91 protein-coding genes and 2 tRNA genes (1 of these 93 running past the window's edge) are annotated in these 115,343 nt (G+C 55.4%); 49 read left to right on the top strand and 44 right to left on the bottom strand.

The window, feature by feature from the left end:
• The 15 genes from FHS27_RS23645 to FHS27_RS23575 form a co-directional block, all read left to right on the top strand.
• Positions 1-130: the 3' portion of a hypothetical protein gene (locus tag FHS27_RS23645; RefSeq protein WP_184307648.1), read on the top strand. Its footprint begins 8 nt before the window's first position; only the last 130 of its 138 coding nucleotides appear in the window; its start codon lies beyond the left edge, outside the window; its stop codon occupies positions 128-130.
• Positions 131-134: 4 nt separating this feature from the next.
• Positions 135-641, top strand: coding sequence for a phage holin family protein (locus FHS27_RS23640; protein WP_184307646.1), 507 nt, complete (start codon positions 135-137; stop codon positions 639-641).
• A gap of 6 nt (positions 642-647) precedes the next feature.
• Entirely contained in the window at positions 648-917 is a 270-nt protein-coding gene (locus FHS27_RS23635; protein WP_184307644.1) for a hypothetical protein, read from the top strand.
• Positions 918-1,165: 248 nt separating this feature from the next.
• Positions 1,166-2,230, top strand: a complete 1,065-nt coding sequence (locus FHS27_RS23630) for an endonuclease/exonuclease/phosphatase family protein (protein ID WP_184307642.1) — start codon at positions 1,166-1,168, stop codon at positions 2,228-2,230.
• Between the two features lie 8 nt (positions 2,231-2,238).
• Positions 2,239-2,955, top strand: a complete 717-nt coding sequence (locus tag FHS27_RS23625) for a hypothetical protein (RefSeq protein ID WP_184307640.1) — start codon at positions 2,239-2,241, stop codon at positions 2,953-2,955.
• A 610-nt stretch (positions 2,956-3,565) separates the two neighbouring features.
• A complete protein-coding gene (locus tag FHS27_RS23620; RefSeq protein WP_184307638.1) occupies positions 3,566-4,600 on the top strand; it encodes a transposase in 1,035 nt (344 codons plus the stop codon).
• A gap of 187 nt (positions 4,601-4,787) precedes the next feature.
• The gene (locus FHS27_RS23615; protein ID WP_184307636.1) at positions 4,788-6,035 is read left to right on the top strand and encodes a DUF1559 domain-containing protein; all 1,248 of its coding nucleotides are present in this window, start codon (positions 4,788-4,790) and stop codon (positions 6,033-6,035) included.
• Positions 6,036-6,269: 234 nt separating this feature from the next.
• The gene (locus FHS27_RS23610) at positions 6,270-6,452 is read left to right on the top strand and encodes a hypothetical protein (protein WP_184307634.1); all 183 of its coding nucleotides are present in this window, start codon (positions 6,270-6,272) and stop codon (positions 6,450-6,452) included.
• Between the two features lie 94 nt (positions 6,453-6,546).
• Positions 6,547-8,184 (top strand): 4-alpha-glucanotransferase, encoded by a 1,638-nt coding sequence (gene malQ, locus FHS27_RS23605; RefSeq protein ID WP_184307631.1) that lies wholly within the window; start codon positions 6,547-6,549, stop codon positions 8,182-8,184.
• Complete coding sequence (locus FHS27_RS23600; protein WP_184307629.1) at positions 8,184-12,905, top strand: alpha-amylase family glycosyl hydrolase; 4,722 nt, start codon at positions 8,184-8,186, stop codon at positions 12,903-12,905. The genes malQ and FHS27_RS23600 overlap by 1 nt, the downstream gene beginning before the upstream one ends.
• Positions 12,906-12,991: 86 nt before the next feature.
• Positions 12,992-14,305, top strand: a complete 1,314-nt coding sequence (locus FHS27_RS23595; RefSeq protein ID WP_184307627.1) for an MFS transporter — start codon at positions 12,992-12,994, stop codon at positions 14,303-14,305.
• A 21-nt stretch (positions 14,306-14,326) separates the two neighbouring features.
• Positions 14,327-15,481 carry a XylR family transcriptional regulator gene (locus tag FHS27_RS23590; RefSeq protein ID WP_221225337.1) on the top strand — a complete coding sequence of 385 codons (1,155 nt, stop codon included), beginning with the start codon at positions 14,327-14,329 and terminating at the stop codon, positions 15,479-15,481.
• Positions 15,482-15,492: 11 nt separating this feature from the next.
• Positions 15,493-18,588: an FG-GAP-like repeat-containing protein gene (locus FHS27_RS23585; protein WP_184307625.1), complete on the top strand. Its 3,096-nt coding sequence runs from the start codon at positions 15,493-15,495 to the stop codon at positions 18,586-18,588.
• A gap of 278 nt (positions 18,589-18,866) precedes the next feature.
• Positions 18,867-19,208 (top strand): DUF1552 domain-containing protein, encoded by a 342-nt coding sequence (locus tag FHS27_RS23580; protein WP_184307623.1) that lies wholly within the window; start codon positions 18,867-18,869, stop codon positions 19,206-19,208.
• A complete protein-coding gene (locus tag FHS27_RS23575) occupies positions 19,103-19,984 on the top strand; it encodes a hypothetical protein (RefSeq protein WP_184307621.1) in 882 nt (293 codons plus the stop codon). The genes FHS27_RS23580 and FHS27_RS23575 overlap by 106 nt, the downstream gene beginning before the upstream one ends.
• Before the next feature lie 124 nt (positions 19,985-20,108).
• On the opposite strand, the gene FHS27_RS23570 is transcribed toward FHS27_RS23575, so the two are convergent.
• The 6 genes from FHS27_RS23570 to FHS27_RS31565 form a co-directional block, all read right to left on the bottom strand.
• A complete protein-coding gene (locus FHS27_RS23570; protein ID WP_246420721.1) occupies positions 20,109-21,542 on the bottom strand; it encodes a right-handed parallel beta-helix repeat-containing protein in 1,434 nt (477 codons plus the stop codon).
• Between the two features lie 253 nt (positions 21,543-21,795).
• On the bottom strand, positions 21,796-23,184 hold the full coding sequence (locus FHS27_RS23565; protein ID WP_184307619.1) for a hypothetical protein: 1,389 nt from the start codon (positions 23,182-23,184) through the stop codon (positions 21,796-21,798).
• Between the two features lie 334 nt (positions 23,185-23,518).
• Positions 23,519-24,022 carry a hypothetical protein gene (locus FHS27_RS31205; protein ID WP_246420719.1) on the bottom strand — a complete coding sequence of 168 codons (504 nt, stop codon included), beginning with the start codon at positions 24,020-24,022 and terminating at the stop codon, positions 23,519-23,521.
• A 6-nt stretch (positions 24,023-24,028) separates the two neighbouring features.
• Positions 24,029-24,583: a transposase gene (locus tag FHS27_RS31200; protein ID WP_246420718.1), complete on the bottom strand. Its 555-nt coding sequence runs from the start codon at positions 24,581-24,583 to the stop codon at positions 24,029-24,031.
• A gap of 137 nt (positions 24,584-24,720) precedes the next feature.
• Positions 24,721-26,193, bottom strand: a complete 1,473-nt coding sequence (locus FHS27_RS23555; RefSeq protein WP_184307617.1) for a deoxyribodipyrimidine photo-lyase — start codon at positions 26,191-26,193, stop codon at positions 24,721-24,723.
• Entirely contained in the window at positions 26,190-27,716 is a 1,527-nt protein-coding gene (locus tag FHS27_RS31565) for an FAD-binding domain-containing protein (protein ID WP_184307615.1), read from the bottom strand. The genes FHS27_RS23555 and FHS27_RS31565 overlap by 4 nt, the downstream gene beginning before the upstream one ends.
• Positions 27,717-28,019: 303 nt before the next feature.
• Here FHS27_RS31565 and FHS27_RS31440 point away from each other — a divergent pair, with 303 nt between their 5' ends.
• Complete coding sequence (locus FHS27_RS31440) at positions 28,020-28,145, top strand: hypothetical protein (protein WP_261363954.1); 126 nt, start codon at positions 28,020-28,022, stop codon at positions 28,143-28,145.
• Positions 28,146-28,152: 7 nt separating this feature from the next.
• Here the strand turns inward: FHS27_RS31440 and FHS27_RS23545 are convergent, their stop codons facing one another.
• A complete protein-coding gene (locus FHS27_RS23545) occupies positions 28,153-28,320 on the bottom strand; it encodes a DUF1328 domain-containing protein (protein ID WP_184307613.1) in 168 nt (55 codons plus the stop codon).
• Positions 28,321-29,297: 977 nt separating this feature from the next.
• Between FHS27_RS23545 and FHS27_RS23540 the strand changes: the two genes are divergently transcribed.
• The 4 genes from FHS27_RS23540 (at position 29,298) to FHS27_RS23525 (ending at position 33,224) form a co-directional block, all read left to right on the top strand.
• Positions 29,298-29,828, top strand: a complete 531-nt coding sequence (locus FHS27_RS23540) for a PRC-barrel domain-containing protein (protein ID WP_184307611.1) — start codon at positions 29,298-29,300, stop codon at positions 29,826-29,828.
• Positions 29,829-29,969: 141 nt separating this feature from the next.
• Entirely contained in the window at positions 29,970-31,445 is a 1,476-nt protein-coding gene (locus tag FHS27_RS23535; protein WP_184307609.1) for a RecQ family ATP-dependent DNA helicase, read from the top strand.
• A gap of 30 nt (positions 31,446-31,475) precedes the next feature.
• Positions 31,476-32,465 carry a zinc-binding metallopeptidase family protein gene (locus FHS27_RS23530; RefSeq protein WP_184307607.1) on the top strand — a complete coding sequence of 330 codons (990 nt, stop codon included), beginning with the start codon at positions 31,476-31,478 and terminating at the stop codon, positions 32,463-32,465.
• Positions 32,466-32,519: 54 nt separating this feature from the next.
• A complete protein-coding gene (locus FHS27_RS23525) occupies positions 32,520-33,224 on the top strand; it encodes a hypothetical protein (RefSeq protein ID WP_184307605.1) in 705 nt (234 codons plus the stop codon).
• A gap of 160 nt (positions 33,225-33,384) precedes the next feature.
• Here the strand turns inward: FHS27_RS23525 and FHS27_RS23520 are convergent, their stop codons facing one another.
• Positions 33,385-34,509: an App1 family protein gene (locus FHS27_RS23520; RefSeq protein WP_184307603.1), complete on the bottom strand. Its 1,125-nt coding sequence runs from the start codon at positions 34,507-34,509 to the stop codon at positions 33,385-33,387.
• A 120-nt stretch (positions 34,510-34,629) separates the two neighbouring features.
• Positions 34,630-34,980, bottom strand: coding sequence for a hypothetical protein (locus tag FHS27_RS23515; protein WP_246420709.1), 351 nt, complete (start codon positions 34,978-34,980; stop codon positions 34,630-34,632).
• A gap of 261 nt (positions 34,981-35,241) precedes the next feature.
• Here FHS27_RS23515 and FHS27_RS23510 point away from each other — a divergent pair, with 261 nt between their 5' ends.
• Both FHS27_RS23510 and FHS27_RS23505 read left to right on the top strand, forming a co-directional pair.
• Entirely contained in the window at positions 35,242-35,721 is a 480-nt protein-coding gene (locus FHS27_RS23510; protein WP_184307599.1) for a pyridoxamine 5'-phosphate oxidase family protein, read from the top strand.
• Between the two features lie 8 nt (positions 35,722-35,729).
• On the top strand, positions 35,730-36,245 hold the full coding sequence (locus FHS27_RS23505) for a response regulator (RefSeq protein WP_184307597.1): 516 nt from the start codon (positions 35,730-35,732) through the stop codon (positions 36,243-36,245).
• Here the strand turns inward: FHS27_RS23505 and FHS27_RS23500 are convergent.
• The 4 genes from FHS27_RS23500 to FHS27_RS23485 form a co-directional block, all read right to left on the bottom strand.
• Positions 36,242-37,339, bottom strand: a complete 1,098-nt coding sequence (locus tag FHS27_RS23500) for an AI-2E family transporter (RefSeq protein WP_315854670.1) — start codon at positions 37,337-37,339, stop codon at positions 36,242-36,244. The two genes, FHS27_RS23505 and FHS27_RS23500, sit on opposite strands and share 4 nt — an antisense overlap.
• Positions 37,336-37,692 (bottom strand): Hpt domain-containing protein, encoded by a 357-nt coding sequence (locus FHS27_RS23495; protein ID WP_184307593.1) that lies wholly within the window; start codon positions 37,690-37,692, stop codon positions 37,336-37,338. The genes FHS27_RS23500 and FHS27_RS23495 overlap by 4 nt, the downstream gene beginning before the upstream one ends.
• A gap of 101 nt (positions 37,693-37,793) precedes the next feature.
• Complete coding sequence (locus tag FHS27_RS23490) at positions 37,794-39,254, bottom strand: sigma-54-dependent transcriptional regulator (protein WP_184307591.1); 1,461 nt, start codon at positions 39,252-39,254, stop codon at positions 37,794-37,796.
• Positions 39,255-39,354: 100 nt separating this feature from the next.
• Positions 39,355-40,638 (bottom strand): mechanosensitive ion channel family protein, encoded by a 1,284-nt coding sequence (locus FHS27_RS23485; protein WP_246420707.1) that lies wholly within the window; start codon positions 40,636-40,638, stop codon positions 39,355-39,357.
• 272 nt (positions 40,639-40,910) lie between these two features.
• On the opposite strand from FHS27_RS23485, the gene FHS27_RS23480 reads away from it, so the two are divergent.
• The gene (locus FHS27_RS23480; protein ID WP_184307588.1) at positions 40,911-43,190 is read left to right on the top strand and encodes a CHASE3 domain-containing protein; all 2,280 of its coding nucleotides are present in this window, start codon (positions 40,911-40,913) and stop codon (positions 43,188-43,190) included.
• 291 nt (positions 43,191-43,481) lie between these two features.
• Here the strand turns inward: FHS27_RS23480 and FHS27_RS23475 are convergent, their stop codons facing one another.
• On the bottom strand, positions 43,482-44,381 hold the full coding sequence (locus tag FHS27_RS23475; protein ID WP_221225336.1) for a PDZ domain-containing protein: 900 nt from the start codon (positions 44,379-44,381) through the stop codon (positions 43,482-43,484).
• 602 nt (positions 44,382-44,983) lie between these two features.
• Between FHS27_RS23475 and FHS27_RS23470 the strand changes: the two genes are divergently transcribed.
• Positions 44,984-45,316 carry a hypothetical protein gene (locus FHS27_RS23470; protein WP_184307584.1) on the top strand — a complete coding sequence of 111 codons (333 nt, stop codon included), beginning with the start codon at positions 44,984-44,986 and terminating at the stop codon, positions 45,314-45,316.
• Positions 45,317-45,394: 78 nt separating this feature from the next.
• Here FHS27_RS23470 and FHS27_RS23465 read toward each other — a convergent pair whose 3' ends face one another.
• The 3 genes from FHS27_RS23465 to FHS27_RS31435 form a co-directional block, all read right to left on the bottom strand.
• A complete protein-coding gene (locus tag FHS27_RS23465) occupies positions 45,395-46,639 on the bottom strand; it encodes a DUF2254 domain-containing protein (protein WP_246420705.1) in 1,245 nt (414 codons plus the stop codon).
• An 82-nt stretch (positions 46,640-46,721) separates the two neighbouring features.
• On the bottom strand, positions 46,722-48,557 hold the full coding sequence (locus tag FHS27_RS23460; protein WP_246420703.1) for an alpha-amylase family glycosyl hydrolase: 1,836 nt from the start codon (positions 48,555-48,557) through the stop codon (positions 46,722-46,724).
• Positions 48,550-48,675, bottom strand: a complete 126-nt coding sequence (locus tag FHS27_RS31435) for a hypothetical protein (protein WP_261363953.1) — start codon at positions 48,673-48,675, stop codon at positions 48,550-48,552. Before FHS27_RS31435 ends, FHS27_RS23460 begins: the two co-directional genes overlap by 8 nt.
• 1,506 nt (positions 48,676-50,181) lie before the next feature.
• Between FHS27_RS31435 and FHS27_RS23455 the strand changes: the two genes are divergently transcribed.
• From FHS27_RS23455 to FHS27_RS23410, 10 genes are all read left to right on the top strand, one after another.
• Positions 50,182-50,400, top strand: coding sequence for a hypothetical protein (locus FHS27_RS23455; protein ID WP_184307580.1), 219 nt, complete (start codon positions 50,182-50,184; stop codon positions 50,398-50,400).
• 14 nt (positions 50,401-50,414) lie between these two features.
• Entirely contained in the window at positions 50,415-52,391 is a 1,977-nt protein-coding gene (locus FHS27_RS23450) for an AAA family ATPase (RefSeq protein ID WP_184307578.1), read from the top strand.
• Between the two features lie 329 nt (positions 52,392-52,720).
• A complete protein-coding gene (locus FHS27_RS23445) occupies positions 52,721-53,143 on the top strand; it encodes a hypothetical protein (protein WP_184307576.1) in 423 nt (140 codons plus the stop codon).
• Between the two features lie 99 nt (positions 53,144-53,242).
• Positions 53,243-53,482: a hypothetical protein gene (locus FHS27_RS23440; protein ID WP_184307574.1), complete on the top strand. Its 240-nt coding sequence runs from the start codon at positions 53,243-53,245 to the stop codon at positions 53,480-53,482.
• A complete protein-coding gene (locus FHS27_RS23435) occupies positions 53,479-53,973 on the top strand; it encodes a DUF2924 domain-containing protein (RefSeq protein ID WP_184307572.1) in 495 nt (164 codons plus the stop codon). Before FHS27_RS23440 ends, FHS27_RS23435 begins: the two co-directional genes overlap by 4 nt.
• On the top strand, positions 53,970-55,508 hold the full coding sequence (locus FHS27_RS23430; RefSeq protein ID WP_184307570.1) for a recombinase family protein: 1,539 nt from the start codon (positions 53,970-53,972) through the stop codon (positions 55,506-55,508). The genes FHS27_RS23435 and FHS27_RS23430 overlap by 4 nt, the downstream gene beginning before the upstream one ends.
• Positions 55,505-55,930, top strand: coding sequence for a hypothetical protein (locus tag FHS27_RS23425; RefSeq protein WP_184307568.1), 426 nt, complete (start codon positions 55,505-55,507; stop codon positions 55,928-55,930). Before FHS27_RS23430 ends, FHS27_RS23425 begins: the two co-directional genes overlap by 4 nt.
• Positions 55,931-56,003: 73 nt before the next feature.
• Positions 56,004-56,165: a hypothetical protein gene (locus FHS27_RS23420; protein WP_184307566.1), complete on the top strand. Its 162-nt coding sequence runs from the start codon at positions 56,004-56,006 to the stop codon at positions 56,163-56,165.
• A gap of 309 nt (positions 56,166-56,474) precedes the next feature.
• On the top strand, positions 56,475-56,726 hold the full coding sequence (locus tag FHS27_RS23415) for a hypothetical protein (protein ID WP_184307563.1): 252 nt from the start codon (positions 56,475-56,477) through the stop codon (positions 56,724-56,726).
• A gap of 212 nt (positions 56,727-56,938) precedes the next feature.
• The gene (locus FHS27_RS23410; RefSeq protein WP_184307561.1) at positions 56,939-57,163 is read left to right on the top strand and encodes a DUF4314 domain-containing protein; all 225 of its coding nucleotides are present in this window, start codon (positions 56,939-56,941) and stop codon (positions 57,161-57,163) included.
• 280 nt (positions 57,164-57,443) lie between these two features.
• Here FHS27_RS23410 and FHS27_RS23405 read toward each other — a convergent pair.
• Positions 57,444-57,517: transfer RNA gene (locus FHS27_RS23405), tRNA-Arg, on the bottom strand.
• Positions 57,518-57,733: 216 nt separating this feature from the next.
• Between FHS27_RS23405 and lysS the strand changes: the two genes are divergently transcribed.
• A complete protein-coding gene (gene lysS, locus FHS27_RS23400) occupies positions 57,734-59,314 on the top strand; it encodes a lysine--tRNA ligase (RefSeq protein WP_184307559.1) in 1,581 nt (526 codons plus the stop codon).
• Between the two features lie 234 nt (positions 59,315-59,548).
• On the opposite strand, the gene FHS27_RS23395 is transcribed toward lysS, so the two are convergent.
• Both FHS27_RS23395 and FHS27_RS23390 read right to left on the bottom strand, forming a co-directional pair.
• Positions 59,549-60,292 (bottom strand): hypothetical protein, encoded by a 744-nt coding sequence (locus FHS27_RS23395; protein WP_009101691.1) that lies wholly within the window; start codon positions 60,290-60,292, stop codon positions 59,549-59,551.
• Between the two features lie 147 nt (positions 60,293-60,439).
• Positions 60,440-62,251 carry a sensor histidine kinase gene (locus tag FHS27_RS23390; protein WP_009101692.1) on the bottom strand — a complete coding sequence of 604 codons (1,812 nt, stop codon included), beginning with the start codon at positions 62,249-62,251 and terminating at the stop codon, positions 60,440-60,442.
• A gap of 300 nt (positions 62,252-62,551) precedes the next feature.
• Here FHS27_RS23390 and FHS27_RS23385 point away from each other — a divergent pair, with 300 nt between their 5' ends.
• A complete protein-coding gene (locus FHS27_RS23385; protein WP_246420694.1) occupies positions 62,552-64,114 on the top strand; it encodes an SHD1 domain-containing protein in 1,563 nt (520 codons plus the stop codon).
• A gap of 472 nt (positions 64,115-64,586) precedes the next feature.
• Here the strand turns inward: FHS27_RS23385 and FHS27_RS23380 are convergent, their stop codons facing one another.
• From FHS27_RS23380 to infC, 3 genes are all read right to left on the bottom strand, one after another.
• Positions 64,587-65,828 carry an NAD(P)-binding domain-containing protein gene (locus FHS27_RS23380; RefSeq protein ID WP_184307557.1) on the bottom strand — a complete coding sequence of 414 codons (1,242 nt, stop codon included), beginning with the start codon at positions 65,826-65,828 and terminating at the stop codon, positions 64,587-64,589.
• A gap of 105 nt (positions 65,829-65,933) precedes the next feature.
• Complete coding sequence (locus tag FHS27_RS23375) at positions 65,934-66,299, bottom strand: hypothetical protein (RefSeq protein ID WP_184307555.1); 366 nt, start codon at positions 66,297-66,299, stop codon at positions 65,934-65,936.
• A 601-nt stretch (positions 66,300-66,900) separates the two neighbouring features.
• Positions 66,901-67,431, bottom strand: a complete 531-nt coding sequence (infC, locus tag FHS27_RS23370) for a translation initiation factor IF-3 (RefSeq protein WP_009101700.1) — start codon at positions 67,429-67,431, stop codon at positions 66,901-66,903.
• A gap of 402 nt (positions 67,432-67,833) precedes the next feature.
• Between infC and FHS27_RS23365 the strand changes: the two genes are divergently transcribed.
• Positions 67,834-67,907 (top strand) — tRNA-Val (locus FHS27_RS23365).
• A gap of 542 nt (positions 67,908-68,449) precedes the next feature.
• Positions 68,450-69,196 (top strand): DJ-1/PfpI family protein, encoded by a 747-nt coding sequence (locus tag FHS27_RS23360; protein ID WP_184307553.1) that lies wholly within the window; start codon positions 68,450-68,452, stop codon positions 69,194-69,196.
• Positions 69,197-69,252: 56 nt separating this feature from the next.
• Here the strand turns inward: FHS27_RS23360 and pdxR are convergent, their stop codons facing one another.
• A complete protein-coding gene (gene pdxR / locus FHS27_RS23355; RefSeq protein WP_184307551.1) occupies positions 69,253-70,728 on the bottom strand; it encodes a MocR-like pyridoxine biosynthesis transcription factor PdxR in 1,476 nt (491 codons plus the stop codon).
• 114 nt (positions 70,729-70,842) lie between these two features.
• Between pdxR and FHS27_RS23350 the strand changes: the two genes are divergently transcribed.
• From FHS27_RS23350 to FHS27_RS23340, 3 genes are all read left to right on the top strand, one after another.
• A complete protein-coding gene (locus FHS27_RS23350) occupies positions 70,843-71,319 on the top strand; it encodes a carboxymuconolactone decarboxylase family protein (RefSeq protein WP_184307549.1) in 477 nt (158 codons plus the stop codon).
• A 42-nt stretch (positions 71,320-71,361) separates the two neighbouring features.
• The gene (locus FHS27_RS23345; RefSeq protein ID WP_246420692.1) at positions 71,362-72,261 is read left to right on the top strand and encodes a hypothetical protein; all 900 of its coding nucleotides are present in this window, start codon (positions 71,362-71,364) and stop codon (positions 72,259-72,261) included.
• Between the two features lie 212 nt (positions 72,262-72,473).
• The gene (locus FHS27_RS23340; RefSeq protein ID WP_184307547.1) at positions 72,474-73,487 is read left to right on the top strand and encodes a serine/threonine protein kinase; all 1,014 of its coding nucleotides are present in this window, start codon (positions 72,474-72,476) and stop codon (positions 73,485-73,487) included.
• Positions 73,488-74,398: 911 nt separating this feature from the next.
• Here the strand turns inward: FHS27_RS23340 and FHS27_RS23335 are convergent.
• On the bottom strand, positions 74,399-74,773 hold the full coding sequence (locus tag FHS27_RS23335; RefSeq protein ID WP_246420690.1) for a hypothetical protein: 375 nt from the start codon (positions 74,771-74,773) through the stop codon (positions 74,399-74,401).
• A gap of 1,153 nt (positions 74,774-75,926) precedes the next feature.
• On the opposite strand from FHS27_RS23335, the gene FHS27_RS23330 reads away from it, so the two are divergent.
• Together FHS27_RS23330 and FHS27_RS23325 are read left to right on the top strand one after the other, a co-directional pair.
• Entirely contained in the window at positions 75,927-78,824 is a 2,898-nt protein-coding gene (locus tag FHS27_RS23330) for a DUF1592 domain-containing protein (RefSeq protein ID WP_184307690.1), read from the top strand.
• Positions 78,825-79,002: 178 nt separating this feature from the next.
• Positions 79,003-80,460 (top strand): DUF1552 domain-containing protein, encoded by a 1,458-nt coding sequence (locus tag FHS27_RS23325; RefSeq protein WP_184307545.1) that lies wholly within the window; start codon positions 79,003-79,005, stop codon positions 80,458-80,460.
• A gap of 294 nt (positions 80,461-80,754) precedes the next feature.
• Here FHS27_RS23325 and FHS27_RS23320 read toward each other — a convergent pair whose 3' ends face one another.
• From FHS27_RS23320 to FHS27_RS23300, 5 genes are all read right to left on the bottom strand, one after another.
• Positions 80,755-81,771: a TlpA family protein disulfide reductase gene (locus tag FHS27_RS23320; protein WP_184307543.1), complete on the bottom strand. Its 1,017-nt coding sequence runs from the start codon at positions 81,769-81,771 to the stop codon at positions 80,755-80,757.
• Positions 81,772-82,037: 266 nt separating this feature from the next.
• Positions 82,038-83,726 carry an alpha-L-fucosidase gene (locus tag FHS27_RS23315; protein ID WP_184307541.1) on the bottom strand — a complete coding sequence of 563 codons (1,689 nt, stop codon included), beginning with the start codon at positions 83,724-83,726 and terminating at the stop codon, positions 82,038-82,040.
• 1,009 nt (positions 83,727-84,735) lie between these two features.
• Positions 84,736-85,590, bottom strand: coding sequence for an alpha/beta hydrolase (locus tag FHS27_RS23310; RefSeq protein ID WP_184307539.1), 855 nt, complete (start codon positions 85,588-85,590; stop codon positions 84,736-84,738).
• 103 nt (positions 85,591-85,693) lie between these two features.
• Positions 85,694-89,089: an AAA domain-containing protein gene (locus FHS27_RS23305; protein ID WP_184307537.1), complete on the bottom strand. Its 3,396-nt coding sequence runs from the start codon at positions 89,087-89,089 to the stop codon at positions 85,694-85,696.
• Positions 89,090-89,287: 198 nt separating this feature from the next.
• On the bottom strand, positions 89,288-89,593 hold the full coding sequence (locus FHS27_RS23300) for a hypothetical protein (protein WP_221225335.1): 306 nt from the start codon (positions 89,591-89,593) through the stop codon (positions 89,288-89,290).
• A 458-nt stretch (positions 89,594-90,051) separates the two neighbouring features.
• Here FHS27_RS23300 and FHS27_RS23295 point away from each other — a divergent pair, with 458 nt between their 5' ends.
• Positions 90,052-91,185: a twin-arginine translocation signal domain-containing protein gene (locus FHS27_RS23295; RefSeq protein ID WP_184307533.1), complete on the top strand. Its 1,134-nt coding sequence runs from the start codon at positions 90,052-90,054 to the stop codon at positions 91,183-91,185.
• Between the two features lie 97 nt (positions 91,186-91,282).
• Here the strand turns inward: FHS27_RS23295 and FHS27_RS23290 are convergent, their stop codons facing one another.
• Positions 91,283-92,368 (bottom strand): glycoside hydrolase family protein, encoded by a 1,086-nt coding sequence (locus FHS27_RS23290; RefSeq protein ID WP_184307531.1) that lies wholly within the window; start codon positions 92,366-92,368, stop codon positions 91,283-91,285.
• Between the two features lie 243 nt (positions 92,369-92,611).
• Complete coding sequence (locus FHS27_RS23285; protein ID WP_184307529.1) at positions 92,612-92,944, bottom strand: four-helix bundle copper-binding protein; 333 nt, start codon at positions 92,942-92,944, stop codon at positions 92,612-92,614.
• Between the two features lie 349 nt (positions 92,945-93,293).
• On the opposite strand from FHS27_RS23285, the gene FHS27_RS23280 reads away from it, so the two are divergent.
• Positions 93,294-93,572 (top strand): metal-sensitive transcriptional regulator, encoded by a 279-nt coding sequence (locus FHS27_RS23280; RefSeq protein ID WP_184307527.1) that lies wholly within the window; start codon positions 93,294-93,296, stop codon positions 93,570-93,572.
• A 229-nt stretch (positions 93,573-93,801) separates the two neighbouring features.
• Here FHS27_RS23280 and FHS27_RS23275 read toward each other — a convergent pair whose 3' ends face one another.
• From FHS27_RS23275 to FHS27_RS23260, 4 genes are all read right to left on the bottom strand, one after another.
• On the bottom strand, positions 93,802-97,308 hold the full coding sequence (locus FHS27_RS23275) for an efflux RND transporter permease subunit (RefSeq protein WP_184307525.1): 3,507 nt from the start codon (positions 97,306-97,308) through the stop codon (positions 93,802-93,804).
• Between the two features lie 2 nt (positions 97,309-97,310).
• Positions 97,311-99,482: an efflux RND transporter periplasmic adaptor subunit gene (locus FHS27_RS23270; RefSeq protein ID WP_184307523.1), complete on the bottom strand. Its 2,172-nt coding sequence runs from the start codon at positions 99,480-99,482 to the stop codon at positions 97,311-97,313.
• Positions 99,483-99,582: 100 nt separating this feature from the next.
• A complete protein-coding gene (locus FHS27_RS23265; protein WP_246420679.1) occupies positions 99,583-99,960 on the bottom strand; it encodes a hypothetical protein in 378 nt (125 codons plus the stop codon).
• A gap of 100 nt (positions 99,961-100,060) precedes the next feature.
• On the bottom strand, positions 100,061-100,555 hold the full coding sequence (locus FHS27_RS23260; RefSeq protein WP_184307521.1) for a hypothetical protein: 495 nt from the start codon (positions 100,553-100,555) through the stop codon (positions 100,061-100,063).
• Positions 100,556-100,783: 228 nt separating this feature from the next.
• Between FHS27_RS23260 and FHS27_RS23255 the strand changes: the two genes are divergently transcribed.
• Positions 100,784-102,199: a TolC family protein gene (locus tag FHS27_RS23255; RefSeq protein WP_184307519.1), complete on the top strand. Its 1,416-nt coding sequence runs from the start codon at positions 100,784-100,786 to the stop codon at positions 102,197-102,199.
• Between the two features lie 43 nt (positions 102,200-102,242).
• Here FHS27_RS23255 and FHS27_RS23250 read toward each other — a convergent pair whose 3' ends face one another.
• The 6 genes from FHS27_RS23250 to FHS27_RS23225 form a co-directional block, all read right to left on the bottom strand.
• The gene (locus tag FHS27_RS23250; RefSeq protein WP_184307517.1) at positions 102,243-102,821 is read right to left on the bottom strand and encodes a class I SAM-dependent methyltransferase; all 579 of its coding nucleotides are present in this window, start codon (positions 102,819-102,821) and stop codon (positions 102,243-102,245) included.
• A 163-nt stretch (positions 102,822-102,984) separates the two neighbouring features.
• A complete protein-coding gene (locus tag FHS27_RS23245) occupies positions 102,985-105,117 on the bottom strand; it encodes a DUF5722 domain-containing protein (protein ID WP_184307515.1) in 2,133 nt (710 codons plus the stop codon).
• A gap of 107 nt (positions 105,118-105,224) precedes the next feature.
• Positions 105,225-106,193 (bottom strand): hypothetical protein, encoded by a 969-nt coding sequence (locus FHS27_RS23240; RefSeq protein WP_184307513.1) that lies wholly within the window; start codon positions 106,191-106,193, stop codon positions 105,225-105,227.
• Positions 106,190-107,836: an arylsulfatase gene (locus FHS27_RS23235; RefSeq protein WP_315854668.1), complete on the bottom strand. Its 1,647-nt coding sequence runs from the start codon at positions 107,834-107,836 to the stop codon at positions 106,190-106,192. Before FHS27_RS23235 ends, FHS27_RS23240 begins: the two co-directional genes overlap by 4 nt.
• 393 nt (positions 107,837-108,229) lie before the next feature.
• Positions 108,230-110,062 carry an iron dicitrate transport regulator FecR gene (locus FHS27_RS23230; protein ID WP_184307511.1) on the bottom strand — a complete coding sequence of 611 codons (1,833 nt, stop codon included), beginning with the start codon at positions 110,060-110,062 and terminating at the stop codon, positions 108,230-108,232.
• Positions 110,062-110,580, bottom strand: a complete 519-nt coding sequence (locus FHS27_RS23225) for a sigma-70 family RNA polymerase sigma factor (RefSeq protein WP_184307683.1) — start codon at positions 110,578-110,580, stop codon at positions 110,062-110,064. The genes FHS27_RS23230 and FHS27_RS23225 overlap by 1 nt, the downstream gene beginning before the upstream one ends.
• Positions 110,581-111,011: 431 nt before the next feature.
• Here FHS27_RS23225 and FHS27_RS23220 point away from each other — a divergent pair, with 431 nt between their 5' ends.
• Together FHS27_RS23220 and FHS27_RS23215 are read left to right on the top strand one after the other, a co-directional pair.
• Entirely contained in the window at positions 111,012-111,182 is a 171-nt protein-coding gene (locus FHS27_RS23220) for a hypothetical protein (protein ID WP_184307509.1), read from the top strand.
• 154 nt (positions 111,183-111,336) lie between these two features.
• Positions 111,337-112,545, top strand: coding sequence for a DUF1559 domain-containing protein (locus FHS27_RS23215; RefSeq protein WP_184307507.1), 1,209 nt, complete (start codon positions 111,337-111,339; stop codon positions 112,543-112,545).
• A 92-nt stretch (positions 112,546-112,637) separates the two neighbouring features.
• Here FHS27_RS23215 and FHS27_RS23210 read toward each other — a convergent pair whose 3' ends face one another.
• The gene (locus FHS27_RS23210) at positions 112,638-112,820 is read right to left on the bottom strand and encodes a hypothetical protein (protein ID WP_184307505.1); all 183 of its coding nucleotides are present in this window, start codon (positions 112,818-112,820) and stop codon (positions 112,638-112,640) included.
• 255 nt (positions 112,821-113,075) lie between these two features.
• Between FHS27_RS23210 and FHS27_RS23205 the strand changes: the two genes are divergently transcribed.
• Positions 113,076-114,842, top strand: a complete 1,767-nt coding sequence (locus tag FHS27_RS23205) for a sulfatase (RefSeq protein WP_184307503.1) — start codon at positions 113,076-113,078, stop codon at positions 114,840-114,842.
• Positions 114,843-114,857: 15 nt separating this feature from the next.
• Here the strand turns inward: FHS27_RS23205 and FHS27_RS23200 are convergent.
• A partial coding sequence (locus tag FHS27_RS23200; RefSeq protein WP_184307501.1) for a transposase occupies positions 114,858-115,343 on the bottom strand: 486 nt, incomplete at its 5' end.

Here is a 115,343-nt window from a genome sequence, read left to right as displayed (position 1 = left end):
ACCCACCGGGATGGCCTCAGACGATCGTATCGCCAGCGTCATCGGACGGTACCCGGTTGTCGCCGTGACCACATCGGCTGTCATCGGCATCGCGATCGGTTGGTTCGTTAAACGAAAGTGGAATGGTTGAACCGATGAGCGACTCCAATATCCAAAACGGATTTCGTCAAGTCATTCGCGATTGTTTCGACTTGTTCGAGCTACAACTCGAGCTGCTCTCCGTCGACTCCCAGGAGGCGAGACGCAAAGCGATCTCAGCGCTCGCGCTCGGCGGCACAGCAGCGACGCTTGGGGCGTCGATGATCACGGTGTTGATGATCGCCCTGGGGTTTATCTTGCACGAGCAAGCCGAGATCACGGTCGGTTGGTCACTTCTGATCGTTTGCGCTGTGACGATGGTGGTGATCGTCGCTTTGGCGGGGATCGCATCTTCGATGTTGCGTGCTGCTTCGTCCGCTCTCGCGGAAACCAAGTCCGAATTCGTCGAAAATCTTCGTTGGATCAAGGCAACGATCATTTCTCCTGACACATCGGCCCGCAACCAACTGCGTTCCGAGTCTTTCCCTGACACCGTCGAAACGAACAGTCGAGTGCAACGTGCAACCTCGACAGCTTCCTCTCCCATTCCTGCACGAAGGTAAATTCCCATGTCTGCTACTACACCCGTCACACAGTCTGGTCATGTCTCATCTTCGCCGTCAACGCTCGACACCATCGGCGACACGGCGAGGGTAACGGCTGAACGCGCTGCCACTTACGCTGCCCAGCAAGGTCAAGTCGCGGCTAAGCACTACGTTTCGGAACCTGCCAAAGATCTGCTGACGTTGATGAAAGAATATGCTCGGGAAAAACCCGATGTCGCCGCGTGCTGGTGTTTCGGCCTAGGAGTCTTGGTCGGTTGGAAACTGAAACCGTGAATCCGGTCGGAAAGTCCTATCAGCGGCCAAATTAACGCGGCCTTCGTTGCTGTACGCATTGCGTAAACAATAGCTGCCGAGGTCGACGACGTGGGAGAGACTTCCAGCCTGTCGTTTGGTACCTAACAGACTGACAGACTGGAAGACTATCGCACTTATTGTTGACGCGATGGGAATACCGAATAGGAGGCATCCCGCCCGGCATCTGCCTGGGCAGCTATCGAAACGACGCATGATAGGTCTGCACCGTGTTTCCGTTCTCTATATTTACCGTTACTCTGCTAGTCGTCATTGCGGCCGGATCGTTATCGACGATCAGCAACCATCCTCATTGGCTGATACGTGCGTGGGATTTTCCCCACGTGCAGCTAGCGGTGATCACGGTCGTCGCTGCCGGCGCCTACTTCCTAGCGGCTCGATTTCATGACTCGAGTACGATCTTGAATTGGACGGTTGGATTACTCACCGTCTTGATTCTTGGATGGCTTGCTTATGGCATCACACCTTACACACCGCTGGTTTCGCCACAGACAAAGTTAGCGGAGACTTTCGATGACGACCGCCGATTATGCGTCGTCATCTCCAACGTCGAATTGGAAAATACGCAGCACGACCTGTGGATGAAGACGATTGCCGATGCGGACCCCGACTTGGCGATTGTGTTGGAAGTGGATGATCGCTGGATGAATGCAATCGAGCCATTCCGCAAGCGTTATTCCCATCAGATCGCGTTTCCTCAAGACAATTGGTACGGAATGCTTTTGTTGTCGAAGTTTCCGATCGTCCAGAGCGAAATTCGTTTCCGAGTCACCGACGACGTGCCTTCGATAGATGCGGAGGTCGAGATGCCATCGGGCGAGAGAATTCGAGTGTTGGCGGTTCATCCGAGACCACCCGAACCGATTCGCGATAACGACTCCGCTGCTCGCGATGCAGAATTGATTCTGTACGGACGTGATTTGGAAGCTGAGCATCGTCCCGCGCTGATTGGTGGCGACTTGAACGACGTTGCTTGGTCGTCGACGTCGCGTCTTTTTCTGCGTCTCAGTGGAATGCTGGATCCACGTCGAGGCCGTGGTTTTTTCAACTCGTTCAATGCCAAGCACTGGTGGATGCGATTTCCGCTTGACCACGTGTTTCACTCCCGTCACTTCACGCTGCGACGGATCGAACGGCTTGGTTGGGTCGGATCCGATCATTTTCCGATGTTGCTAGACCTGCAATGCGAGCCAGCGAGGAAGACGGAGCAAGAGCCTCTCGAGAGACGCGAAACTGATAAGGAAGAGGCGGCCGAGCTAACTTCGAGGGTATGAAACTGGCCATGATTGAACAATTTAGCGATAGCACACGAACGCTCGTCGTCTCCTATCTCGCCGTCCGACGCGGTGTGGGAATGATCGGGTTGCTACTGCCGGTCATCTTAGGTCCGCTGGGTTGGCTGATATTTGATATCCCGTTTCAAGACAACATTAGCAGCTACTATCACACGGCATTGCGAGACGTATTTGTCGGCTCGATGTGCGGCATTGGGATTTTCTTGTTGTGCTATCGAGGTTACGACTGGATCGAGAGCTGGACCGCAAACCTGGGTTGTCTATCCGCCATCGGGGTTGCCTTGTTCCCGCTCGACGCGAACAGTGATCCCTTGATTCAAAAATCGGTGATTGGCTACCTGCACACGCTCAGCGGCGGAGCATTCTTTCTGACGCTCGCGTTTTACTCGCTGTATCACTTCCCCAGTGATCGGGATACTAAGAGTGAACCTGCGCCACATCTCGCCGAGCGGAACTTGATCTATCGAATCAGCGGTCTTGTGATCTTGACCGCCATGATGTCCATGGGTGCTTACTTATTTATTGCATCGTCTCAGTGGAAGTCGTGGCTCAACGAATACAACTTTCTGTTTTGGATGGAATGGGTCGCGGTTTGGTCATTCGCAGCCGCTTGGCTGACGAAGGGTCGCGCCATCTTCGCGGACATCGCGGTGGATCTCCTGGCCATTCCGAAGCGTCTTCTCACCAACCAACTAGGTCCTTGAAGTGAATTGGCGCTTGCCGGCGATCCCTCTCACAGAGCTTGATAATATTGATCGAGTGCTTTGAATCTTGACGGCTCAGCCTTCGGATCGTCTCAATGTGTACCGTGATCGCGATTCGAGCACACGGGACTTTCAACAGTCGAGCAATGACCAATTGAAATTGTCATCGCTCGCAAGTGATGAAAACTTTTTGCGTCTCGCACTAGAGTCTTGCTTAAAACAGAAAATATTCGACACTTCTCGCTAATCTCCACCGCGATCGCATTGGTGTAGACACAAAAAAACCTGATTGCTTTTATTTGGGTTTTCTGAGGACACAAAAAAAGGAACCAGGCATGGATGCTAAAAAACACCCGTCCGCACGATACGAGAATTCTGCCATCCGCGAAAGGCAGCCTGCCCAAAATGTGGAAAGCTCGGACGACGCAAGCGAATTCGAATTCGCCGCGTTCGGTCGATAGCATTTCAGGAGGAACTCTGGAGGGTAGTGCATTACGGCGAGTACGCTGCGAACTGTCGCTGCTGCAAGACTTTCAGCACTTCCCCGCAGGACATCGAACCAAAGGCCAGGTACGACAACAAAGTACGGCAGGCTGTCATTGATCGAATCTTGGTCGATAAGCTCAACACGACAGCTGTCGCTGAGGCGATGCGGCGAGACTTCTTGCTCACGTTGTCTACCGGGTTTCTCTATGATTGTTTGGATTACGCTATTCGCAAATTTGATGGGGCTGAGTTTCGTGCCAAGGTTCTAAGCGACTTTTCCGGCTCGCTTTGTGTTGACGAAATCCACCTTGGACATCGAGTCGTGTTGCTCGCCAGCGATCCGGTTTCTGACAACCCGATTGCCTGTGCGTTGGTGTCCAAGAACGATGCGGCGCACATGCTGAGGTTCTTACGAAACCTGAAAAACCATGGGTTTTCACCTGAAACGGTAATCTCAGATCGTTCGCCGTTGTATCCCAAAACGATCGCTGAAGTCTGGTCCGATGCCGACCATCAACTCTGCGTGTTCCACGTCATCTCGGAAGTCAATGATCACGTTTTGGACGCGGTTCGTGAAGTCAGGCGGGCGATCAAGCCCAAACGAATCAAAAAGGGCCGAGGTCGCCCAAGTCGACGCCAGCGTGCGAGAGCTAAGAAGCTCAAGGAGCAGCGAGACCAAGCCGATCGACTGTTTCGGCGAAGGCACTTGATTGTGACCAAGAACTCGAACTTAACCTCCCAAGACAAATCGACCTTGACTGAATTGCTCGAACTGTCACCGGAGCTCGGAGTGCTTCGTCGATTCGTCGTCGATTTGCACGAACTCTTCGCGGTGCGTCGCAGCCAAGATCAGGCCTGGAAGATTTGGCGACGCATGAGACGTAACCGATCTTATCTGGCCAACGAGCATTTAGCCAAATCACTTGAGGTTCTCCGGAAGGAGAACATGGTCAAGCTGTTGAGCTATCTCGATCATCCTGTTTCGGTACGCAGCAAAGTACGAACGAACAATCATGTTGAGCGATGCAACCGAGTGCTTCGCTACCTGGAGAAGGTGCGGTATAAATGGCGACGACGACGAACGATCGTTCGTCATATCCTGCTACAGTTTCAAAACTGGATGAAACGCAAGGAAATCCCGGCTCCAACCGCAGGTTGAATAACCAAACATGGTGGAGATTAGCAAGAAGTGTCAAAATTGACACCAAATACGAATGACAAGGAATCGTAGGCGTTTTACGTGAAAGCGTACTTTACAACTTTATGATCCACACTACTATTGGTCAGAAGGTCGTCGATGACGCCCGTGTTGTGTTCTGTCCATTTTGATTCTGAGGTGTGGAAACATGTTTTTCTTGCGTCGGCAGCACCGAGCTGCATTTACTCTCGTCGAACTCTTAGTGGTGATTGCGATCATCGGAGTTCTTGTGGGGCTGTTGCTCCCCGCCGTCCAGGCGGCTCGCGAAGCAGCCCGTCGCATGAGCTGCAGTAACAACTTCAAACAGATCGGCTTGGGGATCCACAATTACCACGCGGCTTACAACAAGATGCCGCAGCACATGAGTGGTCCAGCGGAACCCAACGTGCCTGAGCACGACCCTCGAGTTGACACCAACCAGATGCAAAACAGCTTCCTGGTCGGGATCCTACCTTTCCTGGAACAGCAAGCAATCTGGGAACAGATTAGCAACCCACTGGTTTCGATGCCCGATGGTTCGTTACGTCCCGGTGGACCTTGGCAGCCCTTTGGTCCCTCCCATGATGTCGACGAAGGTTCCAATGAACGCCGCGGTTGGTTCTACGCACCTTGGATTACCGAGCTGCCGACCCTTCGCTGCCCCAGCGATCCGGGGCGTGGTGTGCCAGCTCAAGGGCGGACAAATTATGCCGCTTGCATGGGAGATTCGATCGAGCGTTTAAACAGAGGCACCCGCGCTTGGTGGAGCCTCACTGTGGAGGATTCGGATTCGGCGCAAGAGGGCCGAGCTGCTTGCCGCGGTGCCTTCATTGCTCGTTCGCAAACTGGGTTCCGGGACATTTTAGACGGGCTTGCCAACACCGTCGTCGCTGGTGAGATTGCGACTGACCTCGGTGACCGAGACGTTCGCACCAATCCAGGTAAGGTTACCGGTGCGTATACGAACCCCGAGGCCTGCCAAAGCGAGCGAGATCCAGAACGGCCTTTGTTCTGGCGTGCTACGACGAACGTGAATGCAAAGGATTCCGACTCTTGGACTCTTCGCTATGGACGCGGCTATCGCTGGGCAAGCGGTTACGGCTTGTACTCCGGCTTCAACACGATTTTGCCGCCCAACGAAGCCGCCTGTCACGACGATAATGGTGATTGGCGTCCGCACCGCGACGACGGAACGCTGCCCCCGAGCAGTCGGCACCAAGGCGGCGTTCACATCTTGATGGCCGACGGTGCCGTCAAGTTCGTGACCGACTCGATTGAATCGGGAAACCGACAAGCGACTCCGGTTCGCCTGTCCAACGTTGCTCCGGATCCTCGCCCTGGTTCGCAAAGTCCCTACGGGCTCTGGGGTGCCTTGGGCACGCGGGCTTCCAAGGAAACGATCGAAGAAGAACTCTAGTGGCCCGCTGCCACTTGCTTTTCGCGTAGCCGTGATCGCAGGGCAGGCTTTTAGCCTGCCTCTGCATTGCTGATGGGCAGGCCAGCAGCCTGCCCATCATTTCGGCTTCACGATCGACCGGCTAAATGTCCATCGCTGATGGTCAATTCGCGCCACCTCGGTCGCCATTTCGCGCTGAGCTCTGTCCGCCCGACGACATTTCTTAAATCACCCTCACCTATGGATCAACCTTCGATGAAACTCAACGCCCTTGGCCTGCTGCTGTTGCTCTCCACCGCCATTTTGGTCGGGTGCGGCGAAAGCAAGCCCGAAATGGTTGCAGACCCGAATGACTACGCTCCTTACCAAGCTTCACCAGATGAACTCAAGGCTCAACAGGAAGCTGCGAAGCAGCAGTCAGGTCCGCCGAAGTACTGAGCGTTTTCTGCCGATACCGAGCGATCGTTCGAGAGTTGTTTTGTCATAGTGGCACAGAAGTAGTTTGTGATCCTCGCATCAAGAGATTGGTAACATGAGATTCTCGCAGAGAGCAAGCGGGATTTTGCTTCATCCGACATCATTGCCCTCCGATCATGGCATCGGTGACCTGGGCCGTGAGGCATTCCGTTTCATCGACTATCTCGTCGAATCGTCACAGAGTTATTGGCAGATCTTACCGCTCGGGCCGACCTCTTATGGCAACTCACCGTACGCATCTGTCTCCACGTTTGCGGGCAACCCGTTGCTGATTGATGTGGAGCAGTTTGCCGTAGGAGCCCGGGCAGAGGACCTTCTGGAATCCGTGGTTGATCCAGGAACAAATGACATCGATTACGACCACGTGATCGAGGTGAAAGGAAGTCTCCTTCGCCAACTCGCTAGCCGGTTTCTGGAAACGGCCACGCCCCCACGACGAGCCGAGTTTGAGCAGTTTTGCGACCACCATCGACGATGGTTGGATGATTACACACTTTTTGTCGCGATTAAGGCCTATTTTGATCGTCAAGCATCCGACGATGCAAATTGTTCCAACTCTGCCTGGAATGTGTATTGGGACACCGAAATCGCTCGGCGTCAGCCATCTGCCATGGCCACTTGGACACGACGGTGCGAGTGTGAAATTCAGATCGAAAAGGTACTGCAGTTTCATTTCTTCGAGCAGTGGAGGCGACTGAAGTCCTACGCGAATGAACGTGGGGTTCGGTTGATCGGCGATGTGCCCATCTTTGTCGCGTTGGACAGCGCGGATGTTTGGGCCGCCCCCCATCAGTTCTTGCTCGATGCCGATCTGCAGCCCCAGTTCGTGGCTGGCGTTCCACCGGATTACTTCAGCTCAACTGGTCAGCGGTGGGGTAACCCGCTGTACGACTGGGATGCGATGCGGGACGACGGTTTCGATTGGTGGATGCGTCGGTTCGCGGCTACGCTGCAATTCGTCGATGTTGTTCGGTTGGATCACTTTCGTGGCTTCTCGTCATGTTGGGCGATCCCCGCCGGTGAGCCGTTGGCGACCCAAGGTCAATGGCTCGACTCACCGGGCGACGAGCTGTTTCTTCGTTTGAAGCAAGTGCTCGGCCCCGTCGAATTGATTGCCGAGGACCTAGGCGTCATCACCGATGATGTTGAACAGCTTCGGCAAGACCATCACTTCCCCGGAATGCGGATTCTGCAGTTCGCGTTTGATGAAAATGAAACACGACGAGAACATTTCCTGCCGCAAAACTACGATCCGCATACGGTTGTCTACACCGGCACGCATGACAACAGCACCGTCCACGGATGGTTTACGAATCAATCCGAAACGGTTCAACAGAACGTGCTTCAGTTCATAGGCGAATCGTGTGGCGACGTGGCTTGGGACTTCATTCGCTTGGCGATGCACTCATCGGCCAACACCGCTATCGCTCCGATGCAGGACGTCTTGAGCCTGAACGATGAAGCGAGGCTAAATCTTCCCGGAACGATCGGAGCGAACTGGCGGTGGCGACTCCCCTGCAACTATACGGCATCGGGCACCGCGTCCAAGCTTGCTGACTTGGTCTCCTGCACCCATCGAAATAGCCAAAGCGGTCAGAGCGATGTCCGCCCTCCGCATTCTCATTACCAGACGATCAACACCGAGCCAAAGCTGCTCTCGTCCAAGCGGCTTGTCAATGTCGAGGCAACCTGATGAAGTCCCATTTGAATCCTCTTTTAATGTTTGTTGCACTCGCCGGCATCACCATTGGCTCCATTTCGGTCGGCGCCGCAGATCCAACTATCCCCACATCGACTGAGCGGACTCAAGGGCATCGCTTTGCCGACGAGACGACGGTCTTTATCTTCGACGAAAGTGTCTACGATGTCGACCCATCGCGGGTGGTCGTCACGGGATCCTTTCGCGGTTGGTCGACGGACATGGACGAGGCCGCGTGGCAACTTCAACCAAGCACCTTCGACCCCACGTTGTGGACACTCTCCGTCCCCAATCCGAATGGCAACGTAATCATTCCCTCGGCTCCGTTCAAGTTTCGCATTGACGACGGCCAATGGTTGGAGCCGCCAGCCGATGCTCTCAATCGGGAAGGTGGTAACCTTGTCCATCGACCGGGTTTTCAAGCGGTTCGGATGACCGCCGAAATTCTTCGAAGCGGTTTAATCCACGTTCGACTCCAAGGTGGTAACACGAGTGATGGCGGCGAGACTGCAACGCGGCCTCTCGAGGCACGCGAGTATCGCTTGTCCGATGCGTTGGGTAACACGATCGTCATCAATGCCGTATCACCGATTAACGAACAGGAAGCACTGCTCATCCCTGCTGAACGCATTGATGCCAAACGCGTTCACTACCTCGAACTGCCAGCAAAGAATTTGCGCAGCCTGTGTCGGTTCGATGGTTGGTTTCGTGACCTCTATTCCAATAAGCCACTCGGTGCCAATGTTGCCGGCGATGGCTCGTCGACGACTTGGCGGATGTTCGCCCCTCGGGCCACTGGCATGCGGTTGTACCTCTACTCATCCGCGATGGACAAGACAGCTTCGCGAACGATCGACATGACCCAGGATGACGATGGCATTTGGGAAGCCTCGGTGCCGGGCGACCAACACGGTGTTTACTACGACTTCACTGTCCACGGGCCGCCCGATCCGGGCAATTTCTTTTACGAAACTCACCAGGTCCACATCAGCGACCCTTACGCACGCGTGAGCCTCGATAGTTTCGGCAAGTGCCGTGTTTGGAAACCGACCACACCCGCCACGCCACTGAAGAACGGACGCCCTGCGATCCAAGACGTCGTCGCGTACGAAGTTCACGTGGAGGACTTCACCGGACAGCTCCCGGTCGATGAAGCGATTAAGGGCACGTTTCCTGCCATGACCAAGACCGGGCTGACCAACGAACTTGGCCAACCAATCGGGTTCGACTATTTGGTCAACCTAGGCATCAACGTCGTTCACTTGATGCCAGTCCAGGAGTTCTTGCACTACCCCGACGATCAGTGGCAGACGGCGTTCCAAGACGATCCCTACATGATCGCTGCGGGCGTCAACGAATCGAACTACCAATGGGGCTACCGCACGACGCACGCGTTTGCCATCGAGTCACGATTCCGAAAACGAGGCACGCCCAACGGAGCCCAACGAGACCAGTTCCGCGACTTGGTCCAGGCGTTTCATGACCATGACATTGCGGTCATCATTGATTTGGTGCCCAACCACACCGGCGAGAACATGGACGGGCGTCATTTCCTGTTCAACTTCAACACGCTGGACCTGCCGTACTACTACCGAACCGATGAGCAAGTGCAGCACATCGGTCCGTTCGGCAACGAAATCAAAACCGAGGACCGTCCGATGGTCCAAAGATGGTTAATCGACCAGTGCAAACAACTAATCGACGAGTTCGGGATCGACGGCTATCGCATCGACTTGGCGGGACAGATTGACAAACAGACCTTGAAACGACTGCGTCATGAACTCGGTCCCGACGTAATCGTTTATGGTGAACCTTGGATCGCCCCGTCGGACCCGGATGTGGCCAACAACCCCGACTTGGGTTGGTATAAAGAGGACGCTCCGATCACCTACTTCCAAGACGACGCACGCAACGCGTTCAAGGGGCCGACCAGCAACCCGACGGACAAGAAGACCGATCGCGGTTACGCTGGCGGCGACGCTACGCAACGTGAGCGAGTGCAGCTCGCCCTCACCAACGGATTCGAAGACGAAATCGATCCCACCCGTGGGATCAATTACCTCGACATTCACGACAATTGGGCACTCGCCGATCAGTTCGCCACGACCAATTGGGACGGCCGCCAAGGGGTCGACGAGCGAAGATTCAAACTCGCCGCGGGATTGCTGTTCACTTCACTCGGTCCGATCGTGATGCACGGCGGAACCGAAATGATGCGGAGTAAAGGGGCAGCCGAACTGAAGGAAGTGATCAAATCCTTGCCCGACGGCGATCTCGCCTATCACGGAAAGTCGGACACGTACAACCTTCGGTTTGCCAACGAGTTTTCCTGGGACAACGTTGGTCGTGCCAAGGCGGCTCCAGGATCCAAACACGACTACGCGGGGATGGTCGAGTACTGGAAAGGATTGATCCAGCTCCGCATGAGTGAAGCTGGACGCGCGTTCCGGCTCGGGCGAGTTCCCGCGGAGGACTATTATCAATGGATCTTGCCTGATGACCCACACTTACTCGGGTACCTGGTCGATGAATCGATCTTGGTTTTAATGAACACCAGCGACGCCGATGCGACGTTCACGGATATCGAATTGCCCGATGGCCGGTGGCGTTTGGTCGCCAACCCACACCGCGTCGATATCACCGGTGGGGTCAAAGGGCTGCTGGCCAACTTGGTCGGCGGTCGACCGATCGACATTCCCGTCGAACAAATCGGCATGAACATCTGGGTCCGCGATCGTAACTCTCCCAGCGAAGCGGCGACCTCGTCAAAGCCCGCCGATTCGTTAAATCAATCCATGTCTTTCGACCGTCCTTGGAACGAAGACGTCATCTACTTTGCGATGACGGACCGCTTCTGCGACGGCGACAAAACCAACAACATACCCGCTGGAAGTGATCCTACACTTCACGATCCAACCCAAAAGGACATTCATCGTTACCACGGCGGCGACCTGCGGGGCATCGAACGCGCGATCGCCGATGGGTACTTCAACAAGCTAGGTGTGACGACGCTTTGGTTGACCCCGCCGGTCAAGAATGCATGGCGATCGCCATACGATCTGGGCGGCCCGAAGACGGGCTACCACGGATACTGGACGCAAGATTTCTTGGACATTGACCCGCACTTGACCAGTTCGACGTCGCTCGACGGATCCCCCTATGCGGACGACCGCGATGGACGGATGAGTCATTACAAGGACGTCGTCTCGCTGGCTCATGCTCATGGTTTGAAGGTCATCCAAGATGTCGTGTGCAATCACATCGGTCCGTTGTTTTTCTATGACCAAAACGGAGACGGACGGTTAAACCCGAATCAGAAGCAAGAATGGATCGCGCCGTACACGAGCAGCGCTTACACCAACACGCGTTGGACAAACATTCCAGATTGGAATCTGCGTCCACCCCAACCGGCCGGGCCGTTAAGTGTCCTGGGGAAACCGGTCGAGGCGGCGGGTCTGCTGCGAGACTTCCATGTATACGGGCGCCGCGGATTCAACTCTGACAGTTTGGGCAAGTCCGATGGCGAGGAGGTAACGTGTGATTTCTTTTCGCTACGCGACCTGGCGACCGGGCCTGACGAAGCGCATTTCGACGCGTTGGTTGACGAGTTTGTTGCGATTTATGCATTTTACATCGATGACATCGGTGTCGACGGACTGCGGCTGGATACGGTTAAGCACGTCCACCATGAATTCTGGACGGAGTTCACGTCGCGATTACGCGAGCGGCTCGGTCCCAAGGCGTCGAGATTGCTGATCACTGGTGAAGTCTACGACGGAAATCCTCGGGTTCTCGGTCGCTACACGTACGCTTTGGATCTCGATTCGGGTGAGCGAACGACCGAAACCTGTTTGGACTCACTACTGAATTTCCAGTTTTGTTTCTCGCTGCGAGATTACCTGAGAAAACCGGGAGACGCTTTCGGGGACGCACGCGGTTTGGCACGCACCACAAACTCGTTCAAGGAGAAAGGCCTGGCCGGATTCTACAATTCAAAACCGGGGGCCGACGGTTTAGTGCCGCGTCAAAAGATGGTGAACTTCTTTGAAAACCACGACGGGCTCAATCGTTTTTTGGTCAGTGACATCGACGCGACCAAACACTCGCTCGCGTTGACGATCATGATGACCAGCGAAGGCATTCCGTGCCTGTACTACGGAACCGAAGCGGCGCTGCGCGACACCGAGGGCACCTCGCAGCACGATAGCGAAACCGGTCGAATGACGTTCTGCGTCAACGGCAGCCGTCAAACCTTGGATTCAGCAAAACGGTCGGATTCGTTTGAGTTGATCAGTCACTTGAGCGATCTGCGACGAGAATACCCGGTCTTGCAAACCGGCCGAACGGAAACGCTGTGGGTCGATCAGTCTGACAACGAGGCTGACGATGGGTTATACGTGTTCGCGAGGTACTCAACCAACGAATTGGGCGTCGACACTGGCAACACCATCGTCATCGCCGTCAACGCCAACCCGCATCAATCTGCATCCGCGGCTGACATCTCATTATCATGTGGCGACGAACGCTCGGTGGCATTGGTGCAAGCTGATGATTCGCTAAAGTTGGTCCAACTTTTTAGTGGGCAAGCTGATGAGGCGGATGCCTCCGGCATCAAAAGCATCAACGTCAATCCCGCCACCGGCCTACCGATGGTATCGTTGACCGTCCCACCGAGCTCTGCGATCGCTTACATTGTTACCGATTCGGAAGGTTAGTGGTTTAATTCGTCCCATCGTATCGAACAAAGTAAAGTCGGTTGTTCAAAGAAAAAGCGTCGTTATCGTTCTGGCAAATCTGCAACATGTCCGTTGGGTTCTTCGGAATTCAGTTTGGGTGGGGTCTGCAGATGGGCAACATGTCATCGATCTACGAATATCTGGGCGCGAACGAAAGCGAGTTGCCGTTGTTGTGGCTCGCCGCTCCGCTGACGGGATTGATCGTGCAGCCGATCATCGGTCACATGAGCGACAACACGTGGTGCTTCCTCGGTCGGCGGCGTCCTTACTTCCTTGTCGGCGCAATCTTTTCCAGCATCGCGTTGATTTTGATGCCACAAAGCAGCGCGCTGTGGATGGCGGCCGGATTACTGTGGGTGCTCGATGCGTCGGTCAACATCAGCATGGAGCCGTTCCGTGCGTTTGTCGCCGACTTGCTTCCCGAGCGGCAACGGACGGTCGGTTTTGCGATGCAATCCGTGTTCATCGGAGCGGGTGCGGTCATCGCCTCGAAACTGCCCGGATGGCTCGAAGCCAGCGGTGTCGGATCAACGACTTCACAAGCGGACCCGATTCCGCAGACGGTTCACGTGGCGTTCACGACTGGTGCGGTCGTGTTCTTCTTGGCCGTGCTTTGGACGGTGCTCACGACACGTGAACATCCTCCCGAGACTACCAACGAAGAGGCCGACAAGGATTCGACCACCCAACGCAGTGGTCCCGCCGAAATCTGGGACGCGTTTCGGAACATGCCATCGCGGATGAAGCACTTGGCCGCAGTCCAATTCCTGACTTGGATGGGGTTGTTTTGCATGTGGATTTTCTTCACCGTCGCGGTCGCTCGGGATATCCTCGGGGCGACTGACACCCAGTCGGATCTATACAAACAGGGCATCTATTTGGCGAACGATTGTTTTGCGACGTACAACATGGTCGCGTTCTTCACCGCAATCGGTTTCCTATGGATTGGTCGATTTGTTTCCGCCAAATGGTTGCACGTTGTCTCGCTCGCGTGCGGCGGGATCGGCTTGTCGTCGGTGCTGATTGTTCGAGATCCGACCTTGTTGACATGGGGCAGCTTTGTCGGCGTCGGGATCGCTTGGGCATCGATCTTGTCGATGCCATACGCGATGCTTTCGGGGGCGTTGCCGGAAAAACGAATTGGTGTCTACATGGGCATCTTCAATTTGTTCATCGTGATCCCCCAAATTTTGGTGGCGATCATCTTGAGCCGCGTGCTTGCCAACAGCGAGGATATCAGTCGGTTGCATGTCGTGACTTTCGGAGGCGTATGTTTGTTGGTCGCGGCGATCATCACTGCGTTTATTCCGTACCGACCCAACTTCCAGGTTCTTGAATCGGATGTCTCCGACCCGCTCTCATTGGAGTCGGCGACATGATGGATCAGCCGGAAAGAATCGATGGCAGTTGAACGCAAACGAGTCGCCTTGATTGTCGAGTCATCGGGTAGCTATGGCCGTGACTTGCTCGACGGGATCACGCAGTACTGCCGCGAGGCCAATGATTGGATCGTGTTCTACGAGCAACGTGATCTATCGAGCGACTTGCCGCTGTGGTTGATGAATTGGGACGGGCACGGAATCATCACGCGGATCACCAGCCCCAAGTTGTTCGAGGCGGCCAAGCGATCGGGCATCGTCATGGTCGAATTGACCGACCGTGGCAGCGAATCCGGAGCTATCACTTTGCGATCCGACGACGAAGCGATCGGTCGATTGGGAGTTGACCATTTTTCCGAGCGAGGGTTCAACAATTTTGCTTTTTGCGGTTTTGATGACGAAGCTTGGTCGTTGCGGCGAGAACGTGCGTTTGCGGAGCGAGCCAGCGAGTTGGGCTCATGTGCGGTTTACCGTTCGCGTTGGCATGGTGCCACCAAAACGCCGTGGGAGAAAGAACAGGCAAAACTGATCGAATGGATCCGATCACTTCCCACTCCCGTCGGCGTGATGGGGTGCAGCGACATTCGCGGGCAGCATGTTTTGCAGGCTTGTGTGCAAGCCGGGCTCGACACGCCCGAGGAAGTCGCAGTGCTTGGCGTGGACAACGACGAATTGGTTTGCCAATTGTCAACGCCACCACTTTCGAGCATCATCACGAATGCACGATTGATCGGATACAAAGCCGCCGAGGCACTCGCGAAGATGATCAAGGGCGAGCCGCCCAATTTAACTCGAGAACGTTTTGCTCCCGTGGGCGTCTGCACGCGGCAATCGACGGACATTGTTGCCATCGACGATCCCGACATTTCCATGGCAATCACGTACATTCGTGAAAATGCGTGTGCGGGAATCAGTGTCGACGATGTATTGAAGAACGTCCCAGTCTCTCGCAGTACACTGGAACGACAGATGCGGAAGTATCTTCATCGATCACCGCAACAAGAGATCCGCAAAGTTCGATTGAGCCGGGCTTGTGAGCTGTTGAAGATGACCGACTTGTCCATCGAACGGATCTCGGCCAAGGCAGGATTTAATAACCCGGAATACATGCACGCGTTCTTTCGACGTGAACTGAAGATGACCCCCGGCGAGTTCCGTGACTCGGTAAGAAGTTGAGGTGGCCCATCATGGCAAAGTCTTCTGCAGGACTGAAGTCGTTCAAACTCAGCTTGGTATCGGTCGTGTTCATCGCCACCACGACCGGATGCGGCGCCAAACCCAAGCCCTCGTTACCGACGGAAAAGAGCAACGACCAAACGGTAATCGCCGACGCTGCAAGCCCCATCTCCAAACCACTCACATCTGCGACACCGCGAGCTTCCGAGGATATCGAGCAGCCGAAGTTGCCCCCTGAGAATGATGCCAACGATTCCCTCCGCAACCGTTTATTGCGAAATCCGAATGACATCGAAGCGATGTTCCGCTTGGCTCAACTGGAATTCCAACAGGGGAATCGGACCGAAGCGATTAGCTTGCTCGACCACATCCCGGTCGAACACCCCGAAGCCGGCCTTCCCGCCTTGGGCCAAGCCGCCGATTGGGCGTTGGAATCCGAAGACTATGCCGGGGCCGAGCGACGATACCTTCAAATCTTGGAACGGGTTCCCAATGCCAATTTGGCGATCCGAAAGCTCGCGTTCCTATACAACCGACAAGGACGCCGCTTTGAAGCCACCGCGATGATTCGCCAGCTATGCCGGGCCGGTGATATTCTCGAGGACGAACTCTATTCGTTGCTGGTTCTGCCCGATGCGATCTATCACGATGCCGGGGATTCCGAGCCGGTTCGACCCGGGGCACGGCGCTACGATTCGATCGGTCGTACCGGTCGTGCCCGTGTGGCATTCACCCGGCAACAGTATCAGGAAGCCGCCGACTTGCTACGTCAAGAACTAGATGAAAAACAAGACCATGCTCCGCCATCCATCTGGGCTTTCTTCGGCCGCGTGGTGACCGAAATTCAAGACGAAGAATCAGTCGCGTGGTGGCTCCAGCACCACCGTGGGGAACTGCTGGAGGGTCTGAAACGCGAGCCAGAGTACTGGGCCGCGATTGGGAATCTCTTCCTGGCTAAGAACGAATTCGACCAAGCCATCGGGGCGTACTTGCGCGCTTTGGATCGAGAACCAATGGACAATGCGATACCGCGAAGACTCCGACAAGCTTACTTGTCGTCCGGTGACCGCGCATCCGCCAAACGATGGCAGCGTCCCGCCACCGAGCGTGCTTCCTTAGCTCAGCTCGCCCACCAATTCGCTGACGGACCGTCGCCCGGTCCCGGCTTGGCCGAAAACATCGCTGATCGCTTGGAAACCAAAGGGCGACGACTCGAGGCCCTCATGTGGCGTACGATCGAGTCAATGTACCACGGCGACCCGAACCGAAGACTCCAGGATTTCAACCGCCGACGCGTCGAACTGATTGAACAATCCCTGGACTTTCCCTCGACCAGCGAGCGACTCGGTGGGAAACGGTTGGAACAATATCCAATCGACGTCTCATTGTTGAATCGCGAGCCATTGAAACGTCAGTCATCCAATGCAATGTCGACCCGCACCGGCTCGGTCCAGCGGCCGCCGCTGGACTGCATTCCCTTCTTCTTTGATAACGTCGCTCGCACCTGGCACTGTGATCACGAATTCATGACGTCTGGTTCAAAGCAAGATTCTGGCTTTGCGATCTATCAACAATTCGGAGGCGGTGTCGCCGTGGTTGATTTCGATTTGGATGGTCAACACGACCTCTACTTGGCCCAAGGCAGCGGCGACCCGCCCGCGATGACATCACGCGTGTCCAACACACTGTACCGCAATCTACTCGACGCGGATGGGCAACGTCACCTCACCGACACGACCACTTGGGCGGGTGCCGAGGATTGGCGATACACGCTCGGGGTTACGGCCGGCGATTGGAACCAGGACGGGTTCGACGATCTGTTTGTCGCGAACCTGGGCGTCGACTCCATGCTGATCAACAACGGTGACGGGACCTTTCGACCGATTCCGTGGGACCCGTCGGATGATTCCATCCACTGCCTTGACACATCGGTCGCGATCGCCGACGTGACGGGCGACCATCTTCCCGATTTGATTCGACTGCGTTACCTCGACGATGAAGACCTCTTCGAACGACCGCACGTAGACGACGAAGGTCAAGTCGCCGTCAGCTATGGACCCTCGCGGTATTCGGCGGCGATGGATGACTTGTTTATCCAAACTGCCGATGGCAATCACGATAAAAAAACGCTATCCAACGCCGACATGCCGCCGGCCAATGGATTGGGAATGGTGATTGCGAATTTCGATCAGCGAGGTGGCAATGATCTGTTCATTGCCAACGATCAAACTCCCAATCACCTGTGGTCCACTTCGCCTCCATCCACCGACGCCTCAATGCAAGTCTGGAAAGAAACAGCGATGCTGGCGGGCTGCGCGTTCGACATCGAAGGCACCATGACGGCATCGATGGGGATGGCGGTTGGTGACTTTGATTCCAACAACCAAGCCGACGTAATGATCACGAACTTCTCGAAGGAATCCGCGTGTTTGTACCTTAACGACGATGGCCGTTTCATCGATCGCAGTCTGCGATATCGGATCGACAGGGAGACCCGATCGATGGTTGGATTCGGAACCCAGGCTTTAGATTACAATCAAGACGGCATGGTCGACCTTGCCGTGACCAACGGGCATGTCGACCACCTGAAAGATTCCTCGGTTGCGTTTCGTCAGCCCTTTCAAATCTTGGGTAACAACGGCGATTCGTTCGTGAACGTTTCACCAAATCAACAGGACATGTATGGTCGACGCGAACACGTCGGACGCGCCATGGCTGTGGCGGATTTAGATGGTGATCGACGGCAAGATCTGGTCATCACGCACCTCAGCGAACCGACCGCGATCCTGCTCAACCGAACCGAACCTTGTGGCAATTCGTTGATCATCGAGTTAGTGGGGCGTCGCAGCGAGCGATTGCCGGTCGGCGCGACCGTGACAATTACCGTCGATCAACGAACCCAAACGGAATTCTTGGTTGCCGGGGATGGCTACTTCAGTCGCAATTCGCCAGCGCTGCATTGGGGACTTGGTGCATGTCCGCAAGTCAGCGAAATCCAAGTGACATGGCCGACGGGCAAACGACAGACGTTCGGGCCGGTGCTGGCCAATCAAACCATTTTGATTGTGGAAGACGATGACGAGATTTTTGTTCGTACGTCGTTGTAGTCCCGGCGACGTGCCCGCCACACTCATTGAGTTCCAGACCGGCGCACGCCAATGGAAACGCGCCCGCGAACTGCGTTACCCTCGAGTTACACAGCGTTAGCTCGATTATGTCGAGTCTCGATTATATCGAGCACGGCGGGATCCGATTCGCCCAAGTCGACGCCTTGCGGATGCACTTAGACGAACGGTAGGTTCTGCGCCATACGATCGGTGACTCCAACGAGCTTCCTGGGTCTCGCAAAACCTTAAAGTGCTCTGCGATGCGTTGACGTCGGCGGATGGTCTGTCTGTGCAATAACCTTGGGCTGCATGCGTCTTTCTTTGTACCGGAAGGCGAGGGGCGAGGTTACAAGGCATCACGCTACACCAAAGTCATTGATGATTTGCGTGATCAGTTCACGGTTTTCAGCGGCGTGTCACATCCGGAAGTCGACGGTGCTCATTCGGCCGAGAAAAGCTTTCTGACAACGGCTCCCCATAGTTCACCATCTTTCTGGAGTATCCGAAACAATACATGGCCGGCCCGAGCATGCCGGATGTGTTTTCGGACCAGTTTGCCAAAGCTGTCGATGATCGTTGCCGCGAAGTCTGCAAACCACTGGCGAACAATTGTCGACTGATCGGATACCACCTTTGCCACAACCCACCCTGGCATCCGCGAACGAAAAGCTTCGATCAATGGATCAACGACGCGACCAAACCGGGAAGTGCAGGTTTGAAGCAGTGGGTGCAACTGATGCGTCGGATCTACGGCACCATCGATCGTTGGCGTTCGACTTACGGTATCCCGGTTCAATCGTGGGAAGAAATCGAAACGATGGATCGTCCGCTGCGTGGATACATCAACGAGCGTCGACATTTGGCCGATCGCGAAGCGTTCATGCGTCGCATCTGCGAGCGGTGGTATCAGGTCTACCACGACTCGATTCGCAAATACGATTCCCACCATTTGATTCTTGGTGATCGCAACACTTTGCACTTGCAACCGCTGCCAGCCTACGCGATTCAAACGATGCAGAAGTATGTCGACGTGTTGTCAGTGAACGTCATGGGACCGCCGCAGGTCGTGTATGAAGTTCTCGAAGACGCGACTCGCCACTGGGACGGTCCCATCCACCTCGCCGACACCGGCGCGGGGATCTTTCACGGCCCGATTGCCAAAGCAGGCTACATGGCGGCTGACCTGAACGAATTAGAAAAGGTCTACGCGGGAATGATGAAGATGTCCGTCGAAAATCCGCAGATCATCGGCTTTGGCTGGTGCGGATTCTACGAGACACCTCATCCGGGCGGACGCAGTGGCTTGGTCGACGTGGAAACCGGCGAACCTTTACCTGACCGTCTTGAAGTCATGCTTCACTGGAATGACTGGATTCAAAAGCAAGGGTGTCGTTAGGTAATGTCAATCAACCGATTCAGCTAATCCTGTTCAAGTCGCCTGTTCAATCTTCGTGACGACGGGTGGACTGGGACATAGCGTGACAGAATGTTCGTCGGTGAGGCACTGCCGCTCTCGACTATCAGTCATCGGTATCCATCGTGGCTGCGAATTCCCAACCGTTGACAGTGAACTCTCCCTGAGCACCACACTTGAAAACCAGCGGTGCCGTTGGGCCAGCGTCTGTTTCGGTTTGCGCATTTCGATAGCGATCGGTGTCGGAAACATTGGTGAGCTGGTTGTTCATTATCTCGGCATCATAGCTCGCTGCGTTACGCAGCAGTGGGCGGGGTTGGCCCCGGCACTCAATGATGTTGTCAATGATTTTGGTCTTGCTGAAATCGTTTCCGCCGATACCGAAAAGCCCTTCTGTTCGGGGTGTTGCCGTGGTTCGTGTGACGATGTGGTTGTTACGGACGACCAGTTCACCAAAGGCTCTTTCATTCCATATCACGCCGCGCCCCGGGTTGCTGACCAAGTTGTTGTGAAACCAGGCCGGGCCGGGGGAGGCGACACCGCCAAACCCGCTGATCAGATTGCCGCCGTCCTGGTCAACTTGGAAATCGAATAAGTTGTGGTCGATCTCTACGTTGTTCCGGGGAAACTCGATCGCGTAGCTAGTCGTGAAGTAATTGTGGTGGATGTGAAAGGACCGCTGATTCTTGGCGAGCACTTTTCCTCCGCCGTGTTTCGGGATAGAGACGACACCGTGAAGGACGTTGTGGTCGATCTCCATTGCTTCATTGCCTTCGAATGGAAACTCAATCGAGAAATTGACGCCGATCGTATTGTGGTGAATGTGAATTCTCTTACCGCCACGTCCTTTAACGCCGTAGTGGCCGCCCGACTTTCCGGGCCTGCGATCGGGCTTGCCAAAGGTGAAACGGTTGTTTGCGATTTCGGTGTCGCTCATCCAAGTTGCGAAGATCGCGCCACCTGATGTTCCACCGTCGATGCCGGGAAGTCCGCCTCGTTTCCATTTCCCCCCGGCCCCAATGAATTCACAATCGTGAATCCTTGAATTTGTCATGTAGTAGCAACGGATGCCTGAATACAGAACGTTTTCGATACGCAAGTGATGAAGGTGTACATTCTGATTACTGACAGCGAAGATGGCTCCGTGCATCTGTGGACCGCGAAGCGTCAGGTTCTCGATGGTGATGTTCGCTGCTTTCTTGGGAAGGCGAATCAGGTAGGCATCTGCATTTGCTTCGTCAGGTCGCATCTCACCCAGCGGCAGTCTTTCGGTAGACGGCTTCCAGGTGGTTGCGTGGGTGATGATGGTTTTGGCCATTCCAGCCCCCTTGAGCGTCATGCCGGACTTAAGTTCAAGCGGTGCGTTGAGTTCAAAGTTTCCCGCACTGATCTCGATCACGCTGTCCTCGGCACCATCACGCACGGCTTTGACCAGCTCTTCGATGTTCGAGACCGTGCTTGCGCTCAGTGTTTGCATGGCGAGCAGAAACCAGCAAACAAAAAGAAGCGAATACCGTAAGACTGCAGGCTGTTGATTCATGGTTTGATTTTCACAAAATGGAAGATTAGTGAATAGCAATTCTGGCTCGGTACGGCTGCTCAGCGGGTGCGTCGGGCGGAGCAAAGGACTTCACCTGTATGCGGCAGAGCGTAACGTCAGAATGATGAAAGACGAATGCGATCGAACCCCGCACGTTGTTCAACGGCCGAGTTGGAAAACGCTGCGATCGCGCTGAAAAACATGACGACGGACACCGCAGTCGAGTTGGTTACTTTCGGGGACAGCAGCTGAATCATGGCCGAACACTTCGGTAAAGGTTGGTGATCGGACGACCGAAAATCCAGTGCCAATCGCGATGCTCGCGCGTTTCGCCGGCTTGCGTGTCCAACATGTAGATTTTGTGATTCTTTTTGTAGACGCTGCATCCGTGGATCAGCGAGATGTCGCTGTCCCTATTCACGAACATCGGCAACGACTCATCTATCAACGGGTGTACCGGATACATCAAACCTCCGAGAACCTCCGTTTGTGCTCCCCCGAGGTTTTCAATCTTGGTGCTGATGTACTCGGTTTTCAAACCCAGCACCCACAGTTGACCTCCATCATTGATGATCTCTGGAACACCTTTCGTTTCTGGATTGAGCTGCCGTGCCCAAACTCGTTGGTGCTTGCTGAATCGAAACTTACCGCCCGTGTCCTCAATGAACAGCTCCCCGCAGTTTGGACCAGCGGAAATGTGATCCGAGTTGCAATGACGCAACAACAACGTTGTCGGTGAATCTTGTTTGATGTGATCGCTAGCGAGCATGTGAAACTGAACCATCGGAAGATCGGCGTCCAGCACGATCGCAGCGCTGTTTTCGGGGTCGTCGGCGTCATTCTCAATCGAGGCTTTGGGCGATCCGCCCAGCAAGGTGCGAACCGGGCCACGCAATATCACATCTTTGCCGATGGAGTATTTTGGGCCGTCTGGAAAGTAGACCAATTCCGGCCCCGAATCGACGGCGGCCTGAATCGCGGACGCCCAATCTCCATTCTTGACCAGATGTTCGAAATCGCGCACGTTAACCCACTTGCTGACCGCAGGAAATGGAATCTCCGGTGTCCGTTTGATCGGTAGCTTGAGTGACCCGGAACCGATCGATTCGAATGCGTGATCGAGTGGTTCGGTGAAGTGTTCATCAACATGGATGTTTTGCAGACGCGTCAGCGTTGTTGCAAGGTTATCTTTGCCGCGGCGTGTTTCGACCAAACTAGCTGAATAGCCATCCACATCAATGTTTCGCAAATAGATCGATGCATTCTCTGATTCGATGGCCACGTTCTCAGGTGCCCCACCACGCAGTTGGCTGTTGATCAGGACGACCAGTCCGCCCCCGTTGTTCCGCACCGCAGGAACGCTGTTTTCACTGACGACATTTTCTAAAGACAACACATTCCCGTTGTTGGTGATGCCAGCCACGCGTTGTTCCTGAAGACGGATATTCGAGAACACGAGACTGTATTCACGATGCGAGGCTGCAATCCCGACGTCGAAACCGGTGATCGAGACATGTTTGATCAAACACGGACCAGGCCAGCCTCGCTGCAAGTCCAAGCCAACCCTGCCGGCTCCATCGCCCGATGTAATGTCAACATTCTCAACGCAACCGATGTTGTTGCAGTGGAAGTCGAGTCCCAAAGCTGATGGATTTCCTTTTCCGGTATCGATCGAGACATCGAAGAGGTAGTTGCCAATGACGTTTCCGGCGCGATTTTTCTTTGGCCGATTTATGTAAAAGGCGAACTTAGGGACAGAGCTTTTTTCTGGGCGGCACCAAATCCCTTCGGTAGAGTCAACTCGTTCGTTCGGCGTAACAGCGTGACCGCATTCGTACTCATCGGCGCGAACACTCGGTCGATGCCCGCGAAAACGAGGCGTTTCCGCGAGCAACGACCGGATCCTGAGCTGCCGACTGGGGAAACGGACCACGTGGCGATCGACGAAAGACCGAAAAGAAGAGGGTGAGAGCTCGCTATGCCGTCATCAGCTCACGGGCGCGGCGCCGCAGATGCATCCGACGGTGGCCGTGCGGGGTGCGCAGCGAATCAACGACCGCAGGCTTGCCGGCAACCGTCGAGAAGAGTTTGCCAAAGTCGCTGACCAATTCGCACCAGTTCGACTCCGCCAAACCCAGCCGTTTCAAGATCGGCGGAACGCAAACCGGAGTCCGCCCTCGCTTGCCATCGACCGACTGACGCGCGGTCCAGTCCAACAGCAACAAGTAATCCTCCAGCGACATCGGCAAGAAGCCCTTGTCACTGCAACGAGCCGCACTTGCTGATTCATTTGGCCCGATCGCAGCGGATGCTTCATCGAGATCCAGCGGAGCCAGGAAAGCATCGACGGCTTCCGCCTGGGGCTTGTCTGCGTCGGTGGCTGCTTCCGGTTCATCCGAATGGGCTTCGATCCGTCGCTGCACCGATGTGTGATCGCTGTCCTCCAGTTTCTCGCACATTGCTGCTCGAATCGGATTCAAGTCAACCTACGCCGCACACGCGAGCAACGACGCCTCATCGGTAAGAACCGTGGCGCGATAGCGATCCTGCCAAAACCGACCGACCTCCTGCTCCTCGCGGTTGGCCCGCATCGCGATCCGCTGACACAGCAACCGCATCCACCACGAAATGCTTGAGAGCCGCTGGCGGATTTCCTGAGTCTTCACTGGGCAACCGGCGATCGACTTGATCTCCGGTTCAGACGGCAGGCAGGGCGAACCATCGGTGTTTCTGCGGTGCGGGCACAGCATCATCCACCGTCGAGCGACCTCCTCGTCACTCCATCGAGCCACCACATCGGGCCGCGTGCGAAGGATCAAGTGGAAGTGATTCGACAGAATCGCGAAACCCAAAAGGTCGATCCCAAAGTTGGCGGCGAACTGACGCAAGTACTGCTCGATCCAAACCTTGCGGTGATCAAAGTTCTTGCCCGATTGAGCGTCGTCTCCCATCAAGAAGCACCGACGGACAGTTCGATTACAGATGTGAGCAACCACCACCTCATTCGGATCGATCGTTTCTCGACGAGCTAAACGAACCATGGGAATACCGTGGGAGGACTGATGTGATGGAAGACATGAACTGCCCGATAAAACCAGTCCTACCCTCATGAACCGAGCGGTCAACCCCTGTCAATGTGCTCCGTCCCTTCGTTTTCCCCTTCGTTTTCCCAGTGCTGCTACAGAGGCAAAGCACGTGCCGCTCTTTTCGTTGGTCGTTTTGAAGAATCGGGAATTTCGATCTCCGGCTTCGGACGGGCGAGTTCGGCTGCCATCCAATCACGGACACCGGTCCGCTTCAAAATCGCTGACGCCGATTTAGAGGGAACCCAACCATAGATCGGCGATTCGCGGTAAGCTCGTTTACTGCGACCAAATCCCCATTGAATGCCGCCATACGTGGATGGGTCGCGGCCGTCCAGGCTTAACCGATCGTTTAGGTAACAGGCGATTCGCCATGCCTCTTCGGGTTCCGCTGTCCATTTGATGATCTGCTTGACCCAGTACATCCGCAGGTTGTTGTGCATCCAACCATCTAGCAAGAATTGACGTTGGGCTGCGTTCCAGACGTCGTCGGCGGTCTCGGCGTGGATGAGTTGATCGAGCGTGTATATTACGGGACGGGCATCGTCGGCATGCTCGGCCAGCGTCTTCCTCGCCCATGCGGGCACGTTGCTGTAGGCAGACGGGTCGTCGCTGTGCCGAGCTAAGTGAAAATAATACTCACGCCATGTCAAAAGCTCGTCCAAGAATTTCCATCGCGCGGCCGAATGCAGGTCGGCATCATGGATCGCCTGGGTGACTTCGCGAGGGCCCAGTACGCCGAAGTGCATGTAAGGCGAGAGCTTTGCCGTCGAGTTGGCAAGTGACGGGTTGTTGCGAGTCCATTTGTATCGTGGGACGACATTCACCATCGCATCGCCGAGCCTGTGAACTGCAACTTGGCGATGCCCAGGGTAGTCAACTGCAGGAGGCAGCGTCATGTCTATTCCGCACGCTTCGATCAACGAATCTAGCTGATCACTTTGGTAGTCTTCGATCGCGTCATGATCCAGCGGCAGCTTGCGTGTATATTTGCGAACGGTTGGCATGACATCGTCATGTTCTGCGAGATAACGTTCACGCAAGGGGCGGTGGGCCGCACGAAACGACTTCGTTGCTTCGAGTAACGTCGGAAATTGTCTTCCAGGAACCAAGCAAGCGGCGTCGACTAAGAACAGTGGCACATCGACTTTCGCAGCGACCGAGGTTGCCTGCCGCCGAGCGACGAAGGTGGGCATGTCGTCAGTGAAGATTGCTGCTGCCTCTTCCGCTAGTCGATGGACCAAGTTCGGAAAGACTTTTTGCGGTCGTCGAACGTAGCGACAAAAACGCAACCGTCGTTTGCCCAAATCGACCGTCAGCGACTGGGACGCTTCCAACATGAAGCGGTGAATACGATGCGACGCGTGGGGGTAACGATTGTCTAGGCCGTGATAGACCACGACTGGCAATCCTAGCTTGTTGCCGGTTTCCACAGCCGCATCAATGATCGGATTATCCGTACCACGCAACGCCTGTTGAAGCCAGCACAGCACGTATCGCCGATCAGCCTTCACCTGGCGACGATTGGCTTTGTAGATGCGTTGCCTCAGCAAAGTCTGGCGATTCATTTCACAGCGGCCTTTCGACGTTTCGACGGTTTCTTGCGTGAACCGTGCTTGGCCAGCACCGCCTCGGCTAACTTTTTGGTCTCGGGCATTCGTCGAATCGCGTAATAGTCCGCTCGCATCGCCGTTGTGCTTTCTCGCCAGTTGACAATCGGCCGAATGTAGAGGGGCGTCGGGTTGTCTTGGTGGTCGATGATGGTCTCGACGTCAACTTTCTTGAGTTCGGGTAACCAGCGTCGTATAAACTTCGCGTCGGGATCTTGATCGGCGATTTGTTTGGCCGGGTTGTAGGTTCGTAGCGTGTTGATGCCGACCACTCCTGCCTGCATCTGCAACTGCGCGAGGTGGATTCCCGGCTCGTAGTCGGCCCACCACCGTGCCATTGGAACATGAATGTCTCGCCAACTCAGCCGCAAAGCATGGCACGCGACGGAGGTGATCATGCACCGCATGCGAAAGTTTAGAAAGCCAGTGGTTTGAGCACACCGAATGCAAGCATCAACGAGCGGCAGCCCGGTTTCCCCCTTGACCCACGCTTCTAGTATTTTTGGGTCGCTCGGCTTGGGAAGCTGATCGTAGGCGGCGTTCAAGGCGACCTGTTCCATCTGTGGTTCGGTTTCTAGTCGCTGAATAAAGTGATCTCGCCAGTTCATCCTCGCTTTGAAGGCGTTCAATGAGCGACGCCAGCGACCTGCGTTGGGATCGTCGGAGTCCTTGAGGACTTCCATTTGACGATTGACTTGTTGATAGACGTATCGAGGGCTGATGGTCCCCCACGCCAAGTGAACCGAGAGTCGAGAGCCTGACGAAAACGCGGTATTGGGCGAACTAATCTCGCTGCTGTAATTCATCCCTCGCTGAGTCAAGAAAGTGTCGAGGGTGTCTATCGCATCCTCTTCGCTGACACGTTGACGATATCGTGCCTGGGCGGGCGAAAGTTCAAGGCCGAGCGACTTGACTGAAAGACGTTTGATCGCAACGGCAGGCAGCCTAGAAACAACTTCGGGGACGATTAGACGGGACAACTCGCTCGCCTTTGGTAGTTCCACCGCCGGCATTTCCATAAACGACTTCCAGAGTTTGGATCGCTGGTCACGATTCTTCAATCGACGGAACACGCCCGTCTGTCTCAGCTCAATCCATTCAACACCGCGTGACCTACACCACTGGCCGACTGCAATGTCTCGTCGATAGGTTCGTAGTTCGCCAATTTCTTCGTGGCTAACCAACCGCTCGAATTTGGTTTGCGAATGCAGCAACGCGAACGCCTTCAGTACATCCTCGCGCAAAATCAAAAGATCGCCGCCAGCGGCCCGGATTGCCGCGTGCAAATGTTTGGTCGCCTCTACCCAAGCGGCGACGTGCATCGCTGACGTTTCGGGAGCAGACAACGTTTGCGGTTCGATGACGAACAACGCGAGCACTGGGCTACCTGTTTTAAGTGCGAAAGACAACGCGTGATTATCACGCAACCGAAAGTCTTTCTTAAGCCACCAGACAACGGGTGGTGCGTTTGGTTCGTTCACAGAGGGTTCCGATTGATCGTACTTTTCAGACCAGCGCTAATCAGAGCGACTGGTCAAGGCATGAATGCTCGCAGTACTGCCACTGCATTGCAGATGTCGAGCCAAAACGATCCGCGGCATGCAACGTGCCTAAGGAGCCGTGCCCCCATCCCAACGCTCCCGTAAACTAGATGACGACATTCAGGACAGATAATTTTTCCATCATTGTCCGCGACACCCTCCACATGGACGGTGTTTTGGTTCAGCTGAATCTGGAGATCTTTGTCGGTCGAGTTCTTCTAAAGTCCGAATGAGGACTTCGAGATGACACGATCGCGACAAACCTTCACTGCCCAAGAGAAAGCCGCTGATGTGCAGCGGTACCCGGTCAAGCAAGTGCGGAATCGCTTCCGCACGCTCGAAATGAAGATGGAAGATGATCGTCATTGACGCTCGTTCAGACGATTCGTCCGCGACGTCCCATCACCAAGCCGATCACGAACAAGACCAGAAATACGATAAAACAGATCTTCGCTATGGTAGCGGCGGTGCCGGCGATCACGCCGAAGCCGAGGACGCCAGCAATTAACGCGATCACCAAAAAGGTAAGTGCCCAACCCAACATGACTATCTCCAAGAGTAAACGGTAATTAGCCAATCAATGGAATTCATCGGTCGGCGGTAACCACGTTCATGCGATTGCCGTGCCAATCAATCTGGGGGTGTAAGTTTTTCTCAAGGAGGCGGCTAAATCGCACTAACAAAGCCCCTGGGTAGATGGTTTTGTCCTCCGGTCGACCACTTAGGACGGTTAGCATCCAAACCAGTTGAGCTACGCCGACACTGACGGTACCACTGGTGTACGATCGGTCGGCGAGATGTACGCCAACTTCGCGGCTCGAATTATTTGCTTGGTTTGACTGCCTCCGGCAATCTCTTTGACAGCCTTGGCGCATGAAGCAGAACCACGATCCGTGACAGTCCGCGGCGACGGCCATGGCTGCTTGAACACGTTCCAAACGAAGTTCACGTATATCGCGTCCTGCGGATTCGTCAGATCCACTCGCTTAAGGCCATCTGTCGCTGGGAAGGCGATTCATCTTCTGCCGAGATTTTGCGAGCTCATTCTGTTGCCTATTGTCGAGGTAATGGACTGCAAACAATCCGTGAACGGGCCGGTAACTCTCGGTCCATATTTAAATCGCGATGGCGACTGCTGCCGTACGCGACGTTCAAGCAATCAGTGCTAGGCATAGCACAACGGTCAGCGAAGTTGGTGATTGAGAAAGGGATCGGCGTCAACGCGGTCGCTGCGGGACCAACCTGGTCCCCGCGGACCTCAGGTTCGATTTCACACTACGCCTCCGACAATATCGGTGAAGAGAACTCTGCTTGAGCGGCGCGGGCATCCCTTCGAACGCGTGTAGCACTTTGGATGGATCGCCAGTCCTGAGGCGAGTTATGCAACTGCCGAGGTGTTCGGTGCAGCGGGCGGCAAGTCTCCAATTTGATCCGTTGCGGCACACCCTTTGCGTTGCGAATCCATTCTTGAAAGGGTTCGCATTCGCAGCCCTACTTTTTACGTCTCAGGAGACCTCTACGATGAAACGTTTCACGCGCAGCCTCGCTATTTGTTCGATCGCCACCTTCGGCTTCACCGGGCTTGCTCCCGTCAATGCTGATGAACACCAAGTCGGCCACACGTCCGGGTCTAACGTCGGCACTTTGGACGATGTGACGGCGAGTGGTCAAATTCGTGCCAGCCAGTTGATCGGGCAGAACATCTACAATAAAGCGGAAGAAAGCATCGGCGAAATCAACGATGTTGTGATGGATGCGTCAACGGGCAAAATTGCTTACGTCGCGGTCTCCTACGGAGGCATGCTGGGGCTGGGCGATTCTCTGTTTGCCGTTCCGTTCAAGGCGTTCAAATGCACGAAGGAGCAAGACGGCGACGATTACCACATGTGCCTCGACGTAACCAAGCAACAGCTCGAAAACGCGAAGGGATTTAATCAGGATCGTTGGCCCGCTGCCGCGGACAAGCAGTTCATGGCGGGGCTGAACAAGATGTACAACGTCAAAGACGGTGTCCATTCCCAGTCGGGTGTTCATCACGACATCCAACAATAGTTTCAATTCGGAGACTGTTCCGGCAAAATCAGCTGCCTCGTTTGAACGCGAGGCGGCTTTTTTTGATCGTCGATTCAACGGCGTGGAAGTGCGTCGTGTCGACCAACCTCACCGACCCATCCTCATCAAGTAATCGCCTCCATGACAGATCTGATCACCGAACTGCTCCACGATACATTTCACCTTGACGAGTTTCGTCCGGGCCAGCGGGAAACTTGCGAGGCTATCATCGCCGGACGCGATACCATTGCGGTCTTACCGACTGGATCGGGGAAGAGCCTGTGCTACCAGTTGCCTGCCATGGTCCGTGAAGGTGCAACTTTGGTGGTCAGCCCGTTGATCTCACTCGCCAAAGATCAAGCCGATCATCTTGAGGCACTCGGATTGCCGACCGTTATTTTGAACAGTACACGGACACGTAAACAGATTGCCGACGCACGAGACCAGGTCCGCAGTGGTAAGATTGAGTTTGTGCTCACGACGCCGGAACGGCTTCAACGTAGCGACATCTGCGATCTGTTAGCGGAGGTCGGCGTCGGCTTGATCGTTGTCGACGAGGCACATTGCGTCAGCCAATGGGGACACGACTTTCGACCGGATTATCTGGCATTGCCGTACGTTCGTGGCAAGTTGTCCGAAGGAAAATACCATCCAGCCGTGATCGCATTGACAGCCACTGCCGGCGAGAAAACGCTCGATGAAATTAGGAAAACACTTCAGCTTTCTAATCCTGCGGTCGTCCGGAGTGGCGTGGTTCGCACGAACCTGAAGCTGCAAGTGTGCCGCAGCCACTCGGCCGACGAGAAGTTGTCTTTGCTGCAACGGGCACTCAAGATCGAAGGCGAATTGGAACGTACTGAACCGGCAATCGTGTACTGTGCGACCACGAAGATCGCGGAGTCTCTGGCCGCGAAGTTTGACGGCTTGTGCTATCACGGGAAGATGCGGAAAGCGGACCGCGAGTCTGCCCAGAACGAATTTATGAATGGAAAACCGTCTGTCATCTTTGCCACCAATGCATTTGGTCTGGGAATCGACAAATCTGACATCCGTCAGGTCATTCATTACAAGTTACCGGGTTCGCTTGAGGCCTACTATCAGGAAGTCGGCCGCGCCGGTCGCGATGGAAACATCGCGCGGTGCACGCTGATCTACGACCGCAACGATCTTGATTTACAACGCATGTTCGCTGGCGGCGGTACCGAATCATCGCTGCTGATTACCGCCCATCACACGCTAGTCAGCGGCGTCGAGCGTTTTGGTGACGATGACCAAACGGTCGCCGTCGGCGACTTGAAGCCGATTAGCCCTCTGGGTCCAACGCAGCTACGAAACAGCTTTCACTTGTTGGCGTCACGCGGTATTGTCGCACCGGCGGGACGTGGACGGTGGCGCGTCCTGGAGCAAACGCTCGATTACGACGCGGCGGATCTGTTGGCCCTCGCAACCGAGGCACGTTGCGAAGATCGCAGGGTTGCCGTCCAGCGTATGGTCGAGTTCGCGGAATCGACAACGTGCCGTTGGAAGCAACTTCAAGCCTACTTTGGCGACGATGCGGAAGATGTCGATGGATGCCGGTGCGATCAGTGCGGCGGTACCCTATCGCAGATCGCGTAAGTCCTTGTCACATCTAAAGCAAAGTCACCGTTGAAAACATACCTGTGCCAGTGCGGCAGCAAACTGTTCTTTCACAATGATCGCTGCCTGAGCTGCGGCGCATCGGTGGCGATGTGTCCGAGTTGCGATGAGCTGACGACACTGGAGGTCGGTTTGACCGGTGACGTGCAATGTTGCCGAGAGTCTTGCACGAATGCATATTCCCGATGCAAGAACGCAGTTGAACATGGCATCTGCAATCGCCTGGTTCTGTTTGACCCGTCGGAGTCCTCGCCGTTGTGCGATTACTGCCGTCTGACGACGGTGCTGCCGGATTTGAGTGTGCCGGGCAACATCGACCTGTGGAAACGACTCGAGCGTGCGAAACAGCGGGTTCTGTACTCAATGGAGCGTAGTGGCTTTCCAATCGACGATGGCACGCCTCGTTTATCGTTTGAGTTTAAGGCGGACGTTGGCGTGTCGGTGATGACCGGCCACGAGGCAGGTCGGATTACGATCAACATCCGCGAGGCCGACAGTGTTGCCCGTGAGATCGCTCGCGTGAATTTTGGTGAACCCCAGCGAACGCTGGTTGGCCATCTACGGCACGAACTAGGGCACTACTTTTGGGAAAGGCTCGTCCTTGACCACCGCAGCGAAGAATTTCACGACCTATTTGGCAATGAGAGGAATCCAGAGTATTCGACAGCGATGCAGGGTTACTACGACCAAGGACCACCCGCAGACTGGCCGACGAAATTCGTGTCCGCTTATGCGTCGATGCATCCCTGGGAAGACTTTGCCGAGACTTTCGGCGCATATCACGACATGCTCACCGTGCTCGCTACCGCCAATCACTTCGGTGTGACAAACTTGGACCTCGACACATTTGACGGCCTCATTCGAGCTTACGCGAGGGTCGGCGTGATGGCGAACGAATTCAATCGCGACATGGGATTATTGGATTTAGTCCCCGAGGTGTTTGTGCCCGCCGTGGTCCCCAAGTTACAGTTCGTTCACTCGCTGCGCGTCGACTTGTAGTAATACCCGGCCTAAGGCAATGCCCACTTAATTCTTATTCCAAGAAATTTGACAATGCCAAACCATACAAATGGATCATCCCAAGCCGCCGATTCACTCATGCACGAGTGGATCCTTGCCGGGCTGGTGTCGGCGTCCGCCCGATTCATCCCCGTACCCTTCGTTGACGATCTGGTCCGAGATCGGTGCAGGCGATTCGTGGTATCACGGACGCTTGCCAATCATGACACGAAACAGACCATGAAGTCGCTGGAGCCACTCTACGCTGTCAATAGCGGCTGGTTGACGGGCTGCGTTGGTGTTGTTGTAAAGGCTCCGCTAAAACTGCTGCTATTCCCCGTTCGCAAACTGACATCCATCATCACATCCGTGCGGGGTGTTCCGTTGGAAGTGATGCGTATGGTTCTGTTAGGTCGAACGTTGGATCGTTGTCTTCGCAGCGGCACATTTGAAACAGCGACCACGTCTCCAGCGGTCGTGAACGCTGCATTTGCATCCGCGTTTGCGGGGATGGATCTGCGGGTCGTCCGGGCAGCGATCAGCGACGCTCTTGCTGGAGTGAAAGGCTGGAAGACGAGTGCGACGGCTTCGGCGAGAATTGTCGCACGCCCCGGTAACGCCTCCGGGAAAGAACTCGATGTGCCATTGCAACTCAACTCGAGCGTAGGTCGAGTTCAGGAAGCTCTCGAGCGTCCCAGCGTCTTAAACTTGTTCTCTGAATTCGATCATCGTTTAGAACGTCAACTTGAACTTGGCTAGCCGTGCATTCTGGGCGACAGCGGCTGGTCCTCGTTGTCATCGGCGATGTTCTTTTTTGTCATTCTTTGAACCTTGGAGTTCGATCCAGCACCGCGAACTCAGCCGTCGGCGCGCTGGTTGGCCGGAGCAGTTTGGTAAGAACGATTTTAGTAGTGGTGGTCTATTCTGGTAGCAACCTCAATGCCTTCAGTCTCTCCGAGGCTTCATCGCTTGACTCGATTCGATACATCGGCACACCGGCCGCCGCGGCATGCCGTATAAACGGCTCGACGTTGTTGTCGAATAGGGTGGCGATTCCCGGGTCAACATCGCGAATGAAGATAGCTCGAATTCGTTCACCGAACTCCGCTGCTGCGAGTGCATACAGCCTCGCGTCTTCCTGCCCCGAGTCACCGAAGAGGACCACGGGCAAACTTGGATAGTCACGCATCAATGCGCGGACCTTTTCAAGCTTGTGATCGTGACCGCTGGCGAGAAATTTGTCTTTGTCGATCCCGAGGTCGCGAAGCAGTATCGGCCCGTCAGGCAATCCATTGATCTCCAAAAAATCCTCGAGCAGATCAAACAGATTCCAAGGTGAACTGGAAACGTAAAAAATGGGATTTCGTAGTTTTTGTGAACGTTCTCCGCCCTGCTGCAAACGTTGATAAAGATCTGCCACGCCCGGAAGAGGAAGTCTCGCTTTTGCATTCGCGAAGAACGTTAACTTCGCCATCGTCAACAATTCCGTCGCACCGGTGTGCATGATCGTGTCGTCGACATCGCTAATGACCATGAATTCGGCAGTGCTGAGTGGTGTGAGAACGCGGGCGATCGTCGTCGAGGAATCTGGATCGACATCCGCATGTTCAACGATGCGGATCAAGGCTTTGGACCAGAATGGTCGGGGATCGTTCTTGCCAGCATCCGGAACAACTGCGTGAAAATACCCTTCTTCGTCGCTCTCGCAGCGGATGACTTGCCCATTGAAAATCACTTCAAGTTCGACGTTGGGCACCTCGTCGCTCGCAAATCGCTGATAACTGTCAACGAGGTTATCCCACCAGTCGTTGCTGGTAAAATCCGGTGAGCCCACGGGGTTGTTCAGCACTCGACCGCTTACGTGCGTTCCGATGTCAGAACGATACCCCGTATAAGCTTGGATCTGCGGAATCCCACTGCGTCCCCACCGTCTACGCAACCGCCGTGATGCGATATCCGCCACGTCGTCGGCGTGCGAAGCCCACTGCATTAAAAGGTTGGACAACTGAGCACGCCACGTCTCCTCGGCCTGCGGACTCATCATTGGACCAACTCAAAACAGTGGAGGTCGATCAACCCGAAACCCGCTGTGAGTCTTCCAACAGGAAGTCAGCCTTGCGGGATCGGGTTAGACCAAAATGCAATACGTATTCCTGCCGGCGATCTATTCGTCACGAGCTTCCAAGGCATCAGCTTTTTGCTCGCCGTACTCTTCCAGGTTGTCCGCCTTGGCTTCGCCACGGTCTTCCATCTTGTCCGCAGCAGCTTCGCCCTGCTCTTCGATCGCGTCTGCTTTCGCTTCAGCGTTGTTAGACGCATTGTCGTAGCGTTCGCGAATCATCTCGGCCTTTTCCTGAGAGCCTTCACGGATGTCCTCGGCAGCGTTCTGCGTCATGTCTCGGACACCGTCCGCCTGCTCTTGCGAGACGTCGCGAACGCGGTCAGCCTGTTCATCCAGAACGCTTTCGTCGCAGCCGGCGACCGCAAAGCAAGTCATCAGGGCCAGGGCCATCATTGAAAATTTCATCATCATTTTCCATCAGCTTGGAGGGGAGGGTTTTATCTTCGCCGCGCGACGAAGCGGAGCATATGTGATGCATTTCGTGTGCCAAACCCTCCACGACCAACGGGAAAGGACGCGGCGCAACAAGATGTGACCGATTCGATGTGGATTCGGCATCGCCTCGGAGCCTTCCGAAGATGGGGCAATCAGTAACGGCACGTGGATTGCGTGAAAGTCTTCATCTCACACACATTTCACTTCAAGGAAATCGAGATGAACACCAACGAAAAATTAATGTCGCTGCTGGAGGACTTCGATACCGTCATGCTTGTGACGCACGGGGCCGAGGGATTCGACGCTCGGCCCATGGCGGTGGCGCGGCTGGACGATGACGGATCAATGTGGTTTGCGACCAACCGCGACTCGGGGAAGATCGCAGCGATGATCAAAGATCCCCAAGTTGCAGTGACGATGCAGGGCGGTCATAAGTTCGTGACCTTGTCGGGGACCGCGAGCGTTCATGACGATCGTAGCTTGGTAAGCTCGATGTGGAAGGAAGCTTGGCGAGTTTGGTTTCCCAAAGGCAAGGACGATCCATCATTGATACTTCTGAAAGTCGATCCGAACGTAGGCGAGTACTGGGACAATTCAGGGTTGGAAGGCATCAAGTATTTGTGGCGAGCCGGTAAGGCGTACTTGGCGGGTGAACAGGCGACCGTTGATAAAGACATCAATGCTACGGTGAAACTCTAGACTTCGCCATGAACATTCAAGCTGAACAACGGCCTAAACGACGAGTCGTCGTTGCAGACGACTTGCGGTCGATTCGTGAACAGGTCGTCAAGTGGTTGACCGAAATGAATTTTGAATGCATTGTTGCAGTCAACGGTGCTGCTGCCATGCAATCGGTGCGGACGCAGAAGCCCGACTTGCTAATCACCGATATCGACATGCCTGAACTGAGTGGCCTGCACTTGATTTATCGCATGCGCACCGACCCGGGTTCTGCGATCTGCCGAATTCCGGCTGTCGTGATGAGCAGTATGGATGACGATCATGTGCAGCACCTTGCACTGCGTGCTGGAGCGAGTGCATTCGTCGCGAAGCCGCTTGATAAAGATTCGTTCCAAGCTTCCGTGCTCAAATCGCTCGATGATCCGGTCGTCGTCGACGTCGATTCGCCGCAATCCTGGATTGATGTTGAGTCCAACGCACTCAAGCCGAAGTCAAAGACGTCGCCGCGTTCGCAGCGAATCATCCGAACAGACATCGGTTAACCCGATGCACTAGGCGAAGCTGGTGCGGCAACCTCGTCCGCCTTTTCAAGCCAATCTTTCACGTAAAGTTCCTTCACCCAGAGTATGGCAACCGCGAACAGTGGCGTAGCAAAGACGACGCCCCAAAATCCTAGCAGCAATCCGATGATCACTTGCGAAAGAATCACCATCGCAGGAGGCAAGTTGACTTGCTGCTTTTGAACCATCGGTGTTAACAGATAGCTCTCTGCGAATTGAACAACCGCATACAACGCCAGCACGCTCCAGACATTCGACGCCCCCTCGCCAGATGCGAGTAACATCGCGGGCACCACCGCCGCAATCCCGCCGATCGTTGGCACGAAGGTCACTAAACCAGCGAACAGGCCCAATTGAATAGCCATTGGAACGTCCAAGAACCACAACCCGACTCCGAACGCGATGCCCACCGCCGTCATCGAAACGGCTTGACCGAGCATCCAGTGCCAAAGCGTGGTAGAAGATCGCCGAAGCATTTCGTCGAGTCGTTCTCGCCAAGGCACCGGAGCTAATCGAATCAGCGGTTTGCGGTAAGCGGATGGCGATATCGCAAAATAGACCGTTAGCACCGACAGGATCAACACGTCGGTGGCAATCCCAAACGTGGACGAGAAAAAAGTCTGGGCGATGCCCATCGACGAACCAGAACTCGGTAACAGCGAACTCAGTCCCACATCGCTTTTCTGGACACGTTTCCAAAGCGGATGCGACTGGGCCGCTTCGCGAACTCGCGAAACTGAATCCGTCAACTGTGTGGTCAGGGAATCCAATTGATCCACGATCGAACCTGCCAATCCAAAGACCGCAGCGATCAACAGCACGACCAGAAGGATCAACACGATGCCGACCATTATCGAACGGCTCCAGCGAATCGGCACCCATGCCAACAATTTCGATGCGATACGATTGAGAACCACCGCGAATAGGATGGCTCCAAAAATCAGAATGAAAACGTGTCGAGCTACAATGACCAACGCAAGTGCGGCAACGACGCCCACAATGCTCCATGCGATGGTCAACGTGGAAGCGACCAGCGAACCATCATTGCTTCGTTCATCATGGGGCGCGCCGCTCACGTTGACACCGGATCGACCACTCCGCGAACTTCCGCGAGCAACTCGTTCGCCTCGCGTTCGCACTTCGACCAGGATTGAACGCATTCAGCGAGGTCGTCCGCCTTGGCAGCCGTAATGATCTGTTGAATCGTCAGTACGCAACCGCCGACATCGAAGGTGCTTAGCAGTCCTTTCAGTTTGTGCGCAGTCGATGCGGCTTGCGAAAGCTGACCAGCCTGGATCTGTTGCTGCAATTCTGCCATCACCACCGGCGCATCGTCCAGCACCATCGCTCCCATCGCGATCAGCAAATCTTCGTCGCCTGCGAGTCGCTGCAGTGCCTCCGCGAAACGAGTTCTTTGCTCTTCAGTCACCTTATTCTCCATTGGTAATTCAGTTTTAAAATTTCGGAATGCGTTTTACCCGACACCGAAGACAGATGACTGGTTTCCCTAGCCTCGATAGCGGCAACGGGTTAAACATCGCCTTGCAACGAGACGCCGCTCTCAAGCACGATCCCATAGCTATTGATCCTGTCGCGAAGCTTACCGCGGGTGATCCCCAAGGCCTCTGCGGCTTGGCTCTGATTGCCTTCGGTCGCTTTCAACACTTCAACGAGCACATAGCGTTCCATGTACTCCATCGACTCCGCGTAGATGTTGCTGGACTTTTCTGCGAGCAAGCGTTTCACCAATGCAGGTAAACCCGCTCCCGTTTCCGGCGACTTCACAGGCTTTGCGGAACTATCGACGTGCTTCGGGTCGAGTCGCCGGATCTCCTTCGGTAAAACGTCGGAGAAGATCACCGGCATCGACGCATCCAGCACGCAGCGGCGGATGACGGCGCGTAATTGCCGTACGTTGCCCGGCCAATCGTATGCCGTCAACAAATCCAGAGTGTCCGGCGCAAGTCCCTCGAGTGTTGGCTTCTTCAGTTCCACCTTTGCCTGTCGAAGAAAATGCTGGATCAGCAATTTTACATCGTCCTTGCGATCGCGCAGCGGTGGCAATTCGATCGTGACGCCGTTGAGACGATACAACAAATCTTCGCGGTAGTCGCCGTCTTCCACCATCTGTTCGAGCGGGCGGTTTGTCGCCGCGATGATTCGCACGTCAGTCGTCAACTCATTGTTACCACCGACTCGCTCGAAGCGTTGATCCTGCAACACACGCAGCACCTTCGCTTGAACCGTGGGAGCCATGTCGCCGATTTCGTCCAGAAACAATGTGCCTCCATTGCACTGTTCAAACTTGCCGATACGTCGTGACTCCGCACCCGTGAACGCGCCCTTCTCATGACCAAACAATTCGCTTTCTAGCAAGTTATCGGGCAGCGCCGCACAGTTGACCGCCAAGAATGGACCGTCGTACCGATGGCTGTACTGGAACAATGCACGTGCCACCAATTCCTTGCCAGTGCCGCTCTCACCGCGGATTAGAATCGGCACGTCTTGCTTGCTGACCCGGCCGATGTCCTTGAACACGTCCAGCATCGCTTTGCTGCGACCGATGAACAGTTCGCTCGAGTCGCCTGCTTTTACGGTGTCGGCAGACAGCGCCACCGGCACCGAAGTCAGTTTGCGTTGCTCGATGGCTTTGTCGACCAAATCGCGAAGTGAGTCGACCGCCAGCGGCTTGGCGAGGTAGTCAAACGCTCCCAATTGCATCGCTTCGATGGCAGTGTTGCTTGCGGCCTCAATCGTCATAAAGATGACGGGCAACTTGCTGTCGATCTCACGGATCTCGCAATAGGCCGCCAAGCCGCTTCGGTCTGGCAATTGGATATCCAACAAGACGGCATCAAACGCACCGTTTCTCAAAGCGTCCAATCCGGCCTGGGCTGTTTCCGCCGTGACCACATCGGCGATCGGCGAAAGCGCCTTCTGGGCAAGCAGTAGAATCGTTCGATCATCGTCAACGACTAGAACGGCGGGCATTCGGGTTTCCTCTGGCGGTATGGATCCGCGAACGGATGTCTCGGGTTGATGGGCAGCGTTTCGCGGAGATCGAAAGTTACTGGTTCCTAGAATCATATTACTACTCGTTGCTTGATTCAGTGGAGTGTACTGCGGCAGCCGGACAATTGTTCACTGCCGCAGCCACGGTCTGGGCAACGGCTACGTTCTTGAACGTGAGCGTGCGATACGGAAAAGGAATCTCGATTCCGGCGTTGTCGAGCGCCCCCTTGATCGCTGTCACCACCTCGTCACGGCTTCGGCGAACATCCACTGGCTTGGATCCCGTCCACCAAACGACCTCGAAGTTGATGCTCGACTCCGCAAACTCGTTGGCGAAGACTTGGACCGTACGTTTTGCTTGGACCGTCTCGCACGATTGGACAGCCTCACTAATCACGTCGCGTGCCGTCGCCAAATCTTCGTCATACGCGACACCGCAAACGATCCTCACACGCCGTTGAGGTTGGTCCGTGAGCACGTCGACAGTGTTTTTAAAGATGGTTGCGTTGGGCACGACGGCCAGCTCACCATCAAGCCTACGGATCATCGTGTTGCGAATCGTGACCTCTTCCACCTTTCCAGTTAGATCGCCTGTACTGATGAAGTCTCCGCGATCAAATGGGTAACGCCACAGGATCAAAATGCCCGCAAAGAAGTTTTCAAAGATGTCCTTAAACGCAAAACCAACCGCTACCGAGCCAAGTCCCAGCACCGCGAGCGCCTTCGACGGCGTCATGCCTGGAAACGCAACGATGGTTGCGATCAGCAGACCAACAATCCAAGTTCCTATTGCGGCCAACTGATAAAACAAATCCTTTAACGAAGTTCGCATCCGTCGTTGATTGAGCAACTTGACCAGCAGCCAACCGAACGCTTTCGCGAACAGCGCAGTCAGCACTACCACAATGAGCGCGGCGAATAGCAAAGGAGATCTTGTTAAGAAGTCTCGCCACATGTCATCGAGACTTGCCTCAACCGCTGTGGCGCTACCGGTGAGGTCGACTCCGATTGTGGAGTCATCCACCGACAATTGGTTGACCACTGCGATAACGTCCTGAGTACGATCGGCAAGTTTTTCTGCCCATTCCCTACGCTCCTCAGTGTCGGCGACACCACTGAGCGTCACGATGCCGCTCTCGCACTGAACGTTCGTTTCCGAGAACCACCCGGTCGCTTTGAAAACAGCCGTCAATCGCTTTACAATCGCGGCGTCCTCGATCACTCCGTCAACTGATATCGTTTCGTTCGCAGTCGCGAGATCGTCCGGCGGTACCGCTTCCTGCCCGTGTGTCGGCGTAGCCGCAAGCTGCGCCGCAATTGCGACAGCGATGACGAGCGAGTGACAAAATTTAATCAGCGACATGAACAGTTTCAAAGTTGCGGGTGAACGGTCCCCACTGCCGCAGCAGGTTGCGTACCAAGCCATGACGAAGGCCGTTTTGCTCCATCAAACAGTCCGATTGCGGATGATTCCCGTCCAGCATGATCGGCAATCGACCACCCGGCGAGTCAGGGCATCGGGAAGAAAACCCAGCACCGTGGTCATTTCGATACCAATCGCGCTAACCTATACTCCTCAACTCAGACAGCATCTATCCGAAACCAAAATTTTTCAAACAGCCGAGCGCGCCTTACTTGCACAAAACAAAATCAAAGTCGGTCCTTCGTCGGCTGTCTGAACCGCTCGGGACCGGTGCCGTCATCGTGCTTTTGCTCCTCAGCGGCACGGTCACGCTTCGCAATATCCACGGGCTTTGGTCCGACTCATCGGTCATGGCGGACTCGCAGAAGACACTCGACTTAATCAACTCGCTCGAATTAGCGCTGACGAAGGCAGAGACTGGGCAACGCGGATACATCATCACGGGCGATGAAACGTATCTTGAGCCTTTCGTATCAGCCAACGCAGAACTCGACGATTTGACTCGCGAGCTCTTCGAGCGAGTCAAAGACGACTCTGGACACGCTTCGACGTTTGAAAAGTTAACGTCGATCGTTTCCCAGAAACGAACTGAGCTTAACACCACGATTGATGTCCGAAGCGAAGCCGGTTTAGCCGCCGCGCGTGATATCGTGATTGGGAATTTCGGTAACAACGCCATGAATCAGATTCGCGAGTCTCTCGCCAAAATGCGAGGCGTAGAAGAGTCGCGAATGGTGGACCACAGAGGCGAGTCGCTCAGGACCTACCGCGTCGCTTGGTACACCGGTTTGTTAACGACGGTCGCTGGCCTCACGCTTGTCGGAGGCGTCATGCTCGCAGTCCATAGGCGTCGAGAAACCGCGGAGCGCGACGCCGCTATCATTCAGAGCGAACGGGAGCGATTGCAAAAAGCCCTCGATGAACGGACCATACTTGAACATCGGAACCGTGAACTCGATCAACACATCCGACTGTTCGTCGATCAAATCCAAGACTACGCCATCTTCACGATGGATACAGATTGCCGCGCTACCAGTTGGAATTCAGGTGTCTTGAAGGTGCTGGGGTTTACCGAAGAAGAATTTTTAGGACGCGATGTCCGGCCATTGATATTCACCCCCGAGGCCAACCAGGACGGTACGACGGAACGCGAATTTGCGACCGCCGCGGCTACCGGTTCGGCCAGTGATGACCGTTGGATGATGCGAAAGGACCGCGCCCGATTTTGGGCAGCCGGCATGACGTCGTCCATTCGCGACGAAGCGGACGCCCTGATTGGTTACAGCAAAGTCATGCGTGACATGACACATCAGAAACTAAGCAGTGACGAGATGGCTCGTTTAGCTGCCGAGCTTTCGGAAGAATCGAGACGGAAGAATGAGTTTCTCGCCACACTGGCGCACGAACTTCGCAATCCGCTGTCGCCGATCAAGAACGCGGTGCAGTTGATGGGCATGATGCAGCTCGACGCCGAAGTGGAAGACCTGCGATTCACGATGGAGCGACAAGCTGATCAACTTGTGCGTTTGATCGACGATCTGATGGACATCTCGCGAATCGGTCGTGGAAAAATCGAACTGAAAAAACAAGTTGTCGAAATCGCGACGATTATCAATTCTGCGGTCGAGTCCTCGCAATCTTTAATCGACGCAAACCGTCAAACACTGGATGTTGACGTTCCAGATGCTGGCCTGTGTGTCAACGTTGACCCGGCGAGGATAACGCAGGTCGTTTGCAATTTACTCAACAACGCATCGAAGTACAGCAACGAAAATTGCAGCATCGTCTTGTCCGTTGTTCAGGAGGAAGAAGATGTTGTCATTCGCGTGAAGGACAATGGAAACGGGATCGCACCGATGCGTCTCGAGGATATATTCGAGATGTTCTCGCAAGTCGGGGACTCAGTTGAACGAGGGACGGCAGGTCTCGGCATCGGGCTGACGCTTGTTCGTACTCTTGTCGAACTTCACGGGGGAACCGTTGCTGCGTACAGCGAAGGCGTTGGCAAAGGGAGCGAATTTACGGTCGCCCTTCCGGCCGCTTCACCCGACGAGGCGCCGGAAGTTGCAACGCTGGTGCAGCGATCACCTGAACCATCGAGATCTTATCGGGTCTTAGTCGTCGAGGACATGCGTGCGTTGGCGATCATCATGTCCCGATTGCTAACGAAACTGGGCCATCATGTCGAAGTCGTGGAAAGCGGCGTGGCAGCCATCGAAAAACTGCAAGACTACGATGCCGAAGTCATCTTTTCAGACATCTCTATGCCTGGCATGACCGGCTACGATCTGGCTCGAAAACTTCGAGCAACTGACGCCACCAAGGGACTACATTTAGTTGCGATGACGGGCTACGGCCAGTTGTCAGATCGCGAGAAGGCGCTCAAGGCCGGATTCGACGAGCACATGGTCAAGCCAGTTGATATCGCCAAACTTCAGCAATTCTTCGCGTCCCTAACGATGCCCGACAACGTCTCATCTCAGATCCAGTAAATGCCCTCGCGATGAGGTGCTACTCCCACCTGATTAGGGGCATTGAGGCCGGGCTTGGGAGCGAAGACGCAGCATTTAGCTGGACAGCGATACTTTCATTAGCCGTTTTGGCGTTAGCCACGGTTTTGGCAGGTGATTTCGGAGAACCGTGGCTAACGCCAAAACGGCTAATGAATGCCACAGCCGATTCCTGACGCGAGGCGTCAAGAAGAACTCGATTCAACAAACCACTTCATTCAGCTCTCACTGAGCCCACTCAGCATCGCTAGACGAAACCTTGGTGTTAAGGAACTACTTTCCGTCTAAATGCTCAACTTTACTTTGAAGCGACTCAACTTCCTTTTGCAGTTTCTGGATCTGCTTTCGCATCTCATCCAACCGCGCGTTGACCGAATCGTTTGCCGAGCTCGACTTTGACTGTCGGTTTTGACCGTAAGTTTCCGAAGTTGTCGTTGTGATGATCTGTTCCTGCCCGTTACGAACGACAATCATTCTCACCGATTCATTCGGCCCGATCTGATCCATGGTCTGAACCAATCCGTTCGGGTCACGCACCTGTCGCCCATTGACACTTAAAATAACATCGCCCTGATTCAAGCCAGCTCGTCCGGCAAAACCATCCTGTCGAACCGACTGAATTCCAACTCCTCTGTCGTTCGGTTGGAATTGAGCACCGTAATATTGATTCTGTTGAGCTGTCACTTGCCCGTTTTGACTAGCGTAGACCGGTTGCCCGGAAGCGTCTCGATAGTACGCTCGACCCTGAGAATCCAACTGCATCGGCTGGCTGCCAGGAACGCCTTGCTGCAACTGCTGATTCTGCAACTGCTGGAATTGCTGAAGCTGATCCCGGTTTTGCGTTTGCATCGGCGTCTCGACCGCCGACTGTGCAGCTTCGCCGAGTCCGGTGCGAATCGCGTCACGCGGAGACTGACCTTGAAGAGCACCTTGCATGGCGCGATTGACACCGCGATCGACCGCAGACTGCGCTGGCGCGCTGCCTACTGGGGGGACCGCTTGTGCAGTGGGTGACCCAGTATTTGCGCCGCCTGTGATCGAATCCGCAATTGCTTTGCCAATGTCCTGGGCATGCGACGGAACCGCGGAAATCGAGAGACTGGCCGCAGCAATGCCTGTAGCGGCCATAAGCTTGAGTCTGCTTCGACGACGGTATGCTAATAAGTTAATCATTTTTTAATCCATCTAAATGGGGAGGAACTAGAAGCTTCACTAGCTTCGCAGCGAGACTCGCTATGCATTTGGCGTGCCGCGGACGACACGTAATTTGTTGACTCGATCTTCGCTTGCTCGAAAAAGTCCGACCCGTTGCCGAAGTGCAAGTAAATCAGAAATCTGACCTGTTTATCGGTGTGGGGATGGGGGAAGGGCCCAACAGTTTCCGATACACCGGTCGCCCGATGGCTGATTTTCCCCGCAATTGTTTCATTCCAGATCACGGCAGGCACATCGGGAGTGCGACGGTGATGTGAAACCGGTAAATCACAAGAGATCTCGAGGTACAAGTTGAGTGGTTGTTGATCAACCAAAAAGATCCGTAGCTATGAAGAATGCTCCGCGGCCCCCAATCGACCATCTATCGCGTGTAGATACCTGAACAAAATTTGAATGCGCGTCGAGATGGTTGTCGAGCAATCACGCTGATCGCTAAGCGATCGCCGCGAGCTATTGCCTGACGCTAGTAATGCGAAGTTCGAGTTGTGGCACACGCCGTGCATTTGCGTTGTCGATCGAACTGGATTACCGCCGCGAGGCAAGCAACCTGCTTAACTTAAATGAACAACTCAAGGGCTTCGGCCGAATTGGCGTCAAGTCTTCCGCAGCGTATCAACCGGATCACGCAAATGGTTTCAGAGAACGGACTGAGCGTCAAGGTTGACGCGATAGATCAAGACTCACTGCTCAAAGGCGTTCACAAAATCGCCAATCGAATCACCGCCGGTTTGATCGTCAGTGCGATGTTGGTCTCGGCTGCATTGTTGATGCGAGTTACCGTTGGACCAGCAGTGCTAGGTCATCCGCTACTTGCATCGTCACTCCTTGTCATCGCAATCCCCACCGCCATCTACCTCCTCTATCTCGCCCTAATCCGCGACGCGCGGGCCTAGGTGGCCGACCGTTATCTGGCCTGATCCCGAAAAAGAGGCAGTCTTTACCGCCTAACTTGCGATGTCGCTTAAACACCGTCAAGCAATCGCCTTCTGCATCCGATGAACGCGTGCCTCGATAATATTGACCAACTCAGCATTGTCCGAAATGTCAATCACACGCTGTAGCGTCTCAACGTAGTACTTTGCCGTGTTGACATCATCCTCGGCATACGGAAAAACCTGGTCTAGCATCGCCGTCGCGAATTGTTCCAGCTTGACTTCTGTCGTGATGATCCTGAGTGTTCCTTTGTCATCAACTCGATGATCGCTAGGCAATTGCCGGCGACTCAGCTCAACCAACCCGACGCTCAAGTGATCCATGCATTGCATTGCGGTGAACGGGTCATTCACGCCAGGCGAGAGTGCTCGAATAGCGACTTCCACAAACTGATTGAGCACGAAGAACACATCTTGCGTCGGGTTGCGGCTGGCTCCGAATGCAAACGCCGATCGAACTCGATCATCGTCCGTCTCGCTCCACTCGGCGTCGCCGTCCACTTCCGCGATGAGCTCTCCCACACGAACGAAATCACCTGGTCGTCGGCGGAGTCTCAAAACACGCTTTGAATCCGACGCGATCGCCATCAGACTGTGCTCGTCCACGCCCTGCAGATAACCGTGAGTGCTAGAAGCAATCTTATGTGTCGCTTGGAAATCGTACACGGGTGCTTCATCAGGTGAGGCGTCGCCCACGGTGGCCGGGTACAATTCGTCGAACTTGGACAGCATTTGCCCGTTCATCCTCTGCAACACATTAGAGATATGGATGCTCTCCGGGATGTGGTGAATGAAATAGATCAGCTCGGCGACACTTGCTAAGGTCAGTAGCAACGCCAGGAAGAGCGACAACTGGGGTACAAATGCGTCGATGCTTTCTGAGCTACCGCGAATCACTCGTAGCACGAGCAAACAGTAAATGAATGTTGCAACGAACGTTCCCAGCGTGATCTGATTGCCGCGATCTCGCATGAAATTGTCTAACAACCGCGGCCCGAAGTGCGATGTCGCGTGCGAAACCGCCAAGATTGTCAGCGAAAACGTCGTACCTGCCACCGTGATCATCGAACCGGCCACCGTCGCCAGCAATGCCCGAGCCCCGTCAGGTTGATTCAATGAAGCCCACCAAGACTCCGCCATCCAATCACTGCCATACGCTCGATCAATTTGAATCGCTCCTTGCGAAAGCAAAACCGCAGCGAGCACCATCACCGATGGCACAAACCAATAGCTGCCGCTGATGGAATAAGTCAGTTGTTGAAGGTAGGCGCGCATCAAGTTCATTCAACAACGTTCATCCCGACGCCATCGGCGAGGTCTCGGTTTTGAAGCCTCGCCTTCGGCGTCGCATGAAACAAAAGTGGGTCTAGTTCTGGGAGAAGATCAAAACCGAATAGGGAGCAATCGCGAAAGCAGCCGAGTGCGACTGTCCGTCGTAACCCTCTTCGATCGTTTCGATATCGGCAACGTGCTCGGAACCGAACTCGCGATTGTAGTCGGGAGAATCGCTGTTGAAACGTAACGTCCAACGACCACCACACGGTACGCCTACACGGTAGTTCGAGAACGTGTTTGCCGAGAAGTTCGCAACCACCAGCGTCTCGTCACCCTCGCCGCCGTCGAACCAACGCCGGAACGCAACGATCTTATCAGCGTGATTGACGTGATGGACCTCGACATGCTGTCCCGTCAGACCACGGGTGTAGCCGTCACGGTTGAGCCGCAATCGAATCAAGTCGGCGTACAGTCGCACGATTCCTTGGAACGACCTTGCGTTTTCCCAATCCAGTTCTTCGGTGTCTTGGAACCAACCGTCTTGCAGTAGCTCTTGCCCCTGAAACAACATCGGAATGCCGGGGGCCGTCATTGCAATCGCAACACCAAGCGTCGAACGCTTTTTCGCGAAGTAGTTGCCCGGGTCCGAATCGTCAATCTCGCTGGGTACGCGGGACTTCCCATTGGCAACTTCGTCATGTGATTCCGTGTAGATCACTCGTTGGAACGCATCACCGTTGTATCGGTGCAGAATCGCTTCGACGACCTTCTGCATGTCGCGGCCCGCGTCATCGGGCTGTGTGATTACATCACGAATAGGGTGAACGAACTTCGCGTCCCACTGCGTGGAGAATCCAGCACCGCCCTCTTGGTCGGGCTTTGTCAGATAGTGTTCGTTCTGAAGGTCTTCGGCGATCGTGATGGCCGATGGAAACGCTGCATGGATCTCTCGGTTGACCCACTGCGTTAAGCCCCAGCCTTCCGGGATTTCATTCGCCGGGTCATGGTCGATCGAGCGGATGTAGAGAGTCATGTCATAACGCAAACCGTCCACATGGTAGTCTTCCAGCCACATCATCGCGTTGTCACGAATAAACGCTCGCACTTCGCCGCGGCCGTAGTCCGGTCGCGTGTCTCCCCAAGGCGTTGAACTGCGGTGATCGTTGTAGAAATAGATGCCGCCCTTGTCGTTTTCCGACCAACCATCAAACTGCCACAGGTCCAAGTCGGACGGCCCAAAGTGGTTGTAGACGACATCCAAGATCACCGCGAACCCGTGACGGTGAGCCTCCTTCACAAATCGTTTGAACGCCAGTGGTCCACCGTAGGCACTCTCGATCGCAAAGACGTGAGCCGGGTTGTATCCCCAAGACAGGTCACCCGCGAACTCCGCAATCGGCATGATCTGCAACGCGTTCACGCCCAATCGCTTGAGGTGTTTAAATTTTTTCTGCAACGTTTCCAAATCACCCACATCCTGTCCGTCTCGAAAGAACGTCCCCACGTGCATTTCATAGATGACCAGCTCGTTCCAAGGTGGCATCACAAAGTGATCATCGGACCAATCAAAACACGGATCGTGAACAATTCCGTTGCCCACCGAATTAGTGACCTCGCGGACACGAGGATCAATCCGCCGAAACGTATTTTCTCCGTTCGTGATTTCGAACTTGTACTCGTCGCCCGGCTTGGCACCCTCGATTTCAACAAACCAATTTCCACCATCCTCGTGCTCCATCCTCGCCGCCGACCCGTCCCAATCATTGAATGACCCGACCACTGACACGGCATCAGCGTGGGGAGCCCAAACTCGGAACGCCACGCCGTTTTGCGTCACCATCGGTCCCATGCCCGATGGACGAGTCCTCTCGTCTGCGTTCTTATCCAACGACTCACTGACACCCTTTTCCACGACAGCCCTATTCATCTGATTTGTCCTCACGTTGAAAATCGGCTTGGTTAGATGGTGACGCCATCCACATCAGCAAACCGGTGTAAAGTGATCCAAGCACTTGGATCGGAAAAAACAAAATACGACCAATCATTTCAAGTCCTTCGCCGCGACTGCAGAAGATCTGACACGCCATCGGATCGCAAGCTCAGCTCCAATTGGCCTGCTTACGATCAGTTGGATCGATTTTCCACCAACTTGACGGGCGACGGGCCCTGTGAAACGGCCCTCTCGGCAGATGGAATCCCGTTCGCAAACGCTATGCCGCTTTCATGGGATGGCTGAACGCAAGAGCCCGGTCGGTCATTCACAAGAATGGAGGCTGGCCATCTTGACACCTGCTTCGCCGCCAGCATGTCGTGTGCTTGGGGCGATATCCGCCCGACACTTTACGTTCCTCTCCATGGAGTCGTGATCTCGCCCCGCCCTCCGATGACGTAGTTCTCACGAAATTTTCAGTTTGTTGCGCAACCCCAACGCCAAACGGCATAGGTAACAAGAGACGAGAGCGATTTTGCGTCCCAACGATTCATCGAAAATCCGGAAACGATTTCGTCATTCGAGCATTTGGTCCGGTAGGTCTAGATGAGGGAGCCCGATCAACATCGGCGAATACGCTGAGCGGTAAAACGACTGAAAAGTGAGACCTAAGCCGAACAGCATTCTACGAAAACTTTCTCCAAATTTCGCAGATTCACTATTCGGGGCTAATCGGTTGCATAAGTAACCCAGGAGGCCGTTTGTGCTTTCGCGTTCCGTACGAGCTTCGCGAAAAAAGTTGTCGCGATTGCAGTAAAAAATGGAAGGAGATGAAGATTTCGTCAGTTGTGCTGCACAACGATTCTGCTTCCGAGGTAGGGAGCTTTCTTTTCACCGAATCGCAATTTGAGCGAACACGTTTTCCAAAATGCGGCATAGATAACCGCGGAGGGACGAATATTCACCGCTCCAAACTAACTTGAGAAAATTCGGCAGCACCTTCGCCTTCTCGCCCTTTTTTCTGGAAGGTCTAGAGCTAGGGAGAGACCGTCTTTTCATGATTCGAGGTGCCAAACAATTTTGCAAAGTTCTGATTTTTCCAACGCCAGTTTTCTTAACACCGGAGAATTCCAAGTGCCGAGACGGAGCAGCACGATTCGTCCCGTGTTTGCCGCTGTTTTTCGATCGCTGGTGGGAGCACAAGCGAACGAGCAGTCGGCCAACCCGTGCCAAAACCTTGGCGGGCACGCTTTCTTGCTCAACCGCTCGAACTGTTTGTTTCGCACGTTTTCACCGTGTTTTGCCGTGCCAAACGTTCATCGCAATCCATCCAACTGCAATGAAAGTCCAAGCGAATATTTTTGTTTGACAAACCGATTTCAATTCCCATAATTCTGCTCGCTCGAACACCGAGCCGCTCAGCCAACCAATCAGCGACCCACTCAGCCAATTGGCTTCTCGCTCGTCTGCGATCCACCGCGCCGAGCTTCTTTTGAATCTGCCATTCGCGTCCGCACGAGCGATGACTCCGCAGATTTTGGTCTCTCTCTTACTTGGCTTCGCCGCCTGCCCGTTAACCGGCAACCGCTGCGAAGTATTTCCACACGCTGCAAGGAAAGCTATGCCTCAACCTCCGTTGTTGTTGACCGTCGGCGAGATCGCCCGACGGTTGAACACCAAGGTTCATCGCATCGAATACGTCATTCGTTCAAGACGCATCGAGGCAACCGGTTGGGCCGGCCATGCCCGCGTGTTCTCGCAGGCCAGCCTCGATCACATCGCTAGCGAACTGGACCGCATGGACGCGGATCGCAATCGCCAGTCTTCCACCCGCGTTTAAGGACAAACACGAACATGCAGGCTACTGATCCTGAAACCACCGAATCGGCCGGCATTGCTGAGTATCCGATACAGAACATTCCGCCCTCGCTGCGATCGGTTCCGCAGTGGGTGTGCTGGAGGTCCGTCGATCGCGATGGCCGGCCAACCAAGGAACCGATCGATCCCCACAGTGGTCGATTGGCCAAGACCAACGATTCATCGACTTGGTCGGATTTCGATACGGCGTGGCGGCACTTTCATTCTTCGCCAGGAACCAGTGGAATCGGTTTCGTATTTACCGCCGACGACCCGTTCGCCGGCGTGGACATCGACGATTGCTTGGACGAAGCCGGCAACTACATCTGGGGCGGCGACATCATTTCAAGCTTCGATACTTATGTCGAGGTTTCACCGTCGGGGACCGGCGTGAAAGTGTTCCTGAAGGGATTCAAACCATCGTTTGCTCAATGTCGCAAAGATGGGTTTGGTCCGCTGATGGTCGGGAAGGTCGAGGTCTACGACAAAGGCCGCTTCTTCACGGTCACCGGTCAAAGGTTGAGTGACTCGCCAACCGACGTGCAGGATTGCCAGGGAAGCCTTGAAGATCTTTGCGAGCAGCTTTGGCCGCAAAACCATGGCGACACGAGTTCACAGCCAAGCGATTCCAACAGTGCGTTTGATGATTGCTTGGCATCACTGTTGAAGTTGAAGATCAGCGACCACAGCGACGGCTCGCATCGCCTTTTCGTATCGTGTTGCCGGTGCGTCGAACATGATCTTTCAGACGATGACGCAATGCGGTGCATTCGACAATACGCAGGGGTGCGTCCTTTCCCTAAAGATTGGACCGACACGCAAATTGCGAAACGACTGCGTGATGCAGAGAAGATTTGCAAACGCGGGGAAGCGTCGAACGGCGACTACGAAAACGGCAATCGCTCGGAGGACCCGAAATTCACTCCACAAATCAGACCCGTCGGCGAACTGCTCAGCGACTTTCCGGTTTTGCGTGATCCAATTATTGACGGCTTGCTGCGAGTCGGCGAAACGATGAACGTGATCGCACCGCCGAAGCTGGGTAAGTCCTGGTTGGTGTTGGATTTGGCGATGGCGGTGGCCACGGGGCGAGATTGGTTGGATGCCTACCCGACGCACCAGGGAAACGTCTTGCTGCTCGACAACGAACTGCATGCGGAAACATCTTCTGATCGGATTCCCCGCGTGGCCTGGGCTCGCGACATCCCGGTCGAGTCCCTGAATCAGTCGATGTTCATCGACAATTTGCGTGGCCGGCTTCCCGACATCAATTCGCTGCGGTCTTACTTTGACACCTTCAAACCCGGCTTCTTCAAGTTGATCATTCTGGACGCGTTCTACCGCTTCATGCCGAAGGACACGGATGAGAACAGCAACGGTAACGTCACCGACCTTTACAACACTTTGGACCGTTACGCTTCCGAGTTGCAGTGCTCGTTCGTTCTGGTCCATCACGCGAGTAAGGGCAACCAATCCGCGAAGTCCGTGACCGACGTGGGTGCCGGCGCGGGCAGTCAATCGCGGGCGACCGATACCCACCTAGTCCTGCGGCATCATCAAGAACCCGGCTGCGTCGTCGTTGATGCCGCGGTCCGATCTTGGCCTCCGATTGAACCGCGGTGCCTGCGGTGGTCGTTCCCAGCCTGGCACACCGACGACTTGCTAGAACCGAAAGACTTGAAGTCTGAACACAGGGGCAAGACTCGATCAACCGGAAGCAAGTCCGAGAAGAAGAAGTTGGCCAAAGAGGAATGGACCGCCGAAATGTTCGCCGAGCGGTTTGTCTGTCAAGAACCGCAGCGCATGACGACGGTCCGCAGTCGTGCCGGCGATGCCATGGGGTCTCAGAGAAAGGCGAAGGAGCTTCAGCAAGAAGCCGTCGATCTCGGATTGATCCACCTGTGGAAGTCCGGTGCGAACCAGCCCGTTCGGTTGGCCACGGTCAAACAGCCTTCGGACGAAGACGATTTTTGAAGTGGTCGCTGTGTGTGCGCGCAACCAAATCACTGCGCGCACCGACAGGATTTCATTGCGGTTCTGTATGCCGCGCGCGCACTTGCTGGTGCACGCACACACACAGAAATCGGGTCTGTGTGTGCCGCGCGCGCACCCCCTACAACCCCCAGGGGCGGTGCGAGCACGCCCGCCCCCTTTGTGAGCGCGCTCGCAGTGCGCGCACACACACACAGAAGATCGAACGGGTCCTCCCGCCGGGATGCGTTCAGGTCAGGCCCCACGAACCAGCGGTCCTCATAGAGAGGGTTTGTTTTCTGGAACACGTTGTCCGACTTTTGGAGAAAAGCATGAAGAAAAATCATTTTGAACTGGCACGTTGCTTGGTCGCCGAGATCGAAGTCTTTGGCGAATTGGGCATGGCGAAGTTTCCCATTCGCACTAAATGGCTGATCGGCATGGAATACCACGGCGTGCCCTTCGAGCCGACCTATTGGGCCACTCGCAAAGACACAAGAAAGAAGATGCGGCTGGTGCGAACTACCAAAAAACTTGTCGAACTTCGGCATCTGCAACGGCTCACCTTGCATCGCAAGGATCGCACCAGCCATGTCGTGCCCACGGCCGACCTTCTTGCCGAGACCATCACGCAGCTCGATGTCGAAGCCTCTCGCACCCATATCTTTGCCGGCTTGTTCAAAACTCAATGGGGTCGCGACCTGATCGCGCCCATTCGCGAACAACTCAAACCCAACTCGCACGGCCAAGTCTGAACCGCAGCAAAGATCGAATGAACAAAACAACCAACCCTCCCATGGAAGCTTTTGGCCCAACGCCGATGAATCTCGGCAACCTCTTTCCCCCGAGTTTGGATGCTCACGAAAGTCAAATCATCAACGCCCTCACCCCAGTCTCGCCGTCTACAAATCGCCACTTGTCTGGCCGACGCGATCATCAACCTGCGAGCGTTATCGCGGGTGTCGCGGTCGATCCCCGAGAGTTCTTCCGAAAGTGCCGAACGCTCGGTTGACTCGTCTGCGAACCCATGGCTCAGTGTCACGACGCCGAACGTCTCGGCGGAAGAAACACGCGAGCCCAAGAGTCCCAAATGAAGCTCAACGTTGCCAAGGAGGTCGCTCGATTGCAGAAGATGACCTGCGGCGAGCTACGCGACCAATTCGCCAAAGTCACTGGCGAAACGACCAACGCCAAGAACCGCAAATGGTTGGTCCGCCGAATCGTGTGGCGGATGCAGGCCAACGTCGAAGGTGGTCTTTCGGCGGACGCGATCAACCGCCTCCGAGAACTGGCCGACGGAGCGGACTTGCGAGTCACTTCGCCGGCCACGCGGCGGCTATCGAGCGACGCCGACAAACGCACGCGAGTTCTCCCCACCGGCGTGCAATCATCGACGTCGCCGCTGCCTGGAACGCTGATCACACGCGTCTACAAGGGCCGCGAGATTCGCGTTCGCGTCACAGCCAACGGTTTTGAATTTGAAGGCGAACTGTTTCGTTCGCTTTCCGCCGTCGCCAAACACGTCACCGGGTCGCACTGGAGCGGCAACCGGTTTTTCAAACTCGATCAACAGGAATCCAAATGAAGAAAGACTCAAAAGCGACCGTGCGTTGTGCGATCTACACCCGCAAGAGCACCGAGGAAGGACTCGACCAAGAATACAGTTCGCTCGATGCTCAGCGTGACGCCGCCGAGGCGTATGTCGCTTCGCAAAAGCATGAAGGCTGGGAAGTCATCCCCAAGACCTACGACGACGGTGGTTTCACCGGCAGCAACATGGAACGTCCGGCATTGCAACGATTGCTGGCGGACATCGCGGCCGGCGAGGTCGATTGCGTGATCGTTTACAAGGTCGACCGCCTCAGCCGCTCGCTGCTCGACTTCACCAAGATTGTCGAGACGTTCGACCAGCACGGAGTGTCGTTCGTCAGCGTGACCCAGCAGTTCAATACATCGACGTCGATGGGCCGGCTGGTGCTCAACGTACTCCTCTCATTCGCCCAATTCGAGCGAGAGATGATCAGCGAACGGATCCGGGACAAGGTCGCCGCCTCACGCCGGCGAGGCAAATGGTCCGGTGGCATGCCGCTGCTGGGCTACATGGTCGAGAACACAAAACTGCTGGTCGATGAAGTCGAAGCCGATCGTGTTCGCCAAATCTTCAGTCTGTATGTCGAACATCGCTCACTGTTGCCGGTGATGAAAGAACTCAAAGCTCGCGGTTGGACGACCAAACAATGGGTGACGAAGAAGGGTGACCACCGAGGCGGCCGACCTTTCACGAAGAACGCGGTCTATAAACTGCTGACCAACGTCACCTACATCGGCAAGATTCGATACAAGGATGAAACACACGAGGGCGAGCATAGTGGAATCGTGCCCACCGATCTTTTCCAGCGAGTCCAAACGCAACTGAAGGCCAACGGAAACTCCGGCGGCACAGGCGTTCGCAACAAGCACAACGCGTTGTTGAAAGGCTTGATCTGGTGCAAGTCATGCGGCCGACCCATGACGCACTCGTACAGTTGCAAAGGCAACAAGCGGTACCGCTACTACGTTTGCGGCACAGCGATGCAAGAGGGATGGGCGAAATGCCCGGCTCCCTCAGTGCCCGCAGGCGAAATCGAACGTTTCGTTGTCGAGCAAATTCAAACCATCGGCACCGATGAAGACCTGCTCAATCAAACAATTGGGCAAATCGAATCGCGATCCGCATCACTCCACGACAACCTCGAAGCCGAACGCAAATCGCTGCAACGGCAACTCCGAAACGATCACGAGAAGTTGCGGGCGATTGCGGCTAACGCAACCAACAACGGACGAGTCGCTGGGCTACCCGAAATTCAAAAACGAATCGACACCGCCGAAACCCGGCTCAAAGCCATCGCCGCCGAACTGCAAACGCTCGAAACCCAGGCCATCGACACCGCCGACGTCCGGCGACTGCTCGCCGGCTTTGAAGAACTGTGGCAAACGATCCAGCCCCGCGAACAAGTTCGCCTCACTTCGTTACTCGTCGACCGAGTCGACTTCGATGGCGTCGCGGGCAATGTTGGCATCACGTTCCACGACACCGGCATGCAAAGCCTGACCGCCGGAAATATCGAGGTGATCGCATGAATTCCAAACTCACCGTTAACCGATCCTTCCATGTTCAAACACGACGCAACGGCAGCAAGTCGCTCGCCGACGGCAAAGCCCCGACTAAACTGCAAGGCCGCGTCCCACGCATCACGCGATTGCTCGCCCTAGCCCACCGGTGCCGCGAGCTTGTCCGCGACGGCGTCATCATCAACCAAAGCGAACTGGCCCATTACGGTCGGATCTCCACAACCCGCATGTCTCAAATCATGTGGCTCGACAACCTGGCCCCCGACATCCAAGCACAAATCCTCACCCTCCCGCGAACCGTCCAAGGCCGCGATGCGATCCTGGAACGCGAAGTCCGCCCCATTGCCAAAACGCACGACTGGGCCGAGCAAAGAAAGATGTGGGCGAACTTAACGTCGCAATGTTGCGTTGAAACCTCCCAATCGACTTGATTCACCGAACGTTTCATGGCTCCATGTATGTCGGCCCTCAAAGTCACGATTCAACCCGGAAAGCGAAACCAATATGACACAACGCAAAGCCCACGAGATCAAAGCCGGCGATCGAATCAACGGCGTTGAGGTATTCGACAGCCTCCGGCGGACCATCGGCGGTTACTACATCCCGATGGTCGACGGATCACAAATGCAAGTCGCAACGCCCGACACCTTGGTTCAAACGGAATGAGATTCAAGACGGCCGTGCCAACCAACCGCCCACTCCTCGCCGTGTTCCCCCGCGGCGTTTTTCGTTTCAACGACCACGGCCCACGACGTTGCCCCACCACCGCGACGTTTCTTTGTCTGGCATCAGTTTGCCGATCCTTCGCGACAACGCGACACGCCGTGCGTGTCGCACACACGGGGACATCCAGAAAGATTCAAAAATGAGGCAGAGTGTTGCCAGTTTCTCTTGAGTTCTCCGCGGGATCATGGCTTCATGTGTCTGAACGCAACGGACCGCAAATAACTCAAACCTTTGCACAGGATACCAACCATGGCCAAGACACAAGAAATCGCCGTCCGCCAAGACGCTCTTCGTACCGCGATGAAGAAGCTCGACGCGGACACCTACCAAACCATTCGCGAAGACTTCTACCGAATCGCGGACAACCTCAAACCGCTCGCCGACGCCCTTGAGATTGCCGACGCGGACGTCGGACCGGAAGGACCGCTTTTGGAAGAACACTACATCTTCATCCAAATGTACGACCTTCTGCGAAAGAGCGAACTCGGCGCGGTGGTTTGAACGAAAGCCGAAACGCCGGCGTGGACGCCGACGTTTTGGTACCGCTCGGGTTCTAACCCAAACGCCGCCGAAAACGCCCGACATTGGTAACGTGCGGGCGTTTTTTCGTGAGTGCGGAAACTGCTACCAAGCCAAACCAAACGCACCACACTGGCCGACAGCGGGCCAGGTTTTTATTCAGACCCAGCAAGCCACCAACGAGGAACTCAGCCATGACGACACCACTCAAGTCAGGCGATCGAATTCGGCTGATCTCGATGACCGACGATCCCGACCCAATCCCGATTGGAGCGACCGGAACTCTGACGGGGCTGTACCCGCAAAGCGGGTGGACCCAGGTTGACGTCGAATGGGACAACGGCCGATCGTTGATGCTTTCAATTCCGCCGGACGTTGTCGAACGCATCGAGTCACCGAAAGATGCTCCAAGCTGTTAACCCGAGCATGATTTTTCGCCGTCCGGCTCGGAGAAGCCGAAGCAAACGGCGAATGAACTTAGAGCGCGGCTGAAAGGCGAGAGCGCGATAGTCTCGGCGGAGATTCGCCAATTTTGGGTCGCGAGGGCTCAACCGTGCCGGCGCGATAGAGATCGCCGAGACTCTCTCGATTGCAGAAACCCTACAAAAGACGTGCGTTTTTCGTGGCGAAAATGACGCCACGACCTTGGGCACTCTGAGCGAACCGGCGTGGCAGCCTTGGTTCGCAGATTGAAAAGAGTACACCCGGCGGGATTCGAACCCACAACCTTCGGCTTCGGAGGCCGACGCGCTATCCAATTGTGCCACGGGTGCGGCGGACGAATCTTGGGAGCCGATTCGTTGAGAAATGCTGAGAATCACGCGGGCGATGGGCCCCGCCGCGCTCTCGAGCCAGGACGCAGTTTGACGGAAATCGGTCCACTCCGCCAGATGCGTTCTGCGTCGGCTTGCGTCCTTCGTCGGCGAAATCCACAATCTGTGCCGCACGATTGATTCCGCCCCTCTCCTTTTTTAACGATCCGATCCGCTGTGGCTGATTCTCCCTCCCCAAATACGAACGCCGATAACCCCGATTTGACCGATCCGCACGCGGCCCGGCGGCACAAACTCGCCGAATTGGTCCAACGCGGCATCGATCCGTGGGGGCAGCGGTTTGATGATCGCGATCTCAATGGCGAATGCCGAGCCCGAATCGGGGAAGTCAAATTTGTCACCAAAGAAGGCGAGACGCTCGAACTGCCGGACGTCGAGAGTCCCGATGTGGACTACCGTCAGTGGAAAACCGACAACGGTCCCGGCGAGGAAGTCGGCCCGACAGTCCGCGTGGCTGGGCGAATCATGTTGGCGAGAACGGCCGGCAAACTGATCTTCCTAAACCTGCGAGATTGGACCGGCGATATCCAGATCTTCATCGGTAAGAAACAAGTCGGCGAAGAAGATTTCGAGCTCGCAAAACTGTTCGACCTCGGCGATTTGGTCGGAGTCGAAGGTCGGCTGGGGCGAACCAACACGGGTGAGTTGACCGTGTTTGCCGAAAAACTTTTCATGCTCACCAAAATGTTGGAAGTTCCACCGGAGAAGCACGCCGGGATGACCAACATCGAGCTGCGGCAAAGGATGCGTTACGCCGACCTCGCGTTCAACGACGGTGTCATGCAAACGTTCCTTGATCGGACCAAGATCATCAAGAGCGTGCGTTCAACGCTCGACGATCGTGGCTTCTGCGAAGTCGAAGGGCCCACGCTGCATACGATCCCCGGTGGAGCCGCGGCGCGTCCGTTCGAGACGCACCACAACGCGCTCGATATGAAATTGACGATGCGGATCGCGCTCGAGTTGCACTTGAAGCGATTGATGGTCGGCGGCATGGAACGCGTCTATGAACTCGGACGGGTTTATCGCAACGAAGGTTTGTCGCCACGGCACAACCCCGAGTTCACGATGATCGAAATCTATCAAGCGTACGGCAACTACGAATCGATGATGGAATTGACCGAGCGGATCATTTGCGATGCACTCGACAAGATCGGTGGTGGTTACAAACGTGAGTACAACGGTCAGGAAATCGATTTCACGCCACCGTTCCAACGGGCCACCTACGCGGAACTGTTCGAGAAAGCGACCGGTATCAATCCGACCGATGAAGACGCCGTGATGAGTTTGGCGGCGAAGTTGCAAATCGACACGAACGACAAACACCCCGACGTGATCCGCAACGAAATCTTCGAAGAGAAAGTGGAAGATTCGTTGCAAGGGCCGATCTTTGTGATCGATTATCCCGCCAGCATCTGCCCGTTGACCAAACGCAAACGCGACAACCCTGAGATCGCTGAACGATTTGAATTGTTCATCTGCGGCATGGAGCTTGCCAACGCGTACACCGAACTCAACGATCCCGATCTGCAAGAGGAGTTGTTCAAGACTCAGCTCGCCGGACTCGAGGAAGAAGACTCGATGGCGAAGATGGACCACGATTTCGTGCGAGCATTACGTTACGCAATGCCGCCGGCCGGTGGGCTCGGAATCGGCATCGACCGGCTCGTGATGGTGCTCACCAACAGCAAGTCAATCCGAGACGTGATCCTGTTCCCAGTGCTGCGTCCGGAGTGAGTCGCGCCTCGCGGTAACATGCTCGCGACGAGTGACCCCCGTCGCGAGATCACGGCCAGGTGTTGGTGAGTACACTGTCTAAAAAGAGATAGCTGATATCGCTAGGCTTCGCGGAGTTGAATTCTGGCGAATGTCGCTTCATCGACGGTGGCTCTGGCTCTGGCTCTGGCTCTGACGACGGTGGCGGTGGCGGTGGCTCTGGCGACCGCTAACAGGGAAACGCTCCGGCGGGCTTCACCGGATCGCGATTGCCGTTTGCAACGGACGCAGCACCGATTCGACGAGGTATTCGTCCACGAGGTCGCGGCATAGTCCGGCGAGACGATTGAACTCGCTCGCATAGCTTTCGTTCGCCCCGAGCGAATCGTAACGGCGTACCATCAGGTACACGCTCAGCGGTTCTTCGCTGAACTCACCCGAGCGAACTTGGAACGCTGTCGTGCGAGTTTCGAAACTGATCCGGCACTGCGTCCGGCAATCGTCATCGAGCGAAAACTGAATCGCGGGTTCGTTGGACAGGATTTTCCCGTACGGCAGGTTCGTGAACTTGTCGAGACCTGGGGCGACGCCGATCGCCTCGTGAAGGATCTCGTTGTGGTTGCCTTTGCACGCGAAATCGAAGCCCAACATGACGCTGAGTGATTCGCAGTCGAGCGGGCTGATCGAGAGCTCGTAGGGCACCATTTCCAAGATGGCATGATGCTGTTCGCACGCGTCAGTGTACGACTCCGGATTGACCATCCCGCTGTTGATTCGTTTCGGTTCGGTCGAAACCCAGCGATAGGTGCCGCCGTCTTTTTCTTCTTCGAGAACGAACTCGTCTTTCTCCCGGCAGTAGAAGTTCGACATGGTCGGATATCGTTTCCGAACCTGTTCAAAATAGTGCAACACCGATTCGCGTCCTTGCGGCAGTTCCATTTCGGTGGACAAATTCATGTTGACGTAATATTCGTCACCGAAGACGCCGTAATCGCTCATGCAGTTGGATTCTCGTTTTGGGAGGAGAAGAGAAGAGTAAACACTTTTACGCCAGCCGACCGGGCCTGGCAATCACACAGACAATCGGGATGGAAATTGGATCGGGAAAACACGAGGATTTTCGATTGAGAGGTTTGATTCGAAGGTTCAGTTCATCGCCGCGATCGGGTTGACCGTCATGGTCGATCCGGCAATCGGGGAGTCGTCGTATTCCTGTTCGCCGAGTCGATACGGCAAGGTCACCCAGAACGTGCTGCCGCGTCCCAATTCGCTCTGGAAGTCAATTTCGCCACCGAGCAGAATCGCGAGTTCTTTGACGATCGAAAGCCCGAGGCCTGTGCCGGCAAATTCGCGGGTCAGGCCGTCGCCGTCGAGAACTTTTTTGCTCTGACGGAATTTCTGGAAAATGATCGGTTGGTCTTCTTCGGCGATCCCGACTCCGGTATCGGTTACCGACATGCGGAACCGCCCGTCGTCCAGGTCGACTACTTTGACGGTGATCATGCCGCCCTCGGGGGTGAACTTGATCGCGTTGCTGAGCAGGTTGTTGATGATCTGGCCAAACTTGTTGGGGTCTTGATAGGCCAAAGGCAATTCGTCTGGTACGTCAACGGAAAGGGAGATGTTCTTGTCCTCCGACAGCGATTGAATCATGTCGCACTGGGCGCTGATCAAACGCGAGAGTTTGAACTCGCTGCGGCGGACCTCCATCTTGCCCGCTTCGACTTTTGCCAAATCCAGAATGTCGTTAATCATCTCGAGCAGCAATCGGCCGCTCTTTTGAATATTGGTCGCATAACGGCGTTGTTTGTCTTCGAGTGAATCGATTCCCTGCAGCACCTCGGAGAACCCGATGATGCTGTTCAGCGGCGTGCGCAGCTCATGACTCATGTTGGCCAGGAAGTCCGTCTTCAATCGGTTTGCTTCGTAGAGTTGCAGGTTCAATTGAGCGAACTGATCGACACGGGCGTCGAGTTCGCGGTTGACGCTCTGCAGTTGAGTTTGGGTTTCGGTGAGGTGGCGGAGCATCCGGTTGAACGCATCGGCGAGTTCGCGGAACTCATCCTCGGTATCGATCACCGCGCGTTGGTTGGTATCCCCGTGCGTGATCGCGTCGCTGACGTCGCGGAGGTGAAGCAGCGGTTGCAGCACGAGGTAGCGGACGATCGCGTGCAGCACAAACAGTGTCACGGCCACGATGAGCATGGCCATCGCGACGACGGTCGCGCGGATCTGTGTCGTGTCGTTGAGGATTTTCTCGTCCGGCATGCTGACCCGTTTGACACGAAACGGCAACTGAGCCGCTCGCATTTCGGGATCGACGTCCGGCGAAAGTGCGATGGTGGCGCCGGTGGGCGTGTGGCAGGCGATGCAATCTTGGGTGATGAAAACCGGTTCGTAATAGACATAACGACCTCGCACCGGGCCAATCGATTTGAACAGCGGGCGGTTGCCCGGTCCGATACGACTCATCGCGGCGTCATCGGCCAGGTTCACCGGTTGGGCGAGTCCCGGTTGGTCCTCGCTGAGGCGGTTGGCCATCCGGGCACGGAACAGCGGTTCGAGTTCTTCGAGGAGTTGGCGTTCGGTTTCGGAGGCCGGCGGTTTCGGCGGGGCGAGATTGTCGAACGGTTGGGGATCTTCGAGGCCGAGAATGTCGAACTCGATATCTTCGCTGAGCAGTTGGGAGCGAAGGGCTTCGACTTTTTGTCGTTTGAGATCCTGTCCGTCGGAGGGGCCGTCCTCGTTGTAGATGGCGTTGGTGTGCAGCAGCATCATTTCCGTCGCCGCGGCGTCTCGAGCCTGTTGTTGGGTCGTCATGCTGACGAATCGGTCGGCCAGCAACAGCACGACGCAGAACGCCCCGCACATCAGCACGACGAGAGCCGAGCCGAAGAACAGCAAACATTTGCGTTCCAGGCTCATCGACGAGAACAGGCCTTGGACGAACCTCAGCATCGGCAGAACGGTGGGATGGGGGACGGTGTGGCGGCGAAACCCATTTTCGCACGCCAGCCCTAGTTTGACTGAAAGCGGCCGCGGTGACGAGGCGAATCCTCCTAATCCAAGCTTTTCCTACGAACTGAATATCTGTTCTAGTTCCTTCATTTTCACCCGCTCAAGCGGAACTGCCGAGGATTTGATGCTTGTTTGCCCCTTGCCTGATAATTAGGATGCGTGAGTATTGTCAGGGAAGACACAGAGTTAACGTGCCGAATTTGCCTACTTTTGACCTTAGCAACTCCTTCCGAGACAATGATGAAGCGTTCAATTCGCCGAGCCATGCGTTGGACCCTCGTGGTCACGTTGGCCACTTTCCTCAGTGCTGGCCCCGTTTCGGCTGGTTGGCTGATCAAACGCATGCGAGGCTGCGATCCCGCACCCGCCTGCTGCCCCGAGCCCGCCTGCCCCGCCCCTCCGGTCTGCTGCCCCGAGCCGCCTACGTGCTGCCCTGAGCCAGTTTGCTGCCCAGAGCCCGTGTGCTGCCCAGAGCCCGTCTGCACTCCTGAGCCGATCTGTTGCCCCGAACCGATCGCAATCGAATCGGCACCCGTGACGGATGCCGGTTGCTGTGGCGGATCGGTTGCCATCGAAACCGTAATCCCGCACGAAACCGTCGTCCCGATGGACTCGTCGATCCCTTCGCTCGAAGACGCCCAAGTTTTCGAATCGCCTAGCTTGGATTCCGATGCTGGCAAGACATCCGCCGCCAAGCCGCCAACGGAAGATTCCTCCAGCAGCGACGGTGATTCGGTCATGAGCGACGACGAGGCCAGCGAGCCGAGCCCGTTTGAACAGGCTCCGCCCGCACCCGCTCCCGAGCCGACTCCCGATCCGGTCGTCGACGCGGCCCCCGTCGAGCCCGCACCTGCCGCGCCAGTCGCTGAGCCAGAACCGGCACCGGAACCAGAACCCGCTCCCGAACCAGAACCAGAACCAGAACCGGCTCCTGAACCTGAGCCCGCTCCCGAACCTGAGATGACTCCTGAGCCAGAACCGGCCCCTGAGCCCTCGGTCGACGACCTGTTCGGTAGTGACCCTGAGCCACAGGAAGCCGAGGCTCCGTTCGAAATGCCCGCCGAACCGGAAGCACCTGCGACCGAATCGGTCGATGACTTGTTCGGTGGCGGCGCTGACATGCCCGCAGCCGATCCCGCACCAGCCGATGGTGGCGGAATCGACGATCTCTTCGGCGGCGATTCCGCAGTCGAAGAGCCCGCAATGCCTGCCGACGATGGAGGAATCGATGACCTGTTCGGTGCCCCTGCCGAAGCAGAGCCGGCTGCCCCAGCAAACGACAGCAGTATCGATGATCTCTTCGGAGCACCCGCCGAAGGCGAAATGACACCGGATGACGCCTCGGGCGGAATCGACGACCTGTTCGGCGAACCACCTGCGGAACCGGAAATGCCAGAAACTCCGGCTGATGGAATCGATGGCCTGTTCGGTGATCCGCCTGCCAGCGATGCGAGTGACGCCGGAATCGAAGACCTGTTCGGGCAAGCTCCCGTCGAAATTGAAACTCCGCAACCGGCACCTGTTGCCAAAGCCGCACCGCAGAAGACCGTGTCGAAGCCACAATCGGCTCGCTCGCTGACCGCGATTGATCAAACCGAAGTTCGAACTTGGGTCGACAACACCGGAACGTTCCGCACCGAAGGCCGCCTGATCAAGATCGGTGACGATCACGTCAAGTTGCTCAAGGCCAACGGCAAAACCTGCACGGTGCCAATGACCCGATTGAGCGACGAGGACAGCGATTATGTTCGCAAAATCGCCGATCGCATGGACATGTTCGTGATCGCGATGGCGGCTAAATAAGCCTCGATGAAATCACGATCGCTCTGATCGAACGTTAGCAATACGAAACGCGTCAGTGAGAAGTCTCTTCTCGCTGACGCGTTTTTTCGTTTCCGAGAACAGCTTGCCGAACCAAGCATCGTCACGTAGCCCGCTCTCGCCGAGAGCAGCAATCGTTGCCAGTACTTTGCGACTCAGAAATGGTGATAACCACCGACGGGCTGGTCTACGCCGAAGGCGTTTCAGAGATTAGCCGGCAGTCGAGCGAAGCGAACACTGCCGGATCGATGTGACGACGACGCAATCGACCCCGAAGGTGGTCGTAGCAATATCGCCGCTGGTTTCTGCGCCCCATTCGGGGTCGAGAAGTTGTGGTTTGGCCTCGTTCTCCGTGGGGGCGCTACGCGACCTTCGGCTATTGTCTTCGATCCCTTCGGGATACGTGCGTGAGTTAAAGCAAGCGATCACGTTAACTCATCAACCCGTTAACCCATCAACTCTCCGGTTGCAGTTCAATCCGCTGGCGTAATCCTTGGTCGCCCCTCGGCGAGTTGGCTCGCTCCGGATCTCCGTGACTCTGATGTGTGGCACCCTTTGAGTCTGCTCGCGAGGATCGTTCGCGACAGAGATGGTCGGCGATCTTTGCGGGATGATCGTGACAATTTTCAAGGAAGATTTGGTAGCGGCTGCTCTGCGTTCCTCCGATCGCGGTCCCCGCGACGTAGATGCCGGCGCGTGGCGTTTGCATGGTCTCGGCGTCGTACAGCGGGGCGCCCGAGGGTAGGTCCGAAACGATGTCAAGTTGCCGAAACAGCGACGTGTTCTGGCGATAACCGATCAATGGCAGGACATCATCGAACTCGACCGATCGTCGATGGGGTTTACCATCGTCGTCCGTTGTTTCCAGCGAAACGGCGTGCTCGGTGATCTCAGTGACGCGTGACCGGAAGAATGCCTGCACCGACCCGCTGCGAATCAGCCCTTCGATCTCGGGCCGCAGCCAGTACTTAATTCCATCGTCGGGCAACTGGTCGCGGTGGTAGCACAGCGTCACGTTGGCGCCGCCGCGATGAAGTCGGATTGCGGCTTCGACGGCGCTATTGCGGCCACCGATGATTAAAACGTTGCGACCGTGATAGCGATGCACCTCGCGAAGGTATCCGTCGACATGCGGTAGGTCCTCGCCGGGTACCCCGAGTCGGTTAGGGAAGTCGGTGCCGCCGATCGCGAGGATCACCGCGTGCGTGTCGAGGAAGTAATCGGGGGGCGGGTCATGATCGGTTGCGGCGGCGCGACGACTGATTCCCAATCGCCAACGAGGGGCGAGGGCCGACTCGGCTTTCGTTTGCCCGTCCGCGACGCCGTTTGTCAGGCCGCCGCCGGTGTCCGAATCGTTTGAGCCAGTGTTTGCGCTGTCGTCTATCGGCCGAATCGAAACGACGCGGCGGAACGTCGTGATGGGCACATGGAATTGATCCACCACCCCGCGTAGATAGTTCAGATACTCTTCGCGGCTCGCTTTGGCTTGGTCGACCGTATGCAAAGGAACGCCCGCAATCGCGATGCGGTCGTTGCTGCTGAACCAGCGAGTTTGGGGGGCCCACCAAGAGATCGTGTGGCCCACGGGACCGGCATCATAGACGTGTGTCTCGATGCCGCGATGTTGCAGTTCGATCGCCGTTTCGATGCCGATGGGGCCGGCACCGATGACAACCGTTTCGACGAACTCGTTCACTTAGAGCGTTTCTGCAAATGACGTAGGTTTTGAAAGGTATCTACGTTTGCCAGAGCGTGTTCCACCGCCTAGCGACGGTGGCCCGTGGCAACGAGGCAGACGCTCTTAGTAGCCGATATAGCCAACCGGAGCGACACCGAAGTTAACGCTCACGCCATACCCGCCGTAACCTGCCCGGTAGGAGCCGTAGCTCGGATACGATCCGTATCCTGCTCGGTAGGGTGACACCGCCACAGGAGCGACAACCGGTGCTACGACGACGGGGCGATAGACGCGGCGTACCGGGGCGACGTATCGAGGAACGGCGTACCCATAGGCAGGTCGGTAAACGCGAACCGGTGCAACGGCAGGGCGATACCCGTAGCCGTATCGATAACCCCAACCCGCGTCAGCGGAGGAGGATGCGAAGGTGGTGGCGGTCAATGCGACTGCGCCAACCAAAAGGAGCGAACGCCATTTTAAACCAAGCATTAAATTTTCTCCCCCAGAAGGGACGTGTGAGCGACTAACTGTGAATCTGCGGGTAATTGTAGCAACCAGCAAACTGGATCAACCGTTTAATGCAAACTTTGTTGCACCGACGGACAGAAAAATGACGTCGTTCTCGAAAAAATGCTGAAATGACCTGGAATCACATCGGATTCCACGGTGCGTCAACTTGACGCGGTTGGTCACGCGGGATCGCCGTGTTCGGACAGATCGCCCCGCCTCGTCAACGAGATGATGCAGTCGATCCTATTTTCCGCATTACGAACGGTTCGCGGCCGCAGCGTTAGAGGCTGCTTGCGGCTTCGTTTGCATTGAGCAATCGGCTGCGAAATTGGGGGATGAGCGTCGTTTCGCGAGTGCGTCTTCGCGGCACCGCCCGAGCCGGAGGTTTACGAGCCCGGGAAGCGAGAAGGAGATTTTATCTCCTTCACTCGCCCACGTTCCGGGCCGATTTCGGCATAACGGATGAGGCACTGCAAAGACGCACACCTCAACGAGATCGTCAGCCTACGAGCCCGCCGGTTCGAGTAACCGAGAGTCTCGGCTCGGTATCATGTTGCCCGAGGGGCTGTTTCGCCCGGGGTCATTTCGGGGCGATCATGCAGATCATTCGGCGTCCATGCTGCTGCGGCTTGGTTTCGACCTTGCCGTGTTCGCTGAGGATTTCGATGACCTGTTCCATGACCTTGCGGCCTTCTTCGATGTGGGCCATTTCGCGGCCACGGAAGAGAACGCTGACCTGGACTTTGTCCTTGTGCTCGAGGAATTTCTCGGCCTGGCGGACTTTCGTGCGGATGTCTTCGTCGCCCGTTTTAGGACGCAAGCGAATTTCCTTCGTCTTGGTATGCGAAGAACCGCTGTTTTTCTTTTTGTTCTTGTCGTATTTGAACTTGCCGTAATCCATGATTCGGCAGACCGGTGGCCGTTCGCCGGGGGCGACTTCGACAAGATCCAGTCCCGCGTCGCGGGCCCTTTCGAGTGCTTGTTCGGTTGGAATGATTCCGAGCTGTTCGCCCGTTTCACTCACCACACGGATCGGGGTAATACGAATTTGTTGGTTGATTCGCGTCGCATCGCGAGTTTCCGGTTGGACGTTTCGTCGTGCCAATGCCACTAAAGCAATCTTCTCCGGCCGGGGGCGTTCCGGCACAAAAGGTAAGAAATGAAAAAAGGTTCGCCGACAATGGCGTCGGAATTCCCCTTTTCGAATGTAGTCCGTAAACTGAGGTCACGCTCGAAAGGCCGCTGATTCGTAGCAGTTTCGGGAAAAAGACCGAGAAAGCACCGTGAATCCGCTGGCTCAAACCGGCGTCAACCCCAATTTACCCAAAGTATCCGGTTCAATGAGGGTGTGAGTCAACAGCGATTCAGCAGATTTTAACGGTTTTGTCGGTGTTTTGGGGCCACTTGACGCGCCCGCACTTCCAACGCAAACTACGCACCCGTCAAACAAATGGCTTCGTTGGACCGACCGCAGGTCGATGTCCGAAGACCATTGCTACCTGACAACTCAGTCGGGCGATTAGCTCAGTTGGTTAGAGCGCCACGTTGACATCGTGGAGGTCACAGATTCGAGTTCTGTATCGCCCACTCGAAAAGAGCCCGCAACACGCGGGCTTTTTTTATGCGCCGAAAGTTCCCTTGCTGGCGAATCGGCGTCGTATTCCGGTTTTCACTCTCTCTGCAGGAAACACGGCGGGGGAACTTCCTGAAACGAGGCCTTTGCGTAGTCCCATGGAAACGACGTTTTGGGGCGTCCTCGCTAGTATCGACATCGTGAAGCTCTTAGGTTCGAGTTCGGTATCACCTACCCGGAAAAAGCTTGCAAAACGCAGGCCTTTTGCATCCGCCGATCGTTTGCCTGCGAACAATACGGCGCAGCAATCTCTTGTGCGACGCTGCCTCGATAAGTCCAAACACATAGGGAGCATCGAGCGCCTGTAGGATGGCACGAAGCCCAACGCCGTTTGTGACGTTATTAAGAAGGGACGCTTATCGTGAAAGGAAAAAGTGGCTCTCTCGATCTCGGGGATTGTGGATCTGGTAAAGGTCCACTTGGTTTTGAGAATGGACGTCGATGAGAGCGGTGGGTCGCTCTGTTCCCTTTGGCGGTTTCTTAGAGAAGAATGAAAATGAAAACTTGGTTGGCTTGCGTCGTAGTGATGATCTCGTTTGGAACCGCGTGGGGCACTGTTTGTGCCGAGCATTCCGCGGCTGAGTCGGCGGAGACGTGTACGGTGAATGTGAAGGACAGCGTCAATCGATCGGGGTTTGACAAGTCGTTGCCGACGATCGGTGTCTTGCTGTTTGACAACGTTTTAATGACCGAAGTCACTGCACCGATCGACGTTTTTTCCAAACCGTCCAAGGACGGAAAGAAGCTTTTTAATGTCGTCACCGTCGCAAAGGCATTGCAGCCGGTGACGATGGAAAGCGGGTTGCGTGTCCTGCCCGACTATTCGTTTGACGATTGCCCGGAGCTCAACGTGCTCGTTGTCTCGAGTTCCTACGACATGGAGGCGGTTGTCGCGTCGGCCGAGATTGTGGAGTTTGTCAAGTCAAAGGGCGACGCCACCGACTTCACGATGAGCAATTGCGCGGGTGCTCACTTGATTGGTGCCTCCGGTGTAGCCGATGGTCGCAAAATTGTGACGTACATCGGTGGAGGTGAATTGCTCCAAGAGACGTATCCAGAACTTGTCGTGCAAGACGACAGCCAAGTCAGTTTCGTTCGCGACGGCAAAATGATTTCCTCCAACGGCAATCTCGCCAGTTACATCTCGGCGCTCGAGTTGCTCGAAGAAATGACGAATCGTGAGCATCGCGAGTTTGTCGAATCGCATCTGTATCTCGAACGACTCAGGAAGTACACGCGGTAGTCATTGCGAGCAGCCCCGCAACGTGAGTCGCGTGCGAATTGGGCTCCTTGTCATCGTTACAGCTCTTTGGCCCAGCGGCGAACGGTTCGTTGAATCGTGGTTTTGTCGAAGGCGGCAAACCCCAGGATCATTCCGCTGGCATCGCCGGAACGCGAATACATGCTGACGGGATGGAACTCGACTTTGGCACGCATGGCTGCGGAGATCAGCTTGTCTTCGGCTGCTTTCGTGACGCCGCGGGCGACCAGGTGCATTCCCGATTCGGGTTGTTCGACTTCCACGACGCCGCCGAGATGTTTTTGCAAAGCTTCAAACAACACCGTTTGACGCTCCGAATACAGCGATCGCATGCGTCGAATGTGTTTGACGAAGTTGCCTGATTCGATGAACCGGTGCAGCACCATTTGAACCACCGGCGGTGACGCGCGATCTTGCAAGAAACGAGCGTAGGCAAACGTCTTCGCTAGCGACGGCGGGACGATCAGAAAGGCCAACCGAATCGCCGGGAAGAGCATCTTGCTGAATGTGCCCATGTAGATTGTGCGACCGGAGGAATCCAGGCCGCTGAGCGAAGGGTGCGGACGACCCGTGTATCGGAACTCACTGTTGTAGTCATCTTCGACGATCCAGCTCTGGTGTCGTTGTGCCAATGCGATTAATTCCAGCCGGCGGTTCAGACTCATCGTCATCCCCATCGGCCACTGGCCACCGGGTGTCACGCAAATGAGTTTGGGGGACGTGTGTCGGCGGGATTGATGCGGCAGTTGGATGCCTTCGCAGTCTAGTGGCACGGGCACGACGTTCGCACCGGCGACATCCAGCAGCCGATTCGCGGGCGCGTTGCCAGGTTCTTCGACCCACACCGTGTCGTTTCGTTCTAACAGCAATTGAGAGATCAGCGTCACCGCTTGTTGAGCCCCGGAAGTGATCACGACTTGATCGGCGTGGCAGGAAAAGCCACGCGAGACGGCCATGTATTGGGCGATCGATTCCCGCAGCGGTTGATATCCCTGCGGATCACCTAACGTCAGGTGTTTGGTGGACCACCGCGACTGTTCATTGGTAAAGCGATTCCAGACCTCGAGGGGGAACTCGCCGATCGCGGGCAAGTGAGGAGTGAACGCTTTCGGGTTTGGATTTGCCGCGGGCATCCAGGCGGCTTCGGCTGCGAACTGGTGTCCCAAATCGGAAAGGCAATCCGCGGCATCGAATCGTGGAGTCGCGGGACCGGTGGCCGAGTCAAACTCAAAGGCTTGCGGCGGCATCTTGGCCACCCGCGTGCCGCTGCCGCGGACGGATTCCAGATAACCTTCTGAAATCAACTGCTCGTACGCGGCCAGCACCGTGTTGCGAGACACGCCAACGGCGGCAGCAAAATTGCGGCTTGAGGGAACGCGGTCTCCCGGGAGCAGCGTCCGGCTGGAGATGGCACGTCGCAGTTGGTTTTCGAGTTGTTGATAAACCGGTGTTTTTGAATCCGTGCTGAACTGAATCGAATCGAACTCAAAGCGTTCCTTTCGGGGGCGAGTCATCGCATCTCAAAGTGGTTCTGGCGGTTTGTTGAAAAATGGATCTGTTTTGGGGCCACTCGGGGCCTAGGATTCTACAACGAATCAACGCTCGATCGATGGAAACGGAGAAAGAAAATGCGGGCCGACTACTTTCAACTGATCTCCAAAGAGATCAAGCAGCTTTCTGGCGTCGAGGCGACCATGGCGTCGTACCCGATGAGCCAGCAATTATTGGAGCTGGTGAAACTGCGGGTGTCGCAGATCAACGGATGCGCGTTTTGCGTCAGCCTTCACACGCAGCAACTTCGACTGTTTGGTGAAACGAACGAACGCATCGATTTGGTGAGTGTTTGGGAAGAAGCACCGTGTTACACGGAACAGGAACGAATTGCGTTCCGTTGGGCCGAAACGCTGACGCGGCTAGCCGAAGGCGATGGCGTGAGTGATGAACTTTACGAAGCGACGGTCCGTGAGTTCGGAGAAGAAGGCATCAGTCGGCTAAGCATCGCAGTGGCCATGATCAACATCTGGAATCGGTTGGCGGTTCCGTTTCAAACCGATCACCAATATATCGAACCATTGCTGAAGAAGCCCGCTGACGCGATCTCGTAGAGCGCGTTCGCGTTCTGTTGCCCGGGTTCCTATAATCGCAGCATGACTGCGAACCCCTTGAACACTCGACTCCGTATTTGCTCTGTCCGTCGACTGCGTGTTTGGATCGCGTTGTTGCTGATCGCGTCGTTGGTCGTTGGTTCTGCGGCCGATGAGCCGCGCGGAGTGAATTCGCACCAGATGACCGCGCAGCGTTGGCGAGGCCGAACGTTGGAGGCGGTTGCGGAACAGATTCACAGTGCCCGTTCGGATAGCGAGCGTCGCGAATACGAAGCCAGGCGGTCGTGGCTTCGCCGATGGGAGCCGGGACAAATGCCCTCGGCGCCTGCGGACGCACCCGATGAATCGGGACTGGTCGAAGAGCCGCGATTAGGGGAATTGGAGCGTCCGGAATCGGTTGACGCGAGCGTTTGGCAATCCATGGTTGCGATGCAGGATCGGTTGTTCGTGACAGATAACGACGATGAACGCAAAGAAAACTTGCCAACCACCATCGAACTGGCCCACCAACTGGAGGCCGCGATGTCCACGCAGTTTGCGGACGAATCAAATTCGTTGGCAACGCCGATCGCTTGGGCGATCGCGTACACGCGATACCGGTTGGGGCGAGCGTTGGCTTATCGCGAGTTGCCGGAGGTTCGAGAGGCGTGGCCGATTTCTGATCCGGATCGATATGAAGACGAACTCAACGACGTCTTTGAACGGCTTGCCGAGCAAACTAAGGGCAACCGCCGCGAGTTTATCTTGTTGCAGGATCGGATGTTTCGACGGGCGGGAAAGAAAGGTCGCGCCCTCGAATTATTGGAAGCGAACCGACGTTCGATCGATCCGAAATGGTACCTTAAGAAGCGACGTGATTTGCTACAAGAACTCGGCTGGGATCCACCGTATCGCGAAGCGGCCCAGTTATACCTCGAGGCCGGTTACGATGATGAGTCGTGAAATGCTTTTGCGGGTAGCGATTGGTTAGAAGCAGCGTCGAGGTTGCTGGCGGGCTCGCGTCGCACTGAGGCTTTGTTCATTGTTTGCGAACCGGCGGCAGCGGGCGTTTTCATTTGCTAGCCCGCGGCGCCAGTAACAGATTTCGTATCTGAAGTCGCTTCCGCGTTTATCTCGACTTCTATGTTAACTCCAACAAGCGGCCATTCCTGCGAATGATGCTATCTCTCTCTAACACCGATATTCAGCTCCCGTCGCCCCGGCCACAGGGGCTCGCCAAATACAGCGACCTGACTGAGATGGCTCGTGGCGGAAACGGCGTGTTGTATTCCGCGTACGATCAAATCGTTGGCCGCACCGTTGTGCTGAAAATGCTGTTGCCCGAACACCGGCTCGACCGTGCGTTTCGACGTCGCCTGCTGCGTGAAGCACGAGTGACGGCGCAACTCGAACACCCGGGGACTGTTCCTGTCCATGAAATCGGGGAGGACGAAGAATACGGGATTTATTATGCGATGAAACGGATCTCGGGTGAGAACTTTTTCTCGGTGCTTCGCCAACTCGCAAAGGGTGACGAGGATGTGGCAGCAGCCTTCCCGCTGGATCGACGGATCGAAATCGTTCGCGACACCTGCCAAACGCTCGTGTTTGCGCACGCGGCAGGTGTGATTCACCGCGATGTGAAGCCCGAGAACATTTGGGTCGGCAACTTCGGTGAAGTCACCCTGTTGGACTGGGGCGCGGCAAAGGTTTGGGGTGAGTCGGCGCTGGACGAAGGTCGATACCTGGCTTCCCCGGTACGTCGCAAGCCACCGGCGGACGATTCGCTGACCGTCGAGCATGGCGAGCCGAGTTACGAGCTGCCGACATTGACGCCCGCGAACCAGTTGATCGGGACCCCGACTTACATGTCTCCCGAACAGATTGCGAACCGAGACATCGATGAACGCAGTGATGTGTTTTCCGCGGGAGTGTGCTTGTACGAGGCGATGGCGATCGCGGAACCGTTTCGCGGAAAGAACCGCGACGAAACGTTCGACAACATCTGCATGCGCCAGCCCACACCGCCAAGCGAACGTTCGCCCAAACAACACATTCCGGTCGAGGCCGACCGGATCGTTTTCAAAGCGATCGCGAAACAAACGGCAAACCGATATCAGTCGATGCGTGAACTGATTGCGGACTTAGATGATCTGTTGATGATCGTCCGGCAGGAAGAATCCGGGTAACGAATAACTCACGGGCATCGTGGGCTTTGATGGAATGGTTCGCGGTTGATCGATGTGTGGTCGTTTTTTTGACCACGAAAGGTACGAACGACACGAAAATTTGCGGGCGGGGGTGTGGGTTCGTGTGGTTCGTGTGGTTCGTGTGGTTCGTGTGGTTCGTGTGGTTCGTGTGGTTCGTGTGGTTCGTGTGGTTCGTGTGGTTCGTGTGGTTCGTTTTTGTGGGGTTGGGTTTGCTCGTTTGAATTCGGCGCGGATTGGGTTGGTGTTGCGGAGGGGGGCTGGGCGTGTTGGTGCCGGTTTTTTTTGACCACGAAAGGTACGAACGACACGAAAGTTTGGGGGCGGGGTTGTGGGTTCGTGTGGTTCGTTTTTGTGGGGTTGGGTTTGCTCGTTTGAATTCGGCGCGGTTTTGGGTGGTGTTGTGGAGGGGAGGGATGGGCGTGTTGGTGCCGTTTTTTTTGACCACGAAAGATTCGAACTGCACGAAAGTGTTGCTTTGGGTTTTGGTTTCGTGTGTTTCGTTTCTTTCGTGGTTAAATTTGCACGCCTGAATTTGGCATGGTTGTGGGTGGTGTTGCGGCGGGGAGGGATGGGCGTGTTGGTGCCGGTTTTGTTGACCACGAAAGGTTCGAACTGCACGAAAGTGTTGCTTTGGGATTTGGTTTCGTGTGTTTCGTTTCTTTCGTGGTTGAATTTGCACGCCTGAATTTGGCGCGGTTGTGGGTGGTGTTGTGGAGGGACGGGCGTGGTGGTGCCGTTTTTTTTGACCACGAAAGGTACGAACGACACGAAAGTTTGGGGGCGGGGTTTTGGGTTCGTGGGGTTTGTTTTTGTGGGGTTGGGTTTGCTTGTTTGAACTCGGTGCGGTTTTGGGTGGTGTTGCGGAGGGGAGGGTGGCGGCGAGGCGGGAGTTAGGATGAAGACGTGGGGGCGACTGGCTTTCGGATCGTCATCCAGTAGATCAGGATTGCCAGTGGGACGCCGCCGTTGGCAATTCGAATCAACGTTTCGGGCCAAGCATCGAAGCCGAACGCAGTCATTCTACTCGCTGCCGTCACCGAACCCCACACGACCATATAAAACGCCGCCCATCGTGAACGGATAAGCAGTAAGGCGAATGCGACAACGATGTCGGCAATACCGATCGCGACTAGCAATTGTTCGGCCGTTGTTTGTGTGCAGCCCGAGTCCGACCACTGCATGTCTGACAAAAGGATCAGATCCGTGAACGGCGCGTAACACTCGAACGCTTTGTAACCGTGGGCAGCGAACGTGAAAGGCGCCACCACTCAAACATGGAGCGCGACTCGTGTTCGCCGAGGTTGCGAGAAGGCACGCGTGTCGACGTCGAGTTTGGGGGCGACCTTGGTGGCATGTTCGCCGAATAAGTCGCCGGTATCGGAATCGTTAACGTGACCAGTGCCGCCGGGGGCCCTGTCACGTGCACCACTGAATATTGCGAGGGCGATCGGAGCGGCGTATTCATTCGGTTTCGTGATTGCACTTGGATGGATTGCTTACGTCCAAACCGGACGCGAGTGCTGTGCCGTTCACTTGTGAATGTGTGTCAAACGCGATGAAACAAGTGCTCGGTGGTCCATTGGAAAAGTTTTCTATGCATTTGCGAGATCATTCCGGTGTGACGCCGACACGCCGGTTATTTGGATTGATAGCAGATTGAACGATACAACTGATTCGCACCGCTATCGACAAAAAAGGACGCCAGTAAGTTTGTCGAAGGTATAGGAAGTGACGCGGACGGGCTCACCCGCGATTCAGAAAGCGACCGTGATCGAGAGGAGTGTCAAGCTCATAATGCGGCGTTGCGTTGATGTGACCTGGCGCACGGTTTTGCGTGCATTATTCATCTGGCTTTCTTACCACGCCGCTGTTGATCTCTTTTGCCGTATCCTCAACAAATTGATAGGCACGAATACAACGCGGTGGATATCGGTCTTTGTGCGCGTCGGGGTCTTTTTGAGCGAGTCTCAGCATAGTGTGCGTCTGGCATCATTCCCGATTTGATCTCGATCTGCGTCAACGAACCGTAGAGGCTCGTTAGTACTTAGCTCGCTCGAGTGGTTGTCGCGAAACGCAATCGGGTGATGGTTTTTGCGAGAATGCATTCATGTACCGTTTTGTGATGCTGGTATGCCGATCTGGTTTCTTATCTACGTGCTGATTTTTAGAGATTCGAAAGGTCGCTTTTTGCTCAACAGGGCATGGTTGCGCAGGGCTGTCGACCGTAGGCCTGTTCACACGAAATCTAACAGCCGAATTCACTTATGAAACTTGTTGATTTCTTGTATAGATTTAAACTGAGTGAACACAGAATGGTCCGGATACTCGTGGGCCGATTAGAAGTTTGGCGGCAATTCAAAAGGTTGGTTTTCGATGCGGTTACCCTGTCGCCCTCCACGATTTCCGCTCGTCTGCTGGATGTTCGTTTTTGTCGCGGTTTGGCCATTGAGTGTCATCGCGTTGGAAGGCGGGCTCGAGGTAGTTTTTGCTGCGGATTTGAAGACAGCCGGATTGGACGCGACCGCAATCGAAGCGGCTGATTCCGAACGTGAAGCCAACGCTGATCGAGCTGCTGAGTTGACGTTGGCGACCCTTCCATCGCTAAACGAATTGAAAGTGTTGGGGGCGAAGAAGTCGTCCTATCTCAAACCATCAAGGGCTGCTGTTAGTCAGCATTCGCAGCGTGATGCCTCGGTGTTTGATCAAACGATCAAACCGATTCTGAATGAGGCCTGCGTTGACTGCCACGGTCCCTATGGCGCCGAAGCTAGCTTTGACATCACCGCGATCGATCCCGACATGATCGATGGCGGAGACGCCGAATGGTGGCAAGAGGTGTTAGCGGCGTTGAGCAAAGGTGAGATGCCGCCGCCTGATGAGATGGAGATGGAGGATGAAGATCGGGCGACGGTCGTCGAATGGTTGAGCGATGAAATTCATTTCGCATCCATTGCGCGTCGGGCACGTGACTCTCACTCGTCGTTCCGCCGGCTAACGAAGTACGAATACAATTACGCCTTGCAGGATCTGCTCGGCGAGCCATGGGACTTCGCCAAAGACCTGCCACCGGAATCGGTCTCCGAGGACGGTTTCCAAAACAGTTCCGACTCGCTCCATCTTTCGGTATCCCAGTTCGAAACCTACCGGCAGCTCGCACGACGTGCGTTGGATCGAGTTACCGTACGTGGCCCACGCCCGGACATTGTTCGCTGGCGACATAGCATGTCGGATGCGGCCGCGATCGAGCAGCGAATGTATCAAGCAAAAGTCAAACGGCTGGAAAAGCGATTCGAAGACGACGCCGAGAAACGTGAAAAACAAATCGAGACGGCGACGAGGCTGTATCGAAATCCAGGGACCGGGCCGTACTACCTGAACGTCGCAACAGGAGAGAAGGCGCGTGCGAAATGGGAATACAACGGAGCCGTGTATGCGATCGAACCTGTCGATACCGCCAATGCGTCACAGGACGAACAGGAAGCATCTGCCTCGTCAGTCGCGCCCGTCGTCGAAGCGGCGACGCATGTCGCGGTGCTGCCAACGGGTAAACGATCCTATCTGACGATCGAACTGGGGAACCAAATTCCCGATGAAGGTTTGATGCGTGTTCGTGTCCGTGCGTCGCGTGGTCACGACCAAATGCGAATCCCCAGCATGCAGTTGGTTTTCGGCTGGCGTGCGACCAATGAGGGGCGTGCCGACGTGCGAGTCAGTAAGCGAGATACTCCAGTGACCGCCACCGCGGGAGCAGCGGAGACGTACGAATGGTTGATTCCGCTCGGTGAAATCGACCCGCGAAATGCCGAACGCAAGACATCGACCATGGGGCGATTTCCCAGTCCATCGGAATACATTCGTGTGGTCAACAGTTCGGTGTCAAAGGATAGCGACCAGCCCGCCGATATCGTGATCGAGTCGGTCGAGGTTGACGCGCCGATCTACGCCGAGTGGCCGCCCCAATCGCATCAGCTCATCTTTGCTGATCGAGAGCCCAACGAGGAGTTGTCACGCGAGGAAGAAGTCGACTACGCTCGCAGCATCCTGACGCGGTTCATGCCACGCGCGTGGCGATCGTCGGTGGATCCCGCCGCCGTGGAAAACAAAGTCGCTCTCTTTCAAGCGATGCGTGAGGGGAGTGAGGATTTTCAGGATGCGATGTTGGAGGTTCTAGCCACCGTACTGACGTCTCCCAAGTTCCTGTACTTCGCTCCCAGGGCGTTCACATCGACGGAAGTTTCAGTTCCGCCGGACACGCAGGTTTCGTCTCGTCAGCAGAATTCCGCGGACGTGAAGCCGCACGATCGTCAACTATCCGCGGAAGACCTCGCGACTCGGCTGTCGCTGTTCTTGTGGTGCAGCGTACCGGACGAGCGATTGTTGGAATTGGCCGCCTCGGGAACGCTGCATCAACCGAAGGTGCTGCTCGCGGAAGTGGACCGGATGCTCGCCGATCCGCGTCACGAACGTTTTGTCCGGCATTTTGTGGGGCAGTGGCTCGACCTCCGAGCACTGTCGTACTTGGCGGTCGATAAGAGCTTCTCGCAATTCGATCCGTCTTTGAAAGAAGCCATGCAACAAGAGCCTCGTGCCTTTTTCGCAGAACTGCTACGCACCGACGCGAGTGTCCTGGACATCGTCCATGCCGACTATGCCATGGTGAACGAACGGTTGGCGGTCCATTACGGAATCACGGGTGTGGAGGGCAATGAGTTTCGATGTGTTTCGCTAGATGACGATGCGGCACGCGGCGGTATTCTGACCCAAGCGGGATTGTTGGCGATGAATTCCGACGGTGAGCACTCGCACCCACTCAAGCGAGGCGTCTGGATACTGAAGTGTTTGCTGAATGATCCGCCACCACCGCCACCGGCAGCGGTCCCGGAGATCGATTTAGCAGATCCGGAAATTATGAAATTGACGCTGAAGCAACGCATCGAGGACCACCGCAATCAACCGGCCTGCATGTCGTGCCATCAAAAGATCGATCCGTGGGGAATCGCGTTTGAGAACTATGATGCGATCGGTCAATGGCGAGATGAGATCAAAGGGACACCGATCGATGCCAGTTCCGCGTTGTACAACGAACAAGTCTTGGATGGCGTTGAAGGGCTCAAACGCTATTTGTTGAACAGCCGTCAGGATCAAATCGTGCATGCGATGGTCGAAAAGCTCGCCGTCTTTGCCCTAGGGCGTCTGTTGGCCTTCAGTGACAGTGCGGCGGTCGACGAGGTGACACGGGCTGTGCGCCAAGACGGTGACGGATTGAAAACTTTGGTGCAGCGGCTTGTTACCAGTGATCTGTTCTTGTCGCCGTAGATACTGTCTCCGTAAGTGGTAACGCTGGCACGATGGTGCAGATCCTTGTTTTGCAATGACTGATGATTGTTTCCGATACTCAAGACTTTTGCTCGCCCAATCCTGTTCACAAACCTCCACAACGACTTGATTCGCAGCCGCGTTCAACACTCGCCCCGCCTTTTGTAGGAACGACACGATGAAACTGAATCTGGACTCATTGGACCGCCGACGTTTTCTACGTGGCGCTGGTGTGGCTCTTGCCTTGCCCGTGTTCGGCTCTACATCGAATTGGACTGCCATCGCTTCGGCCGGTGCATCCGCCGGGGTTCCGGAAACGTCCGGGCAGTCAGGTGCCAACGGTGATTCGCCGCGGGACGTGAAGCGATTGGCGTGTTTCTATTTTCCCGACGGGGTGCCGATGCCGTTGGCGGAGGACCCTGCCTATCAGGATTGGTCTTGGTTTCCTCATGGAAATGGCACCGACTTCACCTTCACGAAGTGCATGGAGGTCTTTCAACCACTGAGAAATCAGATCACGGTGCTGTCAGGGTTTTCTCATCCGGACGTGCGCCAGGTTCACGGTCACTCGAATGCGGATCAGTTTTTGACGGCGGCTGCCACGGGATCGGATGGGCCTTACAAAAACTCGATCTCGCTGGATCAGGTTTACGCGAACCACATCGGTGATCAGACGCGGTTCTCGTCTTTGGTACTGTCGACCGATGGGGGAACAGGGACACCGCGTGGCACGCACACGATGTCATTCTCCCGTACGGGGCGTGCGATCCCCGCCGAGCATCGGCCCAAGCGAGTGTTTGACATGTTGTTTGTCAAACGTGATGCCGATGCTGCGCGACGTTTGGCGTTGAGTAAAAGTGCGTTGGATGACTTGCTCGCCGATGCCAAGAGTCTGCGGCGTGACTTGAGTGGCGATGACCGCGAGCGTTTGGACGAATACCTCGATTCGGTCCGGCAAGCCGAACAGCGTGTTGAAAAAGCGAAACGTTGGATCAACACTCCGTTGCCGAATGTGGAGACTGGGGATCTCGATTTGGATGTGTCGCCGGAGGACCCGCAACGTTATGTTCAGACGATGTTTGAATTGATCTACTTGGCATTTCGCACCGATTCGACGCGGGTGGCGACGTACCAGATCGGTCGCGAGAACGCATTCGGCATCAGCGACCGTTTGGCTCGCGCGGTCGGATTCAATTTGGCTCACGCGTTGTCGCACGAAACCAAGCAACCCGGTGGCTGGGAACGGTTTTCGACCTATTGTGGATTCCTCAACCGAGAGTTCTATCGGTTTGCGTCGCGGCTTCAAGAGACTCCCGAACCGGCTGGCGAAGGCACGATGCTGGACAACACATTGTTGCTGCTCGGCTCCGCATCCAGCGCGTTCCACCTATCGCAAAACTATCCGGTCGTCCTGGCCGGTGGCAAGGCGATGGGCTTCAAGCACGGTCAGTTCCTCAACTACGCCGGTTCCGATGCCGTCGGTGGTTTATTCGACGGGGTGCCAGAGCCCTGGATGAAAGAACCGGCCAAGGACGATCAACCGCTGACGAAGGTTTTCGTCACAATGCTGCAGCAGTTGGGATTGGAGACAGAAAGTTTCGCCGGTCGCACCGGCGGGCTGTCAGAATTGGTTTAGTTGGAGAAGATCAGCGATCTCAAGTCTCTCAACACCGCAAAGTGTTTGGGGGAGGAAGAAATTTGTTTTCTTCGACCCCATTCGGGGGCGTGGTGTTTGAATGTTGTCACCGTATCCGTAGGTGCGCTGTGCGACCTATGGCTACTGTCTTCAATCCCTTGGGGAAACTTGAGAGAGTTGTGGGGAAGCGATCGCTCCGATGAAAGTTTTGCTCACCTATGTTTGTATACGCCGAAGGCGTATTAGGAATTAGCGGGCAGTCGAACGCAGCCAACACTGCCGGATCGATCGGTTTCAGTTTGTTTTGGGGTGAGCTTCCAGGGCGGTCTTGACGGCTTCTCGCAGCGATTCGCCGCGGAGGTCGCGGGCTACGATTTTGCCGTCGGGGCCGATGAGCCAGATCGATGGGATTGATTGGATGCCGTAGGCTTCAAAGATTGTTTTGTGTCGTTCGGTGTCGCCTATCCATCCCTGTCGATAGATCGACGGGGTTTCTTCAAGCAAGGCTTTCGGTGAATCGATTGATTCATCAACGCTTAGGCCAATCATTTCGAGACGCTCGCCTCCGAAATCTTTGTAAACCGCTTCGAGGTTGGGGAATTCGGCTCGGCAGGGGCCACACCACGTCGCCCAAAAATCGACCAACACAAACTTCCCTCGGAAGTCAGACAGCGTGAACTCACTGTCGTCGTATGCGGTCGCCGTCCAGTCCGTGGCCGTGTCGCCTGGCGTCGGTACATTTTTGAGCTTCAGCGTCATGTTGGCGCGAAACGGCTTGTCCGCGTCTTTGATAATGAACTGCCGCATCGCGTGTGCACGTGCGAGGTGCAGTGCGCGCTCGCCTTTCGCATACGGATGCATGATGGTTGCCGTCAATTGGTACCATGCCGGTTTGATGTTCTCGAATGAATAGGTGCCATCCGCAGCCAGTTTGGTCTGGTGAGTTTCTCGCTCCGCACGGGCCTCGTCGGCTTTACGAAGATAGTCTTGGTATTCTTCCGATTTCTTAAAGGCATCGAGCCACTCGGATCGTTCTTCCTTTTCCATCGAACTCCATTCAGGAGGATACGGCCTGCGTGGGTGTTTGTAGTTGCCTTCTAGTGTCACCACGACTTGGTCGAGCGACAGTCCTTCCGTGTTGATGCCCTCGGACACATCTTCGGGCATCGAGACTGATCCCTGCACCGAACACGTGACGGCTTTCCTCGTTTCCGGTTTTGTTGTTGAGGTTTCTTTAGCATCGCTTTGAGCGTAGGCCTCGAGCGAAAATGTCAGCGCGAGCATCAACGAGAGAATCGACTTCGTGTTCATAGAAAGATTCCGTGCAAGTTACTTTTCTGAAAGAGAAACTGTGGAACGAGGCCGCCATGGCGGCAGTTTAGTGTGTGTGCTGAATAGTTGCCTGCGAGTCGGCGAATTGTTTCTTCAAGGGCGTGAATATGCTCTGTTTCATGCGATAAGTGCTGTGTCGCGAAGTGTCGTCGATCGGGGGTTACCGGGGTCGCCCTGCATTGAGGCGTCCGGCGATCGGTGCGATGCACTTCGCGACGCACTCATTTGTTATGGCCGGTTGCCAATCACTTCACCGAAACTTTGCTGTGGTCCCCCGTCATTTTTAACTTGGGATGTTTGACAACGGCACGCCACTGGTACGTTTTGTTGTTGGGGACTTTGACCGTCTTGGTGAACGGACCATTTGTTTTCATTTCAACGAGTGGCGTCGCGGTCCATTCGTCGTTGTACATGTTCTCAGCGAATCCGAGGTATTCCTGGTATTCAAAACCCACGAGCACCGATTTCGCATCGCCGAGTTCTTTGAGTTCGCCTTGGAAGGTGATCTGTCCAGCGATGCCTTTGGCTTTCCCGTTTTCCACCAGTGGCGGTTTGCAGGATGCAACGACGTTGGTCAACTTAACAACGACCGGGTTTCGCCAGGCTCCTGAATTGAGCAAGCGTTGTCCAGGTAACAAGGAGAGGTGCAGTCCATCTTCTTCTTGCTGGAATGACGGTGCAGCCTTCTCTGGCTCCCACCCCGTATATTCGACTACCTGACCGTTGTGGCCGAGCACAGTCATGGTGGTGTCTTTTGTCGCTTTGACGGAACCGATAACGAATTCACGACGATCTTTGCGCTCCCAGTCTTTTTGTCGTGTGAGGAACACGTAAACGGTGTCCTCGTCTTTGCTCTTGGTAAACCAAATATTCTCTTCGTTAGTAACGATCCACGGACGAACGTTGATGACCGACTCGCGGTTGACGAAATTCCACAAGGCAACTTCCCGCATGATGTCTTCTTGCAGTTCGTTGATCGACCCATCGGGCCGTGGTCCGAGGTTCAGCAGCAATGCGCCTCCCTTGGCACGTGTTTCGATGAGGATTTCGACAACGCGGTCACCGTCTTTGAGGCTGTCGAGTTGCTGTGGTTTGTATTGCCACTGAGTGCCGAGTGTCATGCAGGTTTCCCAAACTTCCTTTGGTGGTTGGCCGGGGACGGTTTGCTCGGGACTTTCAATCGCGCCGCGTGTGATCAAGCAATCCGGCTGCAGTGTCCAGACGACTTCCTTCGTGGTCTTCTTGCCTCGGCCATCGATAAAGAAAACGTTGATGTCACCGTAATTGGTCATCAACTCGGTCACTTGTTTCTGCACAAACTTAACGTACTCCGGGTCGGAATCGGGGCTCGGCCGGTGTGGTCGGCGTTTGATCAGTTCCCCGTGTTGGTAGGCGTAAAGAAAGTCCTCAGGGGAATAGTAGAGTCCAACGGCCAAGTCATGTTTGTGGCATGCATCGACAAACTCGCGAACGATGTCTTTTCCGTAGGGCGTGTTCATGACGTTGAAGTCGGTCGATTTCGTGTCCCATAAACAGAAACCGGAATGGTGTTTTGTCGTGAGGGCGATGTACTTCATGCCGCAACTTTTGGCCAGCAGCACGAATTCTTCCGCGTCCCACTTTTTGGGATAGAAGGTCTTGGGTAACTCCGTCACGTAGCGTTGAACGTAGTCGTCCGATGCGCCGACCAACGTATGACTGATGACGGATCCCAATTGGGCGTCGACTCCCCAGTGCAGAAACATGCCAAAGCCGTTGTCACGCAACCACTCCAGACGCTCGGGCTTGTTCCCGAGTTCACCCACGTTGTCCGTGTCGTCAGCCGCATTGGCTTGTTTGATGACGTCTTCGAGAAACTCTTCTTGAGCCACGCAGAGTGTGCTCGATGCGACTGCCGTTAGCAGGATCCCTGTCGCTAAACATCGTAAGAACATCGGTTTTCTTTTCCTGTCAAATGAACGTGTTGTAAGTCGCGAATAAACGGGGTTGGTCTCGACGAGAGGTTTGAGGCGTCCACCATCAGGGCGTCGACAAAAATTCACTCGCCAGAAATTGAGAAGTGAAATTTCGGTCAACCGGTCTGTCTGGAATCGTTTCCTGTCGGTCGATACGCGGGGCAGGTGTGTTGGACCTGTTGCGTCGCCGGGTTACGAGCCGCGTCTTCCTGATGACCGCGTCCGGGGCTTCTGGTCACTGAGGTGGGGAACGGTTTCGCATGGAGCAAAAGAACAAACTCGTTCTGTCGTGACGGTGGCGAAGCCGTAGACCGTGACTCTCCTTGAGACCAGGGCGGATCAATGTGCTATTTGGACAAAAAACGCAGTTGAAGGGCGGAGAAATTCGCGAAATCACAGGCACTGATCGTCTTCTCTGCTGTCCTGTCCCTACTCGATGCCTGTTCAGATAGGCGACTGTCGATGGTTGAGTGGGTTTATCGCTCGAGGTATTGAGTTGGTCAGTCAGCGTCTTGATCGGTGATTTCCCAAAATGGGAAACAACGAAAGACGATCGAGACACAGCCGTTTTGCGATCATTGCACCGAGAACGTGATGTTTGGAAATCTCATTTTTTCGAACCAACTGTCAGGCCGTTGCGAGGTGGTGGTCGAACGGTTGAAATCTGTTTCGGCTGGCTGAGCTGGACGCGTGAAGGTGTCGTTGGTGGTTTGTGAGACGGACCGACTCAACGCGGAATCGGCGAGGGCGACGTCGAATTGGCAACGTAATCGTGTTGCTGTCGTAAACCTGGGTGACCTGCGGTTCGGTGATGGTCAGGTTCTTGGGGGCGGTCACGCCATCATTGGCGGTAAAGGTGTTGCCGCCGCAAAGGTAGTAATTGATGGATTAGCTACTGATGGATGCGATGGCGAGCCGGTCCATCGATCCCTTGTAGGCGAAACACTTCTGCGTATGAATCGACGCGGCGGGGCTTTGGAGTTTTCTCTTAGCGATCGAGATGAGTGTTCACGATTTGGCGAACGAACTTGATCGTCAGGGCATGAGCCGGGTTTGCCATCTGTCCATGGTCGAAACCGTCCAGTTCGAATAGTTCTACATCTTCGTCACCCGCCACCTTCAGCATACGCCAAAGGTAGGCGTTCTCTTCGTATCGTCCAAGCATCTCCATTTCGCGATCGCCCGTGATCAGCAGAATCGGTGGAGCGTCCGGACGAACGTGATACAGCGGTGCCATCTCGTCAATGATCGGTTGTTTACCGTCGATGCCCTGCTCTTTGCGAACCGTAAAGTGAGTGATGGTATGGCCGCTGTATGGAATCAGACCGGCGATATCGTCAGCGTTCAAATCGTGAGCCGCCAAGTATTTTCGGTCCAGACCCACCATGCTGGTCAAGTAACCGCCGGCAGAGTGACCGGCGACGAAGACGCGATGTCGTGATCCGCCACGGGATTCAATGTTCTTGATGGTCCAGGCAACAGCGGCGGCGGCATCTTCGACGTAGGTGGGCGATTGCACGGCGGGGCTGAGCCGGTAATTCGCGGCGACGACCGCGATTCCTTGGTTCTTCAAACCGTCAGGAATGAATTTGCTTCCGCCGGTCAATCCGCCACCGTGGAACCAGACCACCGTCGCGTAGTCGGTTTTGTTGGTGGGATAGTACACATCCAATCGGCATCGTTCTTTCATGGTGTCCGAAAGGTCGTCGCCGGATCGGTACAACACATCCGTTTCGGTTTTGTATTGCGTCGAGACGCCCGCGCGGTCCTGGGCGTTAAGCAGAGACGTTGCCAGCGTCGCAAGAAGAAACGGCACAAAAATTTGAAGCGAAGAACGAGACATCGGTCAACCTTAGGTGAGAGAGGAAACGGCTTCGGAACGAACCGTCGGAGAGGCGACTGAGTCTAGTCAAGACACCAACGTTCCAGAACCCATCCGAGTTGGGTTAATCGTCGCTCATGTCGTGAATTATCGGGCGAGCATTCTGGATTGAAACGCATTTTTCAATCGTGTCGCCGATCTTTCGACTGGCGGTCGATCCCCGGTTGAGTCCGTAGATTGCGAGTAGCGACCGAGCCCGCGTCATCGCGACGTACAAACTATTTTCTAAAATTTTTCCTTCGGAAGCGACGTAGTTGTCAACGCAAGGGATCACCACGACTTCGGATTCGTAACCTTTGAAGGAGTGCGGCGTGGTGGCGATGAGCGTATTGGGTTGTCTTTCGAAGGAGCGATTCTTTTGGAATGAGAGTTCGACGCCGATCTCGGCAAGGGCTGGTCCGAGTTTGCAATGAAGGATGTCTTGGACACGTCCGTTGTAGAGGATGCAAATGTCGGTTGGTGAGATTCCGTCTTTCTGAATTAGATATCGCAAGTGACTCGCAATGGACGCCATTTCGCGATCGCGGTTGTCGAAGCTGTGATAGATCGGCTTAGGGCCGTCGATTTGGTTGTACCGAACACGCAACCAATTTTCATTGTTGCGTGTCGTCGCTTCCAGAAGTCCGAGCTGGAGCAACTCTTGTTGGTCTTGCCGTTTGCTGGTTTCCGACAATCGGCTTAACACGTTCACTGCGAGTTCCGTGATCGGCGTTGTCGAGCGAAAGCTCTCTCGCATGATGGTGGATCGGCCTCGCATGTCGAGACCAAATTCAGACCACTTCGGTGTCCGGGTGTGGTAAACGTTTTGGGCATTGTCATAGAAAATGTGTGCCGAACGGCTGTTGGAATCACTTTCGTCGGTTTGTTCAACCATCGACAAAAGCAATCGCAAGGTTGCCGGTCCCATGTCTTGAGCTTCGTCAATGAATAGAGCCGAACAGCGCGGGATCAACTCATTTACGTCTTGGCGGTTGAGGAATTCCTCTGCAGCTCGGTCGTAATCAAACCCGATGGATTCAATCGACATGTCGACGCTAGGTAGCAGGCCCGCCAAAACATCCTTTACATGAAGTAGTGATACCTTCTCCCACGGGAAATCAGGATCGCCGAATAAATCTCCCTCGTTCAGATTCCTCCACGCCGATTCGATTGACTCCCGCAGTAGCTTTTGCAGACTTCGGTTGGCATAGACGGCCCAAATGCGGGCGTCTTTTTCAAACTGCATTCGTTTTGCCGTTTTGGCGAGCCAATTGCAAAGGACCACCGACTTTCCGCTACCCGCGACGCCACGGACCAACCGAGGTTTGCCATCGAGTTCGAGGTTGGTCAGGCGTTGTTGTTCCTGCGAGAGGATTGGTTTCATTCCTTTTCGATGGTGAAATTGATCTCCCATTCGACAGGCTGCTTTTTCTCGGTAGCTCGCTGTCTGTTCAGCCGCTTTGAGAGTTATTGAAGTATCACGTTGATTTGCTATTTGCCAAACGAATCCCGTTCCGTCGTTGACGAGAAACGCTGCGGTCATGTGTTGTTTCAGTGGTCGAAGATATGGCTCGTCCATTTCGCTGCGGCTTGCCAGAACAATGACTGCCTCGCGTGCCCGGCTGAGGGCTACGTTGACGAGTCTTTTCCACTCGGGGATTTGCCATGTTCCACTTCCGGCATTGACCGTATCGAAAATAACGAAGTCGGCTTCGGATCCTTGTTGGCTGTGGACGGTGGAGGCTTCCCAATTTGGCATTTCCCAGGTCGCCAGGAGTTCCCCAATCTCTTGAGCCTGGGCTTTGAAAGGCGAGATGAATAATCCGTTTGCGGAACGCAAATCGGTATCCAAAAACAATTTTTGCAGCACCGATCGCGTGACTCCGCGAACCCAGCTTCGATTGCCGGGGCCCCTGGCGGCACGAATTGAAGCGAGACTCGCATCCTCTTCATCAAGGACGTACCAAATGGCTCTCGATTGATCAGCGATAAATGGCGACAGCGTGGAGGTTTGTTCGGCCCGGTCGATGGCTGTTGTTAAAACGCCGTTGTACTGGTAACTCGAGACAACTTTGCAAACGTCCGGGTGCATTCGACGTTGCTCAGACAGGAAATGAACCGCTACGGGAATGTTTTCCGTGTCTTCGAGATGGCTCAACCCACTGCTCGCCAACCATGTTTGCTGGCGAGTTGGCAGGATACGGGAAATCCGACTGATCGGCGCCAACTGTTTTGAATCGCCAACCAGGACGACACGTTTGGATGCGAGAAGTGATAACGCTGCCACTGCAGCACGCGAGATCAAACCCGCTTCATCGATGAAGATGGTCGTGAACGGTGCTTCGCCATTCTCCACCATGGTGCGGATGGTTTCGGTCTTCAGATAGCTTATCGCTTTGAATGCCGTTGAAATAACGACGCGTCGCTGAGCATCGACAAAGATGCGGTTGTTTTCATCGTTGCCCGACGCTCTTAAGGCGTTGATTTGTTTCCGTGTGAAGGCTTTTTCTTCAGGCGACTGAAGGAGTTGGAGTTGCTGCGCGAGTCCATCGATTTGTGACAGAGTTTCCGACTCCGTTCCCCTCAGCATTCGAGCGAGTTCTCGTTTGATGAACGTCTGAAGCGACGCTCCTTTGCCGATTCGCAACAGCGCGTCGTTATCGAGTTGATCAGGGCAGTGTCTCTTTGCCGCTTCGCCAATTGATATACCGACGGCATCCGTTGCCCGATTGGTCGTCGAGACCACGAGGACTCGCTCACTCGTGTCTTGCATGATCGCGGCGATTTGTTGGCCCGTCGTCCACGTTTTGCCGGTGCCGGGAGGACCCCAGAGAATGTTCCACGAATGTTGCCACCAAGCACGTAGGAGTGGCAAACTCGCATTGCACGGTTCCGTCATCCTCGGATGCACATCACCCTCGCTAGCGATTAATCGTGAGGACAGGTGCTCACGCAACTCCTCGAACTCGACACCGTTGTAGATCGAGTCCAAAACCGACATGAACTCGAAGGGACGGACAAAGAACGGCCCGTTCATGGGCGTCATCTCGGGATCGTTCAGCGCGATGAATAGGCATCCCTTGCGTTCGTCCACTTCGACAATTTCACCGGACCAAAGGACCTCGTCCTCGTCGATGGGGGCGTTGGCTTGATCTGATTCGTGTTTTACATCGTCGAGGGATGTCGGGCGGAACGCTTGGGCTCCTTCCCAAGTCCAGTCAAACTCAACTGACGCACCGACGTGAACGACGTAGATGGTGCCACGGTCCCGTTCGGCAAAGATGCTGACTCGATGGCAGGCTAAGCGTTTCCAGCGAGAGCTGTCACGGTACTCTTGGCGTACAGCCGTCGCAGCATCGTTGAGTTTTGTGCTGTCGCCGGTTGGCAATCCAAGGTCTGATTCAAACCGTGCCAGTTTGAAGGTGTCGCTGTTTGTTTTGCCTTGGCGGTCGTAATCGAACTCGCGGAGGGCGTCGTCCATTTTTTTATCGCCTGTCTGGGATTTCCCGATGAAAGATTCTGCTTTCAGAGAGACCCTTGGCGTGATCGCATGCGGCGCGTTTGCGGTTACGCGGAGCAAGGGGCCCGTGACCGAACAGTGCCATACGACCGGACGCCCCATGGTTTGGGGCCAGGGGCGGGATTGTTTGGGTCGAGTAATCGAGTCCGCTTTGCGTGGCTACGCTGGGAAGCGGAGTTTCGTCAGTGGCGGGTTGCTGTTCAGAATCTCGCCCTCATCCGATACCTTCAAGTAATATGACGACAGAATATGCACACGCGTCGATAACGCGAAGTCGCCCTGCGCTTCCTGCTGCTCCCAAATGTTAACTCGATAATTGCCGTTGTGGTGCTGACAAACCTCGACACGATGCAGGCGAGGTGGCCTGCCAATTTTCTCGAGAACCTGCGATTTGATTTTTTCCGTGTGGTCAGACTGTCCCAACGGGGCGTCTTTCTGCGGGGGTGCTTGATCGACGTTTGCCATTATTTCCTCGGCCACTAGAAGGTGTTGAGACGTTGAACTGTATCGTAATGGAGGCAAGTTCGATACGAGTGCGGAGCCGGGAAGGTGGTTTCGCAGCATGATTCCCCCGTGGATCAAGGCGTGCCGATTGAAAACGGACCGGTTTTAACACGTGAAAATCCTCGTTGAAGGGTTCGGTGCGTCGTGCGGTCGCATCGTCTTCGGCGAACTTCTCTGAAGAGACGCGGGGATTATTTGCTGACAGTTGTTGCGGAAATGGGCCTCCCGAGGTGGCGGCTTTGGGTTCTTTGCAAATTTCGAGTGGGAACAATCAATGCAGGCAAAAGGCAGGCTGCTTTCATCGTCGGCGCTGCCCCAGGTCATGAAACCGTGTTGGGGCTGTCTGAACGAGACTGTGTTATATTGCCGAGTCGTTTTCTTCAGTCGTTTTGCTTCCGCTTTTTTTACCGAGTGCCGCCATGTCCGACCGTCGTTCTTTTCTTAAGACGGGGGCTGTCGCATCTGCGGCTACCGCCATGTTCGCTCACACTTTGCCGTTGGTGCATGCGGCGTCAGGTGACGCGCCAGGGGATGACGGATTGGTGGGGCACGGAGATTTTCGTTACCGAGTCCACAAGGAGTGGACGCAGGTGAATCCGTTCCGAATCCATCTCGATAACTGCCACGAGATGGTGCAGGATTCGAAGGGCCGATTAGTGATGGTCGGTGACGACCCGCGGAACAACATCATCGTGTTCGACAAGTCCGGAAAGATCCTCAATAGTTGGGGCACGTATTGGCCCGGTGGTCATGGTTTGACCTTGGTTAATGAGGGCGGCGATGACGTGTTGTTTGTCAGCGAGAGCGGTTGGGCGCGGAGCCTCGATGACGGTGTTACCATGGTCCGGCAGAACGGATATGTCGCCAAGATGACCATTGACGGAAGAATGATCTTTACCATCAGCCATCCCATGACGGTTGGAGCCTACACGCCGGAAATGTTGTTTCAGCCCACTGAGACGGCGGTTGCTCCCAACGGCGACATCTACATCGCCGACGGATACGGTTCGGACTTCATCCTGCGGTACGACCAACACGGAAAGTTCATTCAGAAATTTGGCGGTCGCGATAACAAAGATAAAAACTACAACTTGGCCAACGCACACGGGGTCGCGTTTGACAACCGAGATTCGGCCAACCCGAGGCTCATCGTAACCAGTCGTGGGCAAAAGGCGTTCAAGTACTTTTCACTCGATGGGGAATGGTTGAAGACCGTACCGTTAGCGAACTTGCAGATCTGCCGACCGGTGATTCATGGCGAACACGTCTATGCCGGTGTTTGTTGGAGCCACGGTTTTTCCGAAGTCAAGGTTGAGAAACCGTGGCTTTATCAGTCGGGGTTCACGATGGTGATGGACAATGATGACCGGGTCGTGTCATGTCCTGGTGGCGAGCAACCCGTTTACGAAAACGGCGTCCTGCAGCGGGTTCAACAAGACGAGGCGAAGACGTTTTACCACGGCCATGATGTTTGCATCGACGAGGATGAAAACGTCTATGTCTGTCAGTGGAATGGCGAGCGAACGGCGCCCGTGAAGCTCGAACGGGTTTGATTCGACTTCGCGACGGTGGAGATGTTGTCGTCTTAGGTCTGCGTCACGCACCGGGGGGGTTCGTCGGACGCGACGCCGCCTAACCCCGTCACGTCGACTACTCTTTTGCAGTCGCGTTTGGTTTTTGAGACACCTCTCGCGGTGGTTTGATACGGAGTACGCAGGAGCAGGATTCGACTCCACCGGTCAAGTTGACTCCTGAGGCGACGTAGAGATGCGTGGGTGTTCCATCTTGCAGGAGGACTTGAGGACGCTCGAATTTCTTAGCACGAGGAGTCTTGGCATTTTGAATTAAGTCCTCGGGAAGATATTGGTTCATTTTGTCGAAGCCAATGACGGGCTCGCCGAAGTGGATCCCATCGCTGGATTCCCAGAGGTATCCGGCACCGCCCTTATTGTTGGTGGTCAGTAAGTAGACTTTTCCGTTTTCATAGAACGCGTATCCATCTTCAATCTCGCTGTCATTGCTTGTCAGTGGATCGGGATAGAACTCGTAAGGGCCTTCGATTTTGTCGGCGATCGCGACACCCATGCGTCGTACATCGCCTTTTCTCATGGCTTTGTAGTACAGGAAGTATCGTCCATCGGGATGGGCAAAGAGCGCGGGGTTGTTCACTCCGACGACTGATCCATGGCTCCAAACGGACGTGTCATCAGGAGGCGACAGCATAAGCCCGTCTTTACCGACCTTTCTCCAGGGGCCTGTGGGCGAGTCGGCAATCATCATTCCGATTCGTTGCGACGCGACACGTTGTTTCAGTAAGCTGCCTCCCGCATTTGCGATGTACATCAACACATACGAATCCCCGACCTTTCGCACGTTCGGGTTGTGAGGAGACTGTCGATCCCACGTGTCCGTTCCTGTCCCACGCAACACGACCTCGGCGAATTCGAAAGGGCCTTCGGGAGTGTCGCCGACATAACGCGCGATCTCGCAGTCGGTGGTCCAGCCTGCGAATGTCGTCTTAAGCGGCCATCGCGAGACGAAAAGATGGGTCTTGCCCTCGGGGCCGATTACGGGTGACGTGCACCAAACGTGGTATCCCGGCTCTTCGACCGCTACGGACACGTATTCGAGACGGTCCGCCCAGGTACGGTCTTCACGCATCGAATCTTCCGCGTGCGTATTGGCAGAAATGCCGAGAATGATGAAGCAAGCGAGCGTCGAGAGAACATTGTTCATGGTAGGTGGCGTGATGCAGATTTTCATTGAAGTAGATGAAGCGTTACCAGTATAACGCGTGGTCCCTCGCACAGGACAACTCACCATTTACTCCAGCGAATCGGTCAATTCCACGGGGGATTGCCGCCGTCACGCGATCGGAATGACATTCAGCAACGTGAGTTTTGGACCTGAGGATCATCTGTCGACATCGGTAATCGCGAGATACCTCCAGGCCCAAAACAGCAGCGTTCGCCGTGATGGTTATGCGGCCATGGCACTGCAACTCTCTTCGCACTTGCGGCAGCACTCGACACATTCGTCCATGCCGCCGACTTTCTCACAACTTTCTGCACATGCTTTGCAAATCTCTGCGCAGGCGTTGCAGTAATGGGCGTGGTAATCACTGTTGCGGCTCATGAATCCGACGCATGCATTGCAGGCGGCGACGCAGTCGAGCATTAGCTTGACATGGTTTTGTTCGACGTGTTCGCCACCTTCTGCGAGGCAGGTTTCGGTCAGCATGTTATTGAGCGTGGTTTCGCACACTTGGCAGTTTTGAATGCAGTCTTGTTTGGATGCGGTTGATGTGCTCATTTTTGAATCTCCTTGTGGAAGTTTTTGGCGCGGCCCCGTTGCCGCTGTTCCTTTGCATTTGCAACTTGCATACCAGCATGGGGTATGTTGAGTTTGGCAATATTTCGGAATGGATTTGAATGCCGAAACCGTCCGCGATCGCGGCAAAATTTCATTGATCTGAATTTTGAGGGCGGATTTTGCGAGCAGGAACTTGCCGACAGCAAATCGTTTGGTGGGCTAGCGACCATGCAGGTTGGTTCGTCATCGATCGAGAGACCGGACAAGCTCGATGCTGGTCTAACCGGGAGAGCGGTTGCGGGGTAAAATGTCCCATCCCTCAAGTCTTGCCCGGTTCAAAGTTCATCGAATGCTCTCAGACGACGAGAAAAAGAAGCTCGTTCATCGACTCAGTCGCGTTAACGGCCAGGTCGACGCGGTACGTCGTATGGTCGATGAAGACGCGTATTGCGTTGATATTCTGATGCAGATATCGGCTGCCACGGGGGCTCTCAATCGCGTCGGAGAACTGGTGCTCGAACAGCATCTCAAACGTTGTGTTCGCGACGCGATGGAGAATGGAGACAGTGCGGATCGTGACACGAAGTTAGAAGAGATTATGTCGATCTTTCGCAAATACGGAAAATGACAGGCAGGGGTGGCGTGGTGACATCATTGCGTTCGCAAATCCGCCAAGACACCACCCCCGCGAAGGTCATTGTCGACGCAGCGTCGGTGCGTGAAAGCTGCGTGAGTAAAAGATGTCGAGGCAGTGGTTGGGATCAGTGGCGAACGTCATGGCATCACCGGGGCAGCAGATCGAGATGACCTTGCCGAATCCGGCTACTGTGAGAGGGGACCTGTTTATTTGAAATGGCTTAGTTTGCATGAGATCTTTCCTCGTTCGGTGTTTCTTCGATGCCCGCCCAGTGGTGATCTGACAGGCCGAGGTTCATTTTGAATTCTTTGAATCCGCAATAGACCACTGGCACGACGAACAGCGTGACGATTTCGACGGCCATGCCTCCGAACACGGGCAATGCCATCGCTCGTGCAACGTCGGCACCGCGTCCGGTTGCCAGCAAGACAGGTACGAGTGCAACCAGCGTTGTCGCGGTGGTCATTAAGCACGGACGAATGCGTCGCACGCCAGCGTCGATCGTGGCGGATCGAATGTCTGCAATGGTTTTTAGCCGGCGACGCGTGAAGACTTGATCGAGGTAGGTGGCGATCACCACACCATCATCGACCGCAATGCCGAACAATGCGATGAAGCCGACCCAGATCGCGGTATTCATTTCGGCGCCGTCGATCGCGAGCAAAATCATGCCGCCACCGAAGGCGACGGGGATACCGGCGAAAACAGCCAATGTGATTGGCAAGTGACGGAACTGCAGATAGATGACCAGCAGGTTAATCAGCATGACCAACGGGACGAGCCACATCAGGCGATTGTTGGCTTCGATCTGGTTGCGAAAGCTACCAACGGCTTCGAGGGAATAGCCTGGTGGTAGCGATAGTCGATTGGCATTTCCTTCGGGCAATTTCTGTGCGTCGAACAGTGCCTGCTCGATCGCCGAGACGGTTTCGATGTCTCCCGTTGCCCCGTTACTGGCGAACGACACGTGAGCGATCAACCGCGCGTTCTCACTGTTGATCGCACCGGGGCCCCAGGTGGTTTCGAGTGTGGCGAGTTCACCCAGGGGCACGACTGCGCCTGAATGTGTGACAACGGGAAGCCGGTCGAGTTGTTCGATGCGTTCACGGAGGTCGCGGTTGTACCGCAACCGGACCGGGTAACGTTCGCGTCCTTCGACCGTCTTGATCAAGTTCATACCGCCCAATGCTGTTTCGATGACTTGATTCACCATTTGCGCGGACATCCCGTAGCGTGATGCGGCTTCGCGATCAACGGAAAATTCGAGGTAAGGTTTGCCGAGAACGATGTCGGGGTTGACGGTGCCCGGGTTAACGTACGTAGACTTTTTCAACTGATTCGATACTTGAATCGCTGCATCGGCGAGTTGTTGTAAATCGTCACCATAAATGCGGATCGCCATCGGTGCTTTGATGCCGCTCTGCAGCATGACCACTCGGCCTTCGATGGGCTGCAGCGGAGAAGCGGGGGTGACGCCCGGCAGAGTCGCCACCCGATTGATTTCATCCCAAACGTCCCGCGCGGTGACCCCCGATCGCCATTGATCGCGTGGTTTTAACATCACGTAAGTTTCGATCATCGCAGCGGGCGCTGGGTCGAGTGCCGAATCGATGCGTCCGATTTTTCCGAGCACGTCTTTGACCTCGGGGATCTGGCTGATCAGTACGTCTTGCGTTTGCAGCACTTGCATCGCTTGGCTGAAACTGGCGGCCGGATACAGCGTCGGCATGTAGAACCAACTGCCCTCATCTAACGCAATCCAGTCATCGGTTTGCAGTCCTGTGAAAAGATGTTTGGCACCGACGTAACCTGGGAGATCATTCATGCGAACACCGACTTTCGCGGCCGCCCGTTCGACAGGAGCCATGATCGCGGGCAACCCGAACCATCCACCGAAACCGAGCACGATGATCGAAACCGGCAACACCAAGAAACCTGCCTTGTGTCGCAGGAACAGCGACAGCGTCGGACGGTATCCCCAGATAATGGCGCGGCTGACGAAGTTTTCTTCGATCGGGCGAACTCGCTCACGGGCGAGCATCCATCCGAGGAAAAATCCGAACAACGCGGCTGCCATGGTGACCACCCACATCGGAACACCGTAGGCCGCGGCGACCCGATGTCCCCATAGAAAGAACGAGGTGCCGCCGATAATGAATGCCCCCGCGAACGCGGCCGCCATCGCTGTTTTTTTCTCGTGTATGGCACTGCGAAGCATCAATCGGCAGAGGGTGGGAACGATCGTCACTGCGGCAATGAGTGCCGCTGAGATGGCGAACGTCTTGGTCATCGCCAGCGGCGCGAACAGCTTGTAGTCGCGTCCCGTCAAAAAGAATACGGGAAGGAAGCTGACGATCGTGGTGGTGACCGCGGTGACGACGGCCGGGGCAACCTCGGTCGCGGCCTCATAGATGACGTCGGCTCGGTCGCGATCTCGCTCGGGCTCGTTTTCCCATTCCGCTAGATGCTGATAGATGTTTTCGCTGACGATGATGGCCATGTCGACCATTGTGCCGATGGCGATCGCGATGCCTGCGAGCGACATGATGTTGGCTCCGACACCGAAGAGGTTCATCGCCACGAAGGCCAATAGCACGGCGACCGGCAGCGTGATCGCAACAATGAAACTACTCCGAATGTGTAGGAGGAACAGCAAGATCACGACTGCGGTAATGATGATTTCGTCACGAAGGGCGCTCGAAAGCGTTGATACCGTTTCGTCGATCAATCCCGTGCGGTCGTAAATTCCTTTGATTGTCACGCCCTTCAATGCGGGTTCGATTTGGGCGATCTTTGATTTCACCCGCTCGATGACGGCACGCGGGTTCTCTCCGTATCGCATCACCACCACGCCGCCGACCGCCTCGGCACCGTTGTAGTCGAGGGCACCGCGTCGAAAGTCAGGTCCGAGCTGCACTGCGGCGACGTCACGGACGCGAATCGGCACACCGTCACGCTGCACGATGACAGATTGTTCGATATCTCGAATTGCCTTGGCGGTATCTCCGTCGCTGCCCAAAAATCCTTTCCCTCGAACGATGAATTCCATTCCACCGGTTTCCACCGTCTTTGCCCCGACGTCGACGTTACTGCCGCGAATCGACGCGACGACTTGGTCTAAGGGGATGCCATGAAATCGAAGTTTGTCGGGGGCCACCTCGATCTGATATTGACGGACGTAGCCACCGATGGATGCGACTTCGCTGACACCCTCGACGGCTTGCAGGTCGTACTTGATGACGAAATCCTGCATCGTTCGCAGGTCCGAAAGATTCATGCCTTCTTTCGGCGGCACGAGCACGTAATAGAACACTTGGCCGAGACCGGTAGCATCGGGACCGAGTTGGGGCACAACGCCTTCGGGCAACTGGGAAGCGGCGGTTCCGAGTTGCTCGCTGACTCGGCTGCGGGCCCAGTAGAAGTCGATGTTGTCTTCGAACGTTACCTGAACGAAGCTGTATCCGAACATGCTCTTTCCACGTACCGATTTCGCCCCTGGTACCGCCGACAGCGAAACACTCAGTGGGTATGTGACTTGGTCTTCGATGTCTTTGGGAGACCGACCGGGCCAGGGCGTCAATACGATGACTTGGTTTTCGCCGATGTTGGGAATCGCATCGATCGGTATCGTGTTGTAGCTGTGCCAGCCGAATGCACTGAGTCCGACCGACAGCAGCACGACCAACCACGGTTCGCGAACGCAGAATTTGATGACGGCACCGAGCATCGCTATTTCCTCTGGCTTTCGAGCAGAGGTGCGATCGACATGTCATCGACTACTTCGCCGCAGGACAGCATTTCGCTGCCCCAGTAGGGATTGATGAGTTCGCTGTCGCGTTGCATCCAGTCACCGCCGCCACCGGGCACCATCGGGCAAAACATGTGGTACAGCTTGTCGGCCGTTTGAGGTCCTCGAACGATCGCAGCGGTGCGTAACAGGGCGTGGCTGAGAACGCGGAAACCTTCACGTGTTCGCTCGAGCGAATTGTTCATGCGTTCCAACGATTGTTGAGCACGTTGCACGTGGCTGAATGCTCGTTTGGGCAAATCAGGCTGCGACGATAGTTGAGTGAGCGAATCACGGAGAACGCCGACAACACTGGCATCGGGAGCACGATCCGAGGCGAGCGTTTTTTGAATTTCAAAATAGGCCGCGTAGGCGTTGTCAAACAGTTCGCCCGATTGCCCCGAGAGGACTGTTGTTAGGATGTCGGACAATTCGAGCGGACCCGGTGGATAACTCGAGGCTTTGCGTGGGTCCATCAGCGACGGGTTGCCCGCAAGTTGCATTTGCGAATCGATTAGGAAATTTCCGTGGGTCGCTATCGTTTCTCCGGCCGTAATGCCCTCGATGATCACGGCGCGATCATCCGTCATCGGGCCGACGCTGACTCGTCGGATCTCGAATCGCCCCGGTTCGGTTTCGACGTACACGACGCTCGTGTCGCCTGTCATCAGCACGGTGTCTCGTGGAACCGTGACAACGTTTTGCTGTGGAAGCGGTGCGTCGGCGAATCCGAGTTGGGAGGTTGGGATCAAATCCATTCCACAAATCGGGCACTCACCAGGTTGGTTGCGAATGATTTGCGGATGCATGGGGCTGATGTATTTACCCGCGAGCGACGGATCGTAAAGGATGTCTTGACGAATCGCGGGAACCTCAATGCGGGCGGTGGCATAGTCGCCTGGCCGCAGTTTGCCGTCGGTGTTCAGCATCTCAACGCGGACGCGAACGGTTCGGGTTTTTTCGTTCACAGTTGGATCGATGAATGCCACTCGACCGGTGTGGACGCGACCCGGTGTTGACGAAACCTCGGCCTTCACTTGTTGTCCGAATCGGATCCGGGAAGCATCGTCGGGATACAGATCGAGCATCAACCAGACCGTCGACAAGTCCGCGATTCGGTAGACCTCGTCGCCTGTTTTGAGGTAGTCACCCTCGACGGCAAACTTATCGATAACGGTTCCCTTGATGGGAGAACGCAGACGCATGCGGCTCTCGGCTTTGCCGCGTGAACGCAGGTTGGCGACTTGGTCGTCGGTGAATCCGAGTTCAATGAGTTTCTGTTTCGCGAGTTTTTGGAAATCGGAGGAACCACCCAAACGCTTCAATCCGCCGCCGGACTGCGCGGTCAGGAACTCGACCTGTGCGGAATAAAGATCCGGGCTGTAAATCAGAGCCAGGTCGTCGTCTTTCTCGACAGGGACACCGACGTAGTTCGCGTAGAGTTTTTCGATGCGGCCGCCGACGTAGGCGGAGATGGTGGCGAGTTTGCTTTCGTCGTAGCTGATTGATCCGATGGTACGAATGGTTTGCGTGACCGGACCTTGTTTTGCTTTGGCGGTTTGGATTCCGATCAAACGGCGGGCCACTGGTTCGATGGTGACGGACACACCATCGCCTCCACCGCCGCCTGTTGATTTGACTAGTTCCATCGCACAGACCGGACAGCGACCCGGTTCGCTCGACGGAGGAGTGCACATCATCGGACAGAGATAGCGATCGTCGGTTGCGCCTGTCGGATTGGCTTTCGCACTGGTGGACGTTGGAACCAATTTCATTCCGCAAATCGGACAGTCGCCGGGTTCGTTCTGCCGAATTTGTGGGTGCATCGGGCAAGTGTAGATGGTCTCGCCTTCATGAACGTGCGACGCACCGCCGGATGCAACTTCACCACTGCGTTGAATCCAATCGAGCCGCTGGGCCACGCCGATTAATGCGATTCCACCGATGAATACCAACAGGATCACCGACGCATGGGTGACCGTTCGCCCGAGCCATTTGAAACGCGCAAGACGGTCCGAAAGCGTTTTGGTTGCAGGCGGATTTCCCTCCCGACTCGACGACCGTTTGTCTCGAGGTTCCTGTGGATGTTCGGGATCCGTTTGGGACTCGCTCATCATTGCCTCACAGCGTTAGCGAACAGGAGTGCCTCCGACGACAGCGTCTACAATGTGACGCTGCCGCCGGAGATACCTCACAGGTCGACGGTTTCAAAGGCTATTGGCCGAGTTGATCCGAGTGGCCGTGGCCATCCGCATCGTGAGCGTCCGCATCATGACCATCCACATCGTGATCGTGCCCGGCATGAGCATCGACTTTGGCGAACTTTTCTGCCTTCTCGTCTTCGTCGAGTGTGGCCCATTTTTGAGGGCAACCGTCGCAACAAAAGCCGATCGTTTTTCCGTCGTAGTCAACGGTGAGTTCCTCAGTCGGCGTTCCGCCCATGATCGGACATTTCGTATTCGCGAGGCTGACCGAGGTTGCCTCGACCGGGTCGGTAACGGCGGGCGTCGTGTCGGTTTCGGAAGTGCTTCCGCATCCGATGATCGCAGCGGATAGAAGCAGCAGGGCTGCTGAAGCCATAAGGTAGCGCATATTTGTTTCTCTGGTTTGTGACGGAACGTTTCCGTCGGAAGACTGGTTTGGAATCAATGATTTTCGTTCTGAGAGCGCGCACGCTCCTTCTCGGAAATCGTTAAATCCGCCAAACGCAGAGAACGCGTTGAGAGAAATCGGCACGGCTGCCGGAAGCATCGTCGATGACACGCGGCCGAAGGATCGGTAACTCCTCGTCATCAAGTACGACAAAGTCCAGCGATGCGACGCGGGGACTTGTCTGGCGAGTCACCTGCTCGCGAGGATTGGTGCGATCCATCGGTGGAGAGGAAACGCCACAAGTGCAGCGTCCTTCCACGGCGACATTGTTGAGCTCGCTCGTGGACGTGACGGCACCGACTGAATCTTGGGATTCGGTATCCGATTTCACGGTCTCCGGAGACGGGCGATTGCAGCAACAGCAACGCTCTTTGTCGTGCGAAACTTCGCAACAACCGCAGCCGCTGCACATTTGCGTTTGTTCGCAAACGTTACCACTGCATGGTCCCGCCATCGCGTACGCCGACATCGGCTGAATCGTCATGCTGACGACCAGGCAAAGTATGACGGCAATGCGGATTGTTGGGAGGTTCATCGGTGACCGGAGAAGGAAATATACCCCATTGGGGCATGTGTATTATCGTTGCGTGCCGAAAAGTGTTCAAGGCGGATCTTCGTCATTAATGGTATCAAGGGCACAAAACGCATGACTGAACCGAGGGAATCCTCTCGAATTACGGGACGTCACGCGAAGCAAAAACTTTTGCTGGCGTGTTTAATCGGGGGCTCCGGTTGTCACGCGAATGGTGTTCAAAAGGCGTTCGTGGCGTCAAATCCTTCGGTTCCCGCGGCCGCGACCCAGGAACAATCGCCTGTCGCACTGGTCGATTTTCAAATCGAGACAGCGTCAGACGACTCAGGGGAAGACGAAGGCAAAAGTCATGCCGGTTCCGCGGAGGAGGGCAGCACACCTCTCGAGAACTCATTCCGGTCGCAATTGAGCGGATCGGCCCTCGGAGTTGAGTTTTCGCCACCACCATCGAGTGACACTGTTTCGCTCGATGGTCTGATCGCGACGGCTCTGGCCTCGCATCCGTCGATCGCGGCGGCGCGGCAAAGAGTTGCGGCGGCGCAGCATCGGATTCCACAGGCGACGTCGCTCGACGACCCGATGTTGGGGAACACGTTTTGGCCGATTCGTGATCAAGCCCTGCAAACAGCAGGCGGTCGCGTCGGTCATCAATTCTCGTTGACTCAGAATGTGCCGTGGCCAAAAAAGCTGAACGCGCGCGGCACGGTGGCGACGCGGGAAGTGCAAGTGCAAATGGCTGAAATTGCGAAGCAGGAAATCGAGATTACCGAGGCGGTTCGTCTCGCGTATTACGAGCTGTGGCTCGCCGACGAATTGATCGGGATCGTCGAAGATAACCGCGAGCTCGTCGATGATCTCATCACCGTTTCGGAAGCCCGTTACAAAACCGGCGGCAGCCAGCAAGACGTCCTCCGTGCGGAATTGGAGGGCGATCGACTCGCCGAACAATTGATTGTGTTGCGCCGACAACGCGAGCAAGCTCGTGCGGATCTCGGTGCGCTCGTTCGTATGCCACTCGAATACATGCCCACGGCCGTCGACGCACTCAACGTGGACGAAGCGGTGCCGCAATTGGAACTGCTCGTCGCTCAGGCCGAGCAATGCAACCCGACGTTGCGTGGGCTCGCGGCCGAGATCGCCCGCGACCGGGCGAAAGAGACGCTCGCGTGTCTGCAGCGATACCCTAATTTCCAACTCGGGTTAGGCTATGCCATCATTAGTGACGATGAGGATGTCCTCAGTCCGGTCGCCAATGGGCATGACAACATTAACTTTTCCGTTGGAGTCACGCTTCCGATTTGGCGTGACAAGCTCAACGCCGGCGTCAGTGAAGCCGCCCACACTCGCAGCAGTGCTGTGCTTCGTCGCGAAGCCGAACGTGATCGTTTACGTGGTAAGCTTCGCCGTCAAGTCGCCGCCGCCTACGCCGCAATCGAACAGCTCGATCTGTTCCGCGAACGGTTGATCCCGCGCACCGAGCAGACTCTCGAAATCACGACAGCGGATTACCAAGGCAACAAAGCGGACTTCATCGATCTGGTCGCCACCTACCGCGAGCTGTTGTCGTTGCAAGTCAATGTCGCACGCACGGAAGCGACCCTGGCCAGCACGCTCGCCCAGATCGAACGCACGGTCGGTTGTCAGTAGAACCCGTGCCAACATCGAAGTGATCGGGCGTTGGCCGTTCGTCTCAATCAGTTCGCCGAAACCAGTCAAACACGTGGTCGTAGCCATCGAGGCCGGTGACGGTATGTCTCGGGGGAAGTCCCGCAAAGGCGGTGTGCACAAACCGTGACGTGATGTCAGGATTCAGTGTGGGGTCGGGAGTTCGGTCTGCGTCCCATCCCAGCATGATGTATCCGTCCGGTTGAATCGCGCGATGGCAGGCCTCGATCATCCTGCGGATGCTTTCGGGAGTGTCGACTCCGAATCCTAGGATGCCGTTGATATGAATGATATCAAAACGAATGTCGTGAAAGACTTCATCGACGCTGCACATGTCGCCGACACGGTGTCGTGCAGCGTTGCCGAACCGAGCGGCCGAGGGATCGAAATCGATCGTCCAAACAGTCGTCACTGTTTGGTCAAAACATTGAGGGTATCGACGAGTGTATCGCCGCGTTCCGGCGAGCAGCACATTCGCGGGCTTGGTCGACGCCATCTCGGGCAACATGACCTGCCGGAGATAAATGCGATCGGGTAGCGATTGCACCTTCAGGTTGAACTTGATCGCCGAGACAACTGATTTGGTTTTCGAGATGAGTTGCATGCTGTCCGTCAAGTATGTTGTTGAATCAGACGTCGCTATTACGGAGACGCCGGTTCGCCGTCATCGCTCTGCAATCTACACGAGCCTCAACCGGAATTCAACGATCGCGAAAGACCGGTTGGGAAACGTAAGGAACCCTCGATTTGACACGGGAAAATTCGAGTCAATGAATACTCTCTTGATGGATCAAATCGTTCCATGATTTGGCACCGATCGTTTGCAGATAGCGATTCGCCTCGGCGTCTTCACGCGGCGTGCCGAATGCTTGGTAGAGGTTCCAAATCAGCTTTTTGCCGAGCGGGTCGCCGGACTCGTCACTGAACTTTCTGAGCCCGATTTTGAGTCCACCTTCATGTCGATTGTCGATCCAATTGTGGTAGTGCCAGGTCTCAATGGATGAGAGCGATTGAATCTTCTTCCACGCGAGTGCCATGCCCGCCGCTTGATTTTGCTGGGCCGCGTCGGAGTAGTCTTTGGAATTGAATCCGTTTTCGGAAAGGTGAACCGGACGTACGGCATCGTGGTAACGGTTCTGTGGCAACTTCATGTACGCGTCGAGCACCTCAATATTCTTCGGAGTGATCTTGGGCGTGGCGAACTCAAAGGTCGCCTTCTCGTCTTGCCAAGTTCGTGGGTCGAACAAGCTCTGTGGGTATGGATGATAGGCCAGCCCCCAGGGGAAGTCGCCTTCGGTTTGGCAAAACTGCACGAGCAGATCAAGCATGCGTTTGGAACCGTAGCCGTACTCGTTGCCTCGTTCGGCCCAATGATGAGTCAGTGAGATCCAGGCTCTCGCGTTGGGATCATATTGTCGAGCGATCAGGTCGATCATGCGCATCGAGCGTTGGTAGAGATCCATGTACGTGATATCCGATTTGCGACCCGCGTTCGTCCATATCGAACCGAAGTCGACTTCGTTATGCACGATCCAGTGATGCACGCGACCATGGATGCCGTCGTCGCGAGACCAACGCTCGGCCATCAAGTTTAAAATCGCGCCGTAGTATCCGATTCCTTCGGAAGAGGTGACGGCAGGCATCGCAAACATCCCGCTCGGGTCGGCGTCAGGATGGCGGAGTCGTTGAAGGTCTTCGTCGCCGGAGTTTTCAGGATTGCTGATTAGCAAGATGGCCGAAACCATCACGTTGTTAGCTGCCGCTTCGCGGAAGGTTTGGTCGAGTTGTTGGAGTGCTCGTCCATTCGCATAGTAGTCGCGTCCCTGCCAACTGAATTTGGTGAAATTCGGGTGCGGGCGCGTGGAGACATATTGGTGCAGTCCCGCGACGTTCACGGTGACGGCGGTGATGCCCAAGTCTTTGAGTTCGTTCTTTAACGCCGGACTTCGTTGAGCCGACCATCCACCCAAACCCTTTTTCGAACTCGGCTTTGCCGGTGGCAAATTTGGTTGACGGCATGCGACCGTTTCGGCGTAGCGTGCGTGACTGATCGCAACGTTGCCGGAGGGGCCGTCGTGAAAGAGTTGCCAGCGATCAGTGAGGCGGTCAACTCTTCGATCGTCGACGAGTGTCGAGCGAGGTACGCTGACTTCGAAGGATCCGTCGTTTTGGATTTCGATGTCAATGAGTTCGCGATAAGGTGATTGGTCGCCCAGGAGAGTTTCCATGGGGATGTCACCGAGCGTCACGCCGGTTCGGTGATTCGCGACGGTGCCAGTGATTTGGATGTCCGACATGCCGACGGTGACGCCGGTGATCGTGCTAGCGAAGGTGCCAGAGAGATAGGCGTTCAGTAATTCAGGATCCGCCGCGTGTGCCAAGGAGTCAGCGTCTTTCTCATGGTCGCTCTCCTGTGGGCGACGAAGACGAACGTTGCGGATTTGAAGCACCGCGTCGTCTTTCATCGTGAGGTCCAGGCGTAACACGTCCACACCGGTGAGATGAAAACCATTTGCCTCTTCGAGAATCGCGACATGCGGACGAAACGTTTCGCTGTGAATGAACGGTGGCAGCGATTGCGGAGTCGAGGTTTTATTTCCAGACGTCTCTTTAGAAGCCGTGTTGGGCGAGGTCGATTGGTCAAAGGCGGATGCCAGCGTCATTTGTTCAACGCCGCCGACGCAAAACGTTTCGAATTCGATCGCCCAATCGCCTTTGCCGACTTTTGATTGCGGAACGATTTCAATCGAGGCGGAACCGTGAATTTCAATCGTTCCGTTGTTGAGTTGAACGTTCTCTCGATTGATTTCGTTTGGCGTTCTCAGGACGCATTCAATTTGTTCGGCGGAGAGTTCGCAGCATAGAACGATCGCGCAAAACGCAAGGCAGGTTCGAAACATGGAAGGCGGGGGGACGTGAGGTGGGGAGATGTGAGGTGGGAGGGCCGTGAGGCCCGGGAAGGCAGGAAGGCGTGTTGGCGTCTACCGAGCATGCCCTTCGGCATCGGTCATGGATGGGCGATTTCCGACGTTTCGGACGAATACTTTGCCCGTAAGACGTCGAGACGTTCTGCGATCTCAGAATCGGTTCCGACGGTCAACCAATATCGATATCGAAACGTGCACGCATGGCTTAATCTTACTCGATCGATCGGTGCGACGTGCATGCAAGGGCCGTCTTCGGGGCGATTCGACGGTTTCGTGCCGTGAGGGCCAAAGTTCCAGATTGGTCCCGACGTCGGTGAGTAGATGGCCACACCTTGGCCGGACGGAGCGAACATTGCCATTGCTTTGAATGGTGGATTGGTTGTGCCCCAGGGTGGGCCGGGCGGTTGGTGCTCGGGTCGCCACTCGCCGTTTCCGAGATAGCTGCGGATGTCGGAGAAATTGCGAGTAAAATAGCAGGCGGGGAGTTCTTGCGGATTGTTGGTGACGCCGCCCCATCGATCGCCTGCCTTTCGCATCGTTTGGAATTCGCATTGCACGCACACGACACCCGGCATGTTGGGTTCCAGTGATGTCCATTGACGCATCAACGCGCTCGCTTCCTCGTCGGGCATGTCCCATAGTTTGGGGATGGTTTCGGAGTAGAGACCATCGGCGTCTTTGCGAAACGTTGTCACGCGAGCCCAGCTTCCTTGGTCGCCCGTGCTGCCGACTCCGCCACCTTGGATCGGGTTCCAAGACCAGGGGCTCCACGCTTGATTTTGCCCGTCGGATGTCCGGTCAATTGCTCGACCGGCGTAATAAGATTGCTGGATCAGTCGTCCGGGATCGGCGATGTTGACGATGTTTTTGGGATATTCACTCGACGATAACCAAGTGATCGAACCCCCTTTCCGCCGATCGATGCCAACTTTCACGTCGTCATCTTCAATCGTTAGTAGGTCGATGGGCTTCGGTTCGTTCGCCGTCGTGAGGCCGCCGCAAATGAATGCGAGGCACATGCTGAGTGCTGGGAATGTCAACGTTTTCATTTCGAGGTTGCTTGCTTCATTCGCGGTTGGGGCTTGCGCCGCTGTGAGGCTTCGGACCGTTTGACCACGATGATTTCATCACCGTTTCCTGTTCGACGGTTGTAGGTTTCTTCAGGGTCATCAATCCGTCGGTATCGTGGTTCACCCAAAGACGCGTTCCAGCGCTTCTCGGGGACATCCGCATACCAGCTTTCCCAACGCTTTTGCAGACTCGCCGCGAGCTCTGGGTGTCGGCTGGCGAGATTGTTCTGTTCGGTACGGTCGGCGTTCATGTCGTACAGTGTCCAAGGTGAGTCCCAACTGCTAACCAGCTTCATCCCGTCGGCAATGATGGCTCGATTGTGGAAGAGATGAAAGTACAACGCGTCGTGTGATTCACGCGGACTGTCGGTGAGTAACGGTTGAAGGCTTTTCCCCGGACGTTTCTCCGAGGGCGTTTCGGAGATTGGTGGACCTGCCACATCCGTGATCGTAGCCATTAAATCAATGATGTGCGATGGTTCGTCGATCAGACGCCCTCCGGTCTTGATCACGGCTGGCCACGAAGCCACGCATGAGGTCAGAATGCCGCCATTTCCCATGTCGCACTTGTACCGTCGAAAGGGCGTGTTGCTGACATTTGACCATCCGATGCCGACCCAGTAGCCATCTTTGCCCGCTCCGTTTTCACCGAGCAGTCCCTCGACGGTTTTGGGGGCGGTCGAGGGGTCTGACGCGCTACCACCATTGTCGCTTAAGAAGATGACCAATGTATTGTCTTCTTCGCCGTGCTCTTTGACTCGGTTGAGGACGCGTCCAATGGCTTGGTCCATCCGATCCACCATTGCCGCGTAGATAGCCATTCGGGTTGATTCAAAATCCTTTTCTCGCTGGCTCAATGTTTCCCATGCGGGAACGCTCGGATCTCGAGGAGGCAATTTCCATCGTTCTTTGGTGACCCCGAGTTCGATCTGTTTTTGGTGTCTCTGTTTACGGATGATATCCCAACCGGCGCGATAGGTTTCGTGGTATTTTGCAATGTCCTGCGGCAACGCATGCAACGGTGAATGCGGGGCATTGAACGCGAGGTACATCATGAACGGCTTGTCCGGGGCGTCCCGCTGCAGTTCGTCTATAAACTGGATCGCGTAGCCCGCGTTGGCGTCAGTCATGTAGAAGTCATCGCCGGGTGGCTGTGTGAAGACGTTATGGTCGAGTCGCTGAGACCCGGCAACTCGGAAGTAGTGACTTCCTCCGGCAAGATGTCCGAAGTAGCGATCGAATCCTCGGTCCACCGGATTTCCATCGAGATGCCATTTTCCGACTGCAAACGTCGCGTAGTTTCTTTGTTTCATCACTTCGCCCATGGTCAGCCCGCGTTTGACGCCGAAGCCGGTGTCTTGCCAGTATTGCCCGCTCATCAATGACGCACGTGTCGGTTCGCACTTGGATGAGTTGTAGAACTGAGTGAAACGAACGCCCCGATGAGCGAGTCGGTCGAGGTTCGGCGTCGCGATTTCGCTGCCGTAGCAACCGAGGTCGGAATAGCCCATGTCGTCGGCCAAAATCAAAATAATGTTGGGCGTTTGTTCCGCGTGAACGCGGTGAAACGAGAGCACCGAACTGATGACGGCGAGAGCAAAGGTGATCATTCGGGGGGGCACGCGTGTGGTCCTTTTTTCGATTGCGAGATGTACGGGCGAATCTGTCGTTTCGTTGGAGTCGGCGCTCGCCCGGGCAATCCGCGCAGGTCTACGTTATCGGGAGAGACGGTTGTGGTTGACGCAGTTGCTCGAATACGGATGAGGAAGGTGTGAACTCTTGTTGATTGCCTTCGTCGTCACCTGGACGTGCGGCTGTGTCGATTAGCGGCTGGCAGAAGGTCTCATTTCCTAGCGTTGGTTCGCCAGTGATGGGCTCTCGTGTGATGCATGCATCTGGTGAGTGACATGGCAGGGCCGTCATCTCGTTGCCGACGTTGGTTTGGGGTTTGGCGATAAGAAAACAAGGTCAACGTGTCGCATTGATTGCATTTCTCGTTAAGAGAACCGCAGCACTCAAGGTTTGCCGTTTTCCCAGAATGATTTGATCTCTGACGCATCAAACACACGGTCGGCGATCATCAGTTCATCAATGGCACCGTAGAAGCGACGTTGAGCGGAGCCGCCGGTTCGTTCCAATTCTTCAACGGTCGTTCCGAAATTTCCGAGTTCCATGAAGTCGAGTAGTAGGGGTTCGGCGCGTGTGAACTGCCCCGTTCCGATCGGCTGGCCGTTGAGGTAATGGGTGACTGTGCGTTCTTTCACGTCACAGGTGACGCCCATGCATGCCCACGTTCCCCAGCGATCCGAGCGTGTGTACGGATGGTCGACTGCGAGCTTGTCATAGTCGCTTTCTTTGATACCGTGCCCGACGCTGAACATCACGTTGTTGGTGTGTTGTGACAATTCCCATCGAACGGTTTCCACGGTCGTTTTGCTGCGTCGCTTCATTGCTTCGCTGATCGATTTGTCGTCGGCAGGTGAGAACAATGCCCTGCGCCCAGGGTGTTCGGTCATCAATAGCGATGTTGTTTCTTGGGTGATCGCATCGACGCGAGCCCAAACCAGGAATGTCGCTTTGTCGAATGCGCCCGGTACCTGGAACAGCACCCGATCGCTCGCGTTGCGGTAAAGCAATGCTCGCTTAGATCGCCATCGGCCACGATCCCATTGGCACCCAATGACCACTCCGTTGGTCGCTCGCGATGGATCCGTTGCGACGTTGATCAATTCCAACGCACTCGGGTCGGTTTCCTCGAACGTGTAATGCAGGAGGACCGACGGGTCGGCGCTCAAGGCTTCCGCGTATTCTTTCCAGCGGTTATATCGACGTAGAGCGAAGGCGTTTTGTCGGCCACGGATGACGGATGTTTTCAGGAATCGATCGGGGGAGTACTCGATGTCTTCGGGGCCGTCATCGCCCATGCGAATCGCGTGCATTTCCTGTACTTCGAGCGTTTCGTGTTGAGACGATTTGATTTCAACGGAGCCGTCGATCACATGGACTTCTGGTTTACCGTCTTGTTTGACGTCAATGCTAAACGCCGTCCCAAGATCAGCAACTTCCATCTCTTTGGTTAAAACTCGGAACCCATGTCCCATGTCGGTCACGAAGCAACTCGCCGCGCCGTATCGAATGAGCACTTCATCGGCTGCGCGAAGCTCGATATTCGCGGGGGCCTGCAGCAACAGTCGGACACCTGAGAGGAATTCGATTTGGACGGCACCACGGCGAAGAATGAAGTCTCCGAGATCGAGACCTTCGCCCGCGACGGGGCGATTGTTGCCGCCCCATTGAGCGTTGACGGCCTGACTGAGAACGGCGACCGCGGACACTCTCGAGTTGGAGACTAAGTTGACCCCGTCGATGGGCCGTCGGGTCTGGGTGTTGGTATCGTCTTGGTTGTTTTGGGCGATTTCGATGGGCGGCGTGTTTTGTTGGTGGGCTATCGTGTTTTCTCGTTCGACGCCATCGTTGTTAAGCCACCCGGGCAGGAAAGCCAAAGCGACGAAGGCGGCCACTGTCGACACTATCGCAGCCACCGTCAACCATTTGCGTCGCGATTGATACCCCGGGGCGATTTGGGACAAGCTCGCCATCACGCGAGATTCGAACACGGCATCGTCTTCACCGTGTTCTAAAGCGGCCCCTAACGCGTCTTCCAGCTTCAACCACCGGGGCTCGCTGGACTGAACCGCTCGCGTTTGGCTGAGCATTGCCAGTTCTTCGGCCAAGGATTTACGCAACGATCGGTCTGTTCTCAACCGTTCAAGAGCGGGCGCCAATTCAGCATCGTCCCACTCGCCCGTTAACCATGCGGCCAGCAAAATTCGTAGGTCCTGATCCATTATTCCATCTCCGCTTTGACACATTCGCGGAGCAGGCTACTGGCGCGATAATTTAGGTTGTAGATGGCCCCGAGCGATGTCGAGAGCTCTTCCGCCAATGCGGCAGCTTTGGTTCCGTCCAAGCCTTCTCGAACCACATGTCGCATCCGATCCGGCAGTTTGCTGATGCAACGAAGGAGTGCTTCGATCGCGAAATCGCTCTGGCGGACAAAAATTTTCTCGAGGTCATATTCCAGCAGTTGTGCCACTTCCTCTCGGAACTTCGATTCTCGCTGCGATCGACGCTGGGTCGTTCGGAAATGCATCAGCAATTTGTTGCGAGCGATTCCTCGGAGCCAAGCCCCGAAGTCGCCATCGAGATCAAATTGGTCAAGGTTGCGATAGGCACTCATGAAAACTTCTTGGGAAAGATCGTCTGTCTCGTCGCTGCGATGCAATTGGCTGCCTACGTAACTACGGATCATGAGCCGGTATTCCCGTACGAGCAACCGAAACGCGTCCGTGTCTCCCGAGAGCACTTGGCGCACGGCGTGTTTTATTGGGTCTGAATGCGGCACTGATTGTTCCTCCTCAATCCAGTGTTTGCCTCTCGGTTGGGAATCTCACCTCCAAAACGAAAATGCATTGTGAATTCGGGCGAGGAAGTTGAACTGTTTTGGGTCTCCACCCTACCACGCCCCGCCGCCCAAAGACCGATTTGAGGTGAGCGTTTACTAGTCGAGTGGTTGGCTTGGTATCCCGTTGGCCGCATCTGTGCGTGTGTGACTGTCATTAAAAACGAGAAATTAGAAATCCGCGTGAGAGATTTTGAGGAGCCTAGCAAACTAATTGATGAATCGGCGACCTTGTCCAGCTTTTGTGGGAGGAGCCGACGACGATGCGGCCCGTTCGCAATGATTTTGTTTGCTATCCCCCGACTCTTGAAGACCTAGTGAGTGGAGTTTCTCCGATGTTGAAACCTGTTTTGTTCGCGTCCATGTTGCTGTTTTTCTGTGGGTGTGGCGAGGCAAAGCCGGGGCCCGATGGCACAGAGCAAGACGCCATTGAAGCCTATATCGAGGCCAATCCCAACGTTGACGACGGGCTCGATGTGATCGACGAAAACGACACTGGTGAGTGAGTTGGTCGGGCTGCCGTGCCAGTGAAGATGATCGGTGCGTGCTGTCTCGGCGGCGCAGGCGTGATCGTGCGGTTCGTGCGTTTGTTTTATGGCGTATTGGCGAGTTCAGGTGTTGGGCTCGTGTTTTGTATTTCTCTTTTCGGATTGGTTTCTTATGAGTTTCTCGCGATCACGGCGGGCGTTCACGCTCGTTGAATTACTCGTTGTTATTGCCATCATTGGCGTTTTGGTCGGGCTGTTGTTGCCTGCAGTTCAGGCGGCTCGTGAAGCGGCTCGGCGGATGAGTTGCAGCAACAATTTCAAGCAGCTCGGGCTTTCGATGCACAACTATCACTCTGCCTACAATCAATTGCCGATGCAGTCGGGAGGCACCGCGGACTTCACGGGCCAATCACAGGCGAATGTGGATGCGGCTGAGGTTCCGTTTTCGAATAACGCGTTGGAGTTGAGCTTTCTCGTGGGCCTGACTCCGTTCTTCGAGCAGCAGGCCGTTTGGGAGCAGATCAGCAATCCATTGGTCGATCCCGTGAGCGGCAACATTTTTCCACCGATGGGGCCGAATCCGCGCCGAACGCTGACGGCAAACGGAGTGGCCCGCTATGAACCGTGGTTGACGAACATTCCGTCGCTACGTTGTCCCTCCGATCCCGGTGTAGGGATTCCGTCGCAAGGAAGAAGTAACTACGCCGGTTGCATTGGTGATGCCGTGAAGGAAACGTCCAACGGGGCGAAGAACCAGAATGGCACCAGCAACGGAAACGAATCGGATGTTCAGGCGTCGTGCCGTGGCGTTTTTGTTGCTCGCAAGAACACGCGATTTCGTGATATCCTCGATGGGTTGTCGAATACGATCTGTGCCGGTGAAATCTTGACCGATTTGGGTGACAGCGATGTTCGGACTCGCGGCGTGCGGCGAACGGCAGGACCGTCGGTATGGAATGATGTGCAGAAGTGTGAGCGAGGCAGAGACGCAGAGCGACCACAGTTTTGGATGTCGACGCTTCCTGCTCAGATCGCGTTCTATGGGAACGCAGAACAACGCCGCGGTTATCAGTGGGCATTGGGGCGTCCTTACTTCACGGGAGTCTCGACGATTTCTCCGCCGAACAATGAAGTTTGTCTGCAAGTGAACCACATCAACGTTGGTAACTTTCCGCCAAGTAGCCGCCACCAAGGTGGCGCTCATGTCTTGATGTCAGACGGAGCGGTGAAGTTCATCACCGATTCCATCGAAGCGGGCAATCAAGCGAGCAAAACGGTTCAACTCAGCGGCGGCGTGCCTGCGGGATCTGAAAGCCCGTATGGACTGTGGGGAGCTCTTGGGACACGAGCCTCGAAAGAAGTGATCGACGAAGAGTTTTGATCGTGTTCGTCGTGTGTGATCACGACGTAAAGGGCATCGGGTAGGCGTCTTGTGGCCTCCTGATCGGTTTCACGCTAGCTTCGGTTGCGCCGTTAGGCCGCATTGAGGCCGCTGCTAGCGTTGGGCGGCTGAATCTTTGGTGCCCGTTTGGGAAGATGCGACCTTGGGTTGAGGTGTTTTTTGTCCGGCATCTTTCCTGGAAGATGGTTCGCGAGAGGTGGGGCGATCTCAAATCGAATTTGTCCCTTCTGGAAGTTGGTTATGGTTTGGCTCATCGTTTACGCTTGGTTCGGTATGGCGAGGGGGTCGAGGAACTGTACGATCTTGAAAATGATCCGGATGAGTTTACCAATCTCGCGCACTCTCCAGATCACGCGGAGACAGAGGCGAGGCTTTCGGAGGGGATTCCTGTGCACGCCGCGCCGCGGAATTCCCAAGGCTTCCCCTTGCAACCTCAATCGCGTTTGTAATTCCCCACTGAAGTGAGCCGCCGCGTGACGCTATTGCACCTTCCCAAACGTACGCCACTCATGACAATTCGAATTCCGGTTCTGCTGCTCGCAATTCTATTTGCTTTGGTTTGCATGCCTTCGGTCAATGGCGAAGATGGCAAGAGACCGAATGTGATCGTGATTCTCGCGGATGATCTCGGAATTGTTGACGTCAATGCGTACGCGACCAGGTTTACGAAAACCAAACCGGCAAACATGTACTACGAGACGCCCAACCTTGATCGCTTGACCAGGGAAGGGCTCGCGTTTTCTCAATCCTACGCCTGCCATCTCTGCTCGCCGGCGCGAGCCAGTCTGTTGACGGGGAAGTATGCCGCGCGGACTGGATTCACGACGGCCGTCGGTGGAAACGTACGCACGTTCTACAACCAAGCGATCATGCCACCGCCGGGGTACGTCGCACAGGATGCTCTCGTTTGGCAAGACAAGATCCCAATCGAACAGGCATTGCTCAACGGCACCACTCGCGACGCGTTGGCGTCTGGCCATCCTTCGGATAATGGGCAGGATGAAACGACGCTCGCCGAAGCGATGACGGACCATGATGCTGCGTTCATCGGTAAGTGGCATCTCGGCGGTCACGGCTCGCAGGGTTGGCAACCCGCGGATCAGGGGTTCGAAGAGATCTCTTATTTTGACGAAGGTGGATCGCCTTATTTCAATTGGCGAGCGGCGTGGGACAGCGGTAAGAAAATGTTCCCGACAACGCCACAACCGAAATTGTTGCGCGGTAAGTCCGGTGGAAACCTTGGTCAGGAATATCTCACCGACGAGCTGACCGAACATGCCGTCGACTACTTGCAACGGCGAGCGGAATCCCTGGCATCCGGCGGCAAGCCGTTCTTTCTGCACTTTTGTCACTTCGCCGTTCACACCCCGTTCCACGGACGTGCGAACGATGTGGCGTACTTTGAACGCAAGCCGACACGAGGTTGGAATGGTCACGACAATCCCGTTTACGCGGCGATGTTGAAACGGTTGGACGTTTCGGTAGGTCGAATTCTCGACACGCTCGAAGCAACCGGGCTGGATGAAAACACGTTGGTCATTTTTATGAGCGACAACGGCGGAGTGACGTACACCGATCCGGTCGCGACCAACAACTCGCCGTTCAAGGGCGGCAAGGCATTGCACTTTGAAGGCGGCATCCGTGTGCCGTTGGTGATTCGATGGAAGAACCACGTGGACGGAGGCCGGTGGAGCGATGTGCCCGTGGACTGCAACGATATCTTCCCCACGGTTCTGGATTTGACCGGCTACGATGTTTCCGCCTACATCGATCCGGGCGGGATCGATGGGCGAAGTATCACTCCGCTGTTTGTCGACCCGGCGAATACCAGTCGCCGATATCCTCGCGACACTTTTTTCTGGCACTACCCACTCAATGTGATCGTTGAAAACCCTGAGGACGGATTGCCGTCGGCTCCCTCATCGGCTGTTCGGAAGGGGGACTGGAAATTGATCTTTGATTGGTCCGGCGCACTGCGGCTTTATAACATCGCCGAGGATCCTTATGAGAAGAACGAATTGTCCGCCGCGATGCCTGAGAAGGCCCGCGAGTTGTTCGTTGTTCTCAACGACTGGATTGATGCCAACGTCGACATCAAATACACGCCTGCGATCAACCCCGATTACGATCCCTCGAAAGAATCGCGGAAACGTCCATTCGCTGATTTGCGACGCAAATATCTGGGCGATAATCGGGCGATCCGAACGATCCAAAACGATCCTAGGTTTAGTTTGATTCCCGACGCAATGAGAGCTCACCGCAACACGTCTAACTAAGCACGAGAACAGGAGTTATTCGGCGTAATGATGAAGCGACGGCATGTAGGTCACTTCACCGAGTTCTGCGAGCTTCGATGTCAAAGTATCTAGCATAGTCTTGAACCGTTCCCAAGCATTTGCGGGCATCAGTTGGTACTTGAGTTTTTTCCACAATCGTTCGATCGCGTTGAGTTCTGGGCTGTAGGGAGGAATGTTGTAGACGAGCAAGCCCCGCTCGGCCCAACCTTCCACCGACGCCCTGAAGGTCCTGCTGGTGTGGCAGGACGCGTTGTCCAAGATTACCACGGTCGTTTGGTCGATGGTCTCGCAAAAATCGTTGAACACGTCGATGACGGTTTGCGTGTTGACGTAACCCTTGTGAAGGTAAGTCTGAGTTGTACCGTCCTGATGCTCGAAGCCCAGCGCCTGCACCGTCGATCCGTGCGCGCCGGTGACAGGCACATCGGTGCGTTCACCAACCGGAAGCCACCCATAGGGAACGACTCCCTTGAGGGAGAA

Origin of the sequence: Aporhodopirellula rubra, assembly GCF_014192335.1 — a bacterium.
Lineage (GTDB): Bacteria > Planctomycetota > Planctomycetia > Pirellulales > Pirellulaceae > Rhodopirellula > Rhodopirellula rubra.
This window is presented reverse-complemented; position numbering and strand designations above follow the sequence as displayed.

Excerpts from the sequence above, each read along its gene's own strand:
- FHS27_RS23640 (WP_184307646.1), top strand. The coding sequence starts at position 135 with ATGAGCGACTCCAATATCCAAAACGGATTTCGTCAAGTCATTCGCGAT.
- FHS27_RS23635 (WP_184307644.1), top strand. The coding sequence starts at position 648 with ATGTCTGCTACTACACCCGTCACACAGTCTGGTCATGTCTCATCTTCG.
- FHS27_RS23625 (WP_184307640.1), top strand. The coding sequence starts at position 2,239 with ATGATTGAACAATTTAGCGATAGCACACGAACGCTCGTCGTCTCCTAT.
- FHS27_RS23615 (WP_184307636.1), top strand. The coding sequence starts at position 4,788 with ATGTTTTTCTTGCGTCGGCAGCACCGAGCTGCATTTACTCTCGTCGAA.
- FHS27_RS23610 (WP_184307634.1), top strand. The coding sequence starts at position 6,270 with ATGAAACTCAACGCCCTTGGCCTGCTGCTGTTGCTCTCCACCGCCATT.
- malQ (WP_184307631.1), top strand. The coding sequence starts at position 6,547 with ATGAGATTCTCGCAGAGAGCAAGCGGGATTTTGCTTCATCCGACATCA.
- FHS27_RS23600 (WP_184307629.1), top strand. The coding sequence starts at position 8,184 with ATGAAGTCCCATTTGAATCCTCTTTTAATGTTTGTTGCACTCGCCGGC.
- FHS27_RS23595 (WP_184307627.1), top strand. The coding sequence starts at position 12,992 with ATGTCCGTTGGGTTCTTCGGAATTCAGTTTGGGTGGGGTCTGCAGATG.
- FHS27_RS23590 (WP_221225337.1), top strand. The coding sequence starts at position 14,327 with ATGGCAGTTGAACGCAAACGAGTCGCCTTGATTGTCGAGTCATCGGGT.
- FHS27_RS23585 (WP_184307625.1), top strand. The coding sequence starts at position 15,493 with ATGGCAAAGTCTTCTGCAGGACTGAAGTCGTTCAAACTCAGCTTGGTA.
- FHS27_RS23580 (WP_184307623.1), top strand. The coding sequence starts at position 18,867 with ATGGTCTGTCTGTGCAATAACCTTGGGCTGCATGCGTCTTTCTTTGTA.
- FHS27_RS23575 (WP_184307621.1), top strand. The coding sequence starts at position 19,103 with ATGGCCGGCCCGAGCATGCCGGATGTGTTTTCGGACCAGTTTGCCAAA.
- FHS27_RS23570 (WP_246420721.1), bottom strand. The coding sequence starts at position 21,542 with ATGAATCAACAGCCTGCAGTCTTACGGTATTCGCTTCTTTTTGTTTGC.
- FHS27_RS31200 (WP_246420718.1), bottom strand. The coding sequence starts at position 24,583 with ATGGTTCGTTTAGCTCGTCGAGAAACGATCGATCCGAATGAGGTGGTG.
- FHS27_RS23555 (WP_184307617.1), bottom strand. The coding sequence starts at position 26,193 with ATGAATCGCCAGACTTTGCTGAGGCAACGCATCTACAAAGCCAATCGT.
- FHS27_RS31440 (WP_261363954.1), top strand. The coding sequence starts at position 28,020 with ATGACACGATCGCGACAAACCTTCACTGCCCAAGAGAAAGCCGCTGAT.
- FHS27_RS23545 (WP_184307613.1), bottom strand. The coding sequence starts at position 28,320 with ATGTTGGGTTGGGCACTTACCTTTTTGGTGATCGCGTTAATTGCTGGC.
- FHS27_RS23540 (WP_184307611.1), top strand. The coding sequence starts at position 29,298 with ATGAAACGTTTCACGCGCAGCCTCGCTATTTGTTCGATCGCCACCTTC.
- FHS27_RS23535 (WP_184307609.1), top strand. The coding sequence starts at position 29,970 with ATGACAGATCTGATCACCGAACTGCTCCACGATACATTTCACCTTGAC.
- FHS27_RS23525 (WP_184307605.1), top strand. The coding sequence starts at position 32,520 with ATGCCAAACCATACAAATGGATCATCCCAAGCCGCCGATTCACTCATG.
- FHS27_RS23520 (WP_184307603.1), bottom strand. The coding sequence starts at position 34,509 with ATGATGAGTCCGCAGGCCGAGGAGACGTGGCGTGCTCAGTTGTCCAAC.
- FHS27_RS23515 (WP_246420709.1), bottom strand. The coding sequence starts at position 34,980 with ATGATGGCCCTGGCCCTGATGACTTGCTTTGCGGTCGCCGGCTGCGAC.
- FHS27_RS23510 (WP_184307599.1), top strand. The coding sequence starts at position 35,242 with ATGAACACCAACGAAAAATTAATGTCGCTGCTGGAGGACTTCGATACC.
- FHS27_RS23505 (WP_184307597.1), top strand. The coding sequence starts at position 35,730 with ATGAACATTCAAGCTGAACAACGGCCTAAACGACGAGTCGTCGTTGCA.
- FHS27_RS23490 (WP_184307591.1), bottom strand. The coding sequence starts at position 39,254 with ATGCCCGCCGTTCTAGTCGTTGACGATGATCGAACGATTCTACTGCTT.
- FHS27_RS23485 (WP_246420707.1), bottom strand. The coding sequence starts at position 40,638 with ATGTCGCTGATTAAATTTTGTCACTCGCTCGTCATCGCTGTCGCAATT.
- FHS27_RS23475 (WP_221225336.1), bottom strand. The coding sequence starts at position 44,381 with ATGATTAACTTATTAGCATACCGTCGTCGAAGCAGACTCAAGCTTATG.
- FHS27_RS23470 (WP_184307584.1), top strand. The coding sequence starts at position 44,984 with ATGAACAACTCAAGGGCTTCGGCCGAATTGGCGTCAAGTCTTCCGCAG.
- FHS27_RS23465 (WP_246420705.1), bottom strand. The coding sequence starts at position 46,639 with ATGAACTTGATGCGCGCCTACCTTCAACAACTGACTTATTCCATCAGC.
- FHS27_RS23460 (WP_246420703.1), bottom strand. The coding sequence starts at position 48,557 with ATGAATAGGGCTGTCGTGGAAAAGGGTGTCAGTGAGTCGTTGGATAAG.
- FHS27_RS31435 (WP_261363953.1), bottom strand. The coding sequence starts at position 48,675 with ATGATTGGTCGTATTTTGTTTTTTCCGATCCAAGTGCTTGGATCACTT.
- FHS27_RS23455 (WP_184307580.1), top strand. The coding sequence starts at position 50,182 with ATGCCTCAACCTCCGTTGTTGTTGACCGTCGGCGAGATCGCCCGACGG.
- FHS27_RS23450 (WP_184307578.1), top strand. The coding sequence starts at position 50,415 with ATGCAGGCTACTGATCCTGAAACCACCGAATCGGCCGGCATTGCTGAG.
- FHS27_RS23445 (WP_184307576.1), top strand. The coding sequence starts at position 52,721 with ATGAAGAAAAATCATTTTGAACTGGCACGTTGCTTGGTCGCCGAGATC.
- FHS27_RS23440 (WP_184307574.1), top strand. The coding sequence starts at position 53,243 with ATGCTCACGAAAGTCAAATCATCAACGCCCTCACCCCAGTCTCGCCGT.
- FHS27_RS23435 (WP_184307572.1), top strand. The coding sequence starts at position 53,479 with ATGAAGCTCAACGTTGCCAAGGAGGTCGCTCGATTGCAGAAGATGACC.
- FHS27_RS23430 (WP_184307570.1), top strand. The coding sequence starts at position 53,970 with ATGAAGAAAGACTCAAAAGCGACCGTGCGTTGTGCGATCTACACCCGC.
- FHS27_RS23425 (WP_184307568.1), top strand. The coding sequence starts at position 55,505 with ATGAATTCCAAACTCACCGTTAACCGATCCTTCCATGTTCAAACACGA.
- FHS27_RS23420 (WP_184307566.1), top strand. The coding sequence starts at position 56,004 with ATGACACAACGCAAAGCCCACGAGATCAAAGCCGGCGATCGAATCAAC.
- FHS27_RS23415 (WP_184307563.1), top strand. The coding sequence starts at position 56,475 with ATGGCCAAGACACAAGAAATCGCCGTCCGCCAAGACGCTCTTCGTACC.
- FHS27_RS23410 (WP_184307561.1), top strand. The coding sequence starts at position 56,939 with ATGACGACACCACTCAAGTCAGGCGATCGAATTCGGCTGATCTCGATG.
- FHS27_RS23395 (WP_009101691.1), bottom strand. The coding sequence starts at position 60,292 with ATGAGCGATTACGGCGTCTTCGGTGACGAATATTACGTCAACATGAAT.
- FHS27_RS23390 (WP_009101692.1), bottom strand. The coding sequence starts at position 62,251 with ATGCTGAGGTTCGTCCAAGGCCTGTTCTCGTCGATGAGCCTGGAACGC.
- FHS27_RS23385 (WP_246420694.1), top strand. The coding sequence starts at position 62,552 with ATGAAGCGTTCAATTCGCCGAGCCATGCGTTGGACCCTCGTGGTCACG.
- FHS27_RS23375 (WP_184307555.1), bottom strand. The coding sequence starts at position 66,299 with ATGCTTGGTTTAAAATGGCGTTCGCTCCTTTTGGTTGGCGCAGTCGCA.
- FHS27_RS23360 (WP_184307553.1), top strand. The coding sequence starts at position 68,450 with ATGAAAACTTGGTTGGCTTGCGTCGTAGTGATGATCTCGTTTGGAACC.
- pdxR (WP_184307551.1), bottom strand. The coding sequence starts at position 70,728 with ATGACTCGCCCCCGAAAGGAACGCTTTGAGTTCGATTCGATTCAGTTC.
- FHS27_RS23350 (WP_184307549.1), top strand. The coding sequence starts at position 70,843 with ATGCGGGCCGACTACTTTCAACTGATCTCCAAAGAGATCAAGCAGCTT.
- FHS27_RS23345 (WP_246420692.1), top strand. The coding sequence starts at position 71,362 with ATGACTGCGAACCCCTTGAACACTCGACTCCGTATTTGCTCTGTCCGT.
- FHS27_RS23340 (WP_184307547.1), top strand. The coding sequence starts at position 72,474 with ATGATGCTATCTCTCTCTAACACCGATATTCAGCTCCCGTCGCCCCGG.
- FHS27_RS23330 (WP_184307690.1), top strand. The coding sequence starts at position 75,927 with ATGTTCGTTTTTGTCGCGGTTTGGCCATTGAGTGTCATCGCGTTGGAA.
- FHS27_RS23325 (WP_184307545.1), top strand. The coding sequence starts at position 79,003 with ATGAAACTGAATCTGGACTCATTGGACCGCCGACGTTTTCTACGTGGC.
- FHS27_RS23320 (WP_184307543.1), bottom strand. The coding sequence starts at position 81,771 with ATGAACACGAAGTCGATTCTCTCGTTGATGCTCGCGCTGACATTTTCG.
- FHS27_RS23315 (WP_184307541.1), bottom strand. The coding sequence starts at position 83,726 with ATGTTCTTACGATGTTTAGCGACAGGGATCCTGCTAACGGCAGTCGCA.
- FHS27_RS23310 (WP_184307539.1), bottom strand. The coding sequence starts at position 85,590 with ATGTCTCGTTCTTCGCTTCAAATTTTTGTGCCGTTTCTTCTTGCGACG.
- FHS27_RS23305 (WP_184307537.1), bottom strand. The coding sequence starts at position 89,089 with ATGGACGACGCCCTCCGCGAGTTCGATTACGACCGCCAAGGCAAAACA.
- FHS27_RS23300 (WP_221225335.1), bottom strand. The coding sequence starts at position 89,593 with ATGGCAAACGTCGATCAAGCACCCCCGCAGAAAGACGCCCCGTTGGGA.
- FHS27_RS23295 (WP_184307533.1), top strand. The coding sequence starts at position 90,052 with ATGTCCGACCGTCGTTCTTTTCTTAAGACGGGGGCTGTCGCATCTGCG.
- FHS27_RS23290 (WP_184307531.1), bottom strand. The coding sequence starts at position 92,368 with ATGAACAATGTTCTCTCGACGCTCGCTTGCTTCATCATTCTCGGCATT.
- FHS27_RS23285 (WP_184307529.1), bottom strand. The coding sequence starts at position 92,944 with ATGAGCACATCAACCGCATCCAAACAAGACTGCATTCAAAACTGCCAA.
- FHS27_RS23280 (WP_184307527.1), top strand. The coding sequence starts at position 93,294 with ATGCTCTCAGACGACGAGAAAAAGAAGCTCGTTCATCGACTCAGTCGC.
- FHS27_RS23275 (WP_184307525.1), bottom strand. The coding sequence starts at position 97,308 with ATGCTCGGTGCCGTCATCAAATTCTGCGTTCGCGAACCGTGGTTGGTC.
- FHS27_RS23270 (WP_184307523.1), bottom strand. The coding sequence starts at position 99,482 with ATGAGCGAGTCCCAAACGGATCCCGAACATCCACAGGAACCTCGAGAC.
- FHS27_RS23265 (WP_246420679.1), bottom strand. The coding sequence starts at position 99,960 with ATGCGCTACCTTATGGCTTCAGCAGCCCTGCTGCTTCTATCCGCTGCG.
- FHS27_RS23260 (WP_184307521.1), bottom strand. The coding sequence starts at position 100,555 with ATGAACCTCCCAACAATCCGCATTGCCGTCATACTTTGCCTGGTCGTC.
- FHS27_RS23250 (WP_184307517.1), bottom strand. The coding sequence starts at position 102,821 with ATGCAACTCATCTCGAAAACCAAATCAGTTGTCTCGGCGATCAAGTTC.
- FHS27_RS23245 (WP_184307515.1), bottom strand. The coding sequence starts at position 105,117 with ATGTTTCGAACCTGCCTTGCGTTTTGCGCGATCGTTCTATGCTGCGAA.
- FHS27_RS23240 (WP_184307513.1), bottom strand. The coding sequence starts at position 106,193 with ATGAAAACGTTGACATTCCCAGCACTCAGCATGTGCCTCGCATTCATT.
- FHS27_RS23230 (WP_184307511.1), bottom strand. The coding sequence starts at position 110,062 with ATGGATCAGGACCTACGAATTTTGCTGGCCGCATGGTTAACGGGCGAG.
- FHS27_RS23220 (WP_184307509.1), top strand. The coding sequence starts at position 111,012 with ATGTTGAAACCTGTTTTGTTCGCGTCCATGTTGCTGTTTTTCTGTGGG.
- FHS27_RS23215 (WP_184307507.1), top strand. The coding sequence starts at position 111,337 with ATGAGTTTCTCGCGATCACGGCGGGCGTTCACGCTCGTTGAATTACTC.
- FHS27_RS23210 (WP_184307505.1), bottom strand. The coding sequence starts at position 112,820 with ATGAGCCAAACCATAACCAACTTCCAGAAGGGACAAATTCGATTTGAG.
- FHS27_RS23205 (WP_184307503.1), top strand. The coding sequence starts at position 113,076 with ATGACAATTCGAATTCCGGTTCTGCTGCTCGCAATTCTATTTGCTTTG.